Here is a 115,343-nt window from a genome sequence, read left to right as displayed (position 1 = left end):
GGTTATGAATATTGAGCTTAAAAAACATGTGAAAACAAGAACCAGGACAAGTCCTCGAGTATTTCCTATTTTAGTCAATAGCTTTCGAACCATTATCTCAAAAACGGCAAGGTTTTTAAGGATTTCAACGATGACCATTATCACAAGAAGGAGTATGATTGTGTCCCAATTAATGTAGTCAATGCTCGGCCTTGCAAAAAAGCAGGACATGACAGCCAATATTAATGATATGGAAAATACTATCTCTTTTTTGAAAAAGTTGCGGGTTTTATCAATCATATTATCCGTTAATCAGCATCCTCGTCCATCGTTTCAAGAAGAAAGCTGACCGGACGAAAGCCGTCATTGCAGGATATCATTGCGGACTTTTTGTTTTTCATCCAGCCGTCATAGAAGTCTTCAGCGCCGTTGGCCAAAGCAAGAACGAAAGCAGAGAGGCTTTCCCATGCGCTGTCGCAGAAACCTTCAGGTTTTTGCCATCCGTTTGCTATGAAAACGTCTCCAAGCTCGACGTCACACTCATGCTCCAAAGGATTTTCGTACTCTTCAATCAAATCGTCATATCTTGCCTTTTTCATTACAGTAATCCTGACTTTTTTCATATTAATCACCTTTTAAAACAGTTAAATCGCTTTTTTCATATCTGTTATGGCCTTTAAGGCCTTTTTTATATTTCCAGCATTTTATTGCGTCATCCAATGATTTATCATCATTATCCTCAAAGAAATCCCTGATATATTGATTATATTGGAACTGCTTATCAATACTCGTTTTCTCATTTGAATTGATGATTTCCCAGTAAGCTTCAATCGCATCGCGATATGTCCTGTCGGGGTTTGACTTCAGCCATTTCTGAAACTTTACCTTGAACTTGAAGCTTTCACCGATTTCTCTTTCAAAGAATTCCCTTTTATCTTCGCTGCATCTGAAGTTTTCACCCAATCTTGAATCCAGAGTAATTTCAGACAAGTTAACAGGTGATTTTGCCTTAACCGATTCAGTTAATTCCTCGCCGGTTTCAAGATAATGAACAATTCTCTTTTCCAAATCCCCCTTGCTTCCGCTTACCTTAAGGCCTTCGCTTCGACAGAAATCCTTCAGTTCCTCCTTTAAAAAATAGTACTGCCCGAATTCTTCAGGGCCTAATTCTTTCGTTAATGAAGGTCTTGGCATAAAAATCAAAAAAAAGAAATGATGAAGTATTATTGGCGTGTAACAATACTTATAATGTCTCCATCCTTCAGTTCATAATCGCTGGCTATTCTCATGTTGCTTCTTGCGTCGACAGCGTGCATGAACTTGTCGCCGATATCGGTGTGAACAAGATAAGCCAATTGGCGAGGATTTGAACCTTTCTTGACTAAAATACCGTCAGGCAGGACGTTGCCCTTCTGGTCAGTGTATTTGTGTTCATCCTGTACCGGATAAACGACAATGTTTTCAAGAAGCTCGAAAATGCCGTAGTTTAGGGCATCCTGAATGCCTGTGCTTCCATACTTATCAAGAATGTTGGTTTTGATGTAGTCAAGAGCCTTGAGCTGATTTTCAGACAGTTCGTCTTCCCTTAAGATGTCAAAATGATCGTCACCAGGAAGATAGCTGATTAGACCGGCTTCGTTTGCCCTTACCAGAGCGATTTCGGATTCGGCTGAAGCAGGAATAACGTTTGGATACTTTTCCTTAATCCTTTTAATGTTTTCTTCAGAAGTCGGCAAATCGGCCTTGTTGGCTACTATCATCATCGGCTTGGCTATTTTCAGGACATTTCTGGTCAGCTCAATAAGATCTTCCTCTTCCCACTTGTTGTAGTCAGGTTCGATATTTCTTTTGGCTTCTATAATATCCTCGATTGTAATTCCGGTACCTGACAGCTGGTCAAACAGTACTTTTGAAATGTCAAGATGCTCGGCTCCGACCTTGCGGACAAGCCTGACCCAGTTTCTTGAAAGGATTCCATACATCCACATCACGATTTCCTCTTCAAGAAATTCGATGTCTTCGAGCGGGTCATGGCTTCCCATTTCAACCGGCTGGCCTTCAATATCCGTTGATCCGGAAGCGTCAATAACATGAATAAAAACTTTAGCTTGCATTAAATCGTCTAAAAACTTATTTCCTAATCCTTTTCCTTCGTGTGCTCCAGGAACTAATCCTGCAACATCTATCAATTCAATAGGAAGCAATCTTTTTCCATCAATGCAGATTGAATTTCTCGGATTGCAGGTAACACCCAATTCTTTACACGGGCAATCCTTAATAACATGAGCAACTGCATTATTGGCGTCAATCGTCGTGAACGGATAATTCGCCATTTCTACAGTTGAAGAAGTCGCTGAATTGAAAAAAGATGATTTTCCTACATTTGGTTTTCCTGTAACTGCAATTTGAAGCATAATAATCACATTAACTATATGCTCTTTAAAACATAAATAGTTTAATGAACCATATTTAAAAAATAAGGTGAAAATATTGGAAAGTGAAAAACCACAGGGAATGAGAATCCGGCAGGGATTCCAGACATTCATGACACAGGCAAGGGGAGACACTACATTTAAGGAAAAATTATTCGATTTGATTAATGTAGATGTCAAACTCGACAAGATAACTCCCACATTCCATAATTACAAAATAATTAACTTGACTGACATACACATAGGCCAATGGGTCAGCCCGGATTATCTGGACGGCATTGTGGACTATGTCAACAGCTTGAATCCGGATATTATCACTTTAACTGGAGATTATGTTTCATATATTCTGGAAGGCTATGAGGATGCCCTTCTGGACTCCTTTAAAAAACTTGAAGCAAAAGACGGAAAGGTTGCAGTCCTGGGAAATCATGACCACTGGAACGACGCTTCAAAAATCCGTGAAATCCTTAAGGAATCAGACATCATTGATTTGAGCAATGACGTATACACTGTCGAGAAAAATGGAGAGTTACTTAACTTTTCAGGCGTTGACAGCTGTACGGTAGGCATGGATGACATTGACAAGGTTCTTGAAAAACTGCCTGAAGAGGGAATCAGCATATTGCTTGCCCACGAACCGGACTTTGCGGAAACTTCATCAAAGACCGGAAAGTTCGACCTTCAGATTTCAGGCCATTCACATGGAGGCCAGCTGGTAATACCCCTCGTCAAGACAACTCCTTTCAGATTCTCCTATTCCATAAGATATCCTGTAGGAGCATATAAGGTCAGAGACATGATTCAGTATACAAGCAAAGGACTTGGTACGAACTCATTTTGGCTTAGAATTAATTGTAAGCCTGAAATTACATTGTTTACTCTTAAAACTAAGCAAAGAAGAGAAATAAGAATAGAATAGAAAAATGAACATCACTAATGCCATAAAATCGATTATAATATTATTGCTGCTTGTAATAGCGAACGTTTCAGTAGTGATAGCTACATCCTACATCTGCGGGAATTTCACTCTGGGACCGTGGTATAATGCCGTCATCATAACAGTTGGAGTCGGAATCGCAAACATGATAATCTGGCCAATCGTTCCGAGATATCTGACGAAATTCGTGACCTTTACCTTTGGATTCGGAGCACTCATTGTCAATTCAATAATTTTCTACGGCGTTACCTACTTCATTCCTGGCGTTAGCGTTGGGGCATATGAGGCCTTTGTGGTTCCTCTGACAATGGCAATCGCAACAACATTCGTTTCAAACATTGCAAACATCGATTACTTTGATTCATATACAAAGACAATCGCAAACTATGTCAAAAATGACGAAACGGAATACAATATAAGATATCCTGGTCTGATAATCCTTGAAATAGACGGCCTTTCAATAGACATCCTGAAGGAAGCCATTGACCGGGAACTGATGCCGACGCTCAAGAAATGGATTGAAAATGGCACCCACACAATAATGGAATGGGAAACCGACCTTTCATCCCAGACCGGCGCAAGCCAGGCGGGAATACTTCACGGAAACAACAAAAACATCGTTGCCTACAGGTGGGTTGAAAAGGAAAGCGACAACGAAATCCTGATTTCAGGCAAGCTGGCTCACGCTCCGATAATCGAAAAGAGAATATCCGACGGCAATGGGCTTTTATGCGACAACGGAATCAGCATAACCAACATGTTTTCAGGAGACAGTCCTCATACCGTCATAACCTCATCAAAATTCGAAATCTATACGAAAATCTTTGACAAATCATTGGACGTGGCATTTCTTGAAGCATATTCATTCCAGAGAGTGATTGTACTTTTCATTTGGGAGATTTTTGTTGAAATAAAGTGCCAGATAATGCGCAGGATAAGAAATGTCAAACCGAGGCTTAGGATAAACGTCGTATATGCAACAATCAGGGCGGGAGCCAACGTGTTTTTAAGGGAAATAGCTACTGAGACACTGATTGGAAATATCGTGAAAGGAGAAATCAACAGTGCCTATGCAAGCTACGTTGGCTATGACGAGGTTGCGCACCATTCAGGCGTGAAGGACAGCGATGTGTGGAACGTGTTAAAGAAAATCGATTTGCAGTTCAAAAGGATTGAAAAAGCCGAAAAAACAAGCAAAAGACCATATAAATTTGTCGTCCTCTCCGACCACGGCCAGAGTAACGGAGCGACATTCAAGCAGAGATACGGATTGACTCTGGGAGATTACGTGAGAAGGCTTCTTCCAGACGACATGATGGTGTACAATGAATCCAAATACATTTCAGATCACTTCAGGGATGCATTCATTCCCGAAAACAAGCAGATCGGAACATTAATCGATAAGGTGGATGATATTAAACATACTGACTTCTTTTCATCACAGATTGACAGCGTGAAAGAGAAAAGACCCGATTTCATCAACATTGAGCGCCTGGAGGAATACAGGGAAAAGTACCCTGACAGCCTGGAATACATTAAAAAGCATGAAAGCAAGGAGGAAACCACCAAAAAAGCAAAGGATTCCGAACTGATAGTTCTGGGTTCCGGAAACCTAGGGCTGATTTATCTGACCCAGTGGAAAAGAAGATTGAGCTATGAGGAAATGGTTACCCTATTTCCCGACCTGATACCTGGCCTTGTAAGGCATCCGGGAATCGGATTCATTTTAGTCAAGTCATACACCAACGGACCTATGGCAATAGGCCCCAACGGCATATATTACTTGAGAACCAACAAGATTATCGGCGAAAATCCTTTAAAAGACTTTGGTGAAAACGCCGCAATGCATTTAAAAAGGCATGACACATTCAATAACATGCCGGACATTCTTGTAAACAGCTTTTATGATGCCGAAAGCGATGAGGTCTGCGCATTCGAGGAACTGATAGGAAGCCACGGAGGCCTTGGCGGAAGCCAGACAAGACCGTTCATTATGTATCCTTCAGAATGGCAAGACCCCGGCGAATTAATCGGTGCAAAATCAATTTACGATTTTTTAAAAAGGGAGATGGATGAGCTGAAGAATGCTTAACATTTATTTAATCAAAGGATAAACTAATAAACAATAGTTAAAAAATTGATGATTAGCATGGAAGGAAAAATATTTATCGTTGGAATCGGACCCGGAGCAGAGGAATACCTGACTTTAAAGGCTGTAGAAACAGTTAAAGACAGCGACTATACCGTTGGAAGTACAAGAGCAATTGATCTCTTTGCAGACGTTAAAAATACCATCGCCTTTAACGTTAAAGACTTAGTTGACAAGCTTGAGGAAGGTGTTGACCTGGCGGTTTCAGGAAACAGCGTTTCCATATTGTCTACAGGAGACCCTGGCTTTTCAGGCGTTTTAAATAGCGTCTTGAGGATTTCAACCGAAAAGGGATTTCCACATGAAAACATTGAAGTCATACCGGGAATAAGTTCCCTTCAGCTTGCCGCCGCAAGAAATCATATCCAGTGGGACAGCGCAAACGTAATGACTTTTCATGGCCGGGAAAACATTGAGGACATTCTGGAAGTCATCGATAACGGAAAAATCACCATTGCGCTTCCTTCAAGAAAAGTCAAGGATATGGCACAGTTCTTGCTTGACAACGGCGTTAGTGAAGACCGCCCCGTTACGGTTTGCGAGAGACTTTCATATCCGGACGAAAGAATTGTCGCCACCACTTTAAAAAATATTGCCTCCAGCGAATTTACCTATATGTGTATTATGATAATAGGTCCTAAGAATTGTCCTTAAAAATACATTTTTATAAAGTTTTTCTATTTGAATTTTTAATTAAAAAGTTTATAACTTTAAAATCATAGTTTCAGTGTTAATTTGTTTGAAAAAATTAACGAAAAGGTTGATACTATGATTAAAAAAACAGGAATATTGATTTTCATTTTCTTGACTATTTTTTTAACTGGCTCAGTTTCGGCCAGCGAGCTGGAAAATGAAACAATGATGGAAAAAAGCATTACACAAGACAGCGTTCACATAGAAACCTCTGATGTGGAAATGTTTTACAAGGACGGCACAAGGTTTACGGCGCAAATTCATGATAAAAAGCCTATCAGCAATGCAACTGTCGTTTTCAGCCTGAACGGAGTTGACTATAAACGGCAAAGCAACGAATATGGCCTCTCATCAATAGCCCTAAATCTGAACAGTGGAAAATACAGCATTACGACAACGTCATACAATATTTCGGTAAACAACACGATTGACATTAAAAGCACGATTTATTCATCAGATGTTGTCAAGATTTACAGGAATTCAACCCAATATTACGCCAGATTCATTGACGATACCGGAGATGCATTAAAAAACACTCCCGTTTCATTCAACATCAACGGCGTATATTATACCAGAATGACAAACGAAAACGGAGTGGCCAGGCTCAATCTGAACTTGGAGCAGGGTTCGTATATTTTAACCGCAATCAACCCCAAAACAACGGAAATGATAAGCAATAACATTACCATACTGCCGACGATTACCAACAACAGAGATCTGGTTAAGTACTATAGAAACGACTCCAGATACAGCGTTACCGTGCTTGAAAAGAACGGTGAAAGGGTGGGATCCGGCCATGAGGTGGAATTCAACATTAATGGCGTGCTATATTACCGGCAGACTGACGTCAGCGGAACGGCAAGCCTTAACATTAACCTGAATCCCGGCGAATACATCATTACCGCCCATTATGATGGCTGCAGGGTTTCAAACAGAATCAGGGTACTGTCCACATTAACGGCAAAAGACGTTGAAATGACATATAAGGACGGCACCAAGTTCAAGGCATATCTTGTTGACGGTAAAGGAAATGCCCTTGAAAACGAAAAGGTCACTTTCAACATCAACGGGGTTTTCTACACGAGAACAACCGACATTAACGGAATGGCAAGCCTTAACATCAATCTCCAGACGGGAAGCTACATTATCACCTCGGAAAACAACGGTCTTATGATATCAAACAAAATCATCATAACGGAAAAAATCAAGGAAAGCATTAAGAATACACCTTTCACCTATGAAATCGGAATACCGAATTACGTGAACGTGACATATCCATATGTTTCAGAAAACAGCGTTTACACGATTGAAAGCGGTATCAACGGCATCATAAGGATGGAAAAGAATCAGCTGATCAATATCCAGATAGGATACAAATATTATACCTTTTCAACAGGCTACATGCCGGAATACAGCGCAACATATCTGGGCTCTGAATACTACCTGCTGCCGTTTGACAGCAGCCCGACCCAGCACAGCTACAGATATGAGAATCTAACCGGTAACGGACTGATTCTTCACAGAAGCGCGAACTATACCCATTTCATATACAGAAACAACTGCACAAGCAACGTTGAGCAGTTCGGGGCCTATATCGATAAGGGGCCAGACAAGAGTGAAATCATCACATACATCCAAAACGGAGAATGTGTTGCCAAGGTAAGCTTCCAGACAATGAGCTTTGATGAGCTTGGAGTGAAATACGCCATTTCCAAATATAACGGATGCAGCATTTACGACTTCAACTACAAAAGCTACGACGAACTGACAAAAGGAAACAAGATAAGATTCGCAAATACCGGCGAGGAAGTAAGCTTCGACTACTTTGGAAAGAAAATCACCGGATACATAAGCGAAGAGAATATCGTTACCCGTTTCAGCTCTGCAAACTGCATCGAATTCGAAAAGGAAGAGCTGATAACCTACGGATTGAGCGACAAGTACAAGCGTGACTTCGATGTTATGCAGTCATTTGCCATAATCAACACGAAAATGACTGACGGCATAATCCGGGACTGGATTTCAAGGGAAAGCGAATACAAGTCAAATGCGGGAATACAAAGCCTTTATACGATGTTTTTAACCGATATAAATACCTGCTATCTAAGCGATGCTTTGGCTGACGAGCTGACGAGAGAATATGAAATCAGATGGATGCGAGGAAAAAATACCGTCATTTTAGGTGCCATGAATTGGGAAAACACCTATCAGCACATATTAACGCCAGATATGGGTCGAATAATTATCGCAGACAATGAAAGCGACATCATCAGCTTCCGCTTTGTCAATTCAATTCTATTGTCAAAGATAGAGGAGCGTTCATTAATGCCGATAGCCCAAGACGCTGACGTTGAGATAAGCTCAGTATTTGATGAAATATTCAATTCCATCAGTTCCTATAAGGTAAGCGTTGTGTACTACAACAATACCGCAGTTATAAGTGATGAAAGCGTAAAATCCGTCTTTTTAATCGATTTGACGACGGGACTGGTTACGCCATTGTCAATTAATGACGGCTTTGCCTATAAGGGAGTGACGATATCAAGGGACTGCGGACTGTGCAGCATCGCCAGCACGGAAAAGGGAGTCCTTAAAAACGTCAACAATGGATTAATGCAGATAAACAGCGTATTGGACTATATAAGCGACAATATCCAGCCGCTAACTACGTTAATCTTTAAGGGAGCGTTAATATCAAAAGGATTTATCGGAGTGCTTCTCGGAGGCGGCCTGTCACTGGGATTAGGCCTTGTCGGTACCGCCTCAGGTATTCAGGGAATCGGAGTCTATTTTGCGGAAAATTACATCAGCGACAATGATCTCCACACAGCATACGACCATTTCACATTCACACGACCGGGATATCTGCAGAATACGAAAATTTACAATATTCCAACCGAAGACGGGCGTGTGGACTACATAGAAATTCCGATTAAAAGTGACAATAGCTATGACCGGGAAAATGTAAAATATATAAGTAATGGAAATGTTAGAACATTAACTAAAAAAGAAACATACAATTACTTTACAGAAGAAAGCTGGGATGCCTTCAGCGTTCCCCAGAAATACTGGAGATAACAAGATGTCCTTTTTAGAAGAACTTAAAGAAAATTTCTCAAAAAGACCGATAATTACAAGAATACTGTTTTTCCTACTTGTAATATCATTCATTTATGATATATATACGGGAAAAGCATTCAGCATATTCTTTTCAGCGTTTCTACTGCTGTATGTTGCATCTGAACTTATATATTGGTTTAAAAACAGAGAAAAAGAATAAAAAAAGTTTTTGAAGTTAAAATAATTAATTTTATTTTAACTCATTTTTTTAATTTTAAAGCTGTATGGCCTCTTGAGCCACTTCATCATTATCCTTGTCTTCGTAAAGGATGTGAGCCAAGTTCAAAAGCTTTTCCTGGCCTTTTACTTCATCCTTGAATAAAGGAACTTCAGCTATTTTTTGATTTGGGAACTTTTGACTGATTAATGCCAGACGTTTCTGCTGCAGCTTGTGCCTTGAATGGCAGAAATCACAGTCACAGATATCCGGCATTACCTGATTGACGATTACGCTGTCGACAACCATATCGTTTTTCTCAAGCGCTTCAAGAGCCCTTTCTGATTCGTAAATGGACATCTCCTCAGGAATTACAACCATCTTGAAAGTGGTCCTGTCCGGGTCGGACAATACCTTTTTAGCCTCATCGATTTGTTCTTTTGTTCTTTTCAAATCCTCTGCGGTTTGCGGATTGTCAACGGCATCCATAAACGGCATGATGTTTTTTAAGGAATTTGCAACTGAACCGAGTTTGGCCTTTGCAATCATTGCCTTTCCTACCCAGGAATCCATTACTTCAGGAAATGACAGAAGCCTTAACGTGTGTCCGGTAGGTGCGGTATCGAATACCACAACGTCGAATTCGTTTGAAGTCATTACTGAGAGGAATACCTCGAATGCTGCCACTTCATCAGCTCCAGGAGAGGATGATGCCAAATCCATCTGATCGCTTAGGAAATCAAGTCCTCCAAGGGCATCTGGTGAAGAGGAATTCTTTTGAGCTTCCAAAGCGTTTTGCTTTTCGGCCATAGCTTCATCTGGGTCGATTTCAACAGCAAAGAGATTCGTTTTGATTTCGCGAGGATAATGGCCGATTGGCACTTCAAGGGAATCTGAAAGTGAATGTGCAGGGTCTGTTGATACTACCAACGTTTTCTTGCCCTGTTCAGCCAGCCATAATGCAGTAGCGGAGGATATTGATGTTTTTCCAACACCTCCTTTTCCACCTACGAAAATGAAAGTTGTTTTATCTTTATTGAATTTGAAATAATCTTTAAATGCCAAATAATCACCTCTAGATTAAAATTACTTTTAGTTACTTTATGTTAGTTTATTCTTTTTGATATATAAAGTTTGGCTAAAAAAGGAACTGACCAGATTGCCTTCAAAATCCAAATCTTTTCACCATCGATTTTGCGAAAAAATGTGGTCAATATAATCAATAGCTATCCTTTTTCATTCGATTTAATTAAGCAGAATTTCAATTAATGCCAGGCATTTCCAATATCAGATGTGATTTAAAACAAGGATATATATGAACGCTTATCGAAATCCAGTTTTCAAAAGCCATGACCCCAGAATTAATTCAAGAGCATTTTAAAATAAAAAGAAAAAAGGGCGTTAAAGAGTAAACCACTCATTTAAACGCTTAATCAAGAATTACTTCAACGATATGATTGAACGCCTCTTTTGATTCGGGAACCAAAGGATAAATGGCATAGACGTGAGTCATTTCCTCACCGACATTCAGCTCGGCGTCAACACCGTTTTCTATTAACTTATTATAGAACTTTACGACATCAGGATAGAATATTTCATGAGTTCCTACAAAAAGGGTCGTTTTGGCAAGATTTGAAACATCTCCGAACATCGGGCTTACCTTATAGTCTTTTGGGTCAAGATCACCTGCCCAGGTTTCACCCATTTCGCGCAGACCGTCGATTCCAAGCATCGGATCGAATTCAACCTCATCATAATCCCCGGACATTGATACGTCAAGCCATGGAGAAATTGGAATCAGGTTTTGAGGCTGAGGCAAATCATTGGCCGCAAGATATTCACAGAATGCTACGGATAATCCTCCGCCGGCAGAATCTCCCATTATTACGATTGGCTTATCCATCTCAAGCAAATGCCTGTAGAGCTTTTCAACGATTTCATAGGTTTCCTCATAGGTATGGTTCGGAGCTAGAGGATAAACCGGAGCGAATACGCATGCGTTGACCTTTTTTGCAAGCTTATCGCAAAATATGACGTGAGGCTTTCTCATTTCATTTACATATATTCCCCCATGAAGATAAATGACTAGGCGCTCGGCATCTTCAACATCGTTATAGACTATCATCTGACAATCGAACATGTCCCTGCTTTCAACTTTAGTGTGATATGGCATTTTCGGGATCTTATAAACTTCGTCCTCATCCAGAGAACGCTCCTGCATATGTTCGTCGGCTTTATCTGCATCGTCAACGTATTCGCGATGCTTTTTGTCCATTACAGTTTCCACAATCTTTGACATCTTTGACATATTTCACAACTCCACATATTCTCAGTTAATGAATCTCAAACCATGCTTCAGCCCTTGTTTGGGCATTTTCACGGATATTCAAATAAAAGAACGTGTAATCGCATGCATGATAACTAACAGGTCCGAAAACGTGATCCAAGGCTTCAAGGCCAAGAAGCTTAGATACAGCATATTTTTCAAATTCAGGATTCGTCACCATGACCGAACCCCTTTCAAGGTCGATTACGGCATCCGCCTTTATCGGCAGTTCCACCAATACTGATTCTAACGGATTCGGTACGAAAGTTCCAAGATTCATTTCCGCATCGGCAGGAGTTTCATCAACACACCAATTAAGAGGATTTATTGATATAGCTCCTGGAGAAATCACAAGTGAAGGTTTTCCCTTGTTTGCAGGCCCTTCAGTATTCCATGAAACAACGACTCCCAAATCATCGGCTGACTGGGCCGCCTTGACATGAGGGTTTTCCTCAAGATAATGACTTGTTAAAGAGTCCCCGATGCAATAGGCAGCAATCATGTTTTCATAGTATTCCGGATGCTCCTTCATATACTCAGACAAGACAATATAACATAATCTGGACCCCTGAGAATGTCCGGCAAAGAAATAGGGGCGACCGTCATTGAGATTTTCAAAATAATAATCCAAAGCGGCATAAACATCCGTTCTTGGTTCCGCCCATTCCGCATCATTGACTTCCTCAAAGCTCATCATAGGTAGCTTCACTCCATTAACCTGCCTCCAGTACGGGGCAAAAATATTTGCAACTCCATCGAATGCAGTGGCTTCGATGGCAAAATAATTCTTTGCACCTTCCCTCATTGATGCATTGTCGATTTCACATATAATATTCGCTTCGGGATCGTTGCAGCTTGAAGGGTAAAGAAACAGCAAATCAACATCCTTATCCGGTTTTTCGGGAAGCGCAAGCCAGTTTTCACTATCTGAGTAATCCGGCGCTTCTCCAACAAAATCTTTTTCAAACATTTAATTTCCTCCAAATTCATATAAATCCTTCAGTCTGAAACTGAAATCATTAGTTTGATTATTTTAATATGTCATATTTAAGCATATAATATTAATCCATTTTAAATATGATTAAAACTAAAGATATTATTAGCCCATAAAATAGGGAGAGGGATAAATAATATGAATAAAAAAATATTACCAATTTTGGCACTGTTAATAATATTTTTAACAGTCAGTACTGCTCATGCCGGCATTTTTGATTTTCTGGACGGGAATAACTCAAACACCCATTCCAATGTAACGAATGATAACAGCACATTTGTCATAGGAGTTAATTTGGAATTTCCACCATTCGAATATCGAATTAATAATGGAGAGATAGGGGGATTTGATATAGACGTAGCCAAAGAGGTTTGCAGAAGGAATAACTGGACATTTCAAACCGTGCAGATAATTAACTGGGACTCTAAAGAGGTCGAACTCAATTCCGGAGAAATCGACTGTATTTGGAGCGCATTCACCATGAATAATCGTGAAAACGACTATACCTGGAGCGATCCATACTTCAACAACACCCAAGTACTGGTTGTAAAATCAAATTCAAATATTTCATCAATTGATGACCTGAAAGGAAAAACCGTAGAAATCCAAATGGGATCATCAGGAGCAGATGTGCTTAAAGAACAGGACAAATCCATTGTTGACACTTTAAAAATACAGGAAGTGCATGATTTCAACACTGCATTCATGGATTTGAAAAGCGAAGGATGCGATGCGGTGCTTGTGGATGTCGGACTTGCAAACTATAAAATAGCAGAAAATCCAAATGAATTTAAAGTATTGGATAAACCGTTATCAGATGAGCAATACGGCATCGGATTTAAAAAAGGCAATACTGAGCTAAAAGACCAGGTTCAAAAGACTTTAGATGAAATGTTTAAGGACGGAACCATTGACAAAATCGCAGCTAACTACAGCGACTACAAGATAAAGGAATTCTTAATATATCCTAAGTAAAATTAAAACATTTATACCAGATATTATCCATCCACCATTTACTTTTTTAACATCCAATACAAAAGAAATCCAAAACTTCTTTTTGCCTCGTGAAAAAAATCCGAAATTCGACCTATATATTATTATAATAAAAGAACTATATTAATTACTAATGAAAAATTAGATGGTGTTTGATATGAACGAAATTCCAAAAATAGATGTTGAAAAGACGAAAAAAGATATAATCGAATTCGTTCAAAATAAAGTATCCGAAGCAAATGCAGACGGACTTGTAGTAGGACTGAGCGGAGGAATCGACTCCACAGTAGCTGCATTTTTAGCTTGCGAAGCTGTTGGAGCGGAAAACGTGTTCGGAATAGTTATGCCTTCCACAACAACCCCAACGGAAGATAAGCTTCACGGCACTGCAATAGCTCAGCAATTAGGAATAAACTACAAGGAAATGGCTATTGATAGTATTTTAAACGAATTCTTATCAGTTACACAGATTCAAGATGACAAATTGGCTATTGGAAATCTAAAGGCAAGAATAAGGATGTCCATTATATATTTCTATGCCAATTCCAAAAACTACCTCGTTTGCGGAACAGGCAACAAAAGCGAAATCCTGATTGGATATTTCACAAAATACGGAGACGGTGCATGTGATATGGAACCAATCGGCGATTTGTACAAAACCAACGTTTATGAACTGGCCAGATGCCTGGAAGTTCCCGAAGAAATCATAAACAAGCCTCCAAGAGCAGGATTATGGAACAACCAGACGGATGAAGATGAAATTGGAATGACTTATGAACTGCTCGACAAGATTCTATACAGAAGCATTGAAAAGGAAGAATCAGGCGAAACAATAGCCGGAGAACTGGACATTTCAGTTGATGAAGTTAATGATATTATAGCTAGAGTTCAAAGGAACCAGCACAAAAGCCAAGTTCCTGAAAGCCCTAAAAAGACAAGAATGGTGATTTAGTGACAGAAAAGAAATGGCAGAAGAAATGGGAAGAGGAAAAATTATTTGAATCCAACCCAAATGATAAGGAAAAACTGTTTATTACCGTAGCTTTTCCATACCCTAGCGGAGCTATGCACATAGGCCACGGCCGTACATACACAGTGCCTGACGTATATGCAAGATTCAAAAGAATGGAAGGCTATAACGTTTTGTTCCCAATGGCATGGCACGTTACCGGCGCGCCTGTTATTGGAATAGCCGACAGGATTAAAAGAAAAGACCCTTGGACTCTTGACCTGTATGAAAACGTCCACAGAGTCCCTAAGGACGAATTGCCTAAATTGGAAGACCCAGAATACATCGTAAGATACTTCAGCAGCGAATACAATGAAGTGATGCACGAAATGGGTTATTCAATCGACTGGAGGCGCGAATTCAGAACAATAGATCCGACTTACAAGAAATTCATCGAATGGCAGATAACCACGCTTTATGAAAAGGGACTGGTTCAGAAAGGAGAGCATCCAGTAAAATACTGCCCTAACTGTGATAACCCTGTAGGAGACCACGACCTGCTTGAAGGGGAAGGCGTCGGTGTCAACGAGCTTACGCTTCTTAAATTCAAGATTGAAGATAAGGTTCTCGTTACTGCAACATTAAGGCCCGAAACAATCGTCGGAGCTACAAACATCTGGCTCAATCCCGATGTCGAATACGTCTTGGTCAAGGCAAACGATGAAAAATGGGTAATCACCAAAGAGGCCCATTATAACCTTGAACAGCAGATTAAGGGCCTGGACATCATATCAGAAATTAATCCCGATGACCTGATTGGTAAAATGGCAATAAATCCATTTACCGGCGATGAAATCCCGATTTTCCCTGCAAGCTTTGTAAGCGCATCATACGGTAGCGGAGTTGTATTCTCTGAACCTGCCGATGCACCTGCAGACTACATTGCTCTTAAAGACTTAAAGGAAAATGAAGAATTAATCAAGAAATACAATCTGGAAGGAATCGTTGAAAACGTTGTTCCGATCCCTGTGTGCAGCGTTAAAGGATATGGAGAAATTCCTGCAGCAGACATTATCGAAAGGCTTGGAATAACCGACCAGAACGACGAAAAGCTCCATGAAGCCACCAATGAACTGTATAAGATTCAGCACAGTAAAGGTGTCATTATCGAAAGCATTCCTGGCTTCGGAGGAAAAAAGGTCAGGTTCGCTCGTGAAGAATTAAAAGAAGAGCTCATATCCAAAAACATGGCCACAATCATGTACGATTTCGCAGAAAGGCCTGTCGTGTGCAGATGCGGAAACAACTGTGTCGTTAAAATCATGGATGACCAGTGGTTCATGAAATATTCAAATCCTGAATGGAAGGAAAAGACCCATGAAGTCTTAAACAGAGAAACCATCATTCCTCCTGAAGTCAAAAACAATTTCAACTATTACATTGACTGGCTGGACGACTGGGCATGTTCAAGAAAAGTCGGACTCGGAACAAGACTCCCCTGGGACAACAAATGGTTAATCGAGCCATTGACCGACTCCACAATTTACATGTCATACTATTCAGTTGCCAGATTCCTTAAAGACATGAATCCTGACGACTTGAACCGTGCATTCTTTGATAAAATTTATTTGGATATTGATTCAGACGACATCAAGGTAGCTCCGGAAATCGTTAAGGAAATCCAGGACGAATTCAACTACTGGTATCCTCTCGACTGGAGACTGTCCGCAAAAGACCTTGTTGGAAATCACTTAAGCTTCCTGATGTTCCACCACAGCGCAATATTTCCTGAAGACAAATGGCCTAAAGGAACAGTAGTCTTTGGAATGGGTCTTCTGGAAGGAAACAAGATGTCCTCATCAAAAGGAAACGTAATTCTTTTAAAAGACGCTATTGAAGACTATACGGCAGACGTCGTAAGGCTGTTCCTGATGGCTTCAGCCGAACCTTGGCAGGACTTCGACTGGAGGGAAAAGGAAGTTTTAGGAACCAAAAGAAGGCTTGAATGGTTTAAGGAATTCGCAGCAAAAGTAGAAGAGATTAAAGGCTCCAAACTGGATTTAACCAACATTGAAAAGGTCGAATTAACAAGAACCATTGATTTATGGATGTTAAGCCAGCTCAACCAGCACATTAAAGCGTCAACAGAAGCTTTAGAAGTTTTCCAGACCAGAAAGGCTTTACAGGAATCACTCTTCCTGCTTAAAAAGGATATTGACCACTATCTCTACAGAGTCAATCACCTCCTTGACAAAAAGGACCCTGCAGTGATTTACGTCTTATCAACGGTTGTAGAATCATGGATAAGGCTTCTTGCGCCGTTCACTCCACACGCATGTGAAGAATTATGGTCCAATTATGGCGGCGAAGGCTTTGTAAGTGCTGCTAAATGGCCTGAAGCTGATGAAAGCCTAATCAGCCTTGAAATTGAAAAGTCAGAAGAATTGGTTCAAAATCTCATAAAGGACATCAACCAGATTAAGAAGATGGTTGGAGAAGACGCCCAAAAGGTACACATTTACCTTGCTTCCGACTGGAAATGGGATCTCTTTGAAATAGCTAATGAGGTTGGAAAGCCTGATATCGGCCAGATTATGGGCAGAGCTGTTAAAGCAGACATTTATGACGACAAAAAGGAAATAGCTGCCGTAGCCAAAAAAATCGGCCGTGAAATGACCAAAACCAAATACGTGGGTAAAATCGATGAAGCGCAAATCATTGATGACGCTCTCGAATACATCTCCAATGAAGTTGGAAGTGAAGTGATTGTGCATACCGACGATTCATACGACCCGCAAAACAAGGCTAAAAACGCAATGCCTTATAAACCGGCTATTCTCATCGAATAGCTGATTATTTTTTCTTTTTTTAATTAATATTAAAATACCCTAACTTTATGGATATTGATTTGTTTAAAATATCAGGTTATTACCATTTCAATCCTTTTGATCCTCTTTTTTTAATTTCAACACTGTTGTACGGCAATTCCGTTTTTACTAATCCGAGGATTTCTTTTTCTGTAACTTTTTTTTCAATATCTTTCTTCTGTGTTTGTTTATGAAATATCATAACTGCAACTTTATTTTATTCCTTGTTTTTTGACTTAATTTAATATCATTATTGTCAACAATTTGTTTTAAAATTTCTACAGCATCATCAGCCCTTTTCTTTTCAGCATCAGCCCTTCGCCTCTCATTAGAAGCAATAAGCTCCGCATCATCAGCCCTCCGCCTCTCATTAAGAGCCGTCTGCTCAGCAACCACAATCCTGCGTTTTAAAGCATTTTCCCTATTTTCAATATAAGATAAAGACATTACAACGAACTCCAAAAATTTTTCTTTAACTCAATCATTCTTTACATAAATCATCTAATAAGACCATACTATCCCGAATCCCAAATAAATGATTATAAATACTTAATAAAACAAAAAATAAAGAAAAAGGAAAACATTATAAATCAACTATCTAACCACATAGTTAATTTATTTTTTCCCTTTTAGAATATCGTAGTAACTGAAGATATTTTTTTCATTGTTTCTTTATTAAATTCAATATCATTATTTTCAACAATTTCTTTTAAAATTTCTTCAGTAGCATCAGCTCTTTTCTTTTCAGCATCAGCCCTCTGCCTCTCATTAGAAGCAGTAAGCTCAGCATCATCCGCCCTCTGCCTCTCATTAGAAGCAGTAAGCTCAGCATCATCCGCCCTCTGCCTCTCATTAAGAGCCGTCTGCTCAGCAACCACAATCCTGCGTTTTAAAGCATTTTCACGGTTTTGAATGAAAGATGAAGTCATATTAATCACCCCTAGCAATTTTTCTTTCAAATAGTCGTCATTCACACATAACTCAATCAAAATCATCTGACAAAAGACTATGGCATCACGGTCTTCTTCAGAAATATTCAATTGAGGAGTTAGATTGCACAATTCTTCCATTAACTTCTCTTCATCATCAAAATCATGATCGGTGATTGGAAGTATGGAAAAAATGAACAGTTCTAACTCGTTGGGCACTTGGTTATTTTTTATTTTATCCTTAATAGTATTTAACACTATTTGCCCATCTAACTCTTCAACATAATCAATTTTTCCTTTATACTCCAAATCTGGCATGATTTGTAGTTTATCAACAGATTTTCTTTCTTTATCTACGACTACAATCCTTTGATCGATTATTTCCCCATAGAAAAAGAAATATTGAACCACATATTCAAAATCTCTGGCAAGGTGATATTTTGCAAGAGGTTGTTTGTGAAATTCAATATTTACAAATCCTTTTTTACCTTTCAACAGTATATCCATGGATTTTACATCGGCTCCGGGTTTGAATATTTCACATGACAATACTTCATAATCATCATCGGGGATATCCGTGATTGGAATTAATGCATTGGTGAAAGCATGAGCCGCTACTTTTAACATTGAATCACAGCTGTTCTTTGTTTTATTATCTATTGGTCTAATTCTAATTTCAATCCCCTCCAAATTATTTTTTAATCAATGAATATATGCTAGCAAATATTTAATTGACAAGATAATATTAGTCATTAATACTATATAAAGCATTTTTTATCGCTGATTATAATTTTACCGTCTTAAATCAATATTCTAAAGAAAAGGTAAAATTTAAGCAATTTATGAAAAATCAAAAAGCGAGTAATCGAGAATATTAATTCCTAATTTTCCTCAAAAAACAACCATATTTTTATACGACAAAATCGTCATTAAAACCCACATAAAATAAAAAAAAAAGCGAAAGCAACAAGGATTAATGAATCCCTGAATGCTTCTTAAAAATTCTAATCATCAATTATAAAGAATCTTATTCCTTCGATAAGCAAACATACTCCAATCAGAATTGCGGCATAAACCGGTTGTGCAGTAGTGCATACAGCAAGGGCAATAGCCATTATACCAATGATTAAAATCAGCAGGGACGACATTTTTGAAAGCTTTGATTCAGAAATAATTCCCAGTATACCGAATACAACCATTATAAATCCGATTATATAGAACTGCAGTCCGAGAAGGAATGACAGTGCGTCAATGAAGAATATGAATAATACCCCGAATATAAGGGATATAACCCCTATTATTATATTGGCGGTCGAAAATATCGGCATTGTGTACTGAGATGAAATCCCGTTAATGATTGAAGCGATACCGAAGAATAACAAGCTCAGTCCGACAATTACTGAAGCCATTTCAGAACTGAACATCGGGCTGATTATGAAAATCAGACCCACTATCACGAACAAAATTCCAATGATTTTTTTGAAATCCAAGTTATCACCTAATAATTACTTTATATTAAAGATTATTTAAAGTTTAATGTAGATAACAGAGATTAGATAAGTCAAAAAATTAGTGATTAATAAATAAATGAAAATATTGATGAAAAATACTTGCACCGATAATGAGAAGCATGAAAATAATGAAAGCATTCTTTAAGATAAAGGCATTGAAAATCCCTGGGGGAAAATGGCATCAATGAAAAAAGAAGGTTATAACTTTCTTGCGAAAAGTATATAACCGCTATGTCCAACCATTCTTGTTTTAGGCCTTGTTCCTTTCTGCTTTACTTCAAGACCTCTTTCCAGGGTTTCAAGAATTTCAATATCATAGAAATTAAGCTTTTTAGCAACCCTGTAGGCGACTTCTGCCTGATAGATGTAGGGCGCATAGACGACCAGCCATCCGCCGAGATTTAATGAGTCCCAAACGTCCTCGAAAATCTCATAAGGCTTTGGAAGGTCCAAAAATACCACGTCAATGTTGTCCTCATCGATTCCTTCCTTGATGTTCTTGTTTTTAACGTCGATGTTTTTAATTCCAAATGCGTCGATGTTTCTTTGGGCGACTTCAGCGAAATCCTCCCGGATTTCATAGGTGTAGACGTGGCCAGTTTCACCGACTACGTTTGCAAAATGAAGGGCAATGGCTCCGGCACCGGTTCCTGCATCGACAACCCTTGAACCTGCACCCAGGCCGGTGTAGGCCAGTACGGTTCCAATGTCCTTTTTGATTAATATGGAGCATCTTCTCTCCATTACATCTATGAAATCATTAACGTTAGGCTTTATAATTTTAAATGTGCGGTCAAGATGGCTTTTTACCTCATCGCCCACTTCAGCATTTGCCAAGACCTCTGCCGAAACAATTCCCAAGTCGCTTTGAAGCTCTTTGCCTTCTTCCACAATACATTTCTTGCCACGTTCATCTAAAATCAATTTCATCTTTTCACCGTTTTTAATTTTCAAGTTCTGATAGTCTTTTGACCCTTTTTAAAGAGTCAGGATGCGTTGATAGTAATTCCATAATTTTGTTTGAAGTGTTTACTTTGACATTTGAGTTGGCTAATCTCCTCAATTCCTCATCACTGATTGATCCGTCGCCGTCAAAGTCAATTTGCCTGAAATCATTGATGTCATTTCTTGCATTGTTGACATCGTTGATAAAAAATGCTCTGTTGGTATTGACTTCATCAATCGTTTCCTTGCTGCATCTGGCTGCGCCATAGGATAATTTGTATAATGCTGATACCAATGCTGCCGGTCTGTTTCCGAATTCAACGGAAGCTTCATCGGCATAGTATTCGCGGGTTCTTGAAATGAACAAGACTAAAAGCTGACCTATCAGATAGAATAGATAGCCTAAAATCCCTATTATGAATCCTCCACCATTTTCGTTTCTGGAAAACATGAAAGACAATGCGATATAATAGCAAATCATAGGTATTACGCTGACTGCAGCAGTAACAATCATGTCGTTGTGCTTGATGTGTCCCATTTCATGACCTAAAACCGCTCTCAGCTCATCGCGATTAAGTAGCCCTAAAATAGGCCTTGTGATTGCGATATGGCCGCTTCTAGATGATCTTCCATATGCAAATGCATTAGGAACATTGATTTCTGAAATACAGACTTCAGGCTTTGGAATACCCGCTTCGTTAGCCAGTTCCTCAACCATCTGGTGGATGTTGGGGGCTTCCGCCTCGCTTAACGGCCTGACATTCATTGAACGTTTGACAAGTGAAGGGCCAAACCAATACTGCAAAAAGACAATGACCAAACTTGCAATCATGAAAAAGTGCCATGAGCTAATTCCGAGATACATTCCAGCGAGCATTACAAGGAAATAAACGATTGTAAACATTATAATCATTGTAAGCCACATTCTTAATTTAAGTTTCCAAGTTCCTCTCATATTAATTACCTCAACTTGATTATGATAGTTATATTTAAATTGTTACTTAAAAAGTTAATGGAAAGTTTTATATACATCTTTGTAAAAAATAATATACATAATGTAAATAATTTTTTGCATTAAAAATATCTCAGACCAAGGAGGGATTAAAATTAAAAAATATGTACTTATATTATCATTATTTCTGGCATTGCTGATGATAGGCTCAGTATCTGCAGCAAATGTCACTAATGACGATTCTCCAATAGCCTATGAAGAATTGCAGCCAGATGATTATGATCCAATATTCATAGCTTATGGTCATGTCAAATACCCTCTTCAGAACTTTGGAGATAATGAAACAATAGCTAAAGAAATATGGACTGTTAGATCAATACAAAACGATGAGAAAGACACAAGAGAAATTCCAGTATTTGATAATGTTATTGTAAATAGAACAGTAGATGGAAATGCAACAATTAAAATTATGGGAAATGAGAATATTACTGGTCAAATATTCCTATCCTTTTTAAAAACACCATTAAACTTAACAAATGGACAGATAGAATACCAGCTTACCGGTCTTGAAAGAGGTCACTACACATTCCAGTATTATTACAGTGGAAATGAAATTTATCAGAACGGTACTGAAAATATTACTTTCACAATCCCATCAACAAGCACGATAATTGAAAACATAGACGACTTTACAATGTATTATAAGGACGAAAGCGAAATTAAAGCTACTTTAAAAGATCAGTGGGGAACACTATTAACAGATAAAGATGTGATTTTTATAATCAATGGTGTTGAATACAATAGAATTACAGATAAAAATGGTAGTTCATCAGTAAAATTAAATTTAGAACCTGGAACATATGATATTATTACACATTACCCGGGAACTCTAACAACAACAGGGAACATGACACATACAAAGGTTACAATCTTGCCGACGATTACCGGACAAGACATTAAAAAGCTCTACAAAAACGGCACACAATATTATGTAAAAGTAACCGACAACAATGGAACGGCATTAGTTAACCAGACAGTGCAGTTCAACATAAACGGTGTTTTCTACAATCGTACAACTAACAAAGAAGGTTTTGCAAAGTTAAACATTAATCTGAATGACGGAACATACATCATTACGGCTGAAAACCTTTACGACAACTGCAAAATAAGCAATACTATCACAGTGTTGCCGACAATCGTTTCAGAGGATTTGATAAAAATCTATAAAAACGCTTCGCAATTCAATGTTAAATTATTAAAAACCGATGGCAGTCCATTGGCAAATTCATATGCAATATTTAACATTAACGGCGTTTTCTACAACCGTACAACAGACAATGAAGGGAATGTGAAGTTAAATATTAATTTGTTTCCTGGCGAATACATAATTACAACTGAAAATCCTTATGACAACAGTAAAAAGAGCAATACAATAGTTGTGACACCATATTTATTTACAGATGACTTAACCAAGTATTATAAAGGTGATTCAAGATTTAATGCCAAATTAGTGGATTCAAACTACAATCCGCAAGCAAACAAAGAAATTACCTTCATGATTAATGGTGTTGAATATACCAGAAACACTAATGAAAATGGTGAAGCGAGCTTGGCCATTAATTTACAGCCGGATGAATATGATATAATCACAAAAAATAGTGAATATGAAGTGAAAAATACGATAACTGTTTTACCAACATTAATTGATTTACATGGTGAAAAAGTTACTGTTGATCTTGATGAAAATGAAAAATATGAGGTATATGTATTGGATAACGATGGAAATCCATATGCTAACCAAACTGTGACATTCAAATACTATAATATGGTTGAAAAAGTCAAAACAGATGAAAACGGAATAGCAAGCTTTAACTCAACACGTATTAATCAGTATAACCCAATAGAAATCGAATATAATGGCTATACAATAATAAATAATAAGGTTCAATTCAGAATGTACCCATATATAGTTGGAAAAATAGACGGAATTTTCATTATTATAGATCATCCATACTTAACCAAATACTTTTAACCCCATCTACACCTTTGTCTAAAAGTCAATTAAAAGATTTTTAGGCAAAGAACTTAATTTTTTAACATGAAACCCTATTTTTTTACAAGTAAAATATTACTTCTCAGACACTACCACAAACTAATTATTAACTAAATTACAAATACTTTAACATTACAAATTATGGTGATTTAATGAGTGGACCTTGGGTAGAAAAATATAGACCACAAAGCCTAGATGACATTGTAGGCCAAGAACATATTATAAACAGACTTAAAAAGTATGTCGGCGAAGAAAGCATGCCGAATTTAATGTTTACAGGACCTGCAGGTGTTGGAAAAACCACAACCGCACTTGCGCTGGTCAAATCAATTCTCGGAGAATACTGGAGGCAGAACTTCCTGGAACTTAACGCTTCAGACGCAAGGGGAATTGACACGGTAAGAAACGATATCAAGAATTTCTGCAGACTGAAACCTGTAGGCGCCCCATTCAGAATAATATTCCTGGATGAAGTGGACAACATGACAAAAGACGCCCAACATGCTTTAAGACGTGAAATGGAAATGTATACGAAAACCGCTTCATTCATCCTGTCCTGTAATTATTCATCAAAAATCATCGACCCTATCCAGTCCAGATGCGCAATATTCAGATTCGCTCCAATAAAGGGAGAAGAGATTGTAAACAGATTAAAATACATCTGCACAGAAGAGAACTTTGACTATGATGAAAAGGGAATAGAAACCATCGTCTATTATGCCGAAGGGGACATGCGTAAGGCAGTCAATATCCTGCAGGCAACGGCCTCCGAAGGAGAGCATATTTCAGAAGAAAGCGTATACGACGTTGTTTCCAAATCAAAGCCTCAGGACATTACTGACATGATTACAAAGGCGTTGACCGGAGACTTCATGGGCGCAAGAAAGCTCATGCACGAAACCATGGTACTGCAGGGAACAAGCGGAGAGGACATGGTATCACAGATATATCAGGAAGTATCCAGAAGAGTAATTGACGGAAAGATGGATCCCGAGTTTTACATTGACATCATCGAAGCCATAGCAAACTGTGACTTCAGGATAAGGGAAGGATCAAACCCAAGAATACAGCTGGAAGCTCTTTTAACTAAATTCTTATAGTAAGGCATTCAAATGTTATGGACAGACAAATACCGACCAAAAAGCCTAGATGAGATATTAGGTAACAACAAGGAAAAAAAGATTATTCAATCATGGGTGGATAACTGGAAAGCGGGCAATCCCCAGCAGCCGCTGCTTTTAGTGGGACCTCCGGGAATCGGAAAGACAACGTTCGCCCAGGCAATAGCCAACGAATTTTCCGAATACATTGAATTGAATGCAAGTGACAAGCGTTCACAGGACGTCATCAAAAGCACGATCGGCGAATCCTCATCTACAAGATCATTGTTCGGAGACGAATACAAACTGATTATAATGGACGAGGTTGACGGTATTCACGGAACAAACGACCGTGGGGGAGTCAAGGCCATCGGAGAGATTATCAAAACCTCCAAGCATCCATTAATCTTAATAGCCAACGATTTCTATTCAAAAAGGCTTCAATCCATCAAACCCAAATGCCAGGTCATCAAGATGGCCAAGATTAGAGGCCCTACCATTAATAAGATGCTTAAAAACATTGCAAAAGAGGAAGGCATCGAATACGATAAAGAGGCATTAAAGCTATTGTCCAAAAAGGCAAACGGAGATATCCGTTCAGCCATTAACAGTTTTCAGGCGATTGCAGACACCTCCCATGAGTTAAGCATGGAGGACGTTGAAAACATCACCACCAAAGACGACAGGTCAACCATAATCGACGGGGTGATGGCTACACTGAAAAGCAAGAATCCAAAGCACGTAAAGGACGCTTTAAGGGTTGATGAAGAGCCGACGCTCGTAATGGAGTACATTGCCGAAAACGTGCCCAGAGAATACACCAATAAAAATGAACTTAAAAAGGCATATGAAAACCTATCCAAGGCAGATTTATACTTTGGAAGGGCTCAAAGAACTAGAAACTATGGTTACTGGAAGTATGCAACTGATTTCATGGGAATCGGCGTAAGCTCAGCCAAAAGGGAAACCTACAAGAAATTCACCCCAATCAAAAGCCCTACAGTATTTACATTAATGGGACGCAACCGTGGAAAAAGAAATCAGCGCGACGCCATTGCAGAGAAAATGTCTGAAAAGATGCACATTTCAAATACCGTGGCCATTTCAATGTTTCCTTACCTTGAAATAATGTTTCAAAACGACGAGCTTGCCTGGGAGATTTCAGATTTCCTTGATTTGGACAAGGATGAAATCAAACGCTTCAGAAGCAAAGTCATTCCTAAATCCGTCATAAAAAAGATGGAAAAGCAAAAAGAGGAAATGCGTATTGAAGAGCGTGACAGGCGTGCACAAGAGCTTGAAAGCCAACTATTTGCAGGAATTCCTCAGGAAACTGCCGTTGAAGAAGAGCCTGTAAGGGATGAAATTGAACTGATAGCTGAAGAGCCAAAAAGCGAAGAAGAAACCATAGTTGAAGAAAGCGAAGTCGAAGAAGAGTTAATGGCTGAAGAAATGATTGAAGAAGAAGTCGAAGAAAAGCCTAAAGAGAAGAAAAATACTCAAACATCATTATTTGACTTCTAAATTTTATTTTTTAATTATGAAAATTAGAAAAAAGAAAAAAAGAGATGGTTTATCGAATTACCATCTTCATTGTGTATTGTTATAATTATTTTCTGGATAAGGATTCCGCCATACTTGGCTATCCAGCCATTCAACTCTAAACCTACACCAGAAATAAATTCAGAACAGACTAATTGCCAGAAATTGTATTAAGGCCGCTTCCGCTACTGTTACCCGTGCTGTTACCAGTGTTGTTACCACTAGTTTGATTATTTTGAGTGCTTACAACTGAATTACTGATAGTTCGTGTAGCAGGGTTGTCTGGAGCATCATTTGTAACTTCTATGTTAAATGTAGCAGTACAACCATTAAATTTGTTATTTCCACCATAATTGACTGAAACATTATATTTTCCAACGTCAATACCAGTGATAAACAGATAAGCTTTACCATTATCGTCAGTAGCTACTGAATAATTTTTATCGTTGAAAGTAATGTTTAGAACTTGACCTGCAACAGGATTGCCGTTAGCATCTTTTAGTTCAAATTCCAACTGCTCACCATTTTGTATGGTGTCCTTATTTAAAAGATTAATCTGCGTATCAGCTTTTAAAAATGATTGGCCAAACATAAAGAAGGCACCTGCCGCAATTATAATAATGACCAATATTGCTATAATTATTTTTTTATTCATAATTTTCACCTGTTAATACTTATTATTATAACACTATTTTTCTATCTATTAATTATACTATAAAAAAGTTATCTGAAAAACATGAAATTCATTAAATTATAAAAATAATAGTGTTTTGAATATCTTGTCCAAAAATATTCGAATATAATACTTTATATATTAAATGGAGAGTAAATTAAAATCTTTTTAATGACTAATTTTACATTAGTAATACTTTTCAAAATTCAACACAGAATATCTGCAAAAAACAATCCTTTAAACTAGAGATAAGAAACTTTTACTATTCCAAGTAATTTAAAGGATATAATTTTTCTTCAATATAATCCGCAGCTTTCAGAACGTTTTCTCTGTATTGCGGTGCCACATCTTCCAAAAATTCCATAAATGATGATGCCAGTTCATTACTGTTTTCATTTTCCATTTTCAAGCGGCCATCCATTTCCAGAAAGGAATTAATCCAATCCAGAGGCACGTTAATTAACGGATAGACCTCATTTTCCCTTTTGTTGAATTCAAGCCCTTCACCGGCAAATATCGTGGAAAATATCTGATTGACCTCATAATCCAGAACGAGGGGATTGGCTATCAAATCATATTCGCCGTCAATGACCAGCTTGACCCCATATTTACGCATATATGGCTCCATAATGACATTGACCATGAAATTATCCTCAGGAATCAATATCCTTGAGTTGGGCTTAATGTCGCTTAAGCTTTTGGCGGCTTTTGAACAGATCTTTTGGAAAAGTGAATTTCTTACAACCTCAATATCCGGATATCGCCCGTTAAAAGTTTCCTGGCGTTTTCTTGAAAACTTTGAAAACCTTAAATTGTTAATGTAAATCTTTTGAGGAGTGTATGAAATGAATCTTGAATCGACTCCGATAATTTTGAGATATTTCAATACGTCCTTTTTGGAATCCGTAAATTCCTCTTTATCACTTGCCAAAGCTGAAATATCAAAAATCAAATCCATAAAATCATAACCCTAAAGTTCTTGTGAGCGCATCTTCCATTACGTCAACAGGCGCCTTCTTTCCCGTCCAGATTTCAAAGCTTTCAGCTCCCTGATACAGAAGCATCTTGATTCCGTAAACCGGCTTTGCACCTGCCTTAATGGCTTCTTTCAATAATCCGGTTTCATTGGGATTGTAAACGGCATCAAATACCGTCAAATCCTCATGCATCATTTCAGTTGAAGCTATTGGGGTATCATTGACATTTGGATGCATTCCAACCGGCGTCGTATTGATTAAGATATTTGCATCACTCAAATCCATGTTTTTGATTGAATCTGCTTCAACGCCGTCAATCAATCCAGAATCTGAAACATCACCGGCAAGATTTTGAGCCTTTTCGACGTTTCTGTTCAATATTTTCAGACTGTTAACTCCGTATTTGGCCAGATAGAATGATATTGCCCTTGAAGCCCCTCCGGCACCTGCGATGACGACATTCTTATCTTTAATCCTTGTCACATCGCCAATGGCTTTAATAGCTCCGATTCCATCGGTGTTATATCCTTTAAGGTTTTTAAAATCAACCGTGTTGACGGCACCTATTAATGCGGCTATTTCATCGATTTCATCGAGATATTGCATTACTTCAATTTTATGGGGTATCGTAACATTGAATCCCTTTATATTTAAAGCGTCGGCTCCCTTAATCGCATTTCCCAAATCATTTGGATTGACATCAAATGCCGTGTAGACATAATCCATTTTCAAAGCCTCAAAAGCGGCATTATGCATCGGCGGCGAAAAGCTGTGTTCCACAGGATGCCCGATTAAAGCCACTACATTTGTACTTCCTTTTATTTCCATATATTTAAGTTAGATAATCATAGTTAAATTATTTTACTAAAAAATTAAACTTACACTGAAATGAGCAACCCATATATAAAGAGCATTACACTGCAATGTATAACCATTCATAAATAAGTCTGCATTCTAATGTAATTTGATTGTCTATCCAAAAAGTAGGATCCTATATATAAATATCCAAATAATTTGACACAAAATTACTGATAATTTGCTTGGCATTAGTTAAAGTATCATCATCAATTGATAAGAAAATATCAATCCTATTCTTTGATTAAAATATCTATTAAATTAAGATTATCTAAAGGTTAATTAATGAAATTGAGATTAAAAATTAACCCAAAACTCAAGAAGAGTACTTTTCTTAAATTTTTAATGAAAATACATAAGAATTAAATAATATCAAATTCAAATATTCATGCTGAGTGGATATTGATTTGCTCAAACTTAGTTGATTAAAAAGGATTAATGTCTTGGGTTATTATGGGATTATTCTCATAATGACATTAATTCCCACGTTAAAAACTTTTTTTAGGACATGATTAATATCATCAATCAAAACAATAATTATAAAATTAACACTAAGAAATAATTTCTTTTTTTTACAGTAAATTACCGCAAACTTTATATAAGATGTTTTAATAAGGACAATTCTACTCTATGACTTCAACAAGCTTTAAATAGTATTTTAACAATATTCTTCTACTAAAGACCTCACTTCAAATCAGAAAGGGGGAGATAAATATGAAATTATTCTTTTTAAGTAGTGTTTATCCATTAATCAGTTCAGTTTTTTCCGTATGCTGCATTGGTGTCCTTTCCATGTTTTCCTTGGGAGGTGAGAATATTTTGGGGTTAATTATCGCCACAATTGTAACATATTGGTTTAATATTGTACCAATTATTAAATCATTAATGATTATAATAAAATGTAGGGGGACAATAGCCCAAATTTCACCTCCATCGGGTAATTAAATATCAACAAGTCAATGAAGGGCTTTGAAAACTAAGTTTTCATGAGGTCTTTTCCCTAAGATGGAAACTGTTTAATTGCCCATCTTTAAAATAATAGTTAATTTTATATAATATTTAACTAATAAGATTAAACAGAGACTTACTTTTAAGTAAACCTCTAAAGGAAACATGATTTGAATTAATTATTAATGTCTAATACGGAATTGTGGAGATTTCATCTCTGCAATAGACATTAATTTGACTTTTTTTAAATGATAATATTGTATTATACATACTATTTGTCTATTTTTTAAATCAATAAACCCCCAATTAACATTACCTTTGCTTACACCTGTTAATCAACAATCCAAACATAATATAACCCATTTTTACCAATATCCCCCTCAGAAGTACTATTTAAAAAATTGACAATTCAAATAATTATTTAAACATTGATTTCCAAAAATTAATATACTATAAAACAGGAGAAATAATATGGAATTTACAAGACCGAGAGGTACTAGAGATTTTTTATTTGAAGAGATGGAAGATAGAAAAAAAGCTGAAAGTACCTTAAGATACATTTTTGAAAATTATGGTTACAGGGAGATTAAAACCCCTTTATTTGAAGAATTAAAGCTTTTTACAACCAAATCCGGAGAGGAAATTGTCGACCAGCTGTACAATTTCAAGGACAAATCCGACCGCGAATTAACATTAAGGCCTGAAATTACCGCACCGGTTGCCAGACTATACTTGAATGAGCTTGAAAAAACTGCAACAAAGCCTATCAAGCTTTATTATTACGGCAGCTGTTTCAGGTACGAAAGGCCTCAAAAGGGAAGGTTCAGACAGTTCTGGCAATTCGGATGCGAACTGATCGGTGCAAAATCCCCCCAGGGAGAGGCCGAAGTTATCGCAATGTGCAGCGATTCCATTGAAGCTTTAGGAATTACTGGCGCCGACGTTAACATCAACCATCTGGGCATCATCAGAGGATTGTTCAGGCACTTTGAAATCGATGCAAAAACCCAAAGGGAACTGATGGTTGTCATCGACAAGGGAGACAAGGACTTATTGAAAGAATCCCTAAGCGGAGAAAATCCAATCATCTCCAATGACGAATTAAACCAGATTTTGCTTAAATTAATCGATATGGTCGGGGACAAAAGCATCCTCGCTGACGTTGAGGAATTGATTAAAGATTATGAAGAGCCTCAGCAGGCATTTGACGAACTTAAGGAATTGGTTGAGCTCCTAGACTGCTTTAACATGACAAACTACACATTAAACCTTGGAGTTGCAAGGGGACTTGACTATTACACAGGAATCGTCTTTGAAATCTATGTCGAAGGCCTTGGAGCACAGAAACAGGTCTGCGGAGGAGGAACCTACAGTTTAATCAAAGTATTCGGCGGCCAGGAAGTTGAATCAACCGGCTTTGCCCTAGGATTCGACAGGCTGATGAATGCAATTGAAGAGCTCACCGAAAAGGAAGATGCCAAATCCCATTTAGATGCTTATATCGCACCGATTTCAGAAGACGTCCGCTTTAAGGCCTATGAAATTACCCAGGCTTTAAGAAGGTCAGGCATCAGGTGCGACGTTGACCTGAACAACAAGAAATTCAAGAAACTGATGAATTATGCCGATAAAATCAGGGTTCCTAAAATGATTATCATAGGTAAAAACGATCTTGATGAAGGCAAGGTAACCGTAAAGGACATGCAGAGCGGTTCACAGGACTTGGTTGAAGTTGAAAATATCGTAAGTTACTTTAAAGGAGAATAAACCATGGAAATTAATTTCAGACATGAGATAAATGGCGAAAAGGTCATCACCGCCGTGGCGCAGGACGCCGAAACCGGCGAGATATTAATGCTTGCAAACATGAATAAGGAAGCGCTTCAAAAAACCATCGAAACCGGCAAGGCCCATTACTGGAGCACCTCAAGAAACAAGCAATGGCTGAAAGGAGAAAGCTCCGGCCATTTCCAGGAAGTGGAAGAAATTCTAGTGGACTGTGACATGGACGCTGTCGTGCTTAAAATCAGACAGAACGGCGCAGCATGTCATGAAGGATACTATTCATGCTTTTTCAGAAACCTGGAGGTTGAAAACTCACCGGACATTGATGACTTAAAAGAAGAAGATTTGAAAACAAACCAGAAACGTATAATTAACCCAGAAGACGTGTATTAAGATGAAAACAATAATTCCAGATACCAGTGCAGTAATTATTGGAGCAGTAAGCAAAGTCATTGAAAAGGAGAATCTTGACTATCCCGAAATCATCGTTCCCGAAGCGGTTGTCTGTGAACTCGAACATCAGGCAAACGCCAACAGACGCGAAGGCATTAACGGCCTTAATGAACTAAAACACCTGCAGAAACTGCAGTATGAAGGAGAGCTTGCAGTGTCATTCAAAGGAAAAAGGCCGACAAATTATGATATCCGATATGCCAAAAGCGGAGAAATCGATGCATTAATCAGGGATTTGGCAAGGTCAGAATTTGGAACCCTGCTTACAAACGACAAGGTCCAGGCAGAAACTGCAAAGGCTCAGGGAATTCCCGTTTATTATTATGAACAGAAATATGTTGAAAAGGAATTATCCATTGCCAAATTTTTCGATGATGAAACGATGTCTGTGCATCTGAAGGAAAACGTTTGTCCAATGGCCAAAAAGGGAACACCTGGCCATATCAGTTTCGTCAAGTTATCCGACGAAGTATTTAATCATACGAAGCTCCAGGAAATCATCGATGAAATTATAGAAAAGTCAAGAAGCGACGCGAAAACCTATATGGAATCCGAAAAGGAAGGATCCGTCGTTGTCCAGTCAAGGGAATACAGGATTTCAATAGCTACGCCGCCATTTTCAGAAGCCATTGAAATAACGGCTGTAAGGCCTGTGGCAGACATTGACTTGGATGAATATCACTTAAGTGCCAAATTAATGGACAGAATTAACAATAACGCTGAAGGAATCCTGATTTCAGGTTCTCCGGGAGCGGGAAAATCAACATTTGTCCAGGCGATTGCCAAATACTATTCCGGCGAGCTTAACAAAATCGTCAAGACAATGGAATCACCGAGAGACCTGCAGCTTCCGGATGAAATAACCCAGTACGCTCCCCTTGAAGGCAGCATGGAAAATACTGCTGACGTACTGCTTCTTGTCAGACCGGATTACACCATTTATGACGAACTGAGAAAGAACCATGACTTCAACATCTTTGCGGACATGCGCCTGGCCGGAGTCGGAATGATAGGCGTTGTTCACGCAACCAGGCCGATAGACGCCATTCAGAGAATCGCTTCAAGAGTTGAGCTTGGAGTAATCCCTTCAATTGTCGATACAAGCATTTACATTGAAGACGGTGAAATCAAAAGCGTTTATGAAACAAAAATGACCGTCAAGGTTCCAAGCGGAATGAAGGAGGCCGACCTTGCAAGACCGGTCATTGAAGTTCGTGACTTTGAAACAGGAGAGCTTAAAAACGAAATCTACACATACGGAGAGCAGACAATCGTGATGGATTTGGATTTAGTCAATAACCCATCAAGCCAAAATGAGAAATCATCCGTTGACAGCATTGCCGAAAAAGAGATTTTAAGGCGAATCAAGAGGTTCCTGCCCAAAAAGGCCGATGTGGAAGTTGAAATCGTATCGCCGGATAGGGCAAACATCTACATTCCCGACGAGCTGGTTCCCCAAATAATCGGCAAGAACGGCAAGAGAATAGCCGAAATCGAAGAGAAGATTGGAATATCCCTAGGCGTGGAAGTCATTGAAAAGAATTATTCCAATAATGAGGCCTTTGAATTCGACATTATACACACCAGAAAGCAGCTGATTCTGGATTTGGGCCGTGAAAACGGAAGGGCCAACTTTGACGTTTTGATTGACGGCGAATACCTGCTTACAGCAACAACGTCCAAGAAAGGCGAAATAAAGATTAAAAACGGCATTGAACTGTCAGATGAGATACTGGACGCCATCGAAATGGGACTTAAGATAACAGCAGTTAGAAAGTGATTAAAATGAAAATAGGAGCATCAACATTAGCAACTTTTAACAATAGTTTAGACAGCAGTTTGGAATTTATAGAAGGTTTGGGCATCAAATATGCCGAATTGTTACATCAGTATCCTACAGAGGAGTTTGACCTGGACATTTTAAACAGCTATGATTTGAAATACACCATTCACGCTCCATTTATGGACGTCAATATTGCAGCTTTAGGCTCCAAAAGCAGGGCCTGCTCCATTTCACAGATTAAATCTTCAGTTGATTTGGCAAATGAAATCGATGCAAGCACCGTCGTTGTCCATCCGGGACTCATTCCGTTTCTTGCAAAGGAAATGCCTGAAGAAATCTACAAGGTAGCCGACGCATCCATTGAAGAAATAGGAAAATACAGCAAGGATTTGGGGGTAAACACCACCATCGAGAACATGCCTGCATTCGAAAGCATGATTTATCAGGACATGTCCAGATTAAACGAAACTCTTTTGAAATTCGAAATGTCAATGACTTTGGATATCGGCCATGCCAACCACTCAGGAATATCTCCAGATGAAATGTATTTTGACTGTATTAAACACATACATGCGCATGATAATTTTGGTGATGATGACTCACACTTGCCATTAGGTGAAGGCAGTATTGAATTAAAACGCATCATTGATATTTTTGAAGATAAAAAATATGATGGCATCTACATGATAGAAGTAAATAATAAGGATTCCATTAAAAAAAGTTTGGAATTTCTTAAAAGCAATTTCTGATTTTTAAAAATAAAAAAAAGTTAAGAGGTATTGTTTTACCTCTTAAGGTTCAATTATAATTTTGTTTGAAATACTGGTACCATTGAAGCTTGAAGTAATAATATACTCATCAACAGCAGCTCCTAATTTAATGTTAAGAGCAGCATAACCGTCGCTATTGGTAGTTCTTTCATAGAAGACACCGTGAATATTGAAGGTTACGTTTTGACCAGGATATGGATTACCTTGACCGTCAAGCAGCAATGCCCTGAACTGATCGGAAGTACCGTATTTTTTAACCAGATCCTGAGCGAATAAGATCGGTTTTACTGTAATGTTGTTTGACACTCTGCATTCGTTGTATTCGGCAGTAATGATGTAGTCGCCAGGCTGCAAGTTAATGTTAAGTTTAGCTTGACCTGATTCATTGGTTTGGCGAGTGTAGAATACACCGTTAATGTTGAATGTTACATTTACGCCAGCGCCAACAGGGTTACCGTCATCACCTATGATAGTTACAACATATTGTGAATCGTTTTTGTAGTATTTCACTAAATCCTTATTGTCAGTGATTGAAGCAAGAACAGTAATGTTATTTGCTGCCATTTCGCCGTTTACAGGATTGATTGCAGTAATGATGTATTCGCCTTGAGGCAAGTTGATGTTCAATTTGGCTTTTCCTTCAGTACCGTTAACGTAACGTTTGTACATTACACCGTTGATGTTGAATGTTACTTCAGTGCCCTCTGCCAATGGGTTTCCTTGAGCGTCAAGGAAAGTGGCGTAGTATTGAGTTGCGTTTCTGAAGACTTTAACAACATCCTCACCGAAAACTGTTGAGATGATTGTAACGTTGTTTTCAACGCTTGCGTCAGAGTATGGATCTACGCCGATGAATGAAGCAGAAGCCGTGTAGTTTCCACTGTTCAGGTTAAGGGCTATTGAAGCAGTACCGTTTTCATCAGTGGTTCTTGTGTATGAAGCGCCGTTGATTACTAAGGTAAGATTCATGTTAGCCAATGGCTTGCCGTTCTGGTCTGTCAATATGACAACGTACCTGGTACCGTTCTTGTAATACATTACAATGTCTTGAGCATGAATGACAGCTCTTGTCATTGCAGGAGTGTTGTTTGAAACTATAGTGTCTGCAGGGTCGTAATCCACGGCAGCGTCACCGGTGTATTCTTTTGCAAACAATGTGTTGTCGGTTACGGAGCCTGTTCCTTTGGCGTCAACTGCAAATTCACCGTTGGTTTTAACGTCGTTGTTGGTTACGGTTGCGTTTCCGCTTACAATGTGGATACCGGTAGTTTCAATGCCCATTGAGTCGTAACCTGCAGGAGTTCCTTCATCTGATGCGTTGTCAGTGATTGTGTTGTTGTTGATAGTAATATTAGCAACTTTTGAAGCGATTCCGGTTGTGAAGTTACCGTTTGAAGAGATTGTGTTGTTTTCAACCAATGCTTCGCTTGCGCTTAATGACATACCGAATGAAGTGATACCGTCGGTTTCAATGTTGTTGTTTGTAATGTTTGCTTTTACGTCACCAGCCCAGTTAGCGGTGTAGATACCATAAACGGAGTCGCCTTTAACAAGAATTTCATTGTCATTGATTATACCGCTTGATTTGCCGTCAACTTCTATACCACATGCATAGGCTTCGTTATAACCGGCAGTGAGTTCGTTTCCATCGATTATGAAGTCTTCACCGGAAAGTACAATAGCGTATCCGTATGGAGCTTCAAAGACAGCGATTTCGTTGGTGATTACTGATGCGTTGTCACCTTTAACGGATACTGCGTAAATGGTATCGTAATTAGAGATTTTATCAGTGGACCTGATGCCGATTATGTTGTTATGCAGAACAGCGTTGTCACAGCCGTCTATTTCGACACCTGTTGAATATACTTGTCCTGTGGTCCAGTTAATGGAACGTGCAGGTAAGGTAGCATATATTTCATTTGATGAAATAGCTAGATTATCTGATTCAAAAGCGTAAATTACTGAATTTGAGTAAGTTCCATTGATATCTGCATCGAAATAGATTTTGTTGTTAATGATTAATGCATTTTCGGAATTGTCGACGGCGATTACGACATTATTTCCATCAGCACATCCAGTTACGTAGAATTCGCTGTTTGATATAGTGACATCATCTGCTTTATCGATTGCAATTACATTGAATAGAATATCTGATTCGAATGTGAATCCGTCAACACTTACGTTGTCAGCTGTGATATCAATTGTAATGTCTTTTAATGTAGCGTTATCGCTTAATAAAGCGATTGGTCTGTCAATGGTAATTACATCCACTAAATCTGAGAATTCTCCGATGAATGTTAAGTTGTCCGCTTGGATTTGTTCTCTGATTTTTCCTTCTTTATCGAAGTAGACGTAGAATGTATCGTTTGTTAATGTGTAGTCTAATTCCATTGCAGGAGTGTTGTTTGCAACGAGAACACCTGAGCCCTGTTTGTAGTCAACTGCAAAGTCTCCTTTTAAAAATGGAGTGAGCAGTATATTGTCTGTTACGGCACCGGTTGCGTCCATATCGACTGCGTATGTGCTGTTGACTTCAAGATGATTATATTTAACCAATGCATCACCACTTACAATATGAACACCAATAGTTTCGGGACCCATTGAGTCATATCCTGCAGGAGTGCCTTTATCTGATCCAAGAGCAAAGACTGTGTTGTTTGTAATGAATATCATGTCGAATTTTGAGGCGATACCTGTTGTGAAGTTACCATACATATAAATTTTGTTATTATCAACTGTTGCTTCGCTACCGCTTAGAGACATTGCGAATGCTGTAATACCTGTTGCCAAGATTGTGTTGTTTGTAATGTTTGCTTTTACGTCACCTGCCCAGTTAGCGGTGTAGATGCCGTATATTGAATCTCCTTCAACACGGATTAAATTGTTTTCAATGATACCGTTTGAGTTACTTTCAACATCAATACCACATGCGTATGATTCGTTTCGACCAGCACTAAATTCATTATTGTCGATGACGAAGTCTTTACCAGTGATGACAAGAGCATATCCGTATGGAGCGCCTTCAACACTAATATTGTTGTCAATGATATTTACATTATCACCGGAAACAGATACTGCATAAATAGTGTCATAAACATCGATTTTATCATTGGAATTGACAATGACTGTGTTGTTTTGTAAAACTGCATCGTCACATCCATTCAATAATACACCTGTTGAATATACTGTTCCAGTAGCCCAGTCAACTGAACGGGAAGGCATATAAGCATCGATAAAGTTGTTGGAAATAATCAAACCGTTTGAATTTTTAGCATCAATAGCACGGTTTTTAAAAGTGCCATTGGTTTCAACATTGAAATAGATTCTGTTGTTGAGGATTGAAACATCATCAGATTCATAAATTTCAATGGCAACATTTTCCTTATCATCAAAGCCGTTTACGTAGAATTCATTGTTGACGATTGTAGCATTATCTGCAAAAGTGGCTATTCCGCCATACTCATCAGTGAAAGTGAATCCGTCAACAGTGACATTTTCAATTCCAATAATGATACTCATGTTGCGTAAAGTAGCATTGTCACTTAATAAGTTAACCGGTCTGACAATAATAATTTCTTCTAATAAATCGGAGAATTCACCAATGAATGTTAAATCACCGGTTATATTATCCCTTAAATAACCGTCTTCATTGAAGAACAGGAAGAAAGTGTCATTGGTTAAATTATATTCATTTTCAGTATTAGGAATGTTGTTTTCAACTAATGATTCGTCCATAGTATCTTCGACACTGTCATCACCTAGCAATTCGCTTGAAACAAGGTAGTTATAGGTTATTTCACTGTCAGAAGCTGAATTGATTATGGAGTAGATACCGGTTGAAGTGATTACATTGTTATGGATTTGGCTTTCAGACATGGTTAAAATACCCGCGGTTTGTGCAGGAACCATGTCTCGAACATCTTCACTGTCGTTTTTCAAACCGTTTACGGTAATTTCATTGTTTGTAATTACTGCAACATCATCCATCATCATTGAAACAATACCTGCTGTGTAATTACCGTTTGCAACAATCACGTTTGAGTCAATTGTTCCTTCAGATCCATAAATGTTCATTGCATATACAGCATGGGAATCGGCTTCAATATAATTGTTGGTATAATCTACAGTTGGTGAGTCACCAGCCCAATTCCATTCGGAATAGATTCCATAAACAACAAATGGAGATGAAACAAAAATCTTATTATTCTCTACAATACCTGTAGAATTGGATGCAATATCTATGCCGTTAGCATAGTTTTCATCGGAAGCCATGTCAATGACGTTATCGGCAACAGTGAAGTTTTCTCCCCTGAGTACTACACCGTAAATGTATGAGTGACCAAGTCCGTTTAGGATATTGTTTTCAATTAATGCATCATCACAATCAAAAACATTTACAACATAAATAGTGTCAACTAAAGCAGTAGCATTATTATATTCCACTTTTATTTCATTGTCAATTAATTCAAGGCCGTCACATCCTGAGAAGAAAAGACCTTGTGATGTGAGAACAGGATAATAATCCATTCCCTTAGTTTTCCAATCAACAGGACAGGACACTAAACTGCCGTTAATTACATTGTCATGAACTTTAATTTCTGAATAAATTGCATAAATTATTGCATTTTGATAAGTTCCGTTTGTTTTACCGGCATATGTAATTACATTATCACATATTTCAGAATCAGAACCTATATATAAAGCGCAAGAACCATCCAAACCGTTATTTTGAGAAACACCAGTGTCTTCAACATTAATTGTGTTGTTGCAGATTAAGGTATTGTCACCTAATGCATAAATACCACTAACAGTTGCATTAATGTCGTTTGAAGTAATTGTAGCATTACCTGCATCAATATAGATAGCTCTTGAATAAATACCGAAGGAATCGTAGCCTAAAGGAGTTCCATTATTTGATCCGGAAGAGGCTATTTTATTGTTGTTAATAGTTATTTCATCGACTTTTGAAGCGATAGCTGTGGTAAAGACACCAGATGCTAGAATATCATTGCCTTCAACTAAAATTTTACTGCCGCTTAAGGATAGGGCGAATACGGAATTGCCTATTGAGTACATGTCATTGTTAGTAATGTTTGCTTTTACGTCACCATTCCAATTTGCAGTATAGATTCCGTAAGAAGAATCAGCTATGGTAATAATTGCGTTATCATTGATTACTCCATTTGATACACCGTCGACTTCAATACCACATGCATAGGATAGATTTCCAACGGCAACAATAAAATTGTCCTCGATAAGGAAGTCTTCACCAGATATGACAACAGCATATCCGTATGGAGCATCACGAACAGATATTGTGTTTTTACGGACAATAGCATTGTCTCCATTGATATTTAAGGCATAAATTGTATCATAAGTGCTGATGTAACCGTTGGATTTAACACTAATTAAATTATCATCGATAAGTGCATCATCACAATCATATAAGCGCACTGCATCTGAATAAACAGTACCTGTTCCCCAATCGATGGAACGGGCAGGCATGTTAGCAGAAATGTTATTGTTTGCAAGTGTTAACCCATCGGAATCCATGGCATCAACAACAATATTTTGATAAGTGCCACTAGTTTCAACATTGAAAAGGATTGTGTTATTCTCGATTGAAACATTGTTAGACCCTTCAATTAAAATGACGCGATTTTGCGAATCATCATAACCATCAATGTCAAATTCGCTGTTTGAAATGTTAACGTTGTCTGCCCCGTGAATATAGATTCCAGAATTGGCTCCAATAAAAGTGAATCCGTCAACACTAACATTATCAGAGATAATATAAACAATCATGTTATTTAAAGTAGCGTTATCGCTTAATAAATAAATTGGCCTGTCAATTTGGATTACATCTACCAGATTAGAGAATTCTCCAATGAATGTTAATGATTCCGGAGTTATATCATCATATAAATAGCCGAATTTATCAAAGAATATGTAGAAGGTATCATTGGTTAAATTATAGTTTGTTGCATTGGCTATCGGGATATTGTTTTCAACAAGAGTCATGTCAGTTGCATTGACACTGTCATCACCCACCAATTCACTTGCAACCAAGTTATTATATGTTACAGATCCATTGCCTTCGGCATGAACCGCATAATCACCTGTTGTAGTGACAATATTGTGAGATACGGTAGCATTTCCTCTTGCAATATGAATACCAGTGGTTTCAATGCCCATTGAGTCATATCCTAAAGGAATACCTACGTTTGATCCCTTAACATTAATTTTATTGTCCAAAATATCAATTTGATCGACAGCTGAAGCTATACCTGTGGTGTAATTACCTATGGCAATAATTATGTTGTCTTCGACTGTAGCTTCACTACCGCTTAAGGACATTCCAAATATGGTGTTACCCTCAATTAAAATCGCATTGTCTTCAATACTAGCCACTACATCACCAGCCCAATCAGCAGTGTAGATACCATAAGCTGAGTCTCCGGACATAACAATAAAATTGCCTGTAATTTCAGCTTCTGAGTTACTTTCAATGTTAATACCGCATGCATAAGGCTGAAGATCGATAACATAAATATCATTAGCTTCAATATTCAAATCTTCACCGGACATGACAAGAGCGTATCCGTATTGAGCATTTACCAGAGTAATGTTATTTTCAGCAACTTCCACATCACTAGCGCGTATTTCTACCACATACAAGGTAGCGTAAGATCCGATTTGATTATTTGATGTGACATCAATAACGTTTCCGTAGAATGTTACATCTTCGCAGTCATTTATGTGTACGGCTTCGGAATAAACTGTACCTGTAGCCCAGTCCATAGGGCGTGAAGGCATAAAGGCGGTTATTTCGTTAGAAAGAATGAGTAAATGATCACTGCCTTCAGCGCAAATAACATGGTTAGTATAAGGATTATAAGTAGTTATAACAGAGTAATCAATCGTATTATTGGCGATTAAAACATTTGATGAATTGGATATGCGGACAACATAATTATTGTCATCATCTGCACCGGCAACCGTGAAGTTAGAGTTAATAACTGAAACGTCATCAGCACCATTAACTGTGATAATTTCATATATTCCGTCAGCAATGAAATTGAATCCGTCAATGACAACGCCGTCGGAACTGATTACAAAACTCATATCATTCAAGGTAGCGTTATCGCCTATTAAAGTGATTGGTCTGTCAATTTCATTCCATGATGTTTTTTCAGAGAATTCTCCGATGAATGTTAACGTTTCAGGATTGATGCCGTCCCTCAATACTCCGCGTTCAGTAAAGAACAGGAAGAAAGTGTCATTGGTTACGTTATAATTATCAGCATCTTCAACAGGAATGTTGTTTTCAACGATAGCATCTTCGGATCTGTCATCAACACTGTCATCACCCATCAATTCGCTTGAAACAAGGTAGTTGCCGGTTATTTCACTGTCATAACCAGTGTGGACAATTGTGTAGTTACCTGCTGAAGTGACTACATTGTTTGTAATTTCACATTCATGCATTGCTATAATACCTACGGTCTGTGCAGGAACGCTGTCCTCAGTTTTTACTGTATCGTTTTTCAAACCTTTTACGGTAATTTCATTGTTTTTGATTACTGCAACATCATCAATCATCATTGAAACTATACCTGCAGTGTAATTACCGGTGGCCATTATTTCATTTCCTTCAATTGTTCCTTCATTTCCATAAATATACATGGCGTATACCACATGGGAATCGGCTTCAACATAATTATTAAGATAATCTACTGTTGGTGAATCTTCAGCACCCATTTCACCATAAATTCCATAAACAACAAATGGAGATGAAACAAAAATCCCATTATTCTCTACAATACCGGTAGAATCGGATGCAATGTCTATTCCATTTGCATAATTTTCATCAGAAATCATATTAATACCATTATTGGAAACTGTGAAATCCTGTCCCCTGATTACTAAACCATAAATGTATGAGTGACCAGATCCGAGAATAAAATTACCTTCAATCACTGCATCATCACATTCATATAATTCAACCGTATAAATGCTGTCATAATCACCAGTGTAGTTGGAATATTCCACATCAATCCCATTATATGACAATTCCAATCCTTCACAATCATTGAAATTGATTACCTCAGAAATGGCATGAGGCACAAAATTATATGAAGCCGGAGGGGTTTCAACCCAATCAATTGGAGCGGAAACAAGTTTTGCATCAATTTTGTTTTCGCTAATAACTACATCACTTGATTGTGAAACGGCAATTGCAAATGTTTTTGAAGTTCCATCGCTTTTTCCATCATATGTAATTACATTAGCCTGAACGTTTAAATTATCAGCGTAATATGCGTAAATTGCATAAAAATCATAGGAATTTTCAAGACCCACAATATCAATTACATTATCATGAATTGTAACGTTTTCAGCTGATTGAACACTGATTGAAGTCTTTTCAATACCGTCGCCAACAATATTCAAATTATAGATTTCTGAATTATCACTTCCGTCAAGCAAATAGAATGATACGTTAGTTAAAACATCACTGGAAGAATTAGAAGTGATTGTTAATTGTTTATCTATTACAAAGTCCTTGTCGCTAACATTTCCAAGTTTGATTGTATCACCGTCAGAAATATTAGAGTTTTCGAGAATTAATCCGCTATTATCGAAATAAGTATCATAATTACTGTCATCGATAACAAATTCCAATGCGGACAATACCTCCTCATCTTGTACAACAGCGACATTATCATCGGCTGCAGCATCGTCCTGTGCGCTTACTGCCCCGATTGACAATATCAGCAATATTAAAAAAATGGATAAATATCGATATTTCATAAATATTTCTCCTATTAGTAACATAATATAGTTAAAACTTACTATACACCAATAATTTTGTACAAAATAACTAATAAAGATTACTAAAAATGAAAAATATTCACTTAAACTTGAGTAATTGGACAAGCATAGTTAAAAAATTAGAGAAGCTTTTTTTCCTTGATTTCCCTTTTGAAATAGAGATATTTGGAATCGATTACCTTTCTGATGTTTTGAGCAGTGATTTTACCTATGCCTTCAACTTCCATAAGTTCGCTTTCAGAGGCATTGATGACATTTGAAACTGAACCGAAGTGTTCTAAAAGATTTTTGGCATTTACCGGTCCGATATTGGGCAGGGATTCTATAATGAATAGCTGCTGTTCCCATAGGCTGACCGGCTTTTTATCTGTTCTTATCTGAATATTGACTTTTTCGCCTGACTGTTCGCGAATCGCAATCCTTTTAATCATTGCAGCGGTATCCTGGGCATCCCTTGTTGGAATAATGCTGATTCCAAAGTCAAGAGCTATTGAAGCTATCGTTCCCCTGATTGCGTTGGGATTGACCATGCCGGAATACAAATCATCCCCTTCAAGAATCAATAAGGGACGCTTGAACTCCTGTGAAAGCTCACGGGCCTGCTTGAATAAACGCTTGTCAATCATTGAATCTACAAAGTCCTTGGCGGTCTTTCTCTCAATGGCAACCTCATCCGAAACCTGATAGTCTCCTACGGCCATTGACTGAATCTTTACATCCATTTCCATTTGTGAGAGATATCGGATTACCTTTGAATTTCCTTCACGGGAATCTGCATAAACTAAAGGCAAGGCTTTCTCCTTAGGCCTTTCACGGACTTTAACTCTCTTTTCATTATCCATTCGTGCAATGGCAGATTCATTCAATTCCCGTAAAACGTCCGGATCAATCAACTGGTTTTTCATATTATGTTCTTTTCTGACTGAAGACCAGTAATAACCTTCATCACGGGTTCCATTTGTAATTAAAACCTTAACACGCCCGGTTCTTTTACGTCCGGTTCTTCCACGGCGCTGAATCATGCGCACTTCAGATGGGACAGGTTCATATAAAACGACAAGATCAACTGCAGGAATGTCAATGCCCTCCTCGGCAACGCTGGTTGAAATCAGAACATCGTATTCACCCATCCTAAAGGCTTTTATGATTTCTTTTTGCTGCTTTTGAGTCAGACCCTTTTCACCGTCTTTTGTGGCTTGGCCAAAGAACTTGGCAGCCTTGATTCCTTCGCTTTCAAGCTTTTCATGAATCATTTCAAGGGTGTCCCGGAATTGGGTAAAAACGATTATCTTAGAAGCTTTTTTATCCTTTTTATCTCCATATCTAGTGGTTTGAAGAGTGGTCTGGCCGTCACCCGTTCCCAGTTCCTTTTTAAGGATTTCGGCTAGAGTCCTGAGTTTAGGATGTTCCCAGCCATTCTTTTCGGCATTATGGGCCAATCTGACAGCACGTGAGAAATTCGGATCGTTCATCAGTGATTTTGATGCCTTTGTCTTTTTCTTGCGCAGTCTTTTGATGTATTTGTTGAAGGGATGAACTCCCTGGGTTTCAACAAGCTCCTGGGCATGCTGAATGTTAATTACAGCGCTTAAAATGGAAATAGCGTGAAAAAGGTCCTTATTTGGATTTGTCGTTCGCGCAATTTCGCCCTGAATGCGTCCACGGGCCTTTAGGATATCCACTTTGGTAACGGATATGGTTTTGATAACGCCCATGTTCTTGAGGGTTTTCAACCTGAGCTTAAGAGCCTTTTCCAGAGAATTATTAATTTTTTCAAGCTCTGAGCTCATCTTGATTCTTACCCAGTCGATTTCAACCGGATTGAAATAGGGCTTTACGTCAGGGTCGCTTTCTGTTTTGACAACAATGTTTTGAATGTAGAGGTTTTCACAAACCTCCTTGATTTTGGACTTGTCAGAGCCCGGTGATGCAGTTAACCCCAGAATCAGATTGAAATTGGATTCCTTGACATATCTTGAAGCCAGATAAACGTAGGAATATGCGCCTACTCCATGGTGGCATTCATCAAAGACTATTAATGAAACACTACTTAAATCATATCTTCCATTCAATAAATCGGACTCGACTGTCTGAGGGGTTGCAGAAATTATTCTGGATTCCTCCCATCTTTTAACCCTTTCATCTGTCTTGACAGAACCTGTAATTGAAGCGCACGGAAGGGTTAAAAATTCCTTGAAGCTGTCTTCATGCTGAATGGCCAAAGGCTTTGACGGAGACAGAATGAGAACTTTAGAATTCTTTACCTTCTGCAGACGGTCGGCCGCTACCAGAATGGCTACAATGGTTTTACCTAAAGCGGTAGGTGCAACAACCATCGTGTTGCCTTTCTTTAAAACATCCCCGGCCAGTACCTGCTGGTAAAGCCTTGATTCGATTGAATTCTCTTTAATCAATGGATGCTTAATATAAGTAGTCATGAATAAATTTTAGTTATCATGCACTTATAAAGTTAATGAGAGAGCGTGTGAGAAGAAATATTTTATTTGTAACTTTGAATAAAAATATAATCAAACAGGAGGATATCTATGAACAGCAATGAAATTGAAAAATACATGATAATAATCACATTCATCTCCTCGTTCTTTTCAGTCTTTGTAATTAACGGAATGGTCATTGGAGTTCCGGAAATCGCCAGAGAATTTGGAATGAACAATTTCACTCAGAACTGGATAATGAACCTGTCATTACTGGTCGTTACAATGCTCACAATTCCCGCAGGACAAATTACGGGCAAATACGGCTTTAAAAAGTCAATAATGGTTGGAAATTCCATATTCCTGATTTCACTCTTTGCCTCCGCCCTTGCGTTTTCCACCGAAAGCTTCTTGTTTTTCAGGGTGATACAGGGCATCGGAATAGCTATCGTCAACGTGTCAGAAATGGCAATACTTAACCTGGCAATAGCTAAGGAAAACAGAGGAAGGGCTTTAGGAATCATCGTAATGGGCGTTTATCTGGGAACTTCAGCCTCGCCGGTAATCTGCGGATTTTTAGTCCAGAACTTCGGATGGAGATCAATATTTTTCATTTCAATACCATTCATACTGGCGTGCATCATCATGATGAAGACAAAAATAACCTCCGAATGGAAAACCAACGAAAGGGACAGGCTCGACATTGCCGGCTCCATCATGTACATGATCGGCATCTGCCTATTCATTTACGGATTTACAAGTCTTATTACATCAATCGGCAAAATATCAATCATTATCGGATTAATCATACTGATAATCTATTTCAGATACGAGCTCAAGCAGGAGTCCCCTGTGTTTGACGTCAAGCTGTTCAGGACAAAAAGCTTCACCGCATACAACGTTGCGGGACTGTGCGGATTCTTTGCGGCGATGGTAATCTCCACAATATTCAACTACTATTTCCAATACGTAAAGGGCTGGAATCCTGAAATGACCGGACTCATATTGATTATAAGCCCAATAATAATGTCATTAACCGCTCCCCATGCAGGAAAGCTTTCAGACAAAATGCATCCCCAAAAGATTGCCGTTATCGGAATGTGCATAACGGTATTCGCCATGATTATCATGACATTAATGGACGCAAATACTCCGCTTTATATCGTCATGCTGGCAATGGCGCTGCAGGCATTCGGTATGGGGCTATTCTCCTCACCGAACATGAATGCAATAATGAGCTGCGTAAACGAAAAGGATGCCGCTTTCGCATCAGCCGGACAGCTTGCAGTTAGATCCATCGGACAGACAATGAGCCTGGGACTTTTAACGCTTATTTTTTCATACGTCATGGGAAACCTGGCCATATCCTCACAGTATTCCCCAATGATTGTTCAGGCTTCACAGATTGTCTGCGGAATGTGCGGCGTGGCATGCGTTATAGCTGTGATAGCTTCAGTGATAGGAATCCGGGCAGACAATGTCTTAAAAAGGTAATAAAAGAAGTTATATAATTTTTGAAGCTATAATAACATCCTTAAGAGTATACGGCGGAACCTCGATTTTATAGTCTAGAACCTTAATCAGAGCTTCCATTCCTTTCCTTCCGCTGGACAATGACAGATAGGTGCTTTTAGGGATGACAATATATCCTCCGGTAATGACCTTTGAAAATATGTTCCGGAAAATCAGAGCCTTTTCAACGTCCCCCTTGCCGATGAGGCTTTTATTCATATTGATAATGATAAACTCGAAACGTCCTTTAATGTCATCAAGCCGGTCGGGACTGACCTGCAGTATCTGAACGTCATCGATGAACTGGTCGGTTACGAAAAGCCCGATGCCGTACTTTTCTGCATGTTTAAATAACGGCATGATTTTCTTCAGGTAAACTTCATCATCCTCCAGAGTGATTTCTGATGATTCGTAGCTTAAAATCAGCGAAAACGCATTTCTTTCAACTGCCCTCAGGAAATTAAGATTCTTTTCGATTTGGGCCTTGTCCTCATGAACAAGAAATATAGTTCCTCCGCTCGTATTCAAATCTTCCGTCTGCTTGAAAAAGGTTTCCTTAAAGAAATTATCAGACAGCGAGGAATCGAAATATGATTTCATGCGGTTGCTTATGTCAGCTAGAGGTGATGAATGAGCCATCATGTCTTTTGGAACGATAAAGAACTTCAGGCTGCCGTATGAATAAAGCTCATAGTTTTTCTTTAAGTTTTCATGAAAATGAGCCGGCCTTAGATATGAATCAAGAATGCTGTCCGTTTCATGCTGGCCTGAAATCCTGTCCAAAAATTCTGCAGGCATGTTTCCGCCGCACGGACGGCAGTTAACTTCAATCAAAACCGGACCCTTTTCGTCAATCATATATTCTCCGTGAACAGGCCCGTACTGAATTCCCAAAGCGTCGGCCACGTCATATGCATATTCAACCATTTCGGCCTCGCCCAAGTTCAGCTCGTTTACCGTGTTGCAGGAATCATAAACGATAGCACCTTTGGAGGTCTTTACCTTATGGTACTTCCAAATCAAGGTTACGCGGTGAACACCCTTGTGGGAAACTGTATTGATGATGTATTCCTCGCCGTTGATGCGCTCCTGAATCAAAATCTCGTCGATTTCGTCCCCGTAGTAATTGACGTTGTTAAAGAGTTCTCCGATTGATTTGATGAGTTCATCCCTGTTCATGCATATGCGGACGCTTGCTGAGCCTGCGCTGTAAATCGGCTTTACGACAACTTCGCTTAAATCTTCGCCATCATAGAAATCAAGCGCCTCATCCAAAGAACTAACCACCTTTCCTTTAATTGAACGCAGCCCTTTCTCAGCGATTCTATTTTGCATTTCATGCTTAAGCGTTATCGCATCGAGATTTTCAATCGGGTTGCACAAAAGACCCAGTTCATGGGAGAGCCTGTTTGCCAGAATAACTCCCCTTTCATTTCCAGGAAGAATAAGAAGCGGATTATACTTTTTGACTTCCTCAAGGGTATCTTCAAAAGTGTCCTTTTCATAGATTATATCAAATTCGTAGTCGATTCTTTCATACTCTTCATAAACGAGTTTAGCATGTTCCTTTCCCCCATCTGTGTCTGAAACGTTCAGTTCCAGTACGATAGGATTGTATCCTCGATTGATAATGTCCTCAACGAAATTAATTCCCGTAGATATGCACTCAACAATTATGATGTTCCTCATCTTCTCACCTTATATAATATATGAAGTTAATCGTTAATAAAATAGACATCAAGTGAGCGAATCATTGGAAATGTTTACCAATGATTTGAAATAATGGCAGATAATGAAAAAGTGGATTAGAATTATATGGCATCAACACATGACTTGAATTTGGTTGCAGCTTCCCCAATAGCTACAATCAATTTAGAATCAGTATTTAAGGCTTTAGTTAATCCTTCCTTAACCTCATCGTAGCTTGCGCCTAAAGTCCCATTCTTAACAAAGTCATCGACGGAGTCAAAGATAATCTTTTCAGATAATGAAGGTTCTTCCAAAAGCTTTTCCTGAGCTATCCTCTGGGAAGCCGCAGAAGCCGGAACAACATATCTTGAAAATTCAAGGGCCTTTTCAAAAATGGCCAAATCACCGTCATAGCCTGACTCTGAGGATACGGTAATGACTGTCGTAAAGTCACCATACAATTTTTTGAACTGGTCTAAAACCGTCTGAACGCCTGCAGGGTTATGTGCATAGTCAACATAGATTTCCCTGCCGTTGATTTCAGCGACTTTCTCCATTCTGCCCTCAACGCCAGTGAAGCTTTTAACTGACTCCAGAATCTTATCAAAAGGTAGTTTCATGAATTCGTGAGCCGCAATTATAACTCCGGTTACATTATAAACATTGTGAAGTCCGTCTATTGACATTTCAACCTCCAGTTTCTCATTCGGAGTGTGCAGGTCAAATTTGCGATTAGCCAAATCGACATTTGTTGCAATATAGTCAACCTGCGGTGTTGTCAGCCCGCAGTTCTTACAGAAGTAATATCCTGAACCTGAAATTATCTCCTTGACACTGATTTCACTTCCGCAGACGCATTCCTTTGGATTAACCTTTTCAAATGTCCAGTCAACGCCGAAGGTTATTATCTCGCCGTTAAATTCCAGTTCCTTTAAAAGCCCAATTATTGTCGGATCCTGGCCATTAACTATTATTTTCTTGCCTTTTAACCCTTCAATGAATTCAGCCTTTACGTGCGCATAGTCCATGAAGCTTCCCAAATCACCTATATGGTCTGGAGTGATGTTGGTTATAAGCCCTGATTCGATACAGGAATTGACTACTGTCCTTTTAACGGTTCCGGGAACTCCAAAGGTCCCCACTTCAAGAATCGCCACATCCCCATTCAACCGGGACTGCAGTATCGGAATGTATTCGGCATTTCCCTGCATCTTTTCCAGATTGTGCTCACACGGCCTTATTGCGTTGTCATAGGCAATCTTTTTAAGAAGGGTAGTACATGTGGTCTTGCCGTTGGTTCCGGTTATTCCGAATACAGGCTTATCGGGCCTGAAATCATTGATGACGTCATCCAATTCATAAACGTTATTGATTTTTTTAAAAACAGCTGAATCCTTAGATAAGCTTGCGGGAGGAACGACATAATCCGCTTTTTTAAAAAATTCGTCCGGGGTTTCACCGTAATAAAGCTCAATGTCATAGCCGTCAAGCGAATGGGCGAATCTGCACTCATCCTCAGAGGACAAGTCAGTCCCCATTACCTCATATCCCCTTTCTTTAAGTATTCTTGCAATCAAGTTGCCGTTTGCGCCGCAAACTCCGATTACTCCGAACCTTTCAGTCATACTTCTTACTTCCCGCATCAAGCCCTTTCATGATTTTTTCAACTGTCGTGAGCCTGTCATATGCAATTAAAGGCCCCATGTGCAGGATGATGTCGCCCGGAATCGAATACTTAAACGTTTCAGCCGCAGCGGTCTCTATATCGGGCACCGCCACCTTGTTGATTTTAGGGTTTGTTATTGCATCAAGCAGTTCATTGGCGGCTTCCATTTCAACTTCCTGCGTTACTTCATTGAATCCGCTTGCTATAACCGTCTTTATATCGTAATTGCTTACCAGTTCGCCGACTTCGGCCTTGTCACGAACGGATAATGTGTCAAAGTGATCAAGGAAAAGAACCACGCTTTCATCCTTAAAGTAATCCAGAGTTATTTTCATCCCATCATAAAGGAATGCTGAGTCCAGAATCACCTTTCTTCCATTGTAGTCTCCCACATCCTCCATATGGGCAGGAAGACCTTTAAACACCGTCAAAGCGTCGATAATATCTGATTCCTTTACGCCGTATGTCAGCGCAACAGCACTTGCTGCAACGGAATTTTCAAAAAAGTAGCTCATCATGTAGAAGGGAGTAGTGAAAGACCCATCTTTATATTCAATCGTTAAGGATTCATCACCAATGGTACCTTTAAAATCAACTTCTTCGTCTAAAGCATAATATAATGCATCGTTTCTTTGAGGATTAATGAGGTCAAAACATGAGTGATTTGCGATGAATGTTTCGGACATCTTTTCAAGAATCAGTTTTCTCTTCTGGTACAGTTCCAGAGATCCCCCGAACTCGGAGAGATGGTCTTCAGCGATGTTTGTTATAAGACCTATTTTAATATCAAGGCTGTTTAAAAGGCCGATTGTACCGTGGGGAAGTTCAAAAACAGCTATGTCACAGTCATCTGCCTTTCCCTTAACTATCCCATCAATGATGGCTTCGGAAACAAGATTATTTACCAGTGATGAGCATGACCAGACCTTATATCCCGCCTGCTTGAATAGGCTGGTTGTAATGAAGGTGGTTGTAGTCTTTCCCATCGTTCCAGTAATTCCGATAATATCAACGGGAATCAGGTCATTTACGATTTTGGAGAATTCCTCATTAGTTAATATCTTAACATCAGAGTCTTTGATTAATTTGGCTATTGGGGCTGAATCTGGCAACGTTGGAGGAGCATAAACTGCTTCAATTCCGTTTAAATCAGGATTTTTATTGCCCAAATCCAGAATAACGCCCTCTTTTTCCATTTCAATTAAGCTTCTTTGAAATTCTATCTTGAACTCTGAAATTTCCTTTAAATCAGTGACAATGACATCATGGCCTAAATGATTAAGTAATCTTGCAACGGGCCTACTGGCATTTCCTGCACCAACAATTAAATAATTCATGAAAAACAATCCTTAAAATTTATCTCAATATTGTATTTATTCGTTATTTGATTTAAAGGTTATATTACACATTTGATTAAGTAAAAATATTATTGTAAAGAAGAATTATTTTTAAGCAGGTTTTTTAAGATAACGTCTTTAATTTTTGAAATAATGATATTTTATCTTACAAATAATTAATAAGCATGATTATAAAGTGTTCTCATTAATCTAAAAAAATAAGTGAAAATAAAATACAAAAAATACTCTATTTTCCATTTAATGCAGCAGTTAACCTAGCAACTTCAGCTTTAAGCTCAGCATTCTTAGTCTTAAGCTCTAAATTCTTATCCTTAAGCTCTGAATTCTTAGTCTTAAGCTCTAAATTCTTATCCTTACGTACTGAATATTTAGCGTTAGCTCTGGCCAACTTTTCTTCAGTCCATTCTATGCGCTCCATGAAACTTTTTGCAGTTGCATCAAATTCATCTTTACTTTCTTGTGAAGTTACTCCATTAACCATATTGTCAACCCAATTATTCTACATACTTATCCACAATGGGCGAAAAAACAATGCCACATATTCCAAATTTAATTTTACAATATGAACATGAAAATAGAATAGAAAAACTACTCTATTTTCCATTTAATGCAGCAGTTAACCTAGCAACTTCAGCTTTAAGCTCAGCATTCTCAACCTTAAGTCCGGAATTCTCAACCCCAAGCTCTGAATTCTTTGCCTTAAGTCCGGAATTCTCAACCCCAAGCTCTGAATTCTTAGTCTTAAGTCCAGAATTCTCAACCCCAAGTTCATGAACCATAGCATTAGACCGAGCCAGCTCTTCTTCAGTCCATTCTATGCGCTCCATGAAACTTTTTGCAGTTGCATCAAATTCATCTATAGCTTCTTTAGAAGTTATTCCATTAACCATGTCCATTAACCTCCTATATTCTGTTTCGTCATCAAAAAATGCATCAATCAAAACGGAAAAAACTGAATATAGACATTTTTCCATCTTTCGATCTAAATCATCATGAATAGCAAGATAGAGATTTACTACTTTTTCAGTTATTTCACATGCACATTCTCTGGGAGCGTAAAGCAGAATTACTCCAAGATTCAATGCATCTTCAGTTGTTAGATGTTGATTGTTTTCAATTAGCTTACTTAACCTTGTTAATCTTCGACGATTATCTTTTTCGCCAAGGTCAAGGAAATACAGTATTGTAACATCTGATGGTGATCTTCTAAGAATAGTTTTGGATTTCCTAGAACTTAAATGTGATGCAACAATTATTAGTGTAGGCAAATTTTCATCAGAAACTAACTGAATATCATAATCACCCATTTTTTCTAATTTTTCTTGATCAACAGGAGTTGATTGATGTTCCAGACATGCTGCAACCCTTTCAGTTAATATTTCACCATCAGGATCAAGGATAAATGCCGAATCCATGAAACCAGTAATACCATTATTTAAAAGAACTTTTCTATTACTAAATCTTACAAAATGCCCCGGAACACCTATTGTTTTAATATACTCAGCAGGATATTCATTGAACATAAAAGTATGCGCCGCATCAAATTGCATATAATATTCTCGTTTTCTTCCTACCATAATATCACCTTAATATTCAAGTATTTTTGCAAAAATACAACTTTATACAAGTTATTTTGTTTTATATAAAACAATAGATTTATTTTAGATAAAATAACCCAAATTTAAAATTTGAATCAATCTAAAAACCGTTTTAAAACAGGATAATATATCATTTTGTCTCGCAAATTATAAAGATATTTTGCAAGTGCACAACTGTGATTTTTTACATCCTTTATATATAAAAATAAAATTAAGGCTAAAACAGGTTAATTTTTCATGAAAAAAACATGAAAGCATTGAATATTGATAAAAAAAAAGTAAAATTCATCTCCCGCTAAAAAGCAGGAGATTTTAACATCTATCTTTTAAATCTTCTTGTAACACCAAGTGTAATCAAGATTAACAACAGCACAAGAATTGGATTACCGGTTGGGTAATCAGCTAATGAAATACCTTTTTCTGAAACAGACGCATTGTCCGGATGAGTATTGTTGGTCTCATTAGTGGTTCCATTGCCTCCAGGTACCGGTTCGTAGCGATATACCAAGATATCGGTTATTGTATCATTTGCTTCGTATTTCTTATCACCGGAGTATGATGCGTCCACATCCCAGTCACCTTTGACTAATCCAGGAACCTTGAATACTGCCTTACCGTTTTCAACTTCTTCAGTGTATTTTTTACCGTCAACGACAATTGTTATTGTTCCGGTTGCGTCTTCAGGAACTTTTACAATAACTGTAGCTGATTCGCCTTCCTCGATTTCATCTCCTGCAGCATTGATAGGAGTTTTGAGTTTGGTTACAGTGAATTTGACTGTTGTTGTACTTGGGAAGTATTTGTGGTCTCCTTCATAGGTTACAATAGCTGTGTATTCTCCGCTTGGAAGTTCAGGAATCAATATGCCTGCAATACCGTTTTCAGTAATGTTTCCATAGTATCCAACACCGTTAATGTCAACCAGTACTTTTCCGGTTGCGTCTTCCGGAAGCACTTTGGCGTCAATTATCTCATCGGTTCCGACATAGATGTCATGAGCCTTTGCGGTTATTGTTGTAGGAAGCTTGTTTACTTCAAACTGCCCGGTTGTGTAGTTGTCTCTGTATCTTTCATCACCTGAGTATTTAACTGCAACGGTTTTGTTACCGAATTCCAATCCTTCAACTTCAAATACTGCTTTTCCGTCTTTAACCGGTTTGGTATATTCCTTACCGTCAATTTCAATTGTAATTGTACCGGTTGCGTCTTTAGGAACAGTGACCTTGACGACTTCAACGTCTCCGACATGGATGTTTTCGGTTTCGACGTCTATTGGACAGTAGAGTTTTGGAATGTTGACTGTAGCGTTTTCAACTGAAGGGTCATGAGTATCGTCACCGGAGTAGATTACGGTAATGTTGTGCTCTCCAGGAGTTACGTTGGTTAAATCAACTATTGCAGTACCGTTTATTACAGGTGCAGTATAGGTTTGATTTTCAACGACTATTGTAATGTTACCGCTTGCGTTTCCAGGGACTTTTACGACAACAGTTCCGTTTCCTAAATCGATTATGTCAAGATCGCTGCTGTCACGTACCTTGAATGTTGTCGTGTTGTCTGCGGTTGTGTATTTGTGATCTCCATTGTATCTTACGCTTACGACATATTCGCCGACAGGCAATCCTTCAATTACCAATTCACCGTTTCCGCCGCTTACGGCTACGATGTATTTTTCGCCTTCCTTGTAGTATGCGCCTAATGTGCCTTCATTCAAGTCAAAGACGTATTCCTGACCATCAATTACGACAGTTACATTTCCGGTAGCGTCTGAAGGAACGATTAATTTAATCACTTCGTTTTCGCCGACGATAATGTCATGTGCAATTGGAATTACGAACGGTTTGACCTTATTGACGTCAAATACTGTTTTGTTTGTGCTTGATAAGTATTTGTCGTCACCGATATAGGTTAAATTGACGTCGTATATTCCGCTTGGTATGTAAGGCACGTCAACGAATCCTTCGCCGCCGGTTACATTTACGTAGTATTGTGATACTCCGTCGATGTCAACCAGTACCTGTCCTGTTGCATCGGTTGGGACTTTGACTTTAATCGTTACGATTTCGCCTACAATGACGCTTTCGACTTCAGCGCTTACGGCTGAATTGCGTTTGTATACAGTGAAGTTTCCGGTTGTGAAGTTAGCTACGTAGCTTTCATCACCGCCGTATGTGACTGCAACCGTTTTTACACCGTAAGTAAGGTTTTCAACATTGAATCTTGCAACTCCGTTTTCGATTGGAGCGAAGTACTCTTTACCATTGATTTCGATTCTGATTTCGCCGCTAGCACCGGCAGGAACCGTTACGTTGATTCTTGCAATGTCACCGACATAAATGTCTTCAACGTAAACCTTGATTGGAGTTGTGAGTCTTGGAATCGTTACTGTTCCGTTAACTGTTGAGTTGGAGTAGATTTCGTCTCCGCCGTAGATTACGGTAATGTTGTGCTCGCCAGGAGTTACGTTTGTCAATTCAATAACAGCTGTTCCGTTGACTACAGTACCGTTGAAGGTCTGGTTTCCGATTTTTATCGTGATGTTGCCTGTAGCGTTTCCAGGAACGACGACTGTGACAGTGCCGTTTCCGTTGTCAATTACCTTGATGTCATCTGCGCTCAGTTTCTTGACAATGAATGCTGTTGAGTTTTCGCTTTCCTCATATCTTCTGTCACCAGGATATTTGACTTCAACCGTGTAGTTTCCGACTTTCAAGCCAGTGACAACAAGGACGCCTTTGCCTTCAGAAACTGAAACATTGTAGTCTTTACCACCAACAGTGACCGTTACGTTTCCGGTAGCGTCAGAAGGAACAGTAATCTGAATTACTTCTTTTTCACCGAAAGTAATGTTTTCAGCAGTAACTGAAACAGTTGAAGGGACTTTAGATACTTTAAAGCTTGCAGTATCGTTAGCAGCCACGTATTTATCATCACCAAGGTATCTTGCGGTTACGTCGTATTCTCCGCCGTCTAGACCGGTGATATTCAAGTGGCCGATTCCACCAGTAATGTTAACTGCATAGTCAACGCCGCCAACATTAACGACAACAGGTCTTGTTACGTCAGCTGGAGCGGTTACGTTAATTAATGAAACGTCTCCGACAATGATGTCAGATGCAGTGACCGTAATGACCGGAGTGTACTTCAATACCGTGAAATTGCCTGACGTGTGATTTCCGGTGTAGTTGTTGTCTCCGACATAAGAGACATAAACCGTTTTTCCGCCGGCAGTCAGGTTTTCAACAGCAAATCTTGCAACTCCGTTTTCGATTGGAGCGAAGTACTCTTTAGCGTCAATTTCAATTCTGATTCTGCCGATAGCACCATCAGGAACCGTTACGTTGATTCTTGCAATGTCGCCGACATAAATGTCTCCAACATAAACCTTGATTGGAGTAATGAGTTTTGGAATCGTTACTGTTGCATTGACTGTTGCGTTACTGTGGTTTTCATCGCCGGAGTAGATCACGGTGATATTGTGTTCGCCAGGAGTTACATTAGTCAGCTCGATTGTAACCGTGCCGTTTACCAGGGTTCCATTGAACGTTTTATTTTCAACTTCAATGGTAATATTGCCTGTTGAGTTTCCAGGAACAATAACAGTAACCGTTCCGTTTCCGTTGTCGATTACAATGACCTCATCGGTTGTTAACTTCTTGACCGTGAATGCAGTTGCGTTATTGCTTTCCTCATATTTTCTGTCACCGAGATATTTGACTTCAACAGTGTAGTTATCGACTTTAAGGCCAGAAACAACAAGGATACCTTTGCCTTCACTGACGGATACATTATAGTCTTTGCCGTCCACAGTGACCGTTACGTTTCCGGTAGCGTCAGCAGGAACTGTTATTTGAATTACTTCTTTTTCACCGAAAGTAATGTTTTCAGCAGTAACTGAAACAGTTGAAGGGATTTTGGATACTTTAAATCTTGCAGTATCGTTGGCAGTAAGGTATTTATCGTCACCAAGGTATTTTGCGGTTACCACATATTCGCCGCCGCCCAGATAGTAGACAGACAAGTGTCCGATTCCGTTAGTTATGTTTACTGCATAATCAACGCCGGCAACGTTAACGACAACAGGCCTTGTAACGTCAATTGGAGCCGTTACATTAATTAATGCGACATCACCAACGATTATGTCTCCTGCATCGACAGTAACTGTCAGTTTATGCTTGAATACCGTGAAGTTTGCGGTTGTGAAGTTGCGTGTGAAGTTGCGATCTCCTGCGTAGGATACGGCAACCGTCTTGATGCCTGCAGTGAGGTTTTCAACCCTAAATCTTGCAACTCCGCCATCAATATCTGAATAATAGTCTTTACCGTCGATTTCAATTCTGATTTTTCCGGTAGCGTTTACAGGAACAGTCACATTAATCTTAGCAATGTCTCCGACATAAATGTTTTCAACATAGACCTTAATCGGAGTAAGAATTAGAGGAATCGTTACGGTCGTATTGACGATTTCACTTTCATGGGTGTCATCACCGGAATAGATTACGGTAATGTTGTGAACACCAGGAGTTACGTTAGTCAGCTCGATTGTAACTGTGCCGTTGACAACAGTTCCGTTGAATGTCTTATTTTCAACTATAACAGTTACGTTACCAGTTGCGTTTCCAGGAATGATGATTGTAACAGTTCCGTTACCGTTATCAATTACTTCCATGCCTCCGGACATTTTGTTTACGCTGAATTTAGTGGTATTGCTGCTTTCATCGTATCTTCTGTCACCGAGATATTTGACTTCAACTGTGTAGTTTCCGACTTTCAATCCAGGAACAACAAGAATTCCTTTGCCTTCGCCAACAGTTACGTTATAATCTTTGCCTCCTAAAGTTACAGTTACATTTCCAGTAGCATCATCTAAAACACTGATTTCAATGATTGCCTTTTCGCCGACAGTAATGTTATCCGCATGTGCAGATACTGTTGAAGGCAATTTGTACACTACACAGCTGGTTTTATTAGATGCATCCAGATATTTGTCATCACCATAATATTTGGCCGTTACGTTGTAGTTACCTCCGCCCAAGTCATGGACTTCCAGCTGACCGATACCATTGGTAATGTTTACTGAATAATCAACGCCGCCGATACTGACGATTACAGGTCTTGTTACATCAGCAGGAGCGGTTACGTTAATTATTTCAAGCTCTCCAACCGTAATGTTAATAGCACTAACCGTGATTACAGGAAGATACTTGAATACCGTGAAGTTGGCTGAAGTGGAATTGCTTGAGTAATTGCCGTCAGTCTTGTATGATACATAAACCGTTTTAACACCGGCAGTCAGGTTTGCGATATTGAACCTTGCAACTCCTCCGATAATGTCTTCATAGTACTCCTTACCGTTAATTTCAATTCTGATCTTGCCTGTAGCGTTTGCAGGAACAGTCACATTAATCTTAGCAATGTCTCCGACATAAATGTCAGTTACGTTAACGCTGATTGGAGTGAAGAACCTTGGAACCGTTACGGTCGCATTAATGATATCACTCGTGTGGTTGTCATCACCGGAATAGATTACGGTAATGTTATGAACACCAGGAGTTACGTTCGTTAAATTAATGGTAACAGTACCGTTAACAACAGTTCCGTTGAATGTCTTATTTTCAACCTTAACAGTCACATTGCCTGTTGCATTGCCAGGAATAACAATAGTAACAGTTCCGTTACCATTATCAATAACTTCCATTTGAGTATTGATTTTATTTACGCTGAATTTAGTAGCATTATTGCTTTCTTCATATTTCCTGTCACCAAGGTATTTGACATCAACTGTGTAGTTTCCGACTTTCAAGCCAGGAACTATAAGAGTTCCTCTACCGCCAGCAACAGGTACGTTATAATCCTTATGGTCTAAAGTTACTGTTACGTTTCCGGTAGCGTCAGCGAGAACATAGATTTCAATGATTGCCTTTTCGCCGACAGTAATGTTATCCGCATGTGCAGATACTGTTGAAGGCAATTTGGATACTGTAAAGCTGGTTGTATTGTTTGCAGCCAGATATTTGTCATCACCTAAGTATTTGACAGTTGCGTTGTATTTTCCGCCGCCCAAGTCAGAGATATTCAAGTGACCGATACCATTGGTAACGTTTACTGAATAATCAACACCGCCGATACTGACGATTACAGGTCTTGTTACATCAGCAGGAGCAGTTACGTTAATGTATTCGACTTCTCCAACGGTAATGTCTGATGCATTAATCGTGATTACCGGAAGATACTTGAATACCATGAATTTGGCTGAAGTGGAATTGCTTGAGTAATTGACGTCAGTTCTGTATGATGCATAAACCGTTTTTACACCGGCAGTCAGGTTTGCGATATTGAACCTTGCAATGCCACCAATAATGTCTTCATAGTACTCCTTACCGTCAATTTCAATTCTGATTTTACCGGTAGCATTAACAGGAACAGTCACATTAATCTTAGCAATGTCTCCAACATAAATGTCAGTAACGTTAACGCTGATTGGAGTGAAGAACCTTGGAACCGTTACGGTCGCATTAATGATCTCGCTTGTGTGGTTTTCATCACCGGAATAGATTACGGTAATATTGTGAACACCAGGAGTTACATTAGTCAAGTTAATCGTAACAGTACCGTTAACAACAGTTCCATTGAAGGTCTTATTTTCAACAACAACAGTCACGTTACCGGTTGCGTTACCAGGAATAACAATAGTAACAGTTCCGTTACCGTTATCAATGACTTCCATATCAGTTTTAATTTTATTTACGCTGAATTTAGTAGCATTACTGCTATCCTCATATTTCCTGTCACCGAGATACTTGACATCAACAGTGTAATTTCCGACTTTCAAGCCAGGAACAACAAGAATTCCTTTACCGCCGCCAACAGATACATTATAATCCTTATGGTCTAAAGTTACAGTTACGTTGCCTGTAGCATCAGCAGGAACGATTATTTCAATGATTGCCTTTTCACCCACAGTAATGTTATCCGCATGTGCAGATACTGTTGAAGGCACTTTGGATACAGTAAAGCTAGTATCATTGCTTCCAGTTAAGTATTTGTCATCACCGAGGTATTTGACAGTTACGTTGTATTTGCCGCTATCTAAACCGGAGACATTCAATTGACCGATACCATTAGTTACGTTTACTGAATAGTCAACATTATTAACATTAACGACAAGAGGTTTTGTAACGTCAACTGGAGCGGTTACGTTAATTACCGCAATATCTCCAACATTAATATCTGTCGTATCAACAGTAACAACAGGAATGTGTTTTTTAACTGTGAAATTGCCTGAAGTGGAATTGCTTGAGTAATTACCGTCAGTCCTGTATGAGACATAAACAGTTTTTACACCTGCAGTGAGGTTTTCAACAGCAAATCTTGCAATTCCTGTTTCAATTGGATAGAAGTACTCCTTACCATCAATCTCAATTCTAATCTTGCCAGTAGCATTAACAGGAACAGTCACATTGATTAAAGCAACATCACCTACATAAATATCGGCCACATAAACTTTAATAGGAGTGAAGAACCTTGGAACCGTTACGGTCGCATTAATGATTTCGCTTGTGTGGTTTTCATCACCGGAATAGATTACGGTAATATTGTGAACACCAGGAGTTACATTAGTCAAGAGTCGACAGCCGTTGACCACAGTTCCGTTGAACGTCTTATTTTCAACAACAACAGTCACGTTACCGGTTGCGTTACCAGGAATAACAATAGTAACAGTTCCGTTACCGTTATCAATGACTTCCATATCAGTTTTAATTTTATTTACGCTGAATTTAGTAGCATTACTGCTATCCTCATATTTCCTGTCACCGAGATACTTGACATCAACAGTGTAATTTCCGACTTTCAAGCCAGGAACAACAAGAATTCCTTTACCGCCGCCAACAGATACGTTATAATCCTTATGGTCCAAAGTAACTGTCACGTTGCCTGTAGCATCAGCAGGAACGATTATTTCAATGATTGCCTTTTCACCGACAGTAATGTTATCCGCATGTGCAGATACTGTTGAAGGCACTTTGGATACTTTCAATGTTGTTGAGTTGACGCTTGACAGGTACTGTTCATCACCGAGGTAGGTTGCATTAATGTTATAGATTCCTGAGTCAAGACCAGGAACTGACAGAGAACCTTTGCCGCCGGTTAAGTTTACTGTATAGTTCGTTCCATTTACGCTGACAATAACATAGCCAGTAGCGTTTTGAGGAACCGTTACGTTAATTATTGCAACATCATCAACATGAATTTCTGTTGTGTTAACAATTAATGTAGATGGACGTTTGTAAACCGTGAAGTTATTTGTAGTAGCATTGAAGAGGTACTTGTAGTTGCCGCCATAGATTGAAGTAACCGTCTTGTTTCCGTAAGTCAAGTTAGCTACCTTAAATGTTGCGTTACCGTTAATTACTTTGCCGGAGTATGTTTTTCCATCTATTTCAATAGTTACGTTATTCTTAATGTCATCAGGAACACTTACAACGATTGTTTCGATGTCTCCAACATAAATGTCAGTGACATTGATTATCATCGGAGTATCCCATTTGAATACATGATAATTGGTAGTTACTGTCTTGTTGGCGTATTTGCCGTCCATGAATGTTGCGTTAACTACGTATTTACCATATATTGATTTAGTTACGTTTAATTTTGCAACGCCATTATCGACAGGCACATTAGCAATGAATGAACCGTTGATATAGATTGCCACTTCGCCCACAGCATCGCAAGGAACATTTACAATGATTGTAGTATTTAAATCAACCTTAGTGTCTTCAGCAGTGACGTTCATTACATAGCATGAGTATCTGAATATGTTTACCGCATTGTCTTTGTGGGTATGAGCATCCGTGAAGTTTCTGTCACCAGGATAATCTGCATAAACCGTGTAATTGCCTGAATTCAATTGATCAATGACAAATGTTGCAACACCGTTTTCGATTTTACTTGAGTATTGCTTATTGTTAACTGTAATCGTTACGTTTCCGGTAGTTCCAGGAGTAATGTGAACAACTACGGTTGCATTTCTAATTGAATTTGTCTCTACTGAATCAATTGTGATAACAGGAGCAATCTTTTTAACTTTAAATGCTTTGCTGGTTTGATTTACGTTGTACTTGTAGTTTCCAGAGTAGTTTGCATAAACCGTGTATGTATCGACAGCCAGATTATCAACAAGCAAGTTGACTTTGCCGTTCATTATCGGCAATGTGGCCTCTTTAACAACACCGCTTCCGTTAACGACCTTGACCGTTATCAGGCCTGTAGCATCATTGTCAACGCTTACCGTAATATTGGCTATTTCCTTGTAGAAGATGTCTTCTACTTCAATATTGATTGGAGTGTTGTTTTTGGATACAGTGAATGTATCGCTGGCTTCGGCCGTTGTGTAGTTGTCAAGAGCGTCTCCATAATATTTAATGTGTACGCTGTAGGTTCCGTTAGCCAAGTTATAAACCGGAATGTCTGCCATGCCGTTTTCAAAGTTAGCTACGTAGATTCCGTTTTTGGAGAAGTTACCGGTTATGATTACGAATCCTGTTGCGTTTGCAGGAATCTTCACATGAATCGTTTCGACTTGTCCGACTTTGATGTCTTCGCCTTCAACGCTTACAGGAGGTACTCTCTGTTTGACAACAAATGAAGCGTCGGATCTGTTTCCTACATGGTTTTTGTCTCCGTCATAGAATGCCCAGACATCCTTATAACCTACGCTTAATCCAGGGATTACGAATCTAGCAACACCGTTATATAACTTTTCACTGTAAGTTACTCCGTTAACAGTGATTGTAATGTTTCCAGGAGCGTCTTTAATAACCTTTCCTTGTAAGTCTTTTACAGTCACGTTGAGATATTCACTATCCCATACGTAAATGTCATGGACTCTGACATCCAAAGTAGTATTCAGTGGAATTACACGGAATACTCCGCTGGTGCTGTTAGGATTATAAATATTATTACCATTGTAAGTTACTTCAACAGGATAGGTACCTACATCCAAACCTTCTAGAATCCAGGAAGCTTTTCCTCTGTCAATAGCTCCATATTGTTCAACGTCAAGCACAATAGTTTTTTCAGTACCATTAACTTTAATGGTTACATTACCTGTTGCATTTACAAATACCCTTAACTCTTCAAGATTTCCGTAAATGATATCGTAAACATTTAAAACGATAGTTCTGTTTAATTTATATACTTCATAAGTGGAAATGTTCCATCCAGGTTCATAATATTTATTTCCGCTGAAGGTTGCGTTGACCGTGTAGATTCCAGGCAGTAAATCGTTCCTGGTATCATATTCTGCAACTCCTCTAGCGAGACTATCATCACCTATTACAGTACCGTTTAGCCTAAATGTCACAGATCCTGTAGTGTTTACATGGGCTATAATATGTTCCTTTTCACCATAGTAGATGTTATAGGTATCAACATAGATAGGGATTTTTGCCCTTTTAACGGTAAGTTTTCCGGAAGTTGTATTTCCATTATATTTCCTGTCACCCAGATAGATTACCTCCATGGTGTAATTTCCAGGATCCAGACCGCTTATGTCAACCGTTGCTTTACCGCCGACTATTGTAACATTTTCATATACCTTTAAAGTACCATTGATCTTGATTGTCACATTACCCGTCGCATCCGTTACATTGAAGGTTATATTGGCCTTTTCGGATTCGCCATAGATTTTGACTACATCCGTGATATTCAGGGTAATGTTATGTTTTGAAACTCTGAATTGAGTCGTGTTAATTACACTGTTCCAGTAACCGTCACCGGAGTAATTACCCCAAACGTCATATATGCCGTCATGAGCGAATGCAGGAAGGGTTATGTTTCTTTCACCTGCAGTTAAATTAATGTAATACGGTTCGCCGTTTACTTTAAGATAGACAAATCCAGTAGCGTTTTTAGGAAGTTCAATCCAAATAAATTCGGTTTGGTCTACCAGAATGTCCTGAGCATGTATTACAAAGTATGGAGTGTATTTTTTAACCAAGAAACTGGATGTGTTACGTACAAGCTTAAAGTGCTCGTCACCGTTATAGATTCCAATGACGTTATGGCGTCCGACAGGGAATGTATTATCCCTAATCTGTATGGTTCCGTTGACAAGAGGCAAGTCTCCGAAATATACGCTGTCAATATATACTGATACGTTACCCGTTACTTTTTTGGTTGGGTCAACGGTAATGTTGATTATTTCCATCTGGCCAACCCAGATGTCTTCAGTATCGATAACGATTGTAGGATCTGTTCCTCTTGCTCTAAATGAAGATGAATTATCATGTTCAATGTAATAATCATCACCATAATAATGCACCATAACTGAATAATAGCCAGTTGGACATTTAGGAACAGTAACCTGTGCAATAGAACGATTTGTATTTTCAACAGGAGTTAGTGTAACATTTACTTCATATGTTAATCCATTATCTCCGATAACCTTTACTGTAAGATTGCGCGTAGGCGCTCTAGTCTCAGATTTATTTTGAGGGTACACCGTAAGATTAATGATTTCGTCATCAAGACATTCGATGTCTGCAGTTTCAATATCTATAAATACCATTTGAATATTATGATTTATACCAAGATAAGTGTAATAATCATCTGCAGGATGTTCCATTTTCATTTTGACTGAGTCATCCAATCCACTTTGTTCTAATGAAACTTTACCATAATCATCTGTTATTAAAGTACCATCATAAACAAGACCGTTTAGGTCATACATGACTATTTTAACAATCTGACCTTTTTCATAATCGGTTTGATAGAATGTATTTGAATTAGGAGGTACAGTACTGATTTTTACAGGAGTTACACGACTATTACCAGTGTTATTTATAACAGGAGCAGGAGTGCCATCGACACCAAGATAATCTACATTAGTGAAGTAAACTTCACCGCCATTGTTATACATTGCATTAATAATATTGTCGTTTCCTATGAAGTATGCGCTTACACGAACACCGGTTGTAGAAGCACCATTTGTAATATTTTCAACTTTAAAATCTTCAAATCTGTTGGAATCTGCCCTGTTTTCCAAGAATGATGAATCGATGATATCCATTTCCTTCATGGATGAATCGAAATACATTGCAGAACCTGTATGAGCTTTGTTGAATCTGAAAGTTGAATTATCTACTTTAGTACCGTTTACCCAGTAAATAGCTCCACCATTACTTGCAGTATTGTTCAGGAAAGTTGTATCCGTAATGTTACTTGAGGAAGTGTTCCAATAGATAGCTCCTCCTTTACCTGTGTCATAATTAGCTTTGTTGGCGAAGAATGTGGAATTCTCGACAACACCGTTTCTACCGGTTGATGCTGTTTTGTAGTAAATTGCACGATTTCCAGTATTTGCTGTTTCAGTGATGTTTTGCCAGTAGATGGCACCACCTAGTTCAGCATAGTTATCTGTAAATACTGAATTGGAAACATTACCTTTTTCAGCAGTCCAGTAGATAGCACCACCCTTTGTTGCGGTATTTTCACTGAATTCGGAATTGACAACTTTACCGTTATTACCGTGGATTGCAAATGTATCTTTATAATTCCAGGCGTATGCAATGTATTCAACTCCACCTTTCCAATAGACAGCACCACCTTCACTTGCATTATTTCCTCTGAAAGTTGAGTTAGCTATTATTCCGTCAGGACTGGTCCACATGACAGCTCCACCCTGAGTAGCATTGTTTCCAATGAAAGTTGAATTGTTTATTACGCCACCAATACCTAAAGTACCAGTTTTTTTAGAAGGATCAGTACTTTGATAATTCTCACCACCATCCCAGAATATTGCTCCACCGTATTTAGCATTACCGTCAATGAAAGTTGAGTTTATAACTGAAATATAATTGTCTCTAGCGAATATCGCTCCACCTTTACCTTTACAGAATTCATCTAAATCTTTATAATGATCAATAATTGATTGGACCGTGGAATTAATGAAAGTGGTACTTGCAGTAGAATTGATGAAAGTACAATTAATAATTTCATTATATGTAGTTTTTGAATCTTTAATAACAATGGATCCGCCGAAGTATGCTATATTATCGTCGAAAAGACAATTTACAATATGAGAAGACCTCATCTGAATGGAAGCTCCCCCACCAGCATAGTTAGCAGTATTATTAATGAATTTTGAATTAATTAAAGTAAGGTTTGTACTTACTTCAAATGCAGAAGTATCACCACAGTAGAAACCACCACCGTCTTTACCGGCAACGTTATTAATGAAAGTACAGTTTTCCATAGTACTGTTTACAGTACGGTACCAGTCCATACCTCCACCGTGTTTTCCGGCATAATTGCTGTCAAAGATTGTGTCTTTTACTAAACCACCCGGAGTAACATCATTACCAACACTCCAGAATACACCTCCACCTAAAGCAGAATCATATGAGGTAGCACTGTTATTAAAGATAATACATCCGATAATTGAATCTCCGCCGTGACCACCCTGCCAGTAGATAGCTCCACCATTAGAAGAAGCGGTATTTTCACTTAAATTAGTGTATTGTACGGTTGCATTAATACCATTAATATAAATAGCACCACCCCAAGATACACCATGATTTTTTATGAAAACAGTGTTATTTACTGTAGTGTTTGTACCTGAAACGTGCAATGCTCCTCCAGAGCCTCCGGCACTGTTATCAAAGAAGTAACAATCATCTACAGTAGTATTTAAACCTAAATTGGATTGAATGTATACTGCACCACCAGGAGATGAAGCATGGTTCTGTATGAAATTGGATCTGAGAATATCCGTATTTTTACCTGCTATATATATTGCACCACCATATCTACTGGAGTCTGATAATGTGAAGTTAGAATCTGAAACATAGGTTCCATCTCCAACGATATACATAGCTCCACCACCATCAGTAGCATCAGTTCCCTGCGCTTTAGATTTATCAAATGAATCTCCTGAGATATAAGTATTGTGTCCTGCAACGTAAATTCCACCACCATTATTTGTTGAAATGGTATTAGTGAAATTGGAATTCATAATAGATGTTTCACTACCGGTTACATAAACAGCACCACCATCAGTAGCTTTAGATTCATCGAAAGAGGAATCCCTTACTGTAGTGTTTACACCTGCAACAAATACAGCACCACCGTCACCGTTATTATCCGCATGAGTTTTGGACATGATGGAATCGTAGATTAAAGTGTTGGTACCGTTCACATAAATAGCACCACCTTCTCCCTTAATTCCTTGATCGTGTAGCGCATTAACAGAGTCATATGTTTTATTTACTTGAATGCCAAATGCTTCATTATAATCTACCAGATAATTAAATCCGGAGTTATATCCGATTAAATTATTTATATCGCCTTTAAACTCTTCATAATAGTCTTGGAGTTTTACAAGCCTACTATTCACAGCAGCATAAGTCTTATCATTATTCTGTAGATATTTTGCATCATTACTACCTCTTCCTAAATCACCACCTAACTCATTGCAATAATCTACAAATTTAATAATAGCAGTTAAGTTATTTCTAATATCATTTCTAATATGTCCATTAAATTCATTCCAATCCCTACTAGTGTTAATTTCAATTAAATCAGCATAAATATTATTATAATAGCCAATCAATGAATCATAAATTAATGGAGATTCACTTTCCAAATAGGACAATGTAGTATTGATTTCAAGTACATTCGCTAAAACTGCATCAAAGACAGCTTGATTAAATACATTTTTATTATTAAGTATATTATCAACCTTATTGTTTTGATCATCTCTAGCAGATTTTGCATTATTCTTGATTGTAGAAAGATTATCGTTGTAAATTGTAACATTCACAGCGTAGGTTGACACCATATCATTAAGCATATTTCTGATTTCTTGAACATCAACTTTATAATCAGGATTATTTACATTAAAGTTAGTTGACGTGTCAGTTAAACCTGCATGAGATTCATGAATATTGGCGGATATTTTCGCATCATGTCCTTCAACATAAATGGCTCCACCACGCTGTGTAGCATAGCTTGAATCAATTGTAGCATTTTTAATATAAGTATTTGGACCCCAAATATAGATTGCTCCACCATTACCTGCAATAGGGGCTGTATAATCAGTTGCACCACCACTATAACTGGAATCTCCCCAGTAAGAGGCTGTACCTACATTAGTTTCAGTAAAGACCGTGTCAGTTACAGTGGTATTAATACCTTCAATATAAATAGCTCCACCTTCACGGGAATGAGTATTGATAAATTCGGAAGTCGTAACGGTAGCTCTTGAACCTTCAATGTAAATTGCTCCTCCTTTACCCTCATCACTGGTTTTAGTATTCTCGAATCTGGAAGTTTGAACAGTGGTATCTACTCCTTCAATATAAATAGCTCCACCGTAACCGCCATTCATTGCAGTACAGTTGAGGAAAGTGGAATCGTGCACGTTTGTATTGGTACCGTTTACATAAATTGCACCACCGTTACCTTTAATATCAGGAGTTGTTATTGAACTTGCGTTACAGTTTACGAAATCGGCTGAAATTTCTGCATTGGTACCGTTCACATAAATAGCTCCACCGTCATATTTACAGGAACAGTTGCTTATATCTCCACCTTTAATTTTAGCATTAAGACCTTGGATAAAGACTGCTCCACCGTATTCTGCAGTGGAATTGTTGATATCGGAATCCAAAATGGTTGTGTCCGTACCGTTGATGTAGACAGATCCTCCGGTATATGCGGAGTGGTTTTCAAATGTTGAAGTGGAAATGACTGTTCGCTCACCATTTATGTAAATAGCTCCACCGTAATTGTCATCATCAGTATAATTCACCAATACATTGCCGATGAAATTGGAATCGGAAATATGGGCGTCATTACCTTCAATATAAATTGCACCACCGTCAACACTCGTACATCTGTCGAATGTTGCGTTTTGAATGCTTGTCTCTTCACCCAAGATGTAAATACCTCCACCAAGTCCATCTTTTGAGGAAGCGTTACAGTTCGTGAAATTGGAATTCAAGACGACAGTAAAGTCACCGTCGATAAATATTGCACCACCTTCGGTTGTAATGGAAGTACAGTTATCAAAGTTGGAAGCCTCGATACGTGTCTTTTCACCATCCAGAATATAGATAGCTCCACCATAGGAGTATGCATAACAGTCACTCACATTGGAATTGAGGAGAGTTGCCCTACGGCCTTCAACAAATAATACTCCACCGTTATATGCGAAACATTCAGTGAAGTTGGAATCGCTTACAACAGCCATGTTTCCTTCAATTGCAATAGCTCCACCTGAAGCCAATTCGCCGTCTTTTGCATAGGTATTGTTGAATGTTGATTTTTCAATGTTTGCGTAATCCCCTTCAACGTAAATAGCACCACCGGATGCGTTGACTCCGGCACTACAGTTGTTGAATGAAGATACAGTAATGTTTGCATCGTCTCCACCGACGTAAATAGCACCACCGTATCCTGTGTTATTTTTTAAACCTGCAGCTTTAGTGTCAGAGACGTCAACAGAAATCAGTGCGTTTTGACCAGCAATGTAAATTGCACCACCGTCTTCGGTTGCTATACTGTTTGTTATGGTACAGTTGAGGATTTTTGCATCTTCCCCTGTTCTGAATCCACCGATATAAATAGCACCACCGTCTCCTGCCTGAGTTTGGTTGAATGTTGAATCGTGGACATGTGCCAAGTTACCTGCAACGAAAATTGCTCCCCCTTCACCGTCATAAGCGTTGGAGTTTTTAAAGTTTGATTTTTCAATGTTTGCGTTATAACCACCGATATATATGGAACCACCGTCTCCGCCGATAGCAGTATCGTTTAAGAAGTATGACCTGAGAATATTGGTGTTGGCACCTCTGATATAGATTGCTCCACCACAGGAGGTTATGCCTTTACCGCTGGCATTATTGTTAGTAAAGTCAGACATGAATATGTATGCAAAGTCTCCTTCAATATATATTGCACCACCGTATTCTGAATGGGATTGGGTTATATTAGAATTAGTCATGTTTGCATTTTCACCTGCAACATAAATGGTACCACCGTTTTTAGCATAATTGTCCGTAGCTTTTAATCTATCCATTTTTACATCATTTCCCTGAATATAAATTGATCCGCCTTCACGAGCATTGTTGTTTTCAAAGGAACAGTTTAAAAGATAGGTATTGTTACCCAATACATAGATTGCTCCTCCACCATTCACATAATCCTTATGGGTTTCTTCAATGTCCATTGAAACATTACAGTTCGTAAATGTTGTGTCTGTAATGTTAATATAGTTACCCGTGATGAATACGGCTCCACCGGAAATCAATGCATAGGTTTTATTGAAGCTTGATTTGTCAATTGTAATATTTGAACCTGTTAGACAGATTGTACCACCGTTTGAATTACCGGTTGAACTGATAGCCTTGTTATCGTTACATGTGATGTTATACATGAAACCGTTGCTTCCTGTCCAGTAGATTGCACCACCGTCGTCACCTGCAATGTTGTGGGTGAAGTTTGAATTGTATACTGAACCGTTTTGACCTGCAACGTAGAGTGCTCCACCGTCATCTGAACCGTTGTTTGAAGTGAAACTGGACATGTTGATTAAAGCGTTGTTACCTAAAATGTAGACACCACCGGCCTGATATGCAAGACATTCTTCGATTGTGTCATTTATAATTTCAACATCATTACCTGCAACGTAAATAGCTCCACCCTGGGAACCTTTTTCAGCATCTAAATCTTCGAACGGTGCAACACAGTTTTTGAATCTTGAATCCTCGATATCTACACCATTACCGGATATATAAATACCTGCACCGTTACCCAATTCTGTTTTACTTCCTGAAGTACAGTCTTCAACAGTACAGTTAATTACTTCCACGTGGTTACCTACAATGTTCAATCCACCACCGTCGCTTGTAGCGTGAGCTTGGGTAATGTTTGAATCAAGAATCATTGCGTTTTGACCTGAAACGTAAATGGAACCACCGTTTTTCGCATTAGTGGAAGTGGAAGTTATGTTTTCAATCGTTACGTTGTTTCCCTGAATATAAAGGGCTCCGCCTTCACGGCCGTTTGTGTTTTCGAATGTACAGTTTATAATGTTGGATGAGTTACCCAATACGTAAATCGCTCCTCCACCATTCACATAGGTTTTACCGGTATCTGCAATCTCCATTGAAACGTTACAGTTTGCAAATGAAGTGTCTGAAATGGTTACATTGTTACCTGTAGCAAATATTGCTCCACCTGAAATCAATGCATGAGTTTTATTGAAGCTTGATTTGTCAACAGTAACATTTGAACCTGTAATACAGATAGTACCACCGTTTGAAGAACCTGTTGAACTGATAGCTCTGTTGTCGTTACATGTGATATTGTATATTGTACCGTTGCTACCTTCCCAGTAGATTGCTCCTCCGTCGTCACCTGCAAAGTTATTTGTGAATGTGGAATTGGATAACTTACCGTTTTGACCGGTAATGTATAATGCTCCACCATCATCCCTTGCACATGTCGTGAAGAATGTGGACTCTGTAATTGTTACGTTATTACCTGCAACATAAAGTGATCCACCTTTACCTGTATCGTTACCAGAAGCGTTACCTGTAGCATTATTGAATCTGAAATCAGCTGAAATAATCGCATTGTCCCCTGCAATGTATAAAGCTCCACCGTTACCGTCACCGGTACATCCTTCAAGGATATTGGAAGATGAGAACATCATTGAGGAATTAAGAACCTTGGTATCATCACCTTCAATATAGATAACACCCCCGGCGTTGAATTTGCCCTTACGAAATCAGAATTAATAACTGTTGCATTGTCCCCTGCAATGTATAACGCTCCACCACGACCACGGGCGGACTGAGTAACAAGGAACTCAGAATTCTCAACGGTAGCGTTAATACCTTCAATATAGATAGCTCCACCGTCACCACCGTTTTTCGCAATAACAGTAAAGAATGAAGACTTAGTAATGTTCGTATTATTACCTGCTACATAAATTGCACCACCGTTACCAGGATAACCCGGTCCACCAGTACCGTTTGTGAATCTGAAATCAGATGAAATTACTGCATTGTTACCTGCAACGAACAAAGCACCTCCACGACCCATACCGGTAGCGTTCGGAACAATATTGGAAGAGGAGAAGCTCATATCGCAGTCTAAAACGTGAGTATCATCACCCTGAATATAGATAACTCCACCTGAAGTGGAATTGGATCTGGTGAACGTTGAATTTAAAATGTCAGCGCCTTGACCTTCAATGTAAATAGCTCCACCACGACCTGTAGTGGATTGGGTAATATTAAATAGAGAATTCTCTACTGTAGCGTTTAAACCTTCAATATAGATAGCTCCACCGTCACCCTGATCTTTTGCAATACATAATTTGAAAGATGAACCTGTAATGTTGGAATTGTTACCTGCAACGTAAATGGCACCACCATTGGTTGCATTACCGAGTATGAAACTTGTATTGGATATTGTTACGTTATTACCTAAAATATAGATTGTACCACCGTTATGGAGTGCGATACTGCGTATAAATTCCATACCTTCAATTACAGTACCTTCACCACGAATATAAAGTGTTCCTCCATCGTAAGCACTGCAGCTGTCGAAGAGACATTTATAGATTGTCGTGTCGTTACCGTGAACATCAATTGCACCACCGTGAGCACCTGTACCGTTTGCTGAGTTTCTTGTGAAGTTGGAATATGAAATGGTAGTGTTTAAACCGTAGACGTAAATGGCTCCACCATGATAGTTATTGGAAGAACATTTATCAAAGATTGTGTTGTTAATCAAAGCATTGGCTCCGGTAACATAAACTGCTCCACCATAGTCTGAAGCGTTGTTTAAAGTCATGTTTGAATTTAAAATAACTGCATTGTCACCTGCAATATACATTGCACCACCGTCAGAGTAAGCGGAACTGAATTCTATTGTAACATTGTCAATGAATGCATTTGAACCGTTTACATAAAGAACTCCACCATTGTCTGCACTACATTTCATAAAGTCACAGTTTAAAATCTTGGTGTCGTCACCTACCACATCTATGGAACCTCCACGACCGCCAGTAGCATTAGCGGAGTTCAAAGTAAAGTGAGAATCAGAAATGGTTGTGTTTAAACCAACAACATAAAGTGCTCCACCATTTTTGGAATTAACGGAACATCTTGTGAATGAATCATCAATAATCTGGGTATTGTCACCTGCAATGTAAATGGATCCACCATAATTCGTAGCGTTGTTGTAATCGAATGCGGAACCGGAAATTACGGCATTGTCACCTGCAACATATAGGGCACCTGCCCTGTTAAATGCAGTACTGTAAGTGAATGTGGAATTGTCAACGACCGCATTATCTCCCTCAATGTACATAACTCCACCGTCGGTTGCAATACACATTTCAAAGACGGAACCTAAAACTTTAGTTCCTTCACCTTCAATGTAAATGGAACCTCCTTTAGTATCAGTACCGTTAGCGGAGTTTCTGTTGAAGTATGAATCGGAAATAGTCGTGTTTAAACCACTGATATAAATAGCACCACCATCCAAGTTAACTGAAGAACATTTTTGGAATGCACTGCCCTTAATATTTGTATTGTTACCTGCAACATAAAGTGATCCACCATGATTGGTAGCGTTGTTTAAAGTCATGTTTGAGTTTGAAATAATTACGTTATCACCTGCAACGTAAAGTGCCCCGCCATAATTCCAGGCTGAACTGTGTGTGAAAGTGGATTCGTCAATAACCGCATTATCACCGCTGATGTAGAGAACTCCACCTTCTGAAGCTGCACAGAAATCAAAGTTGGAATTTAAAATCTTTGTATCGTTACCTTCAATGTAGATAGCTCCACCCTGTGCATCACTTGCGTTAGCTGAATTGTATGTGAAGTTGGAATTTGAAACTGTAGCGTTGAAACCTGAAATGTAAAGAGCTCCACCATTTTCAACAATAGCTGAACATTTATCGAAAGTAGTACCTTCAATAACGGCATTTTCACCTTCAACATAAACCGCTCCAGCGTAATTTGTAGCATTGTTTAAGGTCATTCTGGAACCGGAAATGGTTGCGTCGTCACCTGCAACGTAAATAGCGCCCCCACCGTTGTAAGCGGAAGTGTGGGTAACGAAAACATCGTCAATAACTGCATCCTTACCTTCCACATTGATGGCTCCACCGTTATAAGCCATACAGTAATCGAAATCACATCTTAAAACTTTCGCTTCATCACCGTGTAAATCAATAGCTCCACCGTGAGCATTGTTGGAAATGTTTACCATATTTCTTGTGAAATTGGAATTGGAAATTGTAGCGTTGAAACCTTTTACAGAAACTGCACCTCCGCCAAATTTACCAGTTGTACTACAGTTTTCAAATCTGCTTTCAGTGATTATAGCATTTTTACCTTCTACGAAGATACATCCGCCGTAATCCTCAGCCATTGAAAATGCAAAGCTGGAATTGGAAATGGTAGCGTCATTACCTTCTACTAAAATCGCACCACCGGAAGATACATTATCATCTTTTGATACGGAGAAACAATGATCGAAGCTGCCTTCAATAAATGATTCGTTACCGTCAATATATATTGCACCACCTGAAGTGGCATTTGTAAAGCTGAATTTAGATGATTTAACACTGGATTTGGAACCACCTAAATAAATCGCTCCACCAATGCCTGTAACACTCATTCTAATGAATGTGGAATCTAAAATATTGGTATTGTTTCCTGCAACGTAAACACCTGCACCGTTGACAGCGTTGGTTTCAACGAAAGAATCATGGGAAATTTCTGTTCCTTCACCAGCAACGTAAATGGCACCACCGTTACCTGCATTTGTATGGGTAAAGTTACTGCATGTAATTACAGTGTCATTTCCTGCAACGTAAATACAACCGCCTAAAGTGGAAGGATTAATAGACTCATGTGTACTTGCACCAATATTAGCAAAGCTGGAGCCGTTAACCAGAGTGCCTGAACCTTCAACATAAATAGCATTTCCGTCCTTGGCTGAACCGTATCTGAAAGTGGAATCCAAAATGTTTGCATTGTCTCCTTCTACATAGATAGTTCCACCGTTTTCTGAAGCTGAGAATGTTTCAAAGTCAGCGTCCATAATTTTAGCGTTTTCACCGGAAATGAATATTGCTCCACCGTAACCTTTAGAGCCCGGACCGTTTCTAACGGCAATTGTGGTATGGGTTGTAATGTTATTGACCGTATTGTCATCACCTTCAATGAATATTGCTCCACCGTTACCGCCAATGGCTCCAACAGTATTGAAAGTGGAATCCTTAATCTCGTTTTCATTACCTTCGATGTAAATTGCACCACCGGCTGATGAAACTAAAGGAAGACCCTTATTGGAAGCGAAACACTTTTCGAAATCAGCTTCAATCAATGAGTTGTTACCTTCAATGAATACTGCACCACCACGGGTAGCATTGGAAAAGCCGATAGTGGAATTGTGGATATGGCCGTTTACACCACCGAGGTAAATGGCTCCACCATCATTTTCAGCAAGGGTCATCATGAATGCAGAATTGTAAATTTCTGTATCGTCACCTGCTACATAAATTGATCCGCCGTCAACAGCGGAACATCTGGTAAAGTAACATTCGTCAAGGGTAACTCCATCTCCTTCAATGTAAATGGAACCACCGCAAGCGTCATCACCGGTTATCTTATTTTCAACGAAGTTTGATTTTGAAACTGTAGCGTTTGAACCGGAAATGAATAATGCTCCACCGTCTTTAGTGTATGCGATACATCTTGTGAAGTTTGAATTGTCGATTGTTGCAAAGTCACCTGCAATGTAGATTGCACCACCATAGTCAGTGGCGTTAGTGTATGACATGTTAAAGTCAGCGATTGTTGCATGGTCTCCCATAACGTAAATTGCACCTCCGTTTGATGCGAAACTGCGGTTACAGGAATATCCGTCAATCAATACGTTGGAACCGTAAATATAAACAACACCACCCTCGTAAGCGGTACACATGTCGAAAGTACAGTTGAGGATTTTGGTATCGTTACCTTGAACATTAATGGAACCACCGCGGGATTCAGCGCCGTCAGCCCTATTCTGAACAAAATTGGACTCGGAAATTACAGCATTTAAACCGGCGACATAAATAGCTCCACCGTCTTTTTCATAAGCGATACATTTTTCTAAATCGGATTCAGTAATTAAAGCATTATTACCTGAAATGTAAATAGCTCCACCATAATCTGTAGCGTTATTGTGTGAAGCATTAATATTTGAAAGGGTAGCGTCATCACCTTCAATATAGAAAGCACCACCTTTCGTTGCGAAACTGTAGATACATGAGAGATTTTCTAAAACAGCATTGGAACCGCTGACATAAACAACACCCCCTTCAAACGCATTACATTTCTCAAAAGTACAATCTAAAATATGAGTGTTATTACCCTGAACATCAATAGATCCACCATGGGCTTCAGCTGTGACATTAACCCTATTCATTGTGAAAATTGATTTTGAAATTGTTGTGTTTAAACCGGCAGCATAAATAGCACCACCATGCTCATTATTAGCACTACATTTATCAAATGAAGAATCATTAACTAAAACATTGTTTCCATAAATATAAATGGCTCCACCATTTGTTGTAGCATTTGAAAGCATAAATTTGGAGTTTGTGAATGTTAAGTTAGAACCGAAAATGAAAATTGATCCACCTACATCACCTGCTAAGTTAGCCCTACAAGTAATGTTAACTACTGTACCACCATTACCCTGCCAGAACAGTGCACCACCATCATCACCAGCAGTATTATTAATCATGGTTGAATTATATAGACGACCGTAGTTACCGTATACATAACCGGCACCACCACCACGGGCAGCATAGTTATTAATCATTGTCAAGTTGTTTACAACACCGTAGTTACCGTATACATAACCGGCACCACCGTCACGACCAGCACGACAGCCGACAATTTCAGAATCAATCACACCAACCTTATTTTCAAGCATTAACTGCTGTAAAACGACAGGATCTAAATCAGTGTTTGAAGAGTTAAGATAAATACCTCCACCATCATATTCAGCGCTTTCATTAAAGAGCGTAGTATTGTGAATATAAGCACCGTAATCCAGATAGATTCCACCACCGTACTCAGCACTATCGTGTGCGAAATTGGAATTCAATACGTTTGTAAACATGTTAGCACAGTAAATCGCACCACCGAAACTACCTTCATTTGATGAGAATGAAGACTCGTCAATTGAAATTATACCTTTAGCGGAACCTGCATCGAGAGAAATACCCCCACCGTTACGGGTTGCCTTATTTTTAACTACAGTAATGTTTTTAATTGTACCGTTAACTCCTTCCCATAACAGTGCACCACCATCATTACCAGCAGTGTTATTAATGAAAGTACTGTTGGATAACTGACCAAAGTTACCGAATACATAACCTGCACCACCATCACGACCTGCATAGTTGTTAACCATGGTCAAGTTGTTTACAATACCATAATCACCGTATACGTAACCGGCACCACCATCACGACCTGCATTACAATTAAGAATTACAGAATCAATCACACCAACCTTATTGTCAAGCATAAGCTGCTGCAAGATAACCGGATCAAGTGCAGTATTTGAAGAGTTTAGATATATACCTCCACCATCAAAAACAGCACTTTCATTGAACATTGTAACATTATGGATATATGCTCCATAATCCAGATAGATACCTCCACCATAAGAAGCATTATCGCTTGCAAAGTATGAATCCGATACGCTGGTAAACATACCCGCACAGTAAACACCACCACCATAAAAAGCTTTATTTAAAATGAATTTGGAGTTGGAAATGGAAATAGTACCCTGTGAGGAAGCAGCATCCAAAGACATACCTCCACCATTATTAGTTGCTGTGTTGTTAATAACCTCAATATTGCTAACAGTACCGTTAACACCTTCCCAGAGCATTGCACCACCATCACGACCGGCAGTGTTATTAATGAAACTACCACCAACCAATATTCCATTGTTACCGACAATATAACCGGCACCACCATCATTGCCCGCACGATTATTATACATCGGAACATTCTTTACAACACAATAATCACCATAAACATAACCGGCACCACCATCATGACCAGCACTACAATTAACAATTAAAGAATCAATCAAACCAACCTTATCATTAGCTAAAAGCTCTTTTAAAACGGCAGGATCCAAAATAGTATTAGAAGAATTAAGAAATATGGCACCACCATCACGGTCCGCACTTTCATTAATCAAAGTAATATTATAAAGATAAGCACCATAATCCAGATAGATACCTCCACCATCAACAGCCGTGTCAAAAGTAAAGTTACAATTCAAAATACTAGTAAACATATTAGCACAATAAATAGCACCACCATATGTAGCATTATTATATGCAAAAGTAGCATTAGCAATAGAAATATTACCCTTTGAAGAAGCAGCATCTAAGGATAAACCTCCACCCATTATCTTTGCCTTATTGTTAATAACATGAATATTATTGATAGTACCATTTACTCCTTCCCATAGCAATGCTCCACCATCATTACCTGCAGTATTATTAATGAAATGACTGTCAAATAGTTGTCCATAATTACCTACAACATAACCAGCACCACCATCATTACCTGCAGTATTGTTAATCATGGTAACATTTTGAACTATACCATAATTACCATATACATAACCAGCACCACCATCATGACCAGCAATACAATTAGTAATGTTAGAATGTCTTACACCACCATTTTGCATAATCCTCTCAATATATTTATTTGACTGTGGAATATTAGTATTACTTGCATAGAAATATATTGCACCACCATCATGAGTAGCATTTTCCATATTGAATGTACAGTAATTAATAGCAGCAACAACATCTAAGTATATACCTGCACCATCATATGCAGTATCACATTCAAATGTAGAATTAAGTACAACAGCAAATATACCACCACAGTATAAAGCACCACCATTACCTTTTGTAGTATTATTTACACCAGCAGTATTATTTGCAAAATTAGTATACATGATTACAACAGCAGCATCATATATAGATGATAATGTAGGAGGATATAAATAAATACCTCCACCATTACGTCCCGCAGTATTATTAAATATATTAGATTGAACTATACCAGTATTTGAACATAACCATACTATACCACCACCATCACGTTTAGCTACGTTACCATTTAATGTTAAATTATTAATAGTTCCATGAGTTGCATTAAAGAAACCTGCACCACCATCACGACCAGCAGTACAGTATGACATTACATTATCAAATAAACCTAATTTAGTAAGTACACTAGAATTTATTGAAGAGGAATTAAGTGTACTATTCAAGTAAATTGCTCCTCCATCACGGCCTGCTTTTTCATGTTCGAATCTATTTTTGCTAATAGATCCACCAGCATCCATGTACATTGATCCACCATCATTGGTAGCGGTATTGTATTTAAAATCAGACGAGGTTATACTTATTAAAGTACCGCCAACATAAATGGCTCCACCATTTGTAGCATTGTTGTTAATGAAAGTTGAGTTAACAATGCTTATAGTGAAGTTTACAGTAGAAGAATTCGAAGAAATATAAATCGCACCCCCGTTTATAGCAGAATTATTAATAAATGTCGTATTATTAATCTCCACATATTCACCGGAAGTCATGCTAATTGCTGAACCATTGATTCCCCGCGCATTTTTAAATACCAGATTTTTCAGTACAACATGCGCATTATTCGTTATTTGGAAAATCGATGAAGAACCAGCACCATCAATAGTGTATCCGTCCCCATCAATCGTTATGTCTTTGTTAATAAGAATAGGGCCGGTATCACCACCTCCCGAGTAGGTATAATTATTACCCAACTTAACGGTTCCGTTCAACGGCGTATTCTGGATTAAATTATCCAGTTGCGTAAATGATTCAGGACTGCTCGCCTGAATATCTTCTTGTGTATTGGCTGCTTGAATAACTGGCGTATCTTCAACAGGTGCAGAAATTGTTGAATCTACAGCATCATCCGCCGCAAAAGCAAGAGATAATGTAGAAATAAACACCATAAACAAGCATAAAATAATAAATAAATGCTTTCTATTCATATTTGTATAACCTCATTTTTTCTATTGTATAATTAATCTATTAATATAAATAGATTAAATACCGAACTTTATTTTAGTAAAAACAAATATATATCTTTTTCTTTTTGAAAATAAAGGTCAAATTAAAACCGTTTCAGAAAAATAATTATTATCTTAAACAATAGTTAAAAATATATATCATTGATAAACAAATTAAGATATTAATATAATAAATAACAATTTTGTTTAGAAAAGATTTTGAATTATTTAGAAAAGAAATAATATACAATATAATTTATAAACAAAATAACTGTTCAAAATGAAAGAACGATTAATAAAGTTCTAAATAATAAAAATAATGATAATAAGTACGATAAAAGTCAAAAAAAGGAATTAATTCAAATGTTAATAAAATGGTAATAAAATATTCATTAAAAGACACAATGAAAAAAAAATTTATCATTAGTAGAATTTTAAAAAATCTATTGTATAATATATTATATAAAAAAAGTTGGAAAAATTCATCATTCAAATCGAATGAGATTTTCCACATCATCATAAACAACGTCAAGTCCGCACATTGAAGGAACGTAATTCGCTGCCTTTGCTGAGTTGACGCCAATGACTTCAAAGCCCATGTCTTCGATTGGAGCTACAACCATACAGGTGTCGCATACAACGTTTCCGCCCGCGGATTCAATCATTTCTGTATAGCCCATCCTGTCGGCAGTTGCCTTAACGGATACTGAAGTGCAAATCCACAACTTATTCTTAATAGTCTTGCCTTTTACGATTTGGGCAACCTTTTTAATCTCTTCAAGTGAAGCGTGAGGACATCCAAGACAGATCAGATCAGGCTCTTTATCGGTTGTGGTCAATTTGGCTCGAGTCTCTAAAATGTCATTATCAGAAACAAATACGTAATCCTCGATTTCCTCAATGTCATTGATATTCCATTCTGGAGTTACGTTTTCCATATGATACAATGCAACGGAACCTGATGAAGCCAGAGCCGCACCCAAGGTCTTTAAATCATTGTTTGAAGGAGTATTTTTAACTTTAAAGTAAGGAACTCCTCCGCCGACTACTTTTCCGACAATATATCCCAATGCGCCCCAGTCAGCACCGGAAAGTTCGCCGTTAACATTAACGATTAAATTTGCCTTACGGTTTTGTTCCAAATGGAATCCGTAAAGAGGAGTTTTTCCAACAATAGCTGCCGCAAGAGCAGCAGGACCGCCTTCACGATTGCTTCGAGCGCCAATGACTGAATTGACGTAAGCCACAGCAGATGATTCTGACCATGAGACGTGGTCCCTAAATCTTGGAACATTGCCCACAAGATAAGGAGTGCATGTACAGGTTTTAGAGATTCCAAGATTTCCATAGGCATCTACAATCTGGTTTTGCTTGATTGAAAAGTCTTCGGGAAATCCAAGGGCTTTCCAGTTGTCCAAATCGGTTCCCGGCGGATTGAGTGAAGCGTTAATTCCTGAGTATTCAAATTCCTCAGAAGCCAAATCCTCAAGGTATTCAAGGCCTGCCTGGCCTATGGTCTTGTATGAAACTCCGGATACCTGGGCTGAGGTAATGTCAACCAGTTTGGAAGCTCCATAAATGTCTCCCAAAGCCACCAGAATATCCATGCTTTTACGGATGGTTTCTCCAAACTCACCGTCACACATCTTTTCTTCTTTTTTAGTTAAAAACATATTAATCATTACTTAATTGATATTCAATCATCTCATCAAACAAATGAAGGAAATTATCCTTGCTTTCATATGGAATCATGGCTCCGGCCGCAATATCGTGGCCTCCTCCAGTTCCTCCGAAGTTGTTTGAGCTGTCACGAAGTGCCTTTCCCAAATCCACTCCATTGGCTACCATATCCCTTGTTGTCCTTCCGGAAATCTTGATGTCCTTGTGAAGTCTTGAAAGGCCAAGCACAGGTTTTGATGAATCCAAAAGTTCAACTGACAATCCTATACTTGCAATGGTACCCATTACGGATTTTAAAAGCTTGTCTTCACTATACAGATATTGGGAAGAATTCAATTGAACCGCACCTTCCCTTTTAATCCATTCAAGACCCTTGACGATTTGGTCACGGTATTTGCGCTGCAGTTCTGTTGCAGTTGACAATGCCTTTTCACGTTCACCTAAAGCAATGCTTAAACCTAAGCCATATTTCTTGTTTTTACCGCAGGCATCCAAAATATAAGCATATTCCTCAAGGTCCCTAAGCATAGGAATCTCTTTTGGAATCAGATAGCAGTCACCGTAAATGTCAGGGTTTATCTTTATTAATTCAGAAGTCAGAACGTCCTTTTCCTCATCAGCCAAATCTGTGAACTTGATTCCATAGGACAAACCTATCTTTTCCAAAAATGCAGTTGATCCTTCAAGGTCTCCGCTTATTCCCGGCAAAGGCGGCGTAAAAGTATATGCAAGTGACTTAAAGAGCGGTTCTGATGCCTTGGAGACGATTTTCAAGTCTTCGTTGACTTCCAGATTAGTCTCTTTAGCATCATCCAAAATAAGTTTATTAACGCCATTGAATCCGTCCTGGCATTGCATATCTCCAAAAGCACCGATAAGTGCAAAATAAGCCAAATGTTTTTTATCCAGATTGCGGACACACAGGTAAGCAGAACCCGCTCCGGACAAATCTTTACTGCCATCAATTTCAAATAGGTGTGGATTGACATGAACCAAATTACTATCTGCTTCAGTTCCGTCAACCTGATGGTGATCAGCAATAATAACATCACTTTTGAATGTGTTTAATTCACTTACAAATGCACTGCCCATATCAGAAAAGATGAATAAATCATGTTGCTCATGTCTGAGCTGATTTATAACATCCTCTTTAAGGCGTGGCACTATAGTTGTGTGAAATTGAACATTTTCTTCCTTTAAAGCATTCGCTATTACAGCTGCTGCTGATATTCCATCAGCGTCGTTATGTGAAATTATACGAATAATTTCATCATTTTCAATATGCTCTTTGAGCATATTACTGGCTTCGCCACCTCTATTTAACAAGGAGTGCTGCTTGTTTTGGATTATATCTCCAACCTTCTGGTAATTCGCCTTCGCTTACGTAGTAAGAACCTAATTTTCTGATTCTTGATTCAATAATAGTTAAACCTCTTTTTGAGTGTAAATCTTTAGGATTTTCTTCCAAGTGGTCTCTGATGTTAACTGCTCTTCTAATTAAGTTCATTAAATCTTCTGGGTATTCACCAGCTTGATCGTTTCTTTTTAAGATTTCAGTGATTCTTTCACCGGTTACGTCTTTTACTTTAGGGATTCCGTATTGGTCCCTTAAGATAATACCGATTTCGGAAGTACTTTTACCTTCTCTGTTAAATTTTAAAATCATTTCTTCAATTTCTTCGTTACTATAAGTTACCCATTCCGGTCTTGCCATATTAATAACCTCTATTAAAATATTAATCTTGAGTAGTATACCACTCTATAAATTTCTTTAATGAATTTTTTCTATGTGAAAATTGGTTTTTCTCATCAGTCGTCAGTTCGCCAAAAGTCTTACACTCACTAGGCACATAAAATATAGGATCAAAAGCAAACCCTAAATCTCCTTTTTCTTCGACTGATATTTCTCCTTCGACCTTGCCTAAAAAAGTCTTGGGCTCAGAATTGGGGGTGCAGTACCCAATAACTGACCTGAATTCGGCATAACGGTCAGAAACATTATTTAACAACTTTAAAACTCCCTGATTTCCCAAGGTATCCTGAACGTAATGAGAATAGGTTCCCGGAAATCCGTTTAAAGCCTTAATGAATAAACCAGCATCTTCAACTATCACAGGTCTATTAAGCTTATGACTGGCATATTTTGCACCAAACATAGCCACTTCCTCAAGAGTTCCCTGAGGTTCCATGTAGCCTAAGTCAATATGCTCAAGTTTTATGTCATAATCTTTGAAAATATTCTCTGCTTCTATAACTTTATGTTTGTTCCCAGTTATAAATGTTATCATAAAAATAGATTTGAATGAAATTTTTTATATATTTATCTAAAAATTAATGAGTATATCTGCCGCGATGTTCTATCTCATCAATCTTTTCAATTATTTTAGAGTCATCATAACCCTTTAAAACTTCATCAAAATAGCTGACAGCTTTTTCATAGTCAATACTTTGCAGAGATTTCTTTAAAACAAGCAAATCAACTGCCTTATCTTCGGATAAGTCTGAGTATCTTCCCAAACCGAAATCAATGAATACCAAATCGTCATCCAAAAGCATTATGTTTGAAGAGGTAATGTCTCCGTGAATAATGTCTGCGCAGTGCAGTTTGGCAATTTCACAACCGACCCCGAATGCCAGATTCTCATCAATGACATCTTTAAGCATTACTCCATTAATGGCTTCCATCAGGATTGATTTTTCAGCCAGATCAACATCATAAAGGATTGGAGTCCTTACTCCTGCCCGTTTGGCATCACTCAATAATTTGGCTTCAAGTTTGCAACGTGATTTTCTGATTTTTGAGTCAATTTCAGGGATTCTGTAGCTTTTAGGTATTCTTGCTTTTAAAACTGCTTCTTTACCCATATATGAGCTTTTTATAATGTTTGATTCTGCTCCCTTTGCAATCAAGTCATCAGGAAGTTTCAAATAGCTTTTTGTATTGTCAATCCACGGAATGTCAACTTCATCCGTTCTGAAGCGCTGTATTATTCCAGTCTCACTTAAATCCATCGGACCGAACTCATTACACATTAACAGGCCTAGCCATGCAATCATGACTCCATTATCCCCGCACAGCTTCATTTCGGGCATGTAGAATTTGGCTCCGTGCTCTTCAGACATTGTCTTAAGCATTTCACGCAGCCTTGAGTTTGCTGAAACCCCTCCGCACAACATCACTTCATCCTTTTGCGTATGTGAGAGTGCACGCTCGGTTACTTCAACAAGCATTGCAAATGCGGTTTCCTGAAGTGAAAAGCATACATCTTCAATGCTTACTCCTTTCTGGTATTTTCGCAAAGCGGCTGATAATAATCCTGAAAATGAAAAGTCCATTCCCTTTACTACATAAGGCAGGTCAACATAATTACCCTTTTTGGCCAGTTTTTCAATTACCGGTCCTCCGGGATGTCCCAAGCCGGTTTCACGGCCAAACTGATCCAGGCAATTTCCTATGGCAATGTCTAAGGTTTCGCCGAAAATCCTGTAGCGTCCGCTTTCATATGCAATGACCTGACTGTTCCCTCCACTTACATATAATGAAACGGGATTAACTGCGCCAGTATCAAGCTTTCCGACTTCAACGTGTCCAATGCAGTGATTAACTCCAATAATCGGCTTTTTTAAAGACAATGCTAAAGACCTTGCCGAGGTTGCAACTATCCTTAATGCAGGTCCCAGTCCAGGACCCTGTGAAAATGAGATTAAATCAATGTCATCGTAACTTATTCCTGCGTTTTCAACTGCTTTTGGTATTAATTTGGGAATCCATTCGCCGTGGTGTTCTGCGGCAATTCTTGGATGAATTCCACCCTCTTCAGGAAATAGCTGGCAGCCTTCCATTGCCAATATGTTGCCGTCACTGTCTACAATGCCTACTCCGGTCTTTTCTGCAGTTCCTTCGATTCCTAGAGATATCACGCTAATCAACAGTTAAATTTTTTCCTTTTTCAATACTTTAATTTCGCTTATTTTTGTATCAGGATACTGTCCGTCTTCATCCTTTTCAACGGCCTTAACCATATCCCATATAGTTAAAAGGGCAACGCTTACGCCTGTTATGGCTTCCATTTCCACTCCGGTTTTTCCTAAAGTGTTAACGCCGCACGTACATGTAATTACATCAGATTCAACGTCAAAATCAATTTCAATGCCCGTTAAATTCAAAGGATGACATAATGGAATGATTGATGAAGTGTTCTTAACGGCCTGAATTCCTGCTATTTGAGCCGTAGTCAATACGTTTCCCTTTTTGATTTCTTCTTCCTGAATCATTTTAATAGTATTTTCGTCCAGAAATATCTGTCCTGAGGCTACTGCTCTTCTCTTCTGATCAGGCTTTGCGCCGACTTCAACCATGTGTACTCCACTGTCCGTTAAATGTGTAAATTCATCTGCCATAATTATCACTACTTTTCACTTACTTCAATTACATCCAATTTTTCACAAATCGCCTTAACGCCCAGTTTTTCAGCGACGTTGGGATTTGACCTTCCTTCATCTCCGGAAATCAGTTCCTTGATGTATAATCCCCCTTCGGTTTTGATTGTCATTTCAAAGGAGGTATCGTCGATTATTTCATAGGATAAATCCAGGACATGCTTGATTCTAACCTTGTCGGCACGCCTGTGTGAAACCCTTATAGGAGTCTGCTGGTGGATTTCGCCCAAATCCTTCAAAGCCACTAATTTATCCTTGTCATAGGCCTCTTCGCATTTCACAAGAGCCCTGTAAACCTTATATGCATCCGGTGAAGATACTTTAATCTCCGCCTTTCTCTTTCTTTCGCAAAACTTCAAACCATGATACTGAGTTTTTCCCTCATTAATTTCATTGATTTCCTTTTCCAATTTTTCCAAATCAATTTTTCTTATTCTAGGTTCCTTTATTTCTAGGACAAATGGTCTTCCGGAACCCAGCATCAGCACGTCAATGTCTTCACGACCGGCACCGTGGAACTTTGCCTCATAACCTTTAGTTGCTTTTAAAACATGTTCAGATATTAATTCCTCAACGGAGCATGGATACTGCTTTCCCGTGAAATTGCATTCCTCACATCCCCTGCCTTTGCATTTGCCGCAGGGCCATTTTGTCTGGGGAATTCCACGAACCAGTTTATTGTATTTTCCTTCAATGAAAATAGGATTAATCTGAACCCTGACCTTGGGGTTTTTAATTAAATTAACGTTAACGATAATGTCCTGCTTTTCGAAATTGACTTCTTTTTTTAAGGTATTTTCCAATTCTTTTCCTATAATCCTATTGATTTCCTTTTTTATTGGCTCAACATCCAAATCCAAATCCTTAATGAATTCTTCATCCCTCTGCTGAACCTCTTTAGGAATTCTGGAGCCGACTACAAAGGAGTCAAATTCCACTTCAAGAAAAACGAGCTTATCATATATTTTTCCAAAGAGCTCATCATCAATCTTGTCAAAGATGTTATCGCAAATTACGCATTCATTAAAGTCCAAATCCAAATCCAATGATTCAGCTCTTGAAACGTTGTCTTCACCGTCAATGCTTTTTGAAAGCATCCTTCCAAGGCAATGCCTGCAGAGTTTGCCGTCTGATTTTTCAATGATTTCATCAACTAACTGCATGTGAATCTATCTCATGAATTGGCCCATCATACGGTTCATTGCACCGCCGCCTAGACGGCCGCCACGTTTTCCAAATCCCTTCATGGTCTTTTTGGTGTTATTATAGTATTTTAAAAGCTCTTTTACTTCGGATTCATCAACACCGGCACCGCGTGCAATCCTCTGGATTCTTGACTGCTTTATGATTTTCGGATTCTGCATCTCCTCCTTGGTCATTGATGACATCATAATCTTATAGGACTCGATTTTGTCTTCTGTCATCTGGGAGGCTTCCTTGGAAATCTTGTTTCCCATTCCAGGAATCATGTTTAAGACCTGCTGCATAGGACCCATCTTGTTCATCATTTCAAACTGGTTTTTCATGTCTTCAAGGGTGAACTTGCCCGTCAGCATGTTGTTCATCGTCTTTTGGGCAATATCCTCATCGATATTCTCTTCAGCCTTTTCAATCAGGCTTTTGATGTCTCCCATACCCAATAATCTTGATATGAACCTTTCAGGGTCGAATACTTCAAAGTCGTCAATCCTCTCACCAGTACCGATGAACTTGATTGGAGCTCCGGTTTCTGCAACGGCGGACAATGCGCCCCCACCTTTTGCTGAACCGTCGAGTTTGGTAATGATAATGGAACCGATATCAGTGGCCTGTGAAAACGCTCTTGCCTGTTCACCTGCCTGCTGACCTATTGTTCCGTCAATTACAAGAATTGCTTCGGTAGGATTGATTATATCGTCCAGCTGATCCATTTCAGCAATCAAATCAGATTCTTCCTTGTGCCTACCTGCAGTATCGAAAATTATTACCTTACGGTTCTTGAACTCATCAAGACCCTTTTTGGCTAAATCTAAAGCGTCCTTGTTTTCCGGATCGCCGTAAAGCGGAACGTCCATCTCTTCGGTTAACTGCCTTAGCTGCTCATAAGCTGCAGGCCTCCATGTGTCCGTACATACGACTGCAGGGTTGAAACCCTTTTTCTGCAGGTATCTGCACAGTTTACCTATGGTAGTTGTCTTACCGCTACCCTGAAGACCTAAAAATAGAATCTTAAAAGGCCTTTCGTTAATGTCCAATGGTACGGCTTCGCTTCCCAACAGATTTACCATTTCCTCATAAATGATTGTTATGACATGCTCCCTTGGAGTGATTCCCTTTGGAGGTTCCTCTTCAAGAGCCCTGTTTTCTATTCTTTTTGATAAATCTAAAACTAAAGCAATATTAACATCAGATTGAATTAATGCACGTTGGATATCTTTAACAACTTCTTTTATTGTTTTTTTATCAATAACTGACATTCCTACTAATTTTTTCATTGTATTAGTAAGATTTTCTCCTAAATTACCGAGCATATTATCACTTTTTTAAATAAATATAATTAATATTATAATAAGATATATTTATTATTAACTTTAAAATTTTTGTGTGAGTACTATGTTGGAAGAAGTAAAGAAATCTTTGGAATCATCCCCTATTGTAAAAAAGGGAGATTATAATTATTTTGTAAATCCCATAAGTGATGGCGTTCCTGCCATGGACCCTAAAATGCTACGTGAATTGTCATTGGCAGTACACAAACATGCGGATTTGGATGTTGATAAAATCGTTGCTGTTGAAGCCATGGGAATACATTTGGCTACCGCACTGTCCCTTGCAACCGATATTCCTTTTGTTGTAATCAGAAAAAGGCAATACGGTCTTGAGGGTGAACAGGAAGTATATCAGAAAACCGGATACGGCTCATCAAACCTCTACATTAACGATTTGCACCCAGGCGAAAAAATATTAATCATCGATGATGTTGTAAGTACCGGAGGAACCTTCATAGCCCTGCTTAAAACCTTACAGGACATGGACCTTGAAATCAAGTCTGCAGTGGCAGTCATTGAAAAGGGCGAAGGAAAGAAAATCGTTGAAAAGGAAACCGGCATTGAACTTTTAAGCATAATCAAGCTTGATGTCATTGACGGAAAGGTAGTCATTGAAAAAACGATTGAAGATTAAAATGTCACTGTACAATATGGATTTGGATAGGGTAATCCGCAAAATCAACTCCCAAGACATTAAAACAGTTGGTCTGCAGTTTCCGGAAGGACTTAAGATGCAGGCGGTAAACGTTGCCCGAATAATTGAAGATGAATGCGACGTTAATGTGATAATTTCCGGAGACCCTTGCTTTGGAGCCTGCGACGTAAGCGACTACAAGATGAAGGATTCCGTTGATTTGATAATACACTTCGGCCATACCCCCCTTCCAATCAGATATGAAACTCCAACCCTTTTCATAGAGGCCTTTGCAAACATTGACGTTAAAAAGGATTTGAAAAGATGCCTTGAAGTCTTAACTGACTATTCAAGAATCGGACTTGTTACCACAACCCAGCATCTGCATCTTTTAAATGAAATGAAGGATTTTCTTGAGGATAACGGAAAGGAAGTCGTGCTCGGATCATCCAAAAGCACAAGAAAGGGTCAGGTATTGGGCTGCAACTTCTCTTCAATCAAAAATCTGGATGCTGAAGTATTCCTCTTTGTGGGAAGCGGAAATTTTCATCCTTTAGGAATCCACTTATTCACAAACACCCCTGTCTTTGCCCTTGACCCATATAACAGCGAAATCAGGGAAATGACCGAATATGCGGACAGGATTTTAAGAATAAGATTTGCAAGAATAGTGAAGGCCAGGGAAGCGAAAAAATGGGGTATCATCGTTTCATCAAAGGAAGGCCAGTACAGGATGGAACTTGCAAATGAAATCAAAAGGATTCTTAAGGACAATGGAATGGAAGGATTTATAATAATGCTTGATAACGTTAATCCGGATGCTCTTTTAGCATATCTTGAATTGGACGCATTTGTGGTAACTGCATGTCCAAGAATAGCTATTGATGATTCCCAGATGTATAAAAAACCACTTATCACTCCACAGGAGCTTGAAATTGTTTTAAATAAAAGAGATTGGGAAAATTATCAGCTGGATGAAATACTCTTTCACAAAAGATAATTGCACTAACTATAAATATGAACATTAATAAAATTAATATATTAATAAAAAATTTTTTTCTTACTTTGGTGATTTAATATGGGCGTAGATAAAGATCAAATAGTAATGCCAGGCGATAAATTAGGAATAATTGAACAATATGTACCGGGAGACGGTACTTACGACGATAATGGAGAAATTAAATCATCAGTACTAGGAAATGTCAAGATTAATGGTAAAAGAAGAATTATCTCAGTCGATTCAAAGCTAGGCAAGCCTGCTCTTTTGAAAAAGGGCGACATTGTATACGGTCAGATTACCGACATCAAGCCTCAAAGGGCTAACATCAATATAGACTGCATCAAGGATAATCCAAGACCTCTAGCCTTGCCTTATATGGGAGCCATTCACATCTCTCAGGCAAAAAAGGACTATCTTGAAAAGGTGGGCGATGCATTCAGAATAGGAGATATCGTTCAGGCAAAGGTAGTTAAAATCACTGGAGATAACGTTGATTTAAGTACTGTAGATAAAGACTGTGGTGTCCTAAAGGCAATGTGTACCCGCTGCAGGGACTACATGCACACCACCAACAAAAGAGACGAAGTTCAATGTAATTCATGTAACAAAAAAGAAAAGCGTAAAGTATCAATAAACTATGTAAATGAATAGATAAGGTAGATAAAATGGATAATATCAGAGTTTTAAAAAGTAGTGCAACCGAAATCGAATTTGAAATTGAAGATGAAAGCCACGGAGTATGTAATGCACTCAGACACATTTTAATGCAGGATGATGATGTTGAATACGCAGTATACAATATCGACCACCCGCTTACAGGCAAACCAATAATGACCATAAAGACAAACGGCGCAGACCCAAAGGCTGCATTGAAAAAAGCTGCTGAACAACTCAAATCAGACAGCGCAACTTTCAAACAACTTATTGAAGACAATTTATAGCTTCAATAATTTTATTCTTATTTTTTGTGTGATACGTATGGGAAAATATAAAAATCCCAGCTTGACGGTAGACATTTTTATTTTTGATGAAGATGAAAATTTCATTTTAATAAAGAGAGGAAATGAACCCTACAAGAACTACTGGGCACTTCCCGGAGGTTTTGTTGATTACGGCGAATGCGTTGAAGACGCTGCAATAAGGGAAGCTTTGGAAGAAACCAGCATTAAAGTAAACCTAAAAGAGCTTGTTGGAGTTTATTCAGACCCTTCAAGAGATCCCCGAAGACATACCGTAAGTATTGCATATACCGCAAAGGGAAATATGGCAGATATGAAAGCTGATGACGACGCATGCGATATAGCAATTTTCAGCAAAGGAGATTTGGAAAAGATGAATCTTGCCTTTGACCATGAAAAAATTATAAATGATTGTTTCAATTCCCTTTCCAAGTAAATATTCTAATTAGAAAAACTATAACTTTATATAATTTAAAAAAAAGATTTTAAATAGATAGGATAAAAATTAAGAGGTTGATATAATGGAATTTTGCCCGGAATGTGGTGCAATGTTACTTCCTAATGATAACAAACTTAAATGCGCTTGTGGATATACAAAGGATTTGGCTTCAGACAACAACGAATATTCCGTTCACCAGGAAGTGAAAGGTAAACAAGGCGTTGTTGACATGGGTGAAGCTATTGATTTAAGATCAAAAATCACTGAAATATGTCCTGAATGTGGCCATAATGAAGCTTACTATGAATTAAAACAAACCCGTAGTGCGGATGAAGCACCTACAAGGTTCTTTGAATGCGCATCATGCGGCCACAAATGGAGAGATTACGATTAAGAGGATTCATATGAAAGATTCTAAAGAAAAAGAGCATAGGATTTCCAATTTAAAAAACATGCTTGATCATATGGACGATGAGGAAAAGCCGGAAAACTCGGAGCTTGAATTCGATGAAGATGATTTCGAAGAGGACGAAGAATTAATCAATTTCCTTAATGAAGGACATGAAGATTATGAAATAGATGACGAATACATCTACCGTCCTGGAAAAGACAATCCCTATGCCGTGAATTTAGAAGATAATGCTGAAATTGATGAAAATTACATAATTGAAACCAATATCAATGAACAATTGGATGAAAAGGCTCCGGTCATTAATCAGGCTGAAGGCTTTGAAGACAATATCGGCGATAACTTTGACAATCTTGTCAACATTAAAATCGGAGAAAGGCCTGTTTTGGCAATAATATGCATAGTGCTTGGACTGGTATTTATAGTTGCCTCCGTTTTTGTCTACAATTCAGGTTCAGAGAGAATAATCGACAACGTTGTCTCCGGGGAAAACAACTTTTTGGTTGTAGTCCTTATCATTATAGGAATTTTGCTCTTGATTTACGGAGTATTTAAGGTACTTAACCTGAAAAGTCCGCTGGACAATATGATTGACTCCATCAACACTGTTGAGGAAGAAAAGGAAACCTTAAATAAAGTTGAAGAGAAAAAAGAAGAGAAAGTCATACCAAAAAGTAACATTCCGCTTGACAAGGAATCCTATAAAATCGGCGAGTTCGACATGGACGATTTAAAGAATAGTCTTAAAAAATCTTTTTCTAAAAACCTGAACACCAAAAAAGAAGAACCATCAAAAGAAAATGCTGAAGAGGAAATTGATGTTGAAGACCTTCCTCCCGCACGTGAAAAATCAGAATCTGAAAAGGGTTTGATTAAGGAAGAGATTGAAGAGAAAGACTATGAACAAGCTCGGCTTGACGGCGAATCAATCGATGAAATTTTCGCTGACGTCAAAGAACTTAAAGATGATGAAAAATAATTAATTTATTGGGCCTGTGGTCTAGTCTGGAATGACGCAGGACTTCGGATCCTGAGATCGGGGGTTCAAATCCCTCCAGGTCCGCTATTTTTATATTAATTTTGCGATGATATACTCGTCCAGATATACGAACAATATTTCGGCCTGGGCGTCATCGGAAATTAAACCATTTATTTTTGAAGCGCTTTTAATGCCATCCATAAGCGTGTATTCGCTGTTGGCGACATAGCCCACCTTTTTGTTATCAAGATATATGGCTATCGCATCACTGTCATACTCGTTTTCACTCTCTTTTACCAAATCAACAATCTGGCCAGCACTCGGAGTGAAGTTATAGAAATAGCTTCCGGTAATGTTGATTAAAACATCTTCATTATTGTTTAAATAATCAACCTGTGCTTCAAATTCCCTTAGCTTATCGAATTCTCCGTAAGCAATCAGATAATTTTTTCTGGCTTCAACAGGTTCTTTTAACGCTTCTAAAATCTCACCCTTTAAAAAATAGAATTCGGATGAGTCTTCACTTTTAGGAATAATTTCCAAAGCCTCGTCAATTAACGCTAAAGCCTTTTGATATTCCAGGTCAGGAAAAAAGGCGATTTTAGCCCATTTGTATAATGAATTGGCAATGAAAGTCTTGATTTCATCACCATCATTTAAAACTAAAGCTTTTTTAAAGGATTCAACGGCCTTTTCGTACTCGGCAAGATTATCAAGAATAATGCCTTTATAATACCAGTTTTCATAATCATTGGAGTCCTTTTCGATTAACTTATTAATTAACGTTAAAGCTTCGTCGAATTTTCCTTCATTAACTAAATTATCGACTTTTGAAGTTTCAGGAATCTTGAATGAAGTTTGAGCAGAATCCTTCGAATAGACCAAATAATCTTTTTTCATTTAAATCATTATTTTTTAACTCTTACAACAGCTTCCTTAAAGAAATCAGGAACAAGTGAACGGTAAAGAGGACTTTTAAGCACCATATTAATGTCCGAATCAAGGATATAGGTATAGCAGTAATCGTCTTCCGCACGCATTCCACGTCCGTAGGCCTGCATAAGCGTCATTACAGTCTTATAAGCATACCATTTCTGGTCCTTCTTGCGTCTCATGTTAATCTGCATGTCCCCAAGGTAAGGAAACGGTATTTTATAGATTACCTGGAAGCGACACTTGTCGTAAGGCAAATCAACGCCTTCACTCATTGACGGAGAAACAAGAACCAACGGATTTTCGTCCTTTTCAAAATATTCAAGTATCCTTTCCCTGTTATCGGAATTGTGGGAAATAAGCCTTGAATTAATCAGGTTATTGTTAATATAATGCTGGCACTTATAGCTGTTGGTGTGAATAAGTCCCTTTTCATCTTTATGCCTTTCTAAAATCTCCTTTAAAATAGGAATGGTCTTTGGTGCGGTTTTAGCTACCCTGTTTTTAGACATCTTTCCGGCCAGATTCAGAATTATAGGCCTCTTTTCCTTGGTGAAAGGGCTGTCCACCTTGATGTGATAGACTTCATCAGGGGATAATCCTAGCCACTTTGCAAATAAGTTGCTGGATAAAATAGTTGCACTCATGAAAATAACAACATCTCCGTACTTTAAAAGATTGTTCTTGGCATAATGGTGAACCCTTAAAGGCTTGAATGACACACCTGTCTCGTCGCTGTCAATGACCCAGTTTTCAGGCTCGTTTTCAAGATTCTTTTTAAGAATTTTAAGTCTTGAAATTGTAGATCGAATCCTTTCAGCCTTGTTTTTGGATAAATCCTTAACGTCAATGTCCTCATAAGCATCACCGATTGCTGAAATCTCCATTATCCAATCCTGAACTTCGCCGTCCTTTAAGGTTTCTTTAGAAATGACCTTGCTGATATCCTTTTCCAGACGGTTATTATATAAGTTAACTTCCATTGTTTTCATCAGCTTGGATTCTATATTATGGGCTTCGTCTAAAATCATTAAAGATCTGGTTCCAAAGTGCTTTACATAATTCAGCTCAGCTATTGCGTAATCATAATTCATTAATGTAATGGGGGAGTTGATTGCATTGGCCTTTTGGCTCCAGTAATGACAGTGGGATAATGACTGGTAAAAGACCGCTCCGCCAAATGAATCTTCAAATGCCAGTATTCCATCAAGGGTTGGGTTTTTGGCAACACCATATGAACAGAAAAAGTTGCTTGAAGTAGGAGAAGTCTTACAGGTTCCCATATCACACGTTACTTCAAGCCCATCATTCAAACAGGCGAAATTGGATCTTCCTTTAACCAACGGGAATTTAAATTCGTCACTGTATTGGGCCTGCAGCTGTTTTGTCATCGTTAAAATATAGGCTGATTCATACATTTTGGCCAGTGTTGTGGCTATGGCTGATTTTCCGGTTCCCGTACCGGCTTCCAGAATAATGTATTTATAGCCCTGCTTGATTGCATCGTTAATATCCTGAATTATTTCCAATTGCCCTAATCTGGGTTCATAAAACGGAAAGTTCTCAATAATATCATCGTCAATATGAGGATATAATTCCTTAAGCTCCAGAAATCTGTTAACCTGCATCTTATGGTCTTCAATACAATAGACTTCCGGAATCTCATCATCCACTACATCGTGTTTAATAATAACCTTATCAGCATAGGAATTCAGACTTTTATTTTCAGCTTTAGGCTGTGAAAATGAAAACAAAGTTGTAGAACTTTCATTTTCAAAAGATTCCTTATTTTCACATATGCAATTGCTTTTAAGCATACCGCAGTTTGGACAGAACATTGAATTTGACATCACAAATAATATTAGTATAATGTCCTATAAATAAATTATATAAGAGCGTTTGATAACAAATATTATAAGTGATAAAATGGCTGAAAGAGGAAAATTGTTTGGAATAGGTGTAGGACCAGGAGATACGGAATTATTAACATTAAAAGCTGTTAGAATACTGGAAACGGTACCTGTTGTTTTTTCACCAAAATCTTCAAAAGATAAGGAAAGTATTGCACTTTCAATAGTAAAACCAGTAATCGAAAAAAGAAAGGACTTTAAAAAACTGATGCTTGTAGAACCTATATTCCCGATGATTGAAGACAAGGATGAGCTTGAAAAGATTTGGACGTCCGCTTCAGAGCTTATTGCACAGTATCTCGACACCGGTCGTGACGTTGCATTCATAACTCTTGGAGACCCATCTATTTTCAGTACATATTCCTATGTCCAAAAGAAACTTAAAGGAGCCTATGAAATAGAAACTGTTCCGGGAATTACCTCATTTACCGCATGTGCAGCTGCACGTAACGAAGCTTTAGTCGAGCAGAACGATATCCTGACAGTCGTTCCCAAAATTGACGATAGATTCAATGACGTGATGGAATATACAAACGCAATAGCATTGATGAAGGCTTCAAGAAATATGAGAAAGCTTGAGTTAAAAATAGAGAACAACAAACGTACAAAGGACGTTTATTCAGTCCAAAACTGTACGCGTGAAAACGAAAAGATTATTGAAGGCTTTTCAAAGGACAAGCCTTACCTTACGACCACTATCATTAAATTGGATGACTGATTTCAATTTAATGGCAGCGGTTCAATTTCGAAAACGCATTTGCCATCACCCATAGTATAACACTGGATTTCGATTACACTGACAGGCAAATTAAAGTATTCGGTGAATAACGCTTCGATAATTCCCGCATCCAAAAAGCATGCCGGCTTTCCTGTTTTAGGCAGCAGTTTGCATTCAAAGCAGTCCACTGAAGTGATTTTTATGATGTCACCTATTTCAAATGAAAGCCTGCCCAATCCATTATTTTCCCAGAATTCGGCAATATTAGCTAAAAATACTTCCAGATCGTCATCATATACAATATCAAAAAGGGATTTGCCTATTCGATTTCCGGTTGCCTGCAATACCGGGTCGATGTTGATTCCTTCCTGAATGAGCATTGATCTTAGGGTATGGAACAATAAAACTGTAAAGTCACCGTTTTCCTCGATGATGTTTTCAATCAGATAGTCCTTTTGGGTTTCTTCGATTTCCTTCTGTTCGGTGAGGTTAACTGAACCCAGGTATTTTGAATTGAGGTAAAATATCTTCTTACGATTGTCTTCGGGATGAATTTTAAATGAAACTATTCCCATTTCCCTTAAGCTTTTTAAATGAACGGAAACTGTGGATTTTGATTTTCCAGTATTTACAACTATTTCATCGAATTCCATTTCACTGTCCCTTAGCATTTCAAGAATAGTGAGCTTCACAGGACTTTTCACTACATTAATGCCTACATTCTTTTCGGGATTTGAGAAAATCTGAATCGGTTTTTCATCCCCCATTAATTACACCTCATGTTTAAAAGTTTATTTTTTAAAGTTAATAAAATTAACTAAACTTTATATCAATTCTAAAAAAATGAAATCATTATTTAAATTTTATTTATTATTTTAATTTTTGTTCAATTAAAAAAAACGAACAATTCTTAAAAACATAATCTATATATATTGACTTTTACAAAGTTATATTAAATTCATATGCCATTCGTATGGATTCGAACAAAATTTATTTTGAGGAGATTAATATGAAAGCCAACGCTCAAAAAATAGCTGAAGGAGTATATTGGATTGGTGTTCTTGACTGGGATTTAAGAAGCTACCACGGATATACTTTAGATGGAACCACTTACAATGCATACCTTGTATTTGGAGAAGACAAAGCCGCAATCATTGATAATGCCTACCCTGGCAAAACCGCCGAAATGATGGCACGTATCGATGACGCATTCGCTCAGGAAGGAAGAGATGTAAAAGTAGACTACATCATCCAGAACCACGTGGAAAAAGACCACTCAGGTGTTTTATATGACTTGCACAAAAGATTCCCTGAAGCACCTATTTACTGTACAAAAATCGCTGTAAACGGTCTTTTAAAACATTATCCTAAATTGGAAGGCGCCGAATTCATTACAGTCGGAACCGGAGACACCCTTGATGTGGGCGGAAGAACCCTGGCATTCCTGGACGCATTCCTGCTCCACTGGCCTGACAGCATGTTTACCCTGCTTGCAGACGACACAGGTATTTTATTCCCTAACGACGCATTCGGTCAGCACTTATGTTACACAAAAAGGTTCAGTGACGAAATTCCTGAATACGTCCTCATGGACGCAGCTCAGAAATTCTACGCAAACCTCATTACCCCACTTTCCAAACTTGTACTTAAAAAATTGGATGAAGTAGTTGAATTAGGATTGCTCGAACAAATCAAAGTAATCGCTCCATCCCACGGTCAAATCTGGACCGACCCAATGCAGATTATCGGAGCTTACCAAAACTGGGCAACCGGTGTATGTGAAGACAAAATCACAATCATCTACGACACAATGCACTACTCAACCCAAGCAATGGCTCACGAAATTGCTGAAGGTGCAATATCCGAAGGCTATGATGTTGAAATCTTCTTCCTGCACGAAGATGAAAGATCAGAAATTGTCAAAAGCATCCTGACCAGTAAAGGAATTGCTGTCGGTGACCCTACAATCAACGATGTGCCATACCCAAGTATCGGAGACATCATGTACTACCTTAAAGGTCTCCTGTTCAACAGAACAGGCATCGTAAGAAAAGCAGTTACCTTCGGTTCAATGGGCGGAAGAGGAGGAACTCCTAAAATGCTCGCTGAAGAATTAAACGGATGCGGATTTGATGTTGTTGACACACAGGAAATCACTTTCGTACCAAATGAAGAAGAAAACACTGCAAGTTACGAATTAGGTAAAAAATTAGCTCAAGCTTGTAAAGAATTATAAATGGAGAGTATTGTCATGGTAAAATACGAACATGAAATAGGAATTACAAAAGGAACCCCTGTAGAAAAATTTGTAGCAGGAAACTTTGAAGGAGAAACCAACGAAGTAGGAATTTATCTAGCAATGTCCAGACAAGCTTCAAGAGAAGGTTACGGAGAGTTAGCTGAAGTTTTCAAAAGACTGGCATGGGAAGAAGCTGAACATGCTGCAAGATTCTGTGAAATGAACGGAATCATCAAAGACACCCTTAAAGAAAACATCGAATGGATGATGGGTGGAGAAAAAATGGCTAACGCCGAAAAAAGAGAAGCATCTGAAAAAGCAGCTGAAGCCGGAATTGAAACCGCTGCTGACTTCTTCAGAGAAAGCTCAAAAGACGAAGGTCGTCACTACAAAATTTTAGAAGGTATTTTAGAAAGATACTTCTAGATTGAAAGAATTCATTTTCTTTCAATTTTTTTTATTTTTTAACCGAAAACCATCAAAAAAAGAAAATTCATAAAAATCCAGCAACCAAGCTGAATATTATGATTAATGCCATTATTACAGAAATTGAATTGACCAATGGCTTATACTGATGTTCTGGAAGCTTGTAGCTCAGTAAAACCTCAAGCATTTTACCCCCGTCCAAAGGCTTCATCGGCAGTAAATTGAATAAGCCAATTCCCAAATTCAAAACAAACATCCACTGGAACAGCTCCAGCAACTCGAAATAAATCCAAGGTAAAGGTCCGAATGCATTGTTTGACAGTTCATAATGCTTTGCGGCTGAAATACCAAAATAACCAACGGATTCATTGTTGGGATTCTTGCCTAGAGTCAGCGTGAAATCACCCTGATCGGTTCCTACCGTTACATTGTCTCCAGGTTTAAAGGTTCCGACAACATTCAAATAGCTTTCAGAACCGTCTACTGTATGATTGTCAATTGATTCGATTACCATTCCTTCCTTTAAGCATTCGCTTGCAGGAGAATCTCCCACAACACGGCCGATTTCAATTCCGTTTTCATGAAAGTTAGCGGGAATCGCAAAGCTTGAAATTACCAAAAATATCACCAGAGCCACGGCAGCCAGGGACATGTTTGCAACGGAACCTGCCGCATAAACCCTTAACTGAGATAATTTTTTTGAAGCTACCAGTTCCGCTTCGTCAGGCTCTACAAAAGCTCCGGGAATTACTAAAAACAACAATAATCCTATTGATTTGATGGAAATCTTTTCAGCTGTTGCAAGTATTCCATGCGAGAATTCATGAACTATCAATACAGTAGCCAGAGATATTAATCCATAAACGAACGGGACGTAAATTGATGAACCCGGCATTTCAACACCCGGAATCACCAGGGAAACCGATGGGGTCGTGGAAATCGTTTCAAGTGAGGACACGAGGGTCCATGTCATGAATACCATTGCACCGAAAGAAACGACAACACCCACACTCATGAAATACTTCCAGAAACGTGGAGATATATTTGCAATACGTTTTATGAAGCCCCTAAGCCTTTCCGTTTTCCACATTATTACGGGAAAATCAATTTCGAAACCATGATTGGACAATTTATTTTTAAATGCAAAAGCCAATATCCAGATAAGTGTGAAGGCTATCAAATAATAATAAATCCCATTCATTAAAACACCACATCATCTACCAAAGTAATGAATCGAAGAAGACAACGTTAATTATATCACCCTTCTGGTATCCTTCATCATTTTCGTCTATGATGATATAGCTGTTTGCCTCCACCATTGAACGAATAATACCAGAACCTCTGTTCAGGACATGCCTTGCATATGTATCATCTGAAAATGCGCGGATGAAATCTGTCCTTCCGAGCTGTGAAGGTATTTTAAGTTTTGCTTCCCTTTGAACTATATGCCAGTCGAAGTCCCTTCCCTGCATTTTGAATAAGTATTTACGTGCAAACATATCAAACTGACTCATGGCGGCAACAGGCTGGCCTGAAAAGGTAAATACCATCTTATCATTTACAATTCCGGCACCGATTGGCTTTCCTGGCCTTATTGCAACACCGTGGAATAAGATTTCTCCCAAATCATCGACAACATCCAGAACAACGTCCCCTTTACTGATGGCCGTTCCGCCCGTCGTCATAATGACATCATAATCTTTACTGGCCTTTTCAACCTCTTCTTTAACCTCTTCGAAAGTATCGCCGGCATGGGAAATGCTTACAACTGCTCCTGAATCTTCAGCAATTGCCTTGATTGTATATTTGTTTGAATTGATGATTTTAGCCTTGTCTATTTCCTCTTTTGTAGGTTCAACCAGTTCATTACCAGTTATAATTAATTTAACTTTAGGTTTTTTGAAAACCTTAACGCTGTCATAACCTGCTGAAGCTATCAGTCCCATTTCGGAATATCTGATGAAAGTATTTTTTGAGAGTATCTTTTCACCCTTTTTTATGTCTTCCGCTTTTGGAGAGACGTTTTCGCCGGGAGTGACCTGTGAATAAATGGTCAATTCCTCGCCGTCATCAGTAGTGTACTCCTTCATTAAAACTGCATCAGCCCCTTCAGGAATAGGTGCGCCGGTTGCTATTACAATAGCTTCCCCCTCATTAATTACCTTATCGCAAAAGTCTCCGGCACCGATAGCGTCAACTATCTTTAAGGTTTTTGGATTGGATTGAGATGCACCGAATGTATCTACTCCCCTAAGTGCAAATCCATCCATAGCTGATTTATCAAACGGCGGAGAATTATGATAAGCAATAATGTCTTCAGCTAAAACTCTTTTATGTGCTTCAGCCAATGGAACTTCTTCTATGTCCATTACCTTTTGATTTTCATCAATGAGCTTTACAGCATCATTTAAAGAGTCCAATTTTGATAAAAACATATAAACACCAGTCAATAATTATTTAAGCCATGTATTTCTCAATGACTCCAGTATAGGAATTCCTTAATTCATCAATAGTAAATTCATTATCATTTATTTTTAAGACATCACCCTTAACTTCCCCTATAACAGTTACGGGAACATCCATTTTTGATAATATTTCGTCCAATTTATCATTTTTTACGGTAACTAAATATCTTCCATGGCTTTCAGAGTAAAGCAGCTGATTTTCATCCAATTCATCGCTGGTTAATTCCACTTCACATCCTAAATCGGATGACATCGCCATTTCTGACAATGCAACGGCCAAACCGCCTGCTGATACGTCGTGAATTGCGGTGATATCCTTGTCTTTATCATCGTCAAGCAAGTTTAAAACGGTTTTTGCGTTAGCAACTTCGTCATCGATTCTGATTCTTGGAGCGATACCTTTTTCGAGGTTGTGTATCGTTCTGTGATACTCGGAACCGGTCAGTTCATCATATGTTTTACCGATTAAAATGATTTTATCCCCTTCGTTTTTAAAGTCCATGGTTCTGATGTTTTCAATGTTTTCCACACCGATTACACCAACAGCAGGAGTAGGATTGATCTTGATTCCTTCAGTTTCGTTATAGAAGCTTACGTTACCGCTTATTACGGGAGCGTCGAATTTCTCTGCCACAAGACTCATGCCTTCAATGGCTGTCTTGAATTGCCATAAGATATCAGGCTTTTCAGGATTACCGAAGTTCAAGCAGTCCACAACCGCATAAGGCGTGGCACCCATTGAAACGACGTTACGGATTGCTTCTGCAACACATCCTGCTGCCCCGTCGAATGGAGAGAGTTTTGTGTGGATTGTGTTGGAATCGGTTGTAAGCGCGATTGCAGTATTGTCATCTATTCTTAAGACTGCAGCGTCATCTCCAGGCTTTACAACAGTCCTAATTTGAACCTCATGGTCGTATTGTCTGTAAACCCAGCTTTTGGAAGCTATATTAGGTGAAGATAATAGTTTAGGCAAGGATTCCTTAATTGGAGGATGATTTACAACCACAGGCTCCAGATCTTCAGGAATTTCTTCCAATGGTCTGTCAATGGAAGGAGGATCTGCCAATAATATGGTTGGAAGGTTTGCGATTTCCTCTCCGTTGTCTGAAATAATCATGTTGTTTCCTTCACGGACTTCACCGATTACGGATGATACGATTTCGTGCTTGTCGCAGATTTGCTGTGCGAGTTCAACGTCGTCAGGATTGATAACGAATACCATTCTTTCCTGGGATTCTGAAAGCATTATTTCATATGGAGTCATTCCGGTTTCCCTTAAAGGAATAGCCTGAAGGTCAACGAAAGCGGCATTGTTTGATGCATCAACAAGCTCGGAAATGCAGCAGGTTAGACCGCCGCCTCCCAAATCCTTGACACCACTTACATTGATTTTTTCTAAAATCTCCAAAGAGGCTTCCAAAACCCTTTTTTTGGTAAACGGATCTGCTACCTGAACGGCAGGCCTGTCTTCGGTTTCAGAGTCTGAAGTCAGCTCTTCGGATGCAAAGGTTACACCGTGAATTCCGTCACGGCCGGTTGTTCCTCCCATCAATAGGAATACGTCACCGAAATTAGGTGCCTGGGCACGGACGATGTTTTCCTTTTCAACAAGCCCTACGCACATTACGTTAACGAGAGGGTTTGTCCTGAATGATTCGTCGAATTCTATTTCTCCTGCAACGGTAGGAACCCCTACACGGTTTCCATAGTCAGAAATTCCCTTAACAACATGTTCAAATAAGTATCTTGATTTTTCATCTTCCATAGGTCCGAATCTTAATGAATCTAGAAGAGCTATAGGCATTGCACCCATTGAGATAATGTCTCTTAGGATTCCTCCGATACCAGTACCTGCTCCACCGTATGGTTCAATAGCTGAAGGGTGATTGTGTGATTCCATTCCTACAGCCAATGCATATTTATCAGTTACGGAAACAAGTCCTGCATCGTCTCCAGGACCTAAAATAATGTTTTCTCCTTCGGTTGGAAAAGCCCTTAAGAATGGCCTGCTGCTTTTGTAGGAACAATGTTCTGAAAACATCACGTCAAGCATTCCTTCTTCCAATTCGTTCATTTTCCTGCCGAGGATTCCTTCAATGTATTCAATTTCAGAGTCAGCTAAAGTCATGTTAAACACCCTTTATTTATTAATTGAAATAATTACCTTTTCTCCTTCAATATCCCACTCTTTGGTATAGTCCTTAGAGTCTTTACTGCATTCTTCACTGTCGGTTATGATAAAGCTGTTGGCCCTTACCTCATGTGAAATGAATTCCACCTGAGGAACGATTAAGTCCTTGAATTCGGATGATGATTCGACGTCAACGTTAATGTTGGCTTCAACGTCCAAATCCAAATCCTTTCTCATGTCCTGAATTCTTCTTATTAATTCACGAGCCATAGCTTCCTGCCTGATTTCTAAAGTAATGTTAGTATTAACGAAGACATTTCCGCCTTCAAATTCAGATGATACAAAGTCATCCGGAAGTTCTGAGTCAAACAATATGTCATCACCGGACAATTCATGGCCTTCTATCGTTACGCTGCCGTTCGCTTCAAGTTCAGCCTTGATTTGATTACCGTCGCCGTTCTTTAAGGCGTTCATTACCTTGCCCATATCTCCCTTGAGCCTTGGGCCGAGGTTTTTGAGGTTTGGCTTTGCGTTGAATGAAAGCTTTTCAAATTCGCTTGCGCATAAAACGTCCTTTGTATTAGACTGATCTTTAATGATGTCTTCAAGCTCTTCAATGGCCTTTAAAACATCTTCATCCTGTGAAACGACCGTAATGTCTGATACCGGCCATCTGAGTTTGTACTGTGCTATGTCACGTGCCCTTATTGACGCGTCGATTACTTCACGCACAACATCCATCTTTGCTTCAAGCTCAGTGTCAATCTTGTCTTCATCATATCCCCAGTCGTTCATGTGAATGCTTTCAGGGGCATCGGGATTGACGCCTTTAACGAGATTTTCATAGATTTCCTCTGATACGTGAGGAGCGATAGGACACAATACTGAAATAAGTTTGATTAAAGCAGTGTATAAACTATAATAAGCGCCTAACTTGTCCGGATCATCGCTTTCAACCCAGGTTCTTCCACGAATAAGCCTTACATACCAGCGGCTTAAGTCTTCAAGAATGAAATTATTAATTTTACGAGTTGCCTTGTGGAAGAACAGCTTATCCAAGTCTTCAGCCACTTCTTTTACTAAAGTATTGGCTTTGGAGATAATCCATCTGTCTTCAGCCCTTAATATAATGTCATCTTCGCTTAATTCAACAGGATTGAAGTCATCCAGGGACATGTAGGTTGTTGAAAATACGTAAATGTTCCATAGGATATTGAACATCTTGTTGATGTTTAATAACTCATCCCATACGAATTTAAGGTCATCCCATGGCTTTGAAGCCCATAAAAGATAGAATCTTAAAACATCGGCTCCGTACTTTTCGATGACCTCTTCGGGAGCTACAACATTACCCAATGATTTGGACATCTTGTTTCCATTCTCATCCAATACGAATCCGTGCATCAATACCTTCTGATACGGACTTTGACCCATTGAAATAACACCTGTACCTAACTGTGAATAGAACCATCCTCTGGTCTGGTCGTGGCCTTCTGTAATGAAGTCATAAGGGAACCAGTCTTCAAACTTGTCCTTTTGCTGAGGATAGTAGAGTGAAGCCCATCCTGCAACTCCTGAATCGATCCATACGTCCAGTACGTCATGAATCCTTTTTATTGGCTTGCCGCAGTTGTCACATTTGACTTCTACTTCATCCACATATGGCCTGTGAATGAGTTCAGCGTCTGATACGTCGATTTCTGTAAGGGCTTCGGATTTCAATTCGTCAAGTGAACCGATTACCTTGATTTCGCCACAGTCAGGACATTCCCAGATAGGGATTGGAATACCCCAGAATCTTTGCCTTGAAATAGTCCAGTCACGGGCGTTGTCCACCCAGTCGTAGAACCTTCCTTCTCCGGCCCATTTAGGTACCCATTCGACTTTTCCGATTTCATCAAGCATTTTTTGTTTGATGTCGGTTACTTTCAAGAACCATTGTTTGGTTGCGATATAAATGATAGGGGTTTTGCATCTCCAGCACACACCGTATCTGTGCTCAATGGTTTCTGCCCTGTACATTAATCCTTTGTTCTCTAAATCTTCAATGATTTGAGGATTTTCATCCTTTGTAAATTTGTCAGCGTATTTTCCTGCGTCTTCGGTAAAGCATCCGTCTTCACCGACCGGACAGAAAATTGGAAGGCCGTACTTTTGACCCACTTCAAAGTCCTCAGGACCGTGTCCAGGAGCCGTGTGAACGAAACCTGTACCTTCTCCAAGCTCTACATGGTCACCGGATAGGATTTTGTGGACATTTTCAATTTCTGAGTCAAGTTCCATCTGTTTTGGAATTTCATCGGCCAATATGTAATCGTAATCCATGCCAACCAATTCTTCGCCCTTAACGGTTTTTAAAACTTCGTATAGGACTTCCTTTTCTTCTATAATCTGGTCTTCTTCGTCTTCGTTTTCGGCGGGGATTTTGGTTCTGTGAATTTTAACCTGTTTTCCCAAAACCTCTTCCATAAGGTTTTCGGCCAATATTAATACTTCACCGTCTTTTTTGACATAAACGTAATCGAATTCCGGGTTTGCACAGATTGCCATGTTTGCAGGCAAGGTCCATGGAGTGGTTGTCCAGACAAGGAAGTAGGTGTTTTCCTCGCCTTTAACAGGGAACTTTATGAATATGGAAGGGTCTACCTTGTCTTCATATTCGATTTCTGCTGCCGCAAGTGCGGTTCCGCAGTGAGGACACCAGCTGATAACCCTCTGGTCGTTAACGAGTAAATTCTGTTCGTTAGCCCTTTTTAAAGTCCACCATGATGATTCCATATATTGCGGGTCCAAAGTCATGTAAGGGTCATCCCAATCCATCCAAACACCCAGCTGGTCGAATTCCTCTTCCATAGCTATCTTGTTTTCGATTGCAAATTCTCTGCACTTATCTACAAAGGCAGCTATTCCTATATCGTCTTCGATTTCCTGTTTGGATTTGATGCCCATTAATTGCTCTACCTTATGTTCAATTGGAAGACCGTGCATGTCCCAACCGGCCTGTCTTCTTAAACTGAATCCGTTCATAGATTTATAACGTAAATAAGAGTCTTTAATTACCTTATTCCAAGCTGTACCCAAGTGGATTTTACCACTGCAGTAAGGCGGACCGTCTAAAAATGAATATCTAGGACCATTTTCTCTAAGTTCTGTGACTTTCTTAAAAGTATCTTCTTCTTTCCAGAATTTCTGTACTTTCTTTTCTATTTTATCATGATCATATGATTTTTCTGCCTCTTTTATTGGCATTGTAACTCCTCGAAAATTAATAATTTATAATATGTATATTTTTATCAAAGATAATAAATAAAGGTTTTTGCAATTTTCGAATATTTTAAAAATTATTCTAAAAAAATAGTTAATTAACTCAATGAAAAATAAAAGTAAAAAAAAGAATGAAAACTATTCCTCAAGAGAGGAAAGTCTTATTTAAGGTATTTTTTCAAGTCTTCGGCCTTGTCGGTCTTTTCCCATGGAAGGCCTTCGATACCGAAGTGACCGTATTTTGCGGTTTGTTTATAAGTAGTGTCCCTTAATCCTAATGTTTCAATGATTCCATCAGGAGTTAATTTGAAGTTTTCACGCACTATTTCATCAAAATCAAGGTCAGCTGCAGCGGTTCCAAAGGTATCTACCATTACTGAAGTTGGCTCAGCTACTCCAATTGCATAGGATAGCTGGATTTCACATTTTTCAGCAAGTCCGCTGGCTACAATATTCTTTGCAATGTATCTTGCCATGTAGCATGCGCTTCTGTCCACTTTAGTGCAGTCTTTTCCTGAGAACGCTCCTCCACCGTGTCTTGCGTATCCTCCGTAGGTATCTACGATGATTTTACGGCCTGTAAGGCCTGCGTCCCCGTGAGGACCACCTATTTCGAATTTGCCTGTTGGATTAATGTGCTCTTTGGTATTTTCAGTCATTAATTCAGCTGGAATTACTGCCTTGAAGAGCTTTTCACGGATATCTTCCTTTAACTGTTCCTGATTGTCTGAGACCGTTTCGTCATGCTGGGTTGACAGTACTACTGCATCTAAAGAGACTACATTTCCGTCCTTATCATAGTTTACGGATACCTGTGCCTTTCCGTCAGGTCTTAAATATGGGATTTCACCGCTTTCTCTAAGTTCAGTTAATTTATTAGTTAATTTACGAGCAAGATCAATCGGATAAGGCATTAATGATTCAGTTTCATTGGTTGCAAAACCGAACATCATACCCTGGTCGCCGGCTCCGGATTCTTCATCTCCACGGTCCACTCCCTGATTGATATCCGCAGATTGTTCATGGAGCCTGTTTTCAACTTTACATGTATGACCATCAAATTCCAGGTCAGGATTATCATAACCGATTTCAATAATCGTGTCTCTAATTATTTTTTCAATTTCATCTTCTGAGATATGAGCTGATGAGGTTATTTCACCAAATACCATACAAAAATCAGTTGTTACACAAGTTTCACATGCGACATGCGAATTTTTGTCCTGTGCCATGTACGCATCCAATATAGCATCAGAAATAATGTCTGCAACTTTATCCGGATGTCCTTGAGTTACTGATTCTGATGTAAATGTTCTACCTTGTTCATTCATATTATCACCAATATTCAAATATTCACTATTAATTTTATCATAAATGTTATATAAAAATTGTTGAAATTTGAGGAAATAAGAAATTTTTAAATTTAGAGAAAACAAAATAGATATAACAAAAGCAAAAAGATGATTCTAATGAAGATTATTTACATTATTGATTTCAACTGTCCCTATTCATATATCGGGCTTGAAAGGCTTAAAAAGGCCGTTAAAAACTTGGATATTGACTGTGAATGGGAATTCAAGCCATTTGAACTTGAGCCTACGGCCGGTAAAAGGCCTGATAAAAGCACTTCTCAAAGGTACGGCGAAAAGTACGGATTAACAGATGAAGAAGCCTCAGAAATGATTTCAGAAATCGAAGAGATTGCGCTTGAAGATGGCTTGAAAGTCAATTACCGAGACATGCCCCTTACAAGCTCTAAGGATGCGCTGAGGCTATGCAAATTTGCTCAGAATATGCATCCAGAAATTACCTTAAAGCTTGCTGAAGCAATATTTCATGCCAGGATGTGTGAAAACGAAAACATCACAGACATTAAGGTTTTAACAAGAATTGCAGTTTCATGCGGACTTGATGAAGGCGAAGCAAAAAGGATTCTTGAAAACAATTACTATAACATTGAAGTCTACCTTGACCAGGAAGAGGCCCTTACGCACCAGATTACATCAACGCCTTACTTCATCATTGATTATGGTCAGGAAAGGCTTTACATACCTGGAGTCTTTTCATACGGGGAATTTGAAACCGCTTTAAAAGACATTCTAAGCGGAGAAATCAATGACAAGACATTCCTAGATTACTCGGATCTTGAAAAACTACAAGGTTAGAGCAATATTGACTTTAGAAATTAGTTAAACTTATTAATATGGATAATAAAGCTATAATCCATGATTAAAATAAAATATGCCGACAATTACTTTAAAAGGCTAATTGGCCTGATGTTTAAAAAGGACATCGATTACGGATTACTGTTTATCTTGAAATACGGCTCGAGCGTTCACACCTCATTCATGCGCTTTGTGATTGACGTTTACTTTTTGGATGAAAATAAAGTGATAGTTGATAAAAAAACATTGAAACCTTGGAGATATTATAAAACTGATAAAAAAGCCAGATATATCCTTGAAACCAAAGAAAATGAGTTAAATTCAGAAATTGGTGAGAAACTAGATTTTCTCTAAAATATCCAAAGGACTTTCAAATATCTGAATATCATCGATTTGGGATAGTTTACGGGTGTTTTCGATGTCTATGTCTCTCATGTAGATGGTAATGATTTTTCCTTCGGAAATGGCGTCATACGGACAGGTGTTCCTGCACTGACCGCAGCCAACGCATTTTGTCAAATCGATTTCGTCGTGAGGTATGATTGCGCCTTCAAGACATGCAAGAGCCGCAACGCACTCATCGCAGTTTTGACATTTATCCTTTTCCATTTTTGAAGGAAGAACAGTGTCAATTGGTCCCGGATGTATATCAACGGGAACCATATAAGTTTTTACTGCTCCTTTTCCTGCCTGAGCAACGGCGTTCGTTACCAAGGTATCCGCTATGCCATAAACGATTTTGGAAACGGTATTAGCGGTGGCAGGTGAAACTATTAACAAATCATATTTACCGAGTGAGAGTCTGCCCGTTATTGGAAATGAAAACTTTTGATTGGAATCTGTAGCAAGCTCCCTGTATTTGCCGCCAGTTATGGCAACAACCCTTTCATAAAGACCGTACATTTTCAATACTTCTTCAGCAGCTCCTGAAAGAAATACTGTTACTTCATGGTCTTTAGCCAGTTTTTCAGCGACCTGAACAGATTCTTTGAGTAAATGACCGGCTCCAGTAAAAGCAAACCCTATTCTCATAGTAATCTATAATTTGTGATATTGGTAAGCGTCCTTATCGGAAAATGCGTAATCCAATGTCGTGTACTGATTCATGAACTCAGCAACTTCGTCTGCAATGTCTTCCTTGTCGACAGCAACACGGCGAATGAATTCAGCCACTTCATCCATTTCTTTTTCTTTGAGTCCTCTTCTGGTAATTTCCTGGGTACCGATTCTAATTCCTGAAGGGTCATCGGAATTGTCCCTGTCATCACCTGGAAGGAGGTTTTTGTTTAGGATAACGTTGTTGTCAGCCAATTCCTTAGCGATATCGGATGCTGATCTGATGTTAGTTAAGTCAACAGCGATTTGGTGGGACTCGGTAAATCCTAAGTCTTCACATAATACGTTGAATCCTCTTTCACACATTGCCTGACCTAAAGCCTGAGCGTTTTTAATGGTTTGTTTTGCATAAGCTTCACCGAATTCAAGCATTTCGGCAGTTGCAATACCTAAACCCAATAAATGGTGCAGGTGGTGATTGCTCACTACACCAGGGAATACTGCATTGTCAATGATTTCCTCGTTTTCCTTGTGGGAAAGGATGATTCCTCCCTGAGGGCCAGGGAATGTCTTGTGGGTACTTCCCATCATCAGGTCTGCACCTTCCTTTAAAGGCTGCTGGAACTGTCCTCCGGCAATAAGACCTAAAACGTGAGCTCCGTCATACATTATTTTAGCCCCAACCTCATCAGCTGCTTCACGAGCTTCTTTTACAGGATGAGGGAATAAAAATAGACTTCCACCGAACAAAACGATTTTTGGCTTTTCCTCTAATATTTTTTTGTTCATTGCGTCAATGTCAATGTTCATTATATTGCTGTCTAGAGGGTGGAAAACGGTTTTAAGGCCGTGAATACCTGCCGCACTAACGTCAGCGTGGGAAATGTGGCCTCCGGAAGGTACTTCCAAAGCCATGATTTTGTCTCCAGGTTTGGAAAATCCGAAAAATGCTGCAAGATTTGCAGTTACGCCTGATACCGGCTGTACGTTAGCATAATCACAGTCATAGACTTTGCATGAAAGCTTTTTGGTTTTGTCTTCGATTAAATCGACGTATTGACATCCTTCATAGAATCTTTCAAATGCCTGTCCTTCAGCATATCTGTGTGCAAAATCAGTAGCTAAAGCTTCTGAGACCTCTACACTCGTAACATTTTCAGAAGCAATAAGATTAATACTGTTTCTCATGTATTGAGTATGTTCTTGTGCTATCTTTTCAAAATTTAAAATTTCATCATAATAATCAGTCATTTACTACACCTTAAATTAAATTAAAAAGTATGTTTTAATTTTTGTTTATCTTATAATATAAGAGTTATGAAAAATAGCCGATAAATGCATTTTAAGATAATACTCGGGAAAAAAAGATTTTGAAATAATGTGTAAAAATAAGCTTTTAAAAAAAAGTAAAAGAAATAGAGATTTAAATAATCTCTAAATCTATTTTCCTATGTCTTCAAGAGCAGCACTGATTTGTGCCATGATTTGATCGGTTTTGAAGTGTTGTTGGTCCATAGCACCGGATGGACATGCACCTACACAGGTACCGCATCCTTTACATAATGCAGTGTTGATTTCAGCGTGGTTACTACCAGCGTCAGCAACAATTGAAATAGCACCGAATGGACATAATTCGACACAAACTTCACAAGCACCACAAATACCTTCATCAGTACGTGCGACAATAGGTTCGATTTCTACTTGACCTTTAGCCATTGGGATAGCTGCTCTTGATGCAGCAGCTGAACCTTGTGCTACAGAGTCAGGAATATCTTTAGGACCTTGAGCTACACCAGCAATGTAAACACCGTCAGTTAAGGTGTCAACAGGTCTGAGTTTTGGGTGAGCTTCCATGTAGAATCCGTCTGCAGATTTGGAAACACCTAAGGTTTGTCTGAGTTCGTCGGATCCTGCAGAGTGTTCAAGTCCTACACTTAATACAACTAAGTCGTAAGTGTATTCAGTTACTTTACCGAGTAAAGTGTCTTCTGCTCTGATTGTTAAGGTTAAGTCATCGTTTTCGAAGATTTGTGCTGGTCTACCTCTGATAAATTCAATACCGTATTTTTCTTGAGAGGTTTTGTAGAACTCTTCGTATCCTTTACCGAATGAACGGATATCCATGTAGTAACAGGTTACTTCAGTGTCAGGTTCGTGGTCGATACATAACTGAGCGTTTTTCATGGAGTACATACAACATACTCTGGAACAGTAAGGTTTACCGATTTGCTCATCCCTTGAACCGACACAGTGGATGAATGCAACACGTTTAGGTTCGATACCGTCGGATGGTTTGATAACGTGACCGCCGGTAGGACCTGATGCGTTAATCATTCTTTCAATTTCCATAGCGGTAATTACGTTTGAGTAACGTCCGTATCCGTATTGGTAAATTCCAGATGGATCGAATGGGTCGTAACCGATAGCTGCGATAATGGTACCGACTTCCAAGTCGATTTCTTCAACTTGTTGATTGTGGTCGATAGCTTCAGGACCACATGCCTGTACACATAAGTTACATTCGATACAGTAATCTTTATCGATGGTTGCACATAATGGTACAGCTTGAGGGAATGGAATGTAAGCAGCTTTTACCATACCTACACCTTCGTCGTAGTAGTTAGGTATTTCGATAGGACAAGCTTCTTGACAAGCTCCACAACCAGTACATAATGCTTCATCAACGTATCTAGGTTTTTTCTCAACTTTTACTTTGAAGTTTCCGATGTAACCGTCAACTTCTTTAACTTCAGCGTATGAAATTAATTCAATGTTTTCATGTTTAAATGCGTCTACCATTTTTGGTGCTAAAATACACATTGAACAGTCAAGAGTAGGGAAAGTTTTATCCAGTTGTCCCATTCTTCCACCGATGGTTGGGTTTCTTTCTACCATGTAGGTTTTGAATCCCATGTCACCTAAATCCAAAGCGGTTTGGATACCAGCTACTCCACCACCGATAACTAAAGCTTTTTTGTCTACAGCTACTTTAGTTGCTTCTAATGGTTCGAGTAATCTTGCTTTAGCGACAGCCATACGGGTTAAGTCTTTTGCTTTTGCAGTAGCTTCTTCAGGTAATTCCATGTGTACCCAGGAGTCTTGTTCCCTTAAGTTTGCAAATTCAAATAAAAATTTGTTTAATCCTGCTTCTTCTACACATCTACGGAAAGTAGGTTCGTGAAGACGAGGGGAACATGCTGCAACAACAATACGGTTCAAGTTTTTCTCTTTAATGTCCTCTTGGATTAAAGCTTGACCAGGGTCAGAACACATATATTTGTAGTCAGTTGCGTGAACTACGCCAGGCAATGTCTTGGCATATTCAGCTACTTCAGGACAGTCGACGACTCCACCGATGTTAACACCACAGTGACAGACGTAAACACCTATCCTTAATTCTTCATTATTATCTCTATTTTCTTCTGCCATAATTTTCACCTTGTACAAGTGTGCGAAATTATCTAACATAGAGTTAGATATTAAATATGTAGTATGAACACACTTATAAAGATTTCTGAAAAAATATTTGAGTAAAGTATATATATGATGATAGAAAATACTTCTTAAATTAGCTTTAAATTAAAAATAAAGACTAATTATAGCTATTATTTAATAAAGTAAAATATAAACGATAATTTTTAGGAATACAAAAATTTAAAGTAATAATAAATTGCTAATTTTTACTACAAAAATAACCTGATTATTGGCACTTTTTGAAGCTGAATTATCCTGTTAATTAGGCGTTAATTTTAAGTCCAATATTACCCGTCAAAGGAAATACATAAATTTGAACCTCCCCGACCTTTTAGAGGTCGGGGATTCCTAGATTTTTTTT

Annotated in this window: 72 protein-coding genes and 1 tRNA gene (1 of these 73 running past the window's edge); 29 read left to right on the top strand and 44 right to left on the bottom strand. The window is 38.6% G+C overall.

Translation table 11 applies throughout. The features are described from left to right. The 4 genes in view from F3G70_RS05525 to F3G70_RS05510 are tightly spaced (at most 29 nt apart) and all read right to left on the bottom strand, a layout consistent with a single transcriptional unit that may run on beyond the window. A protein-coding gene (locus F3G70_RS05525) for an SLC13 family permease (RefSeq protein ID WP_149731710.1) crosses the window boundary here: on the bottom strand, window positions 1–279 show its start. 717 nt of this gene lie to the left of the window's left edge; only the first 279 of its 996 coding nucleotides appear in the window; the start codon lies at window positions 277–279; the stop codon falls past the left edge of the window. An 8-nt stretch (window positions 280–287) separates the two neighbouring features. After that, entirely contained in the window at window positions 288–602 is a 315-nt protein-coding gene (locus tag F3G70_RS05520; RefSeq protein WP_149731709.1) for a TIGR04076 family protein, read from the bottom strand. Window position 603: 1 nt separating this feature from the next. Continuing rightward, complete coding sequence (locus F3G70_RS05515; RefSeq protein ID WP_149731708.1) at window positions 604–1,173, bottom strand: DUF6434 domain-containing protein; 570 nt, start codon at window positions 1,171–1,173, stop codon at window positions 604–606. Window positions 1,174–1,202: 29 nt separating this feature from the next. After that, window positions 1,203–2,393, bottom strand: coding sequence for a redox-regulated ATPase YchF (locus F3G70_RS05510; RefSeq protein ID WP_149731707.1), 1,191 nt, complete (start codon window positions 2,391–2,393; stop codon window positions 1,203–1,205). A 76-nt stretch (window positions 2,394–2,469) separates the two neighbouring features. Between F3G70_RS05510 and F3G70_RS05505 the strand changes: the two genes are divergently transcribed. The 5 genes from F3G70_RS05505 (at window position 2,470) to F3G70_RS05485 (ending at window position 9,470) form a co-directional block, all read left to right on the top strand. Beyond that, window positions 2,470–3,330 carry a metallophosphoesterase gene (locus F3G70_RS05505; protein WP_149731706.1) on the top strand — a complete coding sequence of 287 codons (861 nt, stop codon included), beginning with the start codon at window positions 2,470–2,472 and terminating at the stop codon, window positions 3,328–3,330. Between the two features lie 4 nt (window positions 3,331–3,334). Further along, window positions 3,335–5,440 carry a phage holin family protein gene (locus F3G70_RS05500; RefSeq protein ID WP_149731705.1) on the top strand — a complete coding sequence of 702 codons (2,106 nt, stop codon included), beginning with the start codon at window positions 3,335–3,337 and terminating at the stop codon, window positions 5,438–5,440. 57 nt (window positions 5,441–5,497) lie between these two features. Beyond that, window positions 5,498–6,151: a cobalt-precorrin-7 (C(5))-methyltransferase gene (locus tag F3G70_RS05495; RefSeq protein WP_149731704.1), complete on the top strand. Its 654-nt coding sequence runs from the start codon at window positions 5,498–5,500 to the stop codon at window positions 6,149–6,151. Window positions 6,152–6,265: 114 nt separating this feature from the next. Continuing rightward, window positions 6,266–9,268: an Ig-like domain-containing protein gene (locus tag F3G70_RS05490; protein WP_149731703.1), complete on the top strand. Its 3,003-nt coding sequence runs from the start codon at window positions 6,266–6,268 to the stop codon at window positions 9,266–9,268. Between the two features lie 4 nt (window positions 9,269–9,272). Continuing rightward, window positions 9,273–9,470, top strand: a complete 198-nt coding sequence (locus F3G70_RS05485) for a hypothetical protein (protein WP_149731702.1) — start codon at window positions 9,273–9,275, stop codon at window positions 9,468–9,470. A 54-nt stretch (window positions 9,471–9,524) separates the two neighbouring features. Here F3G70_RS05485 and F3G70_RS05480 read toward each other — a convergent pair whose 3' ends face one another. The 3 genes from F3G70_RS05480 to F3G70_RS05470 form a co-directional block, all read right to left on the bottom strand. Beyond that, window positions 9,525–10,532 carry a TRC40/GET3/ArsA family transport-energizing ATPase gene (locus F3G70_RS05480; RefSeq protein WP_149731701.1) on the bottom strand — a complete coding sequence of 336 codons (1,008 nt, stop codon included), beginning with the start codon at window positions 10,530–10,532 and terminating at the stop codon, window positions 9,525–9,527. Window positions 10,533–10,896: 364 nt separating this feature from the next. Continuing rightward, on the bottom strand, window positions 10,897–11,775 hold the full coding sequence (locus tag F3G70_RS05475; protein WP_149731700.1) for an alpha/beta hydrolase: 879 nt from the start codon (window positions 11,773–11,775) through the stop codon (window positions 10,897–10,899). A 25-nt stretch (window positions 11,776–11,800) separates the two neighbouring features. Further along, on the bottom strand, window positions 11,801–12,763 hold the full coding sequence (locus tag F3G70_RS05470) for a DUF3089 domain-containing protein (protein WP_149731699.1): 963 nt from the start codon (window positions 12,761–12,763) through the stop codon (window positions 11,801–11,803). Between the two features lie 162 nt (window positions 12,764–12,925). On the opposite strand from F3G70_RS05470, the gene F3G70_RS05465 reads away from it, so the two are divergent. The 3 genes from F3G70_RS05465 to leuS all read left to right on the top strand — a co-directional run bounded on the left by F3G70_RS05465 (window position 12,926) and on the right by leuS (window position 17,578). Continuing rightward, window positions 12,926–13,762: an amino acid ABC transporter substrate-binding protein gene (locus F3G70_RS05465; protein ID WP_149731698.1), complete on the top strand. Its 837-nt coding sequence runs from the start codon at window positions 12,926–12,928 to the stop codon at window positions 13,760–13,762. Between the two features lie 175 nt (window positions 13,763–13,937). Next, on the top strand, window positions 13,938–14,732 hold the full coding sequence (locus tag F3G70_RS05460; protein WP_149731697.1) for an NAD+ synthase: 795 nt from the start codon (window positions 13,938–13,940) through the stop codon (window positions 14,730–14,732). Further along, on the top strand, window positions 14,732–17,578 hold the full coding sequence (gene leuS, locus F3G70_RS05455) for a leucine--tRNA ligase (RefSeq protein ID WP_149731696.1): 2,847 nt from the start codon (window positions 14,732–14,734) through the stop codon (window positions 17,576–17,578). The genes F3G70_RS05460 and leuS overlap by 1 nt, the downstream gene beginning before the upstream one ends. A gap of 79 nt (window positions 17,579–17,657) precedes the next feature. Here leuS and F3G70_RS12035 read toward each other — a convergent pair whose 3' ends face one another. The 6 genes from F3G70_RS12035 to F3G70_RS05430 all read right to left on the bottom strand — a co-directional run bounded on the left by F3G70_RS12035 (window position 17,658) and on the right by F3G70_RS05430 (window position 21,936). Further along, a complete protein-coding gene (locus F3G70_RS12035; protein WP_188118092.1) occupies window positions 17,658–17,798 on the bottom strand; it encodes a hypothetical protein in 141 nt (46 codons plus the stop codon). Next, on the bottom strand, window positions 17,795–18,043 hold the full coding sequence (locus F3G70_RS05450) for a hypothetical protein (RefSeq protein ID WP_149731695.1): 249 nt from the start codon (window positions 18,041–18,043) through the stop codon (window positions 17,795–17,797). Before F3G70_RS05450 ends, F3G70_RS12035 begins: the two co-directional genes overlap by 4 nt. A 182-nt stretch (window positions 18,044–18,225) precedes the next feature. Then, entirely contained in the window at window positions 18,226–19,152 is a 927-nt protein-coding gene (locus F3G70_RS05445) for a hypothetical protein (RefSeq protein WP_188118090.1), read from the bottom strand. 377 nt (window positions 19,153–19,529) lie between these two features. Continuing rightward, complete coding sequence (locus tag F3G70_RS05440) at window positions 19,530–20,015, bottom strand: DUF308 domain-containing protein (protein ID WP_149731693.1); 486 nt, start codon at window positions 20,013–20,015, stop codon at window positions 19,530–19,532. A 219-nt stretch (window positions 20,016–20,234) separates the two neighbouring features. Further along, window positions 20,235–20,966, bottom strand: coding sequence for a tRNA (adenine-N1)-methyltransferase (locus F3G70_RS05435; RefSeq protein ID WP_149731692.1), 732 nt, complete (start codon window positions 20,964–20,966; stop codon window positions 20,235–20,237). A gap of 13 nt (window positions 20,967–20,979) precedes the next feature. Further along, window positions 20,980–21,936: a zinc metalloprotease HtpX gene (locus tag F3G70_RS05430; RefSeq protein WP_149731691.1), complete on the bottom strand. Its 957-nt coding sequence runs from the start codon at window positions 21,934–21,936 to the stop codon at window positions 20,980–20,982. A gap of 196 nt (window positions 21,937–22,132) precedes the next feature. Between F3G70_RS05430 and F3G70_RS05425 the strand changes: the two genes are divergently transcribed. The 3 genes from F3G70_RS05425 (at window position 22,133) to F3G70_RS05415 (ending at window position 26,610) form a co-directional block, all read left to right on the top strand. Next, window positions 22,133–23,965, top strand: a complete 1,833-nt coding sequence (locus tag F3G70_RS05425; protein WP_149731690.1) for a hypothetical protein — start codon at window positions 22,133–22,135, stop codon at window positions 23,963–23,965. Window positions 23,966–24,138: 173 nt separating this feature from the next. Then, a complete protein-coding gene (locus tag F3G70_RS05420) occupies window positions 24,139–25,086 on the top strand; it encodes a replication factor C small subunit (protein ID WP_149731689.1) in 948 nt (315 codons plus the stop codon). Window positions 25,087–25,098: 12 nt separating this feature from the next. Continuing rightward, window positions 25,099–26,610 carry a replication factor C large subunit gene (locus F3G70_RS05415; protein ID WP_149731688.1) on the top strand — a complete coding sequence of 504 codons (1,512 nt, stop codon included), beginning with the start codon at window positions 25,099–25,101 and terminating at the stop codon, window positions 26,608–26,610. 169 nt (window positions 26,611–26,779) lie between these two features. Here F3G70_RS05415 and F3G70_RS05410 read toward each other — a convergent pair whose 3' ends face one another. The 3 genes from F3G70_RS05410 to aroE form a co-directional block, all read right to left on the bottom strand. Then, window positions 26,780–27,283, bottom strand: coding sequence for an Ig-like domain-containing protein (locus tag F3G70_RS05410; RefSeq protein WP_149731687.1), 504 nt, complete (start codon window positions 27,281–27,283; stop codon window positions 26,780–26,782). A gap of 280 nt (window positions 27,284–27,563) precedes the next feature. After that, window positions 27,564–28,259: an ATPase gene (locus F3G70_RS05405; protein WP_149731686.1), complete on the bottom strand. Its 696-nt coding sequence runs from the start codon at window positions 28,257–28,259 to the stop codon at window positions 27,564–27,566. Between the two features lie 4 nt (window positions 28,260–28,263). Next, window positions 28,264–29,106 carry a shikimate dehydrogenase gene (aroE, locus tag F3G70_RS05400; RefSeq protein ID WP_149731685.1) on the bottom strand — a complete coding sequence of 281 codons (843 nt, stop codon included), beginning with the start codon at window positions 29,104–29,106 and terminating at the stop codon, window positions 28,264–28,266. A gap of 1,446 nt (window positions 29,107–30,552) precedes the next feature. On the opposite strand from aroE, the gene hisS reads away from it, so the two are divergent. Genes hisS through F3G70_RS05385 form a run of 4 tightly spaced genes read left to right on the top strand, consistent with a single transcriptional unit; the run spans window position 30,553 to window position 34,851 of the window. Further along, window positions 30,553–31,848 carry a histidine--tRNA ligase gene (hisS, locus tag F3G70_RS05395; protein ID WP_188118088.1) on the top strand — a complete coding sequence of 432 codons (1,296 nt, stop codon included), beginning with the start codon at window positions 30,553–30,555 and terminating at the stop codon, window positions 31,846–31,848. Between the two features lie 3 nt (window positions 31,849–31,851). Beyond that, window positions 31,852–32,259 carry a phosphoribosyl-AMP cyclohydrolase gene (gene hisI / locus F3G70_RS12030; RefSeq protein ID WP_188118087.1) on the top strand — a complete coding sequence of 136 codons (408 nt, stop codon included), beginning with the start codon at window positions 31,852–31,854 and terminating at the stop codon, window positions 32,257–32,259. A gap of 1 nt (window position 32,260) precedes the next feature. Beyond that, on the top strand, window positions 32,261–34,099 hold the full coding sequence (locus F3G70_RS05390; RefSeq protein WP_149731684.1) for a PINc/VapC family ATPase: 1,839 nt from the start codon (window positions 32,261–32,263) through the stop codon (window positions 34,097–34,099). Between the two features lie 5 nt (window positions 34,100–34,104). Next, entirely contained in the window at window positions 34,105–34,851 is a 747-nt protein-coding gene (locus F3G70_RS05385; RefSeq protein ID WP_149731683.1) for a sugar phosphate isomerase/epimerase family protein, read from the top strand. A gap of 42 nt (window positions 34,852–34,893) precedes the next feature. Here the strand turns inward: F3G70_RS05385 and F3G70_RS05380 are convergent, their stop codons facing one another. Further along, window positions 34,894–43,683 carry a right-handed parallel beta-helix repeat-containing protein gene (locus F3G70_RS05380; RefSeq protein ID WP_188118086.1) on the bottom strand — a complete coding sequence of 2,930 codons (8,790 nt, stop codon included), beginning with the start codon at window positions 43,681–43,683 and terminating at the stop codon, window positions 34,894–34,896. Between the two features lie 140 nt (window positions 43,684–43,823). Then, on the bottom strand, window positions 43,824–46,142 hold the full coding sequence (locus F3G70_RS05375) for a DEAD/DEAH box helicase (RefSeq protein ID WP_149731681.1): 2,319 nt from the start codon (window positions 46,140–46,142) through the stop codon (window positions 43,824–43,826). Window positions 46,143–46,250: 108 nt separating this feature from the next. On the opposite strand from F3G70_RS05375, the gene F3G70_RS05370 reads away from it, so the two are divergent. Beyond that, window positions 46,251–47,633, top strand: coding sequence for an MFS transporter (locus tag F3G70_RS05370; RefSeq protein ID WP_149731680.1), 1,383 nt, complete (start codon window positions 46,251–46,253; stop codon window positions 47,631–47,633). Window positions 47,634–47,642: 9 nt separating this feature from the next. Here the strand turns inward: F3G70_RS05370 and F3G70_RS05365 are convergent, their stop codons facing one another. From F3G70_RS05365 to F3G70_RS05295, 15 genes are all read right to left on the bottom strand, one after another. Further along, on the bottom strand, window positions 47,643–49,340 hold the full coding sequence (locus F3G70_RS05365; protein ID WP_149731679.1) for an ATP-grasp domain-containing protein: 1,698 nt from the start codon (window positions 49,338–49,340) through the stop codon (window positions 47,643–47,645). Window positions 49,341–49,462: 122 nt separating this feature from the next. Further along, the gene (locus tag F3G70_RS05360; RefSeq protein WP_223166016.1) at window positions 49,463–50,965 is read right to left on the bottom strand and encodes a Mur ligase family protein; all 1,503 of its coding nucleotides are present in this window, start codon (window positions 50,963–50,965) and stop codon (window positions 49,463–49,465) included. Then, entirely contained in the window at window positions 50,958–52,343 is a 1,386-nt protein-coding gene (locus F3G70_RS05355; protein ID WP_149731677.1) for a Mur ligase family protein, read from the bottom strand. Before F3G70_RS05355 ends, F3G70_RS05360 begins: the two co-directional genes overlap by 8 nt. 247 nt (window positions 52,344–52,590) lie before the next feature. Further along, window positions 52,591–52,845 carry a hypothetical protein gene (locus F3G70_RS05350; protein WP_149731676.1) on the bottom strand — a complete coding sequence of 85 codons (255 nt, stop codon included), beginning with the start codon at window positions 52,843–52,845 and terminating at the stop codon, window positions 52,591–52,593. A gap of 112 nt (window positions 52,846–52,957) precedes the next feature. Next, complete coding sequence (locus tag F3G70_RS05345) at window positions 52,958–53,941, bottom strand: hypothetical protein (RefSeq protein ID WP_149731675.1); 984 nt, start codon at window positions 53,939–53,941, stop codon at window positions 52,958–52,960. A 340-nt stretch (window positions 53,942–54,281) separates the two neighbouring features. Then, the gene (locus tag F3G70_RS05340) at window positions 54,282–72,680 is read right to left on the bottom strand and encodes an Ig-like domain repeat protein (RefSeq protein ID WP_149731674.1); all 18,399 of its coding nucleotides are present in this window, start codon (window positions 72,678–72,680) and stop codon (window positions 54,282–54,284) included. Continuing rightward, window positions 72,677–81,076: a beta strand repeat-containing protein gene (locus F3G70_RS05335; protein WP_149731673.1), complete on the bottom strand. Its 8,400-nt coding sequence runs from the start codon at window positions 81,074–81,076 to the stop codon at window positions 72,677–72,679. Before F3G70_RS05335 ends, F3G70_RS05340 begins: the two co-directional genes overlap by 4 nt. A gap of 542 nt (window positions 81,077–81,618) precedes the next feature. After that, window positions 81,619–82,806, bottom strand: a complete 1,188-nt coding sequence (locus F3G70_RS05330) for an aconitase X catalytic domain-containing protein (RefSeq protein WP_316502673.1) — start codon at window positions 82,804–82,806, stop codon at window positions 81,619–81,621. A gap of 1 nt (window position 82,807) precedes the next feature. Further along, window positions 82,808–84,139, bottom strand: coding sequence for a single-stranded-DNA-specific exonuclease RecJ (locus F3G70_RS05325; RefSeq protein WP_149731671.1), 1,332 nt, complete (start codon window positions 84,137–84,139; stop codon window positions 82,808–82,810). Then, complete coding sequence (locus F3G70_RS05320) at window positions 84,129–84,527, bottom strand: 30S ribosomal protein S15 (protein ID WP_149731670.1); 399 nt, start codon at window positions 84,525–84,527, stop codon at window positions 84,129–84,131. Before F3G70_RS05320 ends, F3G70_RS05325 begins: the two co-directional genes overlap by 11 nt. A gap of 22 nt (window positions 84,528–84,549) precedes the next feature. Continuing rightward, on the bottom strand, window positions 84,550–85,101 hold the full coding sequence (locus F3G70_RS05315) for an XTP/dITP diphosphatase (RefSeq protein WP_149731669.1): 552 nt from the start codon (window positions 85,099–85,101) through the stop codon (window positions 84,550–84,552). 43 nt (window positions 85,102–85,144) lie between these two features. After that, entirely contained in the window at window positions 85,145–86,743 is a 1,599-nt protein-coding gene (locus F3G70_RS05310; protein WP_149731668.1) for a bifunctional N(6)-L-threonylcarbamoyladenine synthase/serine/threonine protein kinase, read from the bottom strand. 3 nt (window positions 86,744–86,746) lie between these two features. Next, the gene (gene moaC, locus F3G70_RS05305) at window positions 86,747–87,214 is read right to left on the bottom strand and encodes a cyclic pyranopterin monophosphate synthase MoaC (RefSeq protein ID WP_149731667.1); all 468 of its coding nucleotides are present in this window, start codon (window positions 87,212–87,214) and stop codon (window positions 86,747–86,749) included. A gap of 8 nt (window positions 87,215–87,222) precedes the next feature. Then, window positions 87,223–88,416 carry a tRNA pseudouridine(54/55) synthase Pus10 gene (locus F3G70_RS05300; RefSeq protein WP_149731666.1) on the bottom strand — a complete coding sequence of 398 codons (1,194 nt, stop codon included), beginning with the start codon at window positions 88,414–88,416 and terminating at the stop codon, window positions 87,223–87,225. A gap of 6 nt (window positions 88,417–88,422) precedes the next feature. After that, window positions 88,423–89,763 carry a signal recognition particle protein Srp54 gene (locus F3G70_RS05295; protein WP_149731665.1) on the bottom strand — a complete coding sequence of 447 codons (1,341 nt, stop codon included), beginning with the start codon at window positions 89,761–89,763 and terminating at the stop codon, window positions 88,423–88,425. Window positions 89,764–89,845: 82 nt separating this feature from the next. On the opposite strand from F3G70_RS05295, the gene hpt reads away from it, so the two are divergent. From hpt to F3G70_RS05255, 8 genes are all read left to right on the top strand, one after another. Next, window positions 89,846–90,415: a hypoxanthine/guanine phosphoribosyltransferase gene (gene hpt, locus F3G70_RS05290; RefSeq protein ID WP_149731664.1), complete on the top strand. Its 570-nt coding sequence runs from the start codon at window positions 89,846–89,848 to the stop codon at window positions 90,413–90,415. A 1-nt stretch (window position 90,416) separates the two neighbouring features. Beyond that, window positions 90,417–91,415 carry a diphthamide biosynthesis enzyme Dph2 gene (gene dph2, locus F3G70_RS05285; RefSeq protein ID WP_149731663.1) on the top strand — a complete coding sequence of 333 codons (999 nt, stop codon included), beginning with the start codon at window positions 90,417–90,419 and terminating at the stop codon, window positions 91,413–91,415. 78 nt (window positions 91,416–91,493) lie between these two features. Next, window positions 91,494–92,066, top strand: coding sequence for an exosome complex RNA-binding protein Csl4 (locus F3G70_RS05280; RefSeq protein ID WP_149731662.1), 573 nt, complete (start codon window positions 91,494–91,496; stop codon window positions 92,064–92,066). A 14-nt stretch (window positions 92,067–92,080) separates the two neighbouring features. Next, window positions 92,081–92,356 carry a DNA-directed RNA polymerase subunit L gene (locus F3G70_RS05275; RefSeq protein WP_149731661.1) on the top strand — a complete coding sequence of 92 codons (276 nt, stop codon included), beginning with the start codon at window positions 92,081–92,083 and terminating at the stop codon, window positions 92,354–92,356. 37 nt (window positions 92,357–92,393) lie between these two features. Further along, entirely contained in the window at window positions 92,394–92,810 is a 417-nt protein-coding gene (locus tag F3G70_RS05270) for an NUDIX domain-containing protein (RefSeq protein WP_149731660.1), read from the top strand. 85 nt (window positions 92,811–92,895) lie between these two features. Beyond that, the gene (locus F3G70_RS05265) at window positions 92,896–93,207 is read left to right on the top strand and encodes a transcription factor S (protein WP_149731659.1); all 312 of its coding nucleotides are present in this window, start codon (window positions 92,896–92,898) and stop codon (window positions 93,205–93,207) included. Window positions 93,208–93,217: 10 nt separating this feature from the next. Then, a complete protein-coding gene (locus F3G70_RS05260) occupies window positions 93,218–94,201 on the top strand; it encodes a topoisomerase IV (protein ID WP_149731658.1) in 984 nt (327 codons plus the stop codon). Window positions 94,202–94,211: 10 nt separating this feature from the next. After that, window positions 94,212–94,285: transfer RNA gene (locus tag F3G70_RS05255), tRNA-Arg, on the top strand. A gap of 6 nt (window positions 94,286–94,291) precedes the next feature. On the opposite strand, the gene F3G70_RS05250 is transcribed toward F3G70_RS05255, so the two are convergent. Continuing rightward, the gene (locus F3G70_RS05250) at window positions 94,292–95,101 is read right to left on the bottom strand and encodes an HIRAN domain-containing protein (RefSeq protein WP_149731657.1); all 810 of its coding nucleotides are present in this window, start codon (window positions 95,099–95,101) and stop codon (window positions 94,292–94,294) included. 8 nt (window positions 95,102–95,109) lie between these two features. Continuing rightward, on the bottom strand, window positions 95,110–96,984 hold the full coding sequence (locus tag F3G70_RS05245) for a helicase C-terminal domain-containing protein (protein WP_149731656.1): 1,875 nt from the start codon (window positions 96,982–96,984) through the stop codon (window positions 95,110–95,112). A 76-nt stretch (window positions 96,985–97,060) separates the two neighbouring features. On the opposite strand from F3G70_RS05245, the gene cobI reads away from it, so the two are divergent. Further along, window positions 97,061–97,762, top strand: a complete 702-nt coding sequence (gene cobI, locus F3G70_RS05240; RefSeq protein WP_149731655.1) for a precorrin-2 C(20)-methyltransferase — start codon at window positions 97,061–97,063, stop codon at window positions 97,760–97,762. A gap of 2 nt (window positions 97,763–97,764) precedes the next feature. On the opposite strand, the gene F3G70_RS05235 is transcribed toward cobI, so the two are convergent. After that, on the bottom strand, window positions 97,765–98,529 hold the full coding sequence (locus tag F3G70_RS05235; RefSeq protein ID WP_149731654.1) for a V4R domain-containing protein: 765 nt from the start codon (window positions 98,527–98,529) through the stop codon (window positions 97,765–97,767). 242 nt (window positions 98,530–98,771) lie between these two features. Here F3G70_RS05235 and F3G70_RS05230 point away from each other — a divergent pair, with 242 nt between their 5' ends. Together F3G70_RS05230 and F3G70_RS05225 are read left to right on the top strand one after the other, a co-directional pair. Further along, window positions 98,772–99,998, top strand: coding sequence for an FprA family A-type flavoprotein (locus F3G70_RS05230; RefSeq protein ID WP_149731653.1), 1,227 nt, complete (start codon window positions 98,772–98,774; stop codon window positions 99,996–99,998). Window positions 99,999–100,013: 15 nt separating this feature from the next. Further along, on the top strand, window positions 100,014–100,427 hold the full coding sequence (locus F3G70_RS05225) for a ferritin-like domain-containing protein (RefSeq protein WP_149731652.1): 414 nt from the start codon (window positions 100,014–100,016) through the stop codon (window positions 100,425–100,427). A 67-nt stretch (window positions 100,428–100,494) separates the two neighbouring features. On the opposite strand, the gene F3G70_RS05220 is transcribed toward F3G70_RS05225, so the two are convergent. The 5 genes from F3G70_RS05220 to metK form a co-directional block, all read right to left on the bottom strand. Then, on the bottom strand, window positions 100,495–101,628 hold the full coding sequence (locus F3G70_RS05220; protein ID WP_149731651.1) for a site-2 protease family protein: 1,134 nt from the start codon (window positions 101,626–101,628) through the stop codon (window positions 100,495–100,497). A 16-nt stretch (window positions 101,629–101,644) separates the two neighbouring features. Beyond that, complete coding sequence (locus tag F3G70_RS05215) at window positions 101,645–102,862, bottom strand: molybdopterin molybdotransferase MoeA (protein WP_149731650.1); 1,218 nt, start codon at window positions 102,860–102,862, stop codon at window positions 101,645–101,647. Between the two features lie 22 nt (window positions 102,863–102,884). Beyond that, on the bottom strand, window positions 102,885–105,023 hold the full coding sequence (purL, locus tag F3G70_RS05210) for a phosphoribosylformylglycinamidine synthase subunit PurL (RefSeq protein WP_149731649.1): 2,139 nt from the start codon (window positions 105,021–105,023) through the stop codon (window positions 102,885–102,887). Window positions 105,024–105,035: 12 nt separating this feature from the next. Next, the gene (gene ileS / locus F3G70_RS05205; RefSeq protein WP_149731648.1) at window positions 105,036–108,275 is read right to left on the bottom strand and encodes an isoleucine--tRNA ligase; all 3,240 of its coding nucleotides are present in this window, start codon (window positions 108,273–108,275) and stop codon (window positions 105,036–105,038) included. 176 nt (window positions 108,276–108,451) lie between these two features. Beyond that, window positions 108,452–109,618, bottom strand: coding sequence for a methionine adenosyltransferase (gene metK / locus F3G70_RS05200; protein ID WP_149731647.1), 1,167 nt, complete (start codon window positions 109,616–109,618; stop codon window positions 108,452–108,454). A 138-nt stretch (window positions 109,619–109,756) separates the two neighbouring features. Here metK and F3G70_RS05195 point away from each other — a divergent pair, with 138 nt between their 5' ends. Further along, window positions 109,757–110,452 carry a DsbA family oxidoreductase gene (locus tag F3G70_RS05195; protein WP_188118085.1) on the top strand — a complete coding sequence of 232 codons (696 nt, stop codon included), beginning with the start codon at window positions 109,757–109,759 and terminating at the stop codon, window positions 110,450–110,452. Between the two features lie 60 nt (window positions 110,453–110,512). After that, entirely contained in the window at window positions 110,513–110,806 is a 294-nt protein-coding gene (locus F3G70_RS05190; protein WP_149731645.1) for a DUF192 domain-containing protein, read from the top strand. Here F3G70_RS05190 and F3G70_RS05185 read toward each other — a convergent pair. From F3G70_RS05185 to F3G70_RS05175, 3 genes are all read right to left on the bottom strand, one after another. Further along, window positions 110,792–111,484: a dihydromethanopterin reductase (acceptor) gene (locus F3G70_RS05185; protein ID WP_149731644.1), complete on the bottom strand. Its 693-nt coding sequence runs from the start codon at window positions 111,482–111,484 to the stop codon at window positions 110,792–110,794. The genes F3G70_RS05190 and F3G70_RS05185 overlap by 15 nt on opposite strands. A gap of 6 nt (window positions 111,485–111,490) precedes the next feature. Further along, a complete protein-coding gene (gene glyA / locus F3G70_RS05180) occupies window positions 111,491–112,759 on the bottom strand; it encodes a serine hydroxymethyltransferase (RefSeq protein ID WP_149731643.1) in 1,269 nt (422 codons plus the stop codon). Window positions 112,760–112,948: 189 nt separating this feature from the next. Next, window positions 112,949–114,937 (bottom strand): CoB--CoM heterodisulfide reductase iron-sulfur subunit A family protein, encoded by a 1,989-nt coding sequence (locus F3G70_RS05175; RefSeq protein ID WP_149731642.1) that lies wholly within the window; start codon window positions 114,935–114,937, stop codon window positions 112,949–112,951. Between the last annotated feature and the right edge of the window lie 406 nt (window positions 114,938–115,343).

It is taken from the genome of Methanobrevibacter millerae (assembly GCF_900103415.1).
In the GTDB taxonomy this organism is placed as follows: domain Archaea; phylum Methanobacteriota; class Methanobacteria; order Methanobacteriales; family Methanobacteriaceae; genus Methanocatella; species Methanocatella millerae.
The sequence above is the reverse complement of the archived record's forward strand: the minus strand, read 5'-3'. Positions and strand labels throughout refer to the sequence as shown.

Excerpts from the sequence above, each read along its gene's own strand:
- F3G70_RS05490 (WP_149731703.1), top strand. The coding sequence starts at position 6,266 with ATGATTAAAAAAACAGGAATATTGATTTTCATTTTCTTGACTATTTTT.
- F3G70_RS05270 (WP_149731660.1), top strand. The coding sequence starts at position 92,394 with ATGGGAAAATATAAAAATCCCAGCTTGACGGTAGACATTTTTATTTTT.
- F3G70_RS05410 (WP_149731687.1), bottom strand. The coding sequence starts at position 27,283 with ATGAATAAAAAAATAATTATAGCAATATTGGTCATTATTATAATTGCG.
- hisS (WP_188118088.1), top strand. The coding sequence starts at position 30,553 with ATGGAATTTACAAGACCGAGAGGTACTAGAGATTTTTTATTTGAAGAG.
- F3G70_RS05215 (WP_149731650.1), bottom strand. The coding sequence starts at position 102,862 with ATGTTTTTATCAAAATTGGACTCTTTAAATGATGCTGTAAAGCTCATT.
- F3G70_RS05220 (WP_149731651.1), bottom strand. The coding sequence starts at position 101,628 with ATGAATGGGATTTATTATTATTTGATAGCCTTCACACTTATCTGGATA.
- F3G70_RS05320 (WP_149731670.1), bottom strand. The coding sequence starts at position 84,527 with ATGGCAAGACCGGAATGGGTAACTTATAGTAACGAAGAAATTGAAGAA.
- F3G70_RS05265 (WP_149731659.1), top strand. The coding sequence starts at position 92,896 with ATGGAATTTTGCCCGGAATGTGGTGCAATGTTACTTCCTAATGATAAC.
- F3G70_RS05500 (WP_149731705.1), top strand. The coding sequence starts at position 3,335 with ATGAACATCACTAATGCCATAAAATCGATTATAATATTATTGCTGCTT.
- F3G70_RS05495 (WP_149731704.1), top strand. The coding sequence starts at position 5,498 with ATGGAAGGAAAAATATTTATCGTTGGAATCGGACCCGGAGCAGAGGAA.
- F3G70_RS05515 (WP_149731708.1), bottom strand. The coding sequence starts at position 1,173 with ATGCCAAGACCTTCATTAACGAAAGAATTAGGCCCTGAAGAATTCGGG.
- hpt (WP_149731664.1), top strand. The coding sequence starts at position 89,846 with ATGTTGGAAGAAGTAAAGAAATCTTTGGAATCATCCCCTATTGTAAAA.
- F3G70_RS05315 (WP_149731669.1), bottom strand. The coding sequence starts at position 85,101 with ATGATAACATTTATAACTGGGAACAAACATAAAGTTATAGAAGCAGAG.
- glyA (WP_149731643.1), bottom strand. The coding sequence starts at position 112,759 with ATGACTGATTATTATGATGAAATTTTAAATTTTGAAAAGATAGCACAA.
- F3G70_RS05520 (WP_149731709.1), bottom strand. The coding sequence starts at position 602 with ATGAAAAAAGTCAGGATTACTGTAATGAAAAAGGCAAGATATGACGAT.
- F3G70_RS05365 (WP_149731679.1), bottom strand. The coding sequence starts at position 49,340 with ATGAGGAACATCATAATTGTTGAGTGCATATCTACGGGAATTAATTTC.
- F3G70_RS05375 (WP_149731681.1), bottom strand. The coding sequence starts at position 46,142 with ATGACTACTTATATTAAGCATCCATTGATTAAAGAGAATTCAATCGAA.
- F3G70_RS05245 (WP_149731656.1), bottom strand. The coding sequence starts at position 96,984 with ATGTCAAATTCAATGTTCTGTCCAAACTGCGGTATGCTTAAAAGCAAT.
- F3G70_RS05225 (WP_149731652.1), top strand. The coding sequence starts at position 100,014 with ATGGTAAAATACGAACATGAAATAGGAATTACAAAAGGAACCCCTGTA.
- F3G70_RS05345 (WP_149731675.1), bottom strand. The coding sequence starts at position 53,941 with ATGGTAGGAAGAAAACGAGAATATTATATGCAATTTGATGCGGCGCAT.
- F3G70_RS05485 (WP_149731702.1), top strand. The coding sequence starts at position 9,273 with ATGTCCTTTTTAGAAGAACTTAAAGAAAATTTCTCAAAAAGACCGATA.
- F3G70_RS05355 (WP_149731677.1), bottom strand. The coding sequence starts at position 52,343 with ATGAATTATTTAATTGTTGGTGCAGGAAATGCCAGTAGGCCCGTTGCA.
- F3G70_RS05450 (WP_149731695.1), bottom strand. The coding sequence starts at position 18,043 with ATGTCTTTATCTTATATTGAAAATAGGGAAAATGCTTTAAAACGCAGG.
- F3G70_RS05300 (WP_149731666.1), bottom strand. The coding sequence starts at position 88,416 with ATGCAGTTAGTTGATGAAATCATTGAAAAATCAGACGGCAAACTCTGC.
- F3G70_RS12035 (WP_188118092.1), bottom strand. The coding sequence starts at position 17,798 with ATGATATTTCATAAACAAACACAGAAGAAAGATATTGAAAAAAAAGTT.
- F3G70_RS05190 (WP_149731645.1), top strand. The coding sequence starts at position 110,513 with ATGATTAAAATAAAATATGCCGACAATTACTTTAAAAGGCTAATTGGC.
- F3G70_RS05460 (WP_149731697.1), top strand. The coding sequence starts at position 13,938 with ATGAACGAAATTCCAAAAATAGATGTTGAAAAGACGAAAAAAGATATA.
- F3G70_RS05470 (WP_149731699.1), bottom strand. The coding sequence starts at position 12,763 with ATGTTTGAAAAAGATTTTGTTGGAGAAGCGCCGGATTACTCAGATAGT.
- F3G70_RS05235 (WP_149731654.1), bottom strand. The coding sequence starts at position 98,529 with ATGGGGGATGAAAAACCGATTCAGATTTTCTCAAATCCCGAAAAGAAT.
- F3G70_RS05230 (WP_149731653.1), top strand. The coding sequence starts at position 98,772 with ATGAAAGCCAACGCTCAAAAAATAGCTGAAGGAGTATATTGGATTGGT.
- F3G70_RS05380 (WP_188118086.1), bottom strand. The coding sequence starts at position 43,683 with ATGAAATATCGATATTTATCCATTTTTTTAATATTGCTGATATTGTCA.
- F3G70_RS05475 (WP_149731700.1), bottom strand. The coding sequence starts at position 11,775 with ATGTCAAAGATGTCAAAGATTGTGGAAACTGTAATGGACAAAAAGCAT.
- moaC (WP_149731667.1), bottom strand. The coding sequence starts at position 87,214 with ATGGCAGATGAATTTACACATTTAACGGACAGTGGAGTACACATGGTT.
- F3G70_RS05445 (WP_188118090.1), bottom strand. The coding sequence starts at position 19,152 with ATGTTAAAAGTAGCGGCTCATGCTTTCACCAATGCATTAATTCCAATC.
- F3G70_RS05340 (WP_149731674.1), bottom strand. The coding sequence starts at position 72,680 with ATGATGTTCTCATCTTCCAATATCCTTGAAGGATGTACCGGTGACGGT.
- F3G70_RS05385 (WP_149731683.1), top strand. The coding sequence starts at position 34,105 with ATGAAAATAGGAGCATCAACATTAGCAACTTTTAACAATAGTTTAGAC.
- cobI (WP_149731655.1), top strand. The coding sequence starts at position 97,061 with ATGGCTGAAAGAGGAAAATTGTTTGGAATAGGTGTAGGACCAGGAGAT.
- F3G70_RS05185 (WP_149731644.1), bottom strand. The coding sequence starts at position 111,484 with ATGAGAATAGGGTTTGCTTTTACTGGAGCCGGTCATTTACTCAAAGAA.
- F3G70_RS05435 (WP_149731692.1), bottom strand. The coding sequence starts at position 20,966 with ATGAAATTGATTTTAGATGAACGTGGCAAGAAATGTATTGTGGAAGAA.
- F3G70_RS05250 (WP_149731657.1), bottom strand. The coding sequence starts at position 95,101 with ATGAAAAAAGATTATTTGGTCTATTCGAAGGATTCTGCTCAAACTTCA.
- purL (WP_149731649.1), bottom strand. The coding sequence starts at position 105,023 with ATGACTTTAGCTGACTCTGAAATTGAATACATTGAAGGAATCCTCGGC.
- F3G70_RS05420 (WP_149731689.1), top strand. The coding sequence starts at position 24,139 with ATGAGTGGACCTTGGGTAGAAAAATATAGACCACAAAGCCTAGATGAC.
- F3G70_RS05195 (WP_188118085.1), top strand. The coding sequence starts at position 109,757 with ATGAAGATTATTTACATTATTGATTTCAACTGTCCCTATTCATATATC.
- F3G70_RS05275 (WP_149731661.1), top strand. The coding sequence starts at position 92,081 with ATGGATAATATCAGAGTTTTAAAAAGTAGTGCAACCGAAATCGAATTT.
- F3G70_RS05415 (WP_149731688.1), top strand. The coding sequence starts at position 25,099 with ATGTTATGGACAGACAAATACCGACCAAAAAGCCTAGATGAGATATTA.
- F3G70_RS05405 (WP_149731686.1), bottom strand. The coding sequence starts at position 28,259 with ATGGATTTGATTTTTGATATTTCAGCTTTGGCAAGTGATAAAGAGGAA.
- F3G70_RS05330 (WP_316502673.1), bottom strand. The coding sequence starts at position 82,806 with ATGTTTTTAACTAAAAAAGAAGAAAAGATGTGTGACGGTGAGTTTGGA.
- F3G70_RS05295 (WP_149731665.1), bottom strand. The coding sequence starts at position 89,763 with ATGCTCGGTAATTTAGGAGAAAATCTTACTAATACAATGAAAAAATTA.
- F3G70_RS05430 (WP_149731691.1), bottom strand. The coding sequence starts at position 21,936 with ATGAGAGGAACTTGGAAACTTAAATTAAGAATGTGGCTTACAATGATT.
- F3G70_RS05390 (WP_149731684.1), top strand. The coding sequence starts at position 32,261 with ATGAAAACAATAATTCCAGATACCAGTGCAGTAATTATTGGAGCAGTA.
- F3G70_RS05350 (WP_149731676.1), bottom strand. The coding sequence starts at position 52,845 with ATGGTTAATGGAGTAACTTCACAAGAAAGTAAAGATGAATTTGATGCA.
- ileS (WP_149731648.1), bottom strand. The coding sequence starts at position 108,275 with ATGCCAATAAAAGAGGCAGAAAAATCATATGATCATGATAAAATAGAA.
- metK (WP_149731647.1), bottom strand. The coding sequence starts at position 109,618 with ATGAATGAACAAGGTAGAACATTTACATCAGAATCAGTAACTCAAGGA.
- F3G70_RS05175 (WP_149731642.1), bottom strand. The coding sequence starts at position 114,937 with ATGGCAGAAGAAAATAGAGATAATAATGAAGAATTAAGGATAGGTGTT.
- F3G70_RS05360 (WP_223166016.1), bottom strand. The coding sequence starts at position 50,965 with ATGACTGAAAGGTTCGGAGTAATCGGAGTTTGCGGCGCAAACGGCAAC.
- F3G70_RS05425 (WP_149731690.1), top strand. The coding sequence starts at position 22,133 with ATGATAGGCTCAGTATCTGCAGCAAATGTCACTAATGACGATTCTCCA.
- aroE (WP_149731685.1), bottom strand. The coding sequence starts at position 29,106 with ATGGAAATAAAAGGAAGTACAAATGTAGTGGCTTTAATCGGGCATCCT.
- F3G70_RS05510 (WP_149731707.1), bottom strand. The coding sequence starts at position 2,393 with ATGCTTCAAATTGCAGTTACAGGAAAACCAAATGTAGGAAAATCATCT.
- F3G70_RS05335 (WP_149731673.1), bottom strand. The coding sequence starts at position 81,076 with ATGGTGTTTATTTCTACATTATCTCTTGCTTTTGCGGCGGATGATGCT.
- dph2 (WP_149731663.1), top strand. The coding sequence starts at position 90,417 with ATGTCACTGTACAATATGGATTTGGATAGGGTAATCCGCAAAATCAAC.
- F3G70_RS05260 (WP_149731658.1), top strand. The coding sequence starts at position 93,218 with ATGAAAGATTCTAAAGAAAAAGAGCATAGGATTTCCAATTTAAAAAAC.
- F3G70_RS05370 (WP_149731680.1), top strand. The coding sequence starts at position 46,251 with ATGAACAGCAATGAAATTGAAAAATACATGATAATAATCACATTCATC.
- F3G70_RS05465 (WP_149731698.1), top strand. The coding sequence starts at position 12,926 with ATGAATAAAAAAATATTACCAATTTTGGCACTGTTAATAATATTTTTA.
- hisI (WP_188118087.1), top strand. The coding sequence starts at position 31,852 with ATGGAAATTAATTTCAGACATGAGATAAATGGCGAAAAGGTCATCACC.
- F3G70_RS05280 (WP_149731662.1), top strand. The coding sequence starts at position 91,494 with ATGGGCGTAGATAAAGATCAAATAGTAATGCCAGGCGATAAATTAGGA.